This window comes from Lentzea flaviverrucosa (genome assembly GCF_003350445.1).
Lineage (GTDB): Bacteria > Actinomycetota > Actinomycetes > Mycobacteriales > Pseudonocardiaceae > Lentzea > Lentzea californiensis.
The window spans coordinates 54811-165931 of record NZ_QQAU01000015.1 but is presented as its reverse complement, the minus strand read 5'-3'; the positions used below and the strand labels follow the sequence as shown (position 1 = coordinate 165931).

At 68.8% G+C, this 111121-nt stretch carries 115 protein-coding genes and 3 tRNA genes (2 of these 118 running past the window's edge); 62 read left to right on the top strand and 56 right to left on the bottom strand.

Annotated features, from left to right (window positions below; genetic code table 11):
* Both DFR72_RS36105 and DFR72_RS45150 read left to right on the top strand, forming a co-directional pair.
* Positions 1-203, top strand: the 3' portion of a protein-coding gene (locus DFR72_RS36105; RefSeq protein WP_090070837.1) for a hypothetical protein. Its footprint begins 118 nt before the window's first position; only the last 203 of its 321 coding nucleotides appear in the window; the start codon falls outside the window, past its left edge; it ends in the stop codon at positions 201-203.
* A 100-nt stretch (positions 204-303) separates the two neighbouring features.
* A complete protein-coding gene (locus tag DFR72_RS45150; protein ID WP_143086919.1) occupies positions 304-747 on the top strand; it encodes a hypothetical protein in 444 nt (147 codons plus the stop codon).
* 90 nt (positions 748-837) lie between these two features.
* Here DFR72_RS45150 and DFR72_RS36100 read toward each other — a convergent pair whose 3' ends face one another.
* Together DFR72_RS36100 and DFR72_RS36095 are read right to left on the bottom strand one after the other, a co-directional pair.
* The gene (locus tag DFR72_RS36100) at positions 838-1767 is read right to left on the bottom strand and encodes an NAD(P)-dependent oxidoreductase (RefSeq protein ID WP_245983781.1); all 930 of its coding nucleotides are present in this window, start codon (positions 1765-1767) and stop codon (positions 838-840) included.
* 28 nt (positions 1768-1795) lie between these two features.
* Positions 1796-2644: a GntR family transcriptional regulator gene (locus DFR72_RS36095; RefSeq protein ID WP_090070835.1), complete on the bottom strand. Its 849-nt coding sequence runs from the start codon at positions 2642-2644 to the stop codon at positions 1796-1798.
* A gap of 574 nt (positions 2645-3218) precedes the next feature.
* Between DFR72_RS36095 and DFR72_RS36090 the strand changes: the two genes are divergently transcribed.
* The 18 genes from DFR72_RS36090 to DFR72_RS36020 all read left to right on the top strand — a co-directional run bounded on the left by DFR72_RS36090 (position 3219) and on the right by DFR72_RS36020 (position 16987).
* Positions 3219-3536 (top strand): hypothetical protein, encoded by a 318-nt coding sequence (locus DFR72_RS36090; RefSeq protein WP_090070833.1) that lies wholly within the window; start codon positions 3219-3221, stop codon positions 3534-3536.
* A gap of 290 nt (positions 3537-3826) precedes the next feature.
* Positions 3827-4249 carry a hypothetical protein gene (locus DFR72_RS36085; protein ID WP_143086918.1) on the top strand — a complete coding sequence of 141 codons (423 nt, stop codon included), beginning with the start codon at positions 3827-3829 and terminating at the stop codon, positions 4247-4249.
* On the top strand, positions 4246-4437 hold the full coding sequence (locus tag DFR72_RS36080; protein ID WP_143086917.1) for a hypothetical protein: 192 nt from the start codon (positions 4246-4248) through the stop codon (positions 4435-4437). Before DFR72_RS36085 ends, DFR72_RS36080 begins: the two co-directional genes overlap by 4 nt.
* Positions 4438-4473: 36 nt before the next feature.
* Positions 4474-4611 carry a hypothetical protein gene (locus tag DFR72_RS45950; protein WP_170176563.1) on the top strand — a complete coding sequence of 46 codons (138 nt, stop codon included), beginning with the start codon at positions 4474-4476 and terminating at the stop codon, positions 4609-4611.
* Positions 4612-4668: 57 nt separating this feature from the next.
* Positions 4669-4824, top strand: coding sequence for a hypothetical protein (locus DFR72_RS45945; RefSeq protein WP_170176562.1), 156 nt, complete (start codon positions 4669-4671; stop codon positions 4822-4824).
* A gap of 182 nt (positions 4825-5006) precedes the next feature.
* Entirely contained in the window at positions 5007-5762 is a 756-nt protein-coding gene (locus DFR72_RS36075; RefSeq protein WP_090070827.1) for an NUDIX domain-containing protein, read from the top strand.
* A 116-nt stretch (positions 5763-5878) separates the two neighbouring features.
* Positions 5879-6139 carry a hypothetical protein gene (locus tag DFR72_RS36070; RefSeq protein ID WP_090070825.1) on the top strand — a complete coding sequence of 87 codons (261 nt, stop codon included), beginning with the start codon at positions 5879-5881 and terminating at the stop codon, positions 6137-6139.
* Positions 6136-6444 carry a hypothetical protein gene (locus DFR72_RS36065; RefSeq protein ID WP_090070823.1) on the top strand — a complete coding sequence of 103 codons (309 nt, stop codon included), beginning with the start codon at positions 6136-6138 and terminating at the stop codon, positions 6442-6444. The genes DFR72_RS36070 and DFR72_RS36065 overlap by 4 nt, the downstream gene beginning before the upstream one ends.
* On the top strand, positions 6441-7544 hold the full coding sequence (locus DFR72_RS36060) for a hypothetical protein (RefSeq protein WP_143086916.1): 1104 nt from the start codon (positions 6441-6443) through the stop codon (positions 7542-7544). Before DFR72_RS36065 ends, DFR72_RS36060 begins: the two co-directional genes overlap by 4 nt.
* On the top strand, positions 7541-9820 hold the full coding sequence (locus DFR72_RS36055; protein ID WP_090070819.1) for a P-loop NTPase family protein: 2280 nt from the start codon (positions 7541-7543) through the stop codon (positions 9818-9820). The genes DFR72_RS36060 and DFR72_RS36055 overlap by 4 nt, the downstream gene beginning before the upstream one ends.
* Before the next feature lie 220 nt (positions 9821-10040).
* Positions 10041-10205, top strand: coding sequence for a hypothetical protein (locus tag DFR72_RS45940; protein WP_170176561.1), 165 nt, complete (start codon positions 10041-10043; stop codon positions 10203-10205).
* Positions 10206-10549: 344 nt separating this feature from the next.
* Positions 10550-11275, top strand: a complete 726-nt coding sequence (locus DFR72_RS36050; RefSeq protein WP_090070817.1) for a PP2C family protein-serine/threonine phosphatase — start codon at positions 10550-10552, stop codon at positions 11273-11275.
* 8 nt (positions 11276-11283) lie between these two features.
* Positions 11284-11523: a hypothetical protein gene (locus DFR72_RS36045; protein ID WP_114773884.1), complete on the top strand. Its 240-nt coding sequence runs from the start codon at positions 11284-11286 to the stop codon at positions 11521-11523.
* A 98-nt stretch (positions 11524-11621) separates the two neighbouring features.
* Positions 11622-12680: a bifunctional DNA primase/polymerase gene (locus DFR72_RS36040; protein ID WP_090070815.1), complete on the top strand. Its 1059-nt coding sequence runs from the start codon at positions 11622-11624 to the stop codon at positions 12678-12680.
* On the top strand, positions 12677-13579 hold the full coding sequence (locus DFR72_RS36035; protein WP_177224632.1) for a DNA cytosine methyltransferase: 903 nt from the start codon (positions 12677-12679) through the stop codon (positions 13577-13579). Before DFR72_RS36040 ends, DFR72_RS36035 begins: the two co-directional genes overlap by 4 nt.
* Before the next feature lie 50 nt (positions 13580-13629).
* A complete protein-coding gene (locus DFR72_RS47240; RefSeq protein ID WP_245983780.1) occupies positions 13630-15345 on the top strand; it encodes a hypothetical protein in 1716 nt (571 codons plus the stop codon).
* 122 nt (positions 15346-15467) lie between these two features.
* Entirely contained in the window at positions 15468-15827 is a 360-nt protein-coding gene (locus DFR72_RS47235; protein ID WP_245983779.1) for a helix-turn-helix domain-containing protein, read from the top strand.
* Between the two features lie 23 nt (positions 15828-15850).
* On the top strand, positions 15851-16987 hold the full coding sequence (locus DFR72_RS36020; RefSeq protein ID WP_170176560.1) for a tyrosine-type recombinase/integrase: 1137 nt from the start codon (positions 15851-15853) through the stop codon (positions 16985-16987).
* A gap of 55 nt (positions 16988-17042) precedes the next feature.
* Here DFR72_RS36020 and DFR72_RS36015 read toward each other — a convergent pair.
* From DFR72_RS36015 to DFR72_RS36005, 3 genes are all read right to left on the bottom strand, one after another.
* Positions 17043-17117: transfer RNA gene (locus DFR72_RS36015), tRNA-Val, on the bottom strand.
* 37 nt (positions 17118-17154) lie between these two features.
* Complete coding sequence (locus DFR72_RS36010; RefSeq protein ID WP_090071061.1) at positions 17155-17619, bottom strand: peroxiredoxin; 465 nt, start codon at positions 17617-17619, stop codon at positions 17155-17157.
* Between the two features lie 75 nt (positions 17620-17694).
* Positions 17695-18126 (bottom strand): DUF3052 domain-containing protein, encoded by a 432-nt coding sequence (locus tag DFR72_RS36005; RefSeq protein ID WP_090071059.1) that lies wholly within the window; start codon positions 18124-18126, stop codon positions 17695-17697.
* 319 nt (positions 18127-18445) lie between these two features.
* Between DFR72_RS36005 and aceE the strand changes: the two genes are divergently transcribed.
* Positions 18446-21205: a pyruvate dehydrogenase (acetyl-transferring), homodimeric type gene (aceE, locus tag DFR72_RS36000; protein WP_090070806.1), complete on the top strand. Its 2760-nt coding sequence runs from the start codon at positions 18446-18448 to the stop codon at positions 21203-21205.
* Positions 21206-21254: 49 nt separating this feature from the next.
* On the opposite strand, the gene DFR72_RS35995 is transcribed toward aceE, so the two are convergent.
* The 3 genes from DFR72_RS35995 to pnuC are packed head-to-tail and all read right to left on the bottom strand — an operon-like array spanning position 21255 to position 23802.
* On the bottom strand, positions 21255-22013 hold the full coding sequence (locus DFR72_RS35995; protein WP_090070804.1) for a GNAT family N-acetyltransferase: 759 nt from the start codon (positions 22011-22013) through the stop codon (positions 21255-21257).
* Between the two features lie 8 nt (positions 22014-22021).
* Positions 22022-23194, bottom strand: a complete 1173-nt coding sequence (locus DFR72_RS35990; RefSeq protein ID WP_090070802.1) for a M14 family zinc carboxypeptidase — start codon at positions 23192-23194, stop codon at positions 22022-22024.
* A complete protein-coding gene (gene pnuC, locus DFR72_RS35985) occupies positions 23191-23802 on the bottom strand; it encodes a nicotinamide riboside transporter PnuC (RefSeq protein WP_090071057.1) in 612 nt (203 codons plus the stop codon). The genes DFR72_RS35990 and pnuC overlap by 4 nt, the downstream gene beginning before the upstream one ends.
* Before the next feature lie 67 nt (positions 23803-23869).
* On the opposite strand from pnuC, the gene DFR72_RS35980 reads away from it, so the two are divergent.
* Entirely contained in the window at positions 23870-24958 is a 1089-nt protein-coding gene (locus tag DFR72_RS35980; protein ID WP_090070800.1) for a phytase, read from the top strand.
* A gap of 9 nt (positions 24959-24967) precedes the next feature.
* Positions 24968-26011, top strand: coding sequence for a winged helix DNA-binding domain-containing protein (locus DFR72_RS35975; RefSeq protein WP_090070798.1), 1044 nt, complete (start codon positions 24968-24970; stop codon positions 26009-26011).
* A gap of 159 nt (positions 26012-26170) precedes the next feature.
* On the opposite strand, the gene DFR72_RS35970 is transcribed toward DFR72_RS35975, so the two are convergent.
* From DFR72_RS35970 to DFR72_RS35960, 3 genes are all read right to left on the bottom strand, one after another.
* Entirely contained in the window at positions 26171-27214 is a 1044-nt protein-coding gene (locus DFR72_RS35970) for a glucose-1-phosphate thymidylyltransferase (protein ID WP_090070796.1), read from the bottom strand.
* A gap of 155 nt (positions 27215-27369) precedes the next feature.
* Complete coding sequence (locus DFR72_RS35965; RefSeq protein ID WP_090070794.1) at positions 27370-28140, bottom strand: mechanosensitive ion channel family protein; 771 nt, start codon at positions 28138-28140, stop codon at positions 27370-27372.
* A gap of 218 nt (positions 28141-28358) precedes the next feature.
* Positions 28359-29915 (bottom strand): alpha/beta hydrolase, encoded by a 1557-nt coding sequence (locus DFR72_RS35960; protein WP_245983778.1) that lies wholly within the window; start codon positions 29913-29915, stop codon positions 28359-28361.
* Between the two features lie 121 nt (positions 29916-30036).
* Between DFR72_RS35960 and DFR72_RS35955 the strand changes: the two genes are divergently transcribed.
* From DFR72_RS35955 to fabF, 5 genes are all read left to right on the top strand, one after another.
* Complete coding sequence (locus DFR72_RS35955; protein ID WP_090070790.1) at positions 30037-31236, top strand: PucR family transcriptional regulator; 1200 nt, start codon at positions 30037-30039, stop codon at positions 31234-31236.
* Positions 31237-31430: 194 nt separating this feature from the next.
* Positions 31431-32360 carry an ACP S-malonyltransferase gene (locus DFR72_RS35950; protein ID WP_090070788.1) on the top strand — a complete coding sequence of 310 codons (930 nt, stop codon included), beginning with the start codon at positions 31431-31433 and terminating at the stop codon, positions 32358-32360.
* Positions 32357-33334 (top strand): beta-ketoacyl-ACP synthase III, encoded by a 978-nt coding sequence (locus tag DFR72_RS35945; protein WP_090070786.1) that lies wholly within the window; start codon positions 32357-32359, stop codon positions 33332-33334. Before DFR72_RS35950 ends, DFR72_RS35945 begins: the two co-directional genes overlap by 4 nt.
* A gap of 46 nt (positions 33335-33380) precedes the next feature.
* Complete coding sequence (locus DFR72_RS35940) at positions 33381-33617, top strand: acyl carrier protein (RefSeq protein WP_030474507.1); 237 nt, start codon at positions 33381-33383, stop codon at positions 33615-33617.
* Positions 33614-34849, top strand: coding sequence for a beta-ketoacyl-ACP synthase II (fabF, locus tag DFR72_RS35935; protein WP_090070784.1), 1236 nt, complete (start codon positions 33614-33616; stop codon positions 34847-34849). The genes DFR72_RS35940 and fabF overlap by 4 nt, the downstream gene beginning before the upstream one ends.
* A 1245-nt stretch (positions 34850-36094) precedes the next feature.
* Here fabF and DFR72_RS35930 read toward each other — a convergent pair.
* The gene (locus DFR72_RS35930; RefSeq protein ID WP_143086915.1) at positions 36095-36442 is read right to left on the bottom strand and encodes a hypothetical protein; all 348 of its coding nucleotides are present in this window, start codon (positions 36440-36442) and stop codon (positions 36095-36097) included.
* Positions 36443-37270: 828 nt separating this feature from the next.
* On the opposite strand from DFR72_RS35930, the gene lanKC reads away from it, so the two are divergent.
* The 4 genes from lanKC to DFR72_RS35910 all read left to right on the top strand — a co-directional run bounded on the left by lanKC (position 37271) and on the right by DFR72_RS35910 (position 43505).
* Positions 37271-39835, top strand: coding sequence for a class III lanthionine synthetase LanKC (gene lanKC / locus DFR72_RS35925; RefSeq protein ID WP_090070780.1), 2565 nt, complete (start codon positions 37271-37273; stop codon positions 39833-39835).
* A 28-nt stretch (positions 39836-39863) separates the two neighbouring features.
* Positions 39864-40028: a SapB/AmfS family lanthipeptide gene (locus tag DFR72_RS35920; RefSeq protein ID WP_090058697.1), complete on the top strand. Its 165-nt coding sequence runs from the start codon at positions 39864-39866 to the stop codon at positions 40026-40028.
* 142 nt (positions 40029-40170) lie between these two features.
* Complete coding sequence (locus DFR72_RS35915) at positions 40171-41787, top strand: ABC transporter ATP-binding protein (protein ID WP_090070778.1); 1617 nt, start codon at positions 40171-40173, stop codon at positions 41785-41787.
* Complete coding sequence (locus tag DFR72_RS35910; RefSeq protein WP_090070776.1) at positions 41787-43505, top strand: ABC transporter ATP-binding protein; 1719 nt, start codon at positions 41787-41789, stop codon at positions 43503-43505. Before DFR72_RS35915 ends, DFR72_RS35910 begins: the two co-directional genes overlap by 1 nt.
* Before the next feature lie 18 nt (positions 43506-43523).
* On the opposite strand, the gene DFR72_RS35905 is transcribed toward DFR72_RS35910, so the two are convergent.
* On the bottom strand, positions 43524-44027 hold the full coding sequence (locus DFR72_RS35905) for a DUF3145 domain-containing protein (RefSeq protein ID WP_030474501.1): 504 nt from the start codon (positions 44025-44027) through the stop codon (positions 43524-43526).
* 202 nt (positions 44028-44229) lie between these two features.
* Positions 44230-45570, bottom strand: a complete 1341-nt coding sequence (locus tag DFR72_RS35900; protein ID WP_090070773.1) for a S8 family serine peptidase — start codon at positions 45568-45570, stop codon at positions 44230-44232.
* A 143-nt stretch (positions 45571-45713) separates the two neighbouring features.
* On the opposite strand from DFR72_RS35900, the gene DFR72_RS35895 reads away from it, so the two are divergent.
* From DFR72_RS35895 to DFR72_RS35885, 3 genes are read left to right on the top strand one after another with little or no spacing between them, the layout of a single operon-like run.
* Positions 45714-46949 (top strand): hypothetical protein, encoded by a 1236-nt coding sequence (locus DFR72_RS35895; protein ID WP_090070770.1) that lies wholly within the window; start codon positions 45714-45716, stop codon positions 46947-46949.
* A gap of 13 nt (positions 46950-46962) precedes the next feature.
* Positions 46963-47322 carry a VOC family protein gene (locus DFR72_RS35890; protein WP_090070768.1) on the top strand — a complete coding sequence of 120 codons (360 nt, stop codon included), beginning with the start codon at positions 46963-46965 and terminating at the stop codon, positions 47320-47322.
* A 21-nt stretch (positions 47323-47343) separates the two neighbouring features.
* On the top strand, positions 47344-48684 hold the full coding sequence (locus tag DFR72_RS35885; RefSeq protein WP_090070767.1) for a dihydrolipoyl dehydrogenase family protein: 1341 nt from the start codon (positions 47344-47346) through the stop codon (positions 48682-48684).
* Here DFR72_RS35885 and DFR72_RS35880 read toward each other — a convergent pair.
* The 3 genes from DFR72_RS35880 to DFR72_RS35870 are packed head-to-tail and all read right to left on the bottom strand — an operon-like array spanning position 48672 to position 50216.
* Positions 48672-49337 (bottom strand): TetR/AcrR family transcriptional regulator, encoded by a 666-nt coding sequence (locus DFR72_RS35880; protein ID WP_245983777.1) that lies wholly within the window; start codon positions 49335-49337, stop codon positions 48672-48674. The two genes, DFR72_RS35885 and DFR72_RS35880, sit on opposite strands and share 13 nt — an antisense overlap.
* Before the next feature lie 56 nt (positions 49338-49393).
* Positions 49394-49612 (bottom strand): DUF6343 family protein, encoded by a 219-nt coding sequence (locus DFR72_RS35875; RefSeq protein WP_177224631.1) that lies wholly within the window; start codon positions 49610-49612, stop codon positions 49394-49396.
* Between the two features lies 1 nt (position 49613).
* The gene (locus tag DFR72_RS35870) at positions 49614-50216 is read right to left on the bottom strand and encodes a hypothetical protein (protein WP_090070763.1); all 603 of its coding nucleotides are present in this window, start codon (positions 50214-50216) and stop codon (positions 49614-49616) included.
* Between the two features lie 136 nt (positions 50217-50352).
* Here DFR72_RS35870 and DFR72_RS35865 point away from each other — a divergent pair, with 136 nt between their 5' ends.
* Both DFR72_RS35865 and DFR72_RS35860 read left to right on the top strand, forming a co-directional pair.
* Positions 50353-50781 (top strand): MarR family winged helix-turn-helix transcriptional regulator, encoded by a 429-nt coding sequence (locus DFR72_RS35865; RefSeq protein WP_090070761.1) that lies wholly within the window; start codon positions 50353-50355, stop codon positions 50779-50781.
* Between the two features lie 123 nt (positions 50782-50904).
* The gene (locus DFR72_RS35860; protein ID WP_170176571.1) at positions 50905-53136 is read left to right on the top strand and encodes a HelD family protein; all 2232 of its coding nucleotides are present in this window, start codon (positions 50905-50907) and stop codon (positions 53134-53136) included.
* A 57-nt stretch (positions 53137-53193) separates the two neighbouring features.
* Here DFR72_RS35860 and crcB read toward each other — a convergent pair whose 3' ends face one another.
* The 3 genes from crcB to DFR72_RS35845 are packed head-to-tail and all read right to left on the bottom strand — an operon-like array spanning position 53194 to position 54282.
* The gene (crcB, locus tag DFR72_RS35855; protein ID WP_090070757.1) at positions 53194-53532 is read right to left on the bottom strand and encodes a fluoride efflux transporter CrcB; all 339 of its coding nucleotides are present in this window, start codon (positions 53530-53532) and stop codon (positions 53194-53196) included.
* Positions 53529-53810, bottom strand: coding sequence for a fluoride efflux transporter FluC (locus DFR72_RS35850; RefSeq protein WP_245983776.1), 282 nt, complete (start codon positions 53808-53810; stop codon positions 53529-53531). The genes crcB and DFR72_RS35850 overlap by 4 nt, the downstream gene beginning before the upstream one ends.
* A gap of 28 nt (positions 53811-53838) precedes the next feature.
* On the bottom strand, positions 53839-54282 hold the full coding sequence (locus DFR72_RS35845; RefSeq protein ID WP_090070755.1) for a MarR family winged helix-turn-helix transcriptional regulator: 444 nt from the start codon (positions 54280-54282) through the stop codon (positions 53839-53841).
* A 57-nt stretch (positions 54283-54339) separates the two neighbouring features.
* On the opposite strand from DFR72_RS35845, the gene DFR72_RS35840 reads away from it, so the two are divergent.
* The 3 genes from DFR72_RS35840 to DFR72_RS35830 all read left to right on the top strand — a co-directional run bounded on the left by DFR72_RS35840 (position 54340) and on the right by DFR72_RS35830 (position 58277).
* Positions 54340-55374: an MFS transporter gene (locus DFR72_RS35840; RefSeq protein WP_090070753.1), complete on the top strand. Its 1035-nt coding sequence runs from the start codon at positions 54340-54342 to the stop codon at positions 55372-55374.
* A gap of 74 nt (positions 55375-55448) precedes the next feature.
* Entirely contained in the window at positions 55449-56252 is an 804-nt protein-coding gene (locus DFR72_RS35835; RefSeq protein ID WP_090070751.1) for an SAM-dependent methyltransferase, read from the top strand.
* Positions 56253-56306: 54 nt separating this feature from the next.
* The gene (locus DFR72_RS35830; RefSeq protein WP_090070749.1) at positions 56307-58277 is read left to right on the top strand and encodes a putative bifunctional diguanylate cyclase/phosphodiesterase; all 1971 of its coding nucleotides are present in this window, start codon (positions 56307-56309) and stop codon (positions 58275-58277) included.
* Here the strand turns inward: DFR72_RS35830 and DFR72_RS35825 are convergent.
* The 6 genes from DFR72_RS35825 to DFR72_RS35800 form a co-directional block, all read right to left on the bottom strand.
* Entirely contained in the window at positions 58243-59601 is a 1359-nt protein-coding gene (locus tag DFR72_RS35825; protein WP_090070747.1) for an NAD(P)(+) transhydrogenase (Re/Si-specific) subunit beta, read from the bottom strand. The two genes, DFR72_RS35830 and DFR72_RS35825, sit on opposite strands and share 35 nt — an antisense overlap.
* Entirely contained in the window at positions 59598-59864 is a 267-nt protein-coding gene (locus DFR72_RS35820; protein ID WP_211335646.1) for an NAD(P) transhydrogenase subunit alpha part 2, read from the bottom strand. Before DFR72_RS35820 ends, DFR72_RS35825 begins: the two co-directional genes overlap by 4 nt.
* The gene (locus DFR72_RS35815; protein WP_090070745.1) at positions 59861-60958 is read right to left on the bottom strand and encodes an NAD(P) transhydrogenase subunit alpha; all 1098 of its coding nucleotides are present in this window, start codon (positions 60956-60958) and stop codon (positions 59861-59863) included. The genes DFR72_RS35820 and DFR72_RS35815 overlap by 4 nt, the downstream gene beginning before the upstream one ends.
* A 39-nt stretch (positions 60959-60997) precedes the next feature.
* The gene (locus tag DFR72_RS35810; RefSeq protein WP_090070743.1) at positions 60998-62107 is read right to left on the bottom strand and encodes an APC family permease; all 1110 of its coding nucleotides are present in this window, start codon (positions 62105-62107) and stop codon (positions 60998-61000) included.
* Entirely contained in the window at positions 62089-63264 is a 1176-nt protein-coding gene (locus DFR72_RS35805) for a nitric oxide synthase oxygenase (protein ID WP_425459933.1), read from the bottom strand. The genes DFR72_RS35810 and DFR72_RS35805 overlap by 19 nt, the downstream gene beginning before the upstream one ends.
* Positions 63265-63446: 182 nt before the next feature.
* Entirely contained in the window at positions 63447-64520 is a 1074-nt protein-coding gene (locus tag DFR72_RS35800) for an FAD-dependent monooxygenase (protein WP_090070742.1), read from the bottom strand.
* A 72-nt stretch (positions 64521-64592) separates the two neighbouring features.
* Here DFR72_RS35800 and DFR72_RS35795 point away from each other — a divergent pair, with 72 nt between their 5' ends.
* The 5 genes from DFR72_RS35795 (at position 64593) to DFR72_RS35775 (ending at position 69113) form a co-directional block, all read left to right on the top strand.
* A complete protein-coding gene (locus tag DFR72_RS35795; protein WP_245983775.1) occupies positions 64593-65129 on the top strand; it encodes a TetR/AcrR family transcriptional regulator in 537 nt (178 codons plus the stop codon).
* A 125-nt stretch (positions 65130-65254) separates the two neighbouring features.
* Positions 65255-66796 carry an ABC-F family ATP-binding cassette domain-containing protein gene (locus DFR72_RS35790; protein ID WP_245983774.1) on the top strand — a complete coding sequence of 514 codons (1542 nt, stop codon included), beginning with the start codon at positions 65255-65257 and terminating at the stop codon, positions 66794-66796.
* 31 nt (positions 66797-66827) lie between these two features.
* On the top strand, positions 66828-68051 hold the full coding sequence (locus tag DFR72_RS35785; protein WP_090071049.1) for a cytochrome P450: 1224 nt from the start codon (positions 66828-66830) through the stop codon (positions 68049-68051).
* Positions 68048-68239 carry a ferredoxin gene (locus tag DFR72_RS35780; protein ID WP_090071047.1) on the top strand — a complete coding sequence of 64 codons (192 nt, stop codon included), beginning with the start codon at positions 68048-68050 and terminating at the stop codon, positions 68237-68239. Before DFR72_RS35785 ends, DFR72_RS35780 begins: the two co-directional genes overlap by 4 nt.
* 73 nt (positions 68240-68312) lie before the next feature.
* Positions 68313-69113, top strand: a complete 801-nt coding sequence (locus DFR72_RS35775) for an LURP-one-related family protein (protein WP_090070738.1) — start codon at positions 68313-68315, stop codon at positions 69111-69113.
* Here the strand turns inward: DFR72_RS35775 and DFR72_RS35770 are convergent.
* Positions 69094-72030 carry an AfsR/SARP family transcriptional regulator gene (locus DFR72_RS35770; protein ID WP_090070736.1) on the bottom strand — a complete coding sequence of 979 codons (2937 nt, stop codon included), beginning with the start codon at positions 72028-72030 and terminating at the stop codon, positions 69094-69096. The genes DFR72_RS35775 and DFR72_RS35770 overlap by 20 nt on opposite strands.
* A gap of 72 nt (positions 72031-72102) precedes the next feature.
* Here DFR72_RS35770 and DFR72_RS35765 point away from each other — a divergent pair, with 72 nt between their 5' ends.
* Entirely contained in the window at positions 72103-72540 is a 438-nt protein-coding gene (locus tag DFR72_RS35765; RefSeq protein ID WP_090070734.1) for a hypothetical protein, read from the top strand.
* 115 nt (positions 72541-72655) lie between these two features.
* Here the strand turns inward: DFR72_RS35765 and DFR72_RS35760 are convergent, their stop codons facing one another.
* The 6 genes from DFR72_RS35760 to DFR72_RS35735 form a co-directional block, all read right to left on the bottom strand.
* On the bottom strand, positions 72656-73615 hold the full coding sequence (locus DFR72_RS35760) for an NsdA family TPR-like regulatory protein (RefSeq protein WP_143086914.1): 960 nt from the start codon (positions 73613-73615) through the stop codon (positions 72656-72658).
* A gap of 280 nt (positions 73616-73895) precedes the next feature.
* On the bottom strand, positions 73896-74090 hold the full coding sequence (locus DFR72_RS35755) for a ferredoxin (RefSeq protein WP_090070730.1): 195 nt from the start codon (positions 74088-74090) through the stop codon (positions 73896-73898).
* 1 nt (position 74091) lies between these two features.
* The gene (locus tag DFR72_RS35750) at positions 74092-75285 is read right to left on the bottom strand and encodes a cytochrome P450 (protein WP_090070728.1); all 1194 of its coding nucleotides are present in this window, start codon (positions 75283-75285) and stop codon (positions 74092-74094) included.
* 79 nt (positions 75286-75364) lie between these two features.
* The gene (locus DFR72_RS35745; protein ID WP_090070726.1) at positions 75365-75931 is read right to left on the bottom strand and encodes a TetR/AcrR family transcriptional regulator; all 567 of its coding nucleotides are present in this window, start codon (positions 75929-75931) and stop codon (positions 75365-75367) included.
* A 12-nt stretch (positions 75932-75943) separates the two neighbouring features.
* Positions 75944-77830 (bottom strand): glycosyltransferase, encoded by a 1887-nt coding sequence (locus DFR72_RS35740; protein WP_245983773.1) that lies wholly within the window; start codon positions 77828-77830, stop codon positions 75944-75946.
* 82 nt (positions 77831-77912) lie between these two features.
* Positions 77913-78332 carry a DUF6542 domain-containing protein gene (locus tag DFR72_RS35735; protein ID WP_090070724.1) on the bottom strand — a complete coding sequence of 140 codons (420 nt, stop codon included), beginning with the start codon at positions 78330-78332 and terminating at the stop codon, positions 77913-77915.
* Between the two features lie 34 nt (positions 78333-78366).
* Between DFR72_RS35735 and DFR72_RS35730 the strand changes: the two genes are divergently transcribed.
* Positions 78367-79434, top strand: coding sequence for an LCP family protein (locus DFR72_RS35730; protein WP_090070722.1), 1068 nt, complete (start codon positions 78367-78369; stop codon positions 79432-79434).
* Here DFR72_RS35730 and DFR72_RS35725 read toward each other — a convergent pair.
* On the bottom strand, positions 79431-81662 hold the full coding sequence (locus tag DFR72_RS35725) for an ATP-binding protein (protein WP_170176559.1): 2232 nt from the start codon (positions 81660-81662) through the stop codon (positions 79431-79433). The two genes, DFR72_RS35730 and DFR72_RS35725, sit on opposite strands and share 4 nt — an antisense overlap.
* A 187-nt stretch (positions 81663-81849) precedes the next feature.
* Between DFR72_RS35725 and DFR72_RS35720 the strand changes: the two genes are divergently transcribed.
* Positions 81850-82626, top strand: coding sequence for an STAS domain-containing protein (locus DFR72_RS35720; RefSeq protein ID WP_090070718.1), 777 nt, complete (start codon positions 81850-81852; stop codon positions 82624-82626).
* Between the two features lie 40 nt (positions 82627-82666).
* Here DFR72_RS35720 and DFR72_RS35715 read toward each other — a convergent pair whose 3' ends face one another.
* On the bottom strand, positions 82667-82906 hold the full coding sequence (locus tag DFR72_RS35715) for a hypothetical protein (protein ID WP_090070716.1): 240 nt from the start codon (positions 82904-82906) through the stop codon (positions 82667-82669).
* Between the two features lie 156 nt (positions 82907-83062).
* Between DFR72_RS35715 and DFR72_RS35710 the strand changes: the two genes are divergently transcribed.
* The 5 genes from DFR72_RS35710 to DFR72_RS35695 all read left to right on the top strand — a co-directional run bounded on the left by DFR72_RS35710 (position 83063) and on the right by DFR72_RS35695 (position 86464).
* Complete coding sequence (locus DFR72_RS35710; protein ID WP_090070714.1) at positions 83063-83935, top strand: NsdA family TPR-like regulatory protein; 873 nt, start codon at positions 83063-83065, stop codon at positions 83933-83935.
* Positions 83936-83999: 64 nt separating this feature from the next.
* Positions 84000-84362, top strand: coding sequence for a hypothetical protein (locus DFR72_RS35705; protein ID WP_143086913.1), 363 nt, complete (start codon positions 84000-84002; stop codon positions 84360-84362).
* Positions 84359-84490, top strand: coding sequence for a hypothetical protein (locus DFR72_RS47590; protein ID WP_256239599.1), 132 nt, complete (start codon positions 84359-84361; stop codon positions 84488-84490). The genes DFR72_RS35705 and DFR72_RS47590 overlap by 4 nt, the downstream gene beginning before the upstream one ends.
* A gap of 4 nt (positions 84491-84494) precedes the next feature.
* Positions 84495-85166: a response regulator transcription factor gene (locus DFR72_RS35700; RefSeq protein ID WP_256239597.1), complete on the top strand. Its 672-nt coding sequence runs from the start codon at positions 84495-84497 to the stop codon at positions 85164-85166.
* Positions 85163-86464: a HAMP domain-containing sensor histidine kinase gene (locus DFR72_RS35695; protein ID WP_090070710.1), complete on the top strand. Its 1302-nt coding sequence runs from the start codon at positions 85163-85165 to the stop codon at positions 86462-86464. Before DFR72_RS35700 ends, DFR72_RS35695 begins: the two co-directional genes overlap by 4 nt.
* Before the next feature lie 3 nt (positions 86465-86467).
* Here DFR72_RS35695 and DFR72_RS35690 read toward each other — a convergent pair whose 3' ends face one another.
* Together DFR72_RS35690 and DFR72_RS35685 are read right to left on the bottom strand one after the other, a co-directional pair.
* The gene (locus DFR72_RS35690) at positions 86468-87337 is read right to left on the bottom strand and encodes an exodeoxyribonuclease III (protein ID WP_245983772.1); all 870 of its coding nucleotides are present in this window, start codon (positions 87335-87337) and stop codon (positions 86468-86470) included.
* 31 nt (positions 87338-87368) lie between these two features.
* Positions 87369-88502 (bottom strand): MFS transporter, encoded by a 1134-nt coding sequence (locus DFR72_RS35685; RefSeq protein ID WP_245983771.1) that lies wholly within the window; start codon positions 88500-88502, stop codon positions 87369-87371.
* A gap of 54 nt (positions 88503-88556) precedes the next feature.
* Between DFR72_RS35685 and DFR72_RS35680 the strand changes: the two genes are divergently transcribed.
* Entirely contained in the window at positions 88557-89288 is a 732-nt protein-coding gene (locus tag DFR72_RS35680; protein ID WP_090070704.1) for an AraC family transcriptional regulator, read from the top strand.
* Here DFR72_RS35680 and DFR72_RS35675 read toward each other — a convergent pair.
* Complete coding sequence (locus DFR72_RS35675) at positions 89285-89986, bottom strand: SDR family NAD(P)-dependent oxidoreductase (RefSeq protein WP_090070702.1); 702 nt, start codon at positions 89984-89986, stop codon at positions 89285-89287. The two genes, DFR72_RS35680 and DFR72_RS35675, sit on opposite strands and share 4 nt — an antisense overlap.
* Positions 89987-90096: 110 nt before the next feature.
* Between DFR72_RS35675 and DFR72_RS35670 the strand changes: the two genes are divergently transcribed.
* Entirely contained in the window at positions 90097-90651 is a 555-nt protein-coding gene (locus DFR72_RS35670; RefSeq protein ID WP_090070700.1) for a TetR/AcrR family transcriptional regulator, read from the top strand.
* A gap of 422 nt (positions 90652-91073) precedes the next feature.
* On the opposite strand, the gene DFR72_RS35665 is transcribed toward DFR72_RS35670, so the two are convergent.
* The 5 genes from DFR72_RS35665 to DFR72_RS35635 form a co-directional block, all read right to left on the bottom strand.
* On the bottom strand, positions 91074-91805 hold the full coding sequence (locus DFR72_RS35665) for a DUF7873 family protein (protein ID WP_030474457.1): 732 nt from the start codon (positions 91803-91805) through the stop codon (positions 91074-91076).
* Between the two features lie 77 nt (positions 91806-91882).
* On the bottom strand, positions 91883-92308 hold the full coding sequence (locus tag DFR72_RS35660) for a hypothetical protein (protein ID WP_090070697.1): 426 nt from the start codon (positions 92306-92308) through the stop codon (positions 91883-91885).
* A 573-nt stretch (positions 92309-92881) separates the two neighbouring features.
* Complete coding sequence (locus DFR72_RS46505) at positions 92882-93178, bottom strand: VOC family protein (RefSeq protein ID WP_211335645.1); 297 nt, start codon at positions 93176-93178, stop codon at positions 92882-92884.
* A gap of 741 nt (positions 93179-93919) precedes the next feature.
* On the bottom strand, positions 93920-94231 hold the full coding sequence (locus DFR72_RS35645; protein ID WP_090070693.1) for a hypothetical protein: 312 nt from the start codon (positions 94229-94231) through the stop codon (positions 93920-93922).
* Between the two features lie 807 nt (positions 94232-95038).
* A tRNA-Ile gene (locus DFR72_RS35635) sits at positions 95039-95116 on the bottom strand.
* A gap of 107 nt (positions 95117-95223) precedes the next feature.
* On the opposite strand from DFR72_RS35635, the gene DFR72_RS35630 reads away from it, so the two are divergent.
* Positions 95224-95685, top strand: coding sequence for a GNAT family N-acetyltransferase (locus tag DFR72_RS35630; RefSeq protein WP_090070690.1), 462 nt, complete (start codon positions 95224-95226; stop codon positions 95683-95685).
* Here DFR72_RS35630 and DFR72_RS35625 read toward each other — a convergent pair.
* Both DFR72_RS35625 and DFR72_RS35620 read right to left on the bottom strand, forming a co-directional pair.
* On the bottom strand, positions 95640-96500 hold the full coding sequence (locus DFR72_RS35625) for an oxygenase MpaB family protein (protein WP_090070688.1): 861 nt from the start codon (positions 96498-96500) through the stop codon (positions 95640-95642). The two genes, DFR72_RS35630 and DFR72_RS35625, sit on opposite strands and share 46 nt — an antisense overlap.
* A gap of 70 nt (positions 96501-96570) precedes the next feature.
* Positions 96571-96643 (bottom strand) — tRNA-Asn (locus DFR72_RS35620).
* Between the two features lie 143 nt (positions 96644-96786).
* Between DFR72_RS35620 and DFR72_RS35615 the strand changes: the two genes are divergently transcribed.
* Positions 96787-97068, top strand: a complete 282-nt coding sequence (locus tag DFR72_RS35615; protein WP_090070686.1) for a YtxH domain-containing protein — start codon at positions 96787-96789, stop codon at positions 97066-97068.
* A gap of 6 nt (positions 97069-97074) precedes the next feature.
* Here the strand turns inward: DFR72_RS35615 and DFR72_RS35610 are convergent, their stop codons facing one another.
* From DFR72_RS35610 to dnaG, 3 genes are read right to left on the bottom strand one after another with little or no spacing between them, the layout of a single operon-like run.
* Positions 97075-97815, bottom strand: a complete 741-nt coding sequence (locus DFR72_RS35610) for a trans-aconitate 2-methyltransferase (RefSeq protein ID WP_090070684.1) — start codon at positions 97813-97815, stop codon at positions 97075-97077.
* A gap of 24 nt (positions 97816-97839) precedes the next feature.
* Complete coding sequence (locus tag DFR72_RS35605; RefSeq protein WP_090070682.1) at positions 97840-98340, bottom strand: hypothetical protein; 501 nt, start codon at positions 98338-98340, stop codon at positions 97840-97842.
* Positions 98340-100226 (bottom strand): DNA primase, encoded by a 1887-nt coding sequence (dnaG, locus tag DFR72_RS35600; RefSeq protein WP_090070681.1) that lies wholly within the window; start codon positions 100224-100226, stop codon positions 98340-98342. Before dnaG ends, DFR72_RS35605 begins: the two co-directional genes overlap by 1 nt.
* A gap of 26 nt (positions 100227-100252) precedes the next feature.
* On the opposite strand from dnaG, the gene DFR72_RS35595 reads away from it, so the two are divergent.
* Positions 100253-101122: a sigma-70 family RNA polymerase sigma factor gene (locus DFR72_RS35595; RefSeq protein ID WP_090070679.1), complete on the top strand. Its 870-nt coding sequence runs from the start codon at positions 100253-100255 to the stop codon at positions 101120-101122.
* A 113-nt stretch (positions 101123-101235) separates the two neighbouring features.
* Positions 101236-101862: a dioxygenase family protein gene (locus DFR72_RS35590; protein WP_090070677.1), complete on the top strand. Its 627-nt coding sequence runs from the start codon at positions 101236-101238 to the stop codon at positions 101860-101862.
* Position 101863: 1 nt separating this feature from the next.
* On the opposite strand, the gene DFR72_RS35585 is transcribed toward DFR72_RS35590, so the two are convergent.
* Positions 101864-102676 carry a class I SAM-dependent methyltransferase gene (locus tag DFR72_RS35585; RefSeq protein WP_245983769.1) on the bottom strand — a complete coding sequence of 271 codons (813 nt, stop codon included), beginning with the start codon at positions 102674-102676 and terminating at the stop codon, positions 101864-101866.
* Between the two features lie 4 nt (positions 102677-102680).
* Positions 102681-103238, bottom strand: a complete 558-nt coding sequence (locus DFR72_RS35580) for a carboxymuconolactone decarboxylase family protein (RefSeq protein WP_090070675.1) — start codon at positions 103236-103238, stop codon at positions 102681-102683.
* Between the two features lie 82 nt (positions 103239-103320).
* Between DFR72_RS35580 and DFR72_RS45935 the strand changes: the two genes are divergently transcribed.
* Positions 103321-103497 (top strand): hypothetical protein, encoded by a 177-nt coding sequence (locus DFR72_RS45935; RefSeq protein WP_157512840.1) that lies wholly within the window; start codon positions 103321-103323, stop codon positions 103495-103497.
* Positions 103498-103655: 158 nt separating this feature from the next.
* On the opposite strand, the gene DFR72_RS35575 is transcribed toward DFR72_RS45935, so the two are convergent.
* The 4 genes from DFR72_RS35575 to DFR72_RS35560 all read right to left on the bottom strand — a co-directional run bounded on the left by DFR72_RS35575 (position 103656) and on the right by DFR72_RS35560 (position 107244).
* Entirely contained in the window at positions 103656-104174 is a 519-nt protein-coding gene (locus tag DFR72_RS35575) for a Scr1 family TA system antitoxin-like transcriptional regulator (RefSeq protein ID WP_090070673.1), read from the bottom strand.
* 78 nt (positions 104175-104252) lie between these two features.
* A complete protein-coding gene (locus DFR72_RS35570; RefSeq protein WP_090070671.1) occupies positions 104253-105260 on the bottom strand; it encodes a serpin family protein in 1008 nt (335 codons plus the stop codon).
* Between the two features lie 71 nt (positions 105261-105331).
* Positions 105332-106570 carry a deoxyguanosinetriphosphate triphosphohydrolase gene (locus DFR72_RS35565; RefSeq protein WP_090070669.1) on the bottom strand — a complete coding sequence of 413 codons (1239 nt, stop codon included), beginning with the start codon at positions 106568-106570 and terminating at the stop codon, positions 105332-105334.
* Positions 106570-107244 carry a YdcF family protein gene (locus DFR72_RS35560; protein WP_090070668.1) on the bottom strand — a complete coding sequence of 225 codons (675 nt, stop codon included), beginning with the start codon at positions 107242-107244 and terminating at the stop codon, positions 106570-106572. The genes DFR72_RS35565 and DFR72_RS35560 overlap by 1 nt, the downstream gene beginning before the upstream one ends.
* A gap of 51 nt (positions 107245-107295) precedes the next feature.
* On the opposite strand from DFR72_RS35560, the gene DFR72_RS35555 reads away from it, so the two are divergent.
* Together DFR72_RS35555 and DFR72_RS35550 are read left to right on the top strand one after the other, a co-directional pair.
* Entirely contained in the window at positions 107296-108027 is a 732-nt protein-coding gene (locus tag DFR72_RS35555; RefSeq protein WP_090070667.1) for a Type 1 glutamine amidotransferase-like domain-containing protein, read from the top strand.
* A 16-nt stretch (positions 108028-108043) separates the two neighbouring features.
* The gene (locus tag DFR72_RS35550; protein WP_170176558.1) at positions 108044-108916 is read left to right on the top strand and encodes a serine hydrolase; all 873 of its coding nucleotides are present in this window, start codon (positions 108044-108046) and stop codon (positions 108914-108916) included.
* Here the strand turns inward: DFR72_RS35550 and DFR72_RS35545 are convergent.
* Together DFR72_RS35545 and DFR72_RS35540 are read right to left on the bottom strand one after the other, a co-directional pair.
* Positions 108906-109751, bottom strand: coding sequence for a hypothetical protein (locus tag DFR72_RS35545; protein ID WP_114773879.1), 846 nt, complete (start codon positions 109749-109751; stop codon positions 108906-108908). The two genes, DFR72_RS35550 and DFR72_RS35545, sit on opposite strands and share 11 nt — an antisense overlap.
* A gap of 268 nt (positions 109752-110019) precedes the next feature.
* A protein-coding gene (locus DFR72_RS35540) for a glycine--tRNA ligase (protein WP_090071040.1) crosses the window boundary here: on the bottom strand, positions 110020-111121 show its 3' portion. It continues 284 nt past the right edge of the window; only the last 1102 of its 1386 coding nucleotides appear in the window; the start codon falls outside the window, past its right edge; it ends in the stop codon at positions 110020-110022.

Genomic DNA, 111121 nt, shown 5'->3' with positions numbered 1-111121 from the left:
CCGGCCCGGACGGCGAGCCGCTAGTCGACGGCGTTCTCGACGACCTCGACCTCGTGCCGGACATGGCCGCCTGGCTGCGCCGACATCCCTCGTGGATCGAGTACCACCCCGCTGGCGGTGAGCTGGTCGACGAGGTCGGCGACACCGTCGAGCGCGTGCGCGATCCGGCACTCTTTCCCCTCAGGGGTAACGATCTGCGTTGATTTCCGACTCCCTCTGCAGGGAGGTGGTGGAGTGCAATCAATCGGATATTGGGAAGCATGGAGCCTCTGGTGGTCCGGCCAAAAATTGGATAATGCCAGCATGGCCGGAATTTCCATGCTCTGGTGGGCCAGAACAGGAAAGCTACTCCAATTCATAGGCGGCCTCGTTGTCGTCCTTGACTTGATCGGACCGCAAAGGATCGGGCATATCACTCGCCAAACTTCCCGAAAGTCACGAATGATCGCAGCAGCCCTGAAGCCGTCTAAGATGAATCTCGCATTCACACTGCTAGGAATAGCCCTCACGGTCACCCTTTACGTCTACGCAACCATCACCCCTTTGCCTAGATCAAAGACCGATCTCTACCTATTTCTAGCTCTCTCGGGGGCAATTTTCATAGCAGGCTTCCTACTTCGATTTGCCGATAAACTTTCGAGACCCATAATCAAGCTGCTTGAAGCAAACAGTGCGACCCATCAATTAAGATGGACCGCCTTCGCTGTAATCTGTGCTGGCTTTCACTTGGACTTGTTAACTTCCTGAACAGAGCAGCACGAGGGTCGCTTCCCAACGGGGGTGCCGATGCCTTGGATGCCGCCCCTGAACGCTGACTCTGCCGGATATCTTGCGGAGCTACAGGTAAGCCGCATTCGTTGGGGTACCGCCTTCGAGGAAGGTGGCGATCTGTCCGGCCGCAACCTCGTAGCAGAGCCGATTGGTGCCAGGAACTGTACGAGCAGCGTGAGGACTGATGACCGCACCCGTGCAGCGCCATAGCGGGTGATCGGACGGCAGTGGTTCAGGGTCGGTCACATCGAGGGCGGCCCGAAGACGTCCCGTTTGAAGCTCGCCGACCAGTGCGCTGGTATCCACAATCTGGCCGCGGCCAGCATTGACCAAAAGAGCGCCGTCATCCATCGCAGCAAGGAATTGAGCGCTCACAATACCCAATGTGCTGTCGGTCAATGGTGCTGTCACGACAACGATTGCATGACCGGGTACGAGTTCGAGCAGGTCCGCCGGACCATAGACGCCGTCCCGCGCCTGACTTGCAACCAGAGTCGAAACAGTGCCGAATGCCTCCAGCTTTCGGGCGACCGCAGAACCAATGCTTCCTGCCCCCAGAATGAGCACTCGTTTGCCGGAGAGGGTGTCAGCGTGGAAACGACGATGTGCCCACGTTTGCTCATCTTGGAAGCGCACGAGGGCAGGCCACTGGCGGTACTGAGTAAGAATCGCTGACAAAACCCATTCGGAAACCGGCCCTGCATGTGCCCCGCGTGCGCTCGCAACCACTACGTGTTCTGGGACATGCGGGCGCCACTCGTCTACGCCCGCCGAGAGAAGCTGGACCATCCGCAAGCTCGGCAGTTCCCCGATGAGCGCGAGTGGTCGATGACTTCCGCGATAGGGCGGCATAAGCAGTTCTGCCTCGCGCTGCGAATCTTCGATCCGAAGATTATTTGGATCGTACTCTGAAAGCATCAAGCCGGGAACGGCCTTCAGATACTCGTATCCGTCCCTGTCGTCAGGTTCGTTGCTGACCAGGATCGTTGCAGGCATCCTAGATTCCGTTCTTTCGAGAGTTGGTTCAGGTCGGCTGAGTAATGCGATAGATCAAGTCGCGTGCTTGGGCTTGCAACGGCGCGCCGGATGCGCTGTTATTGATGACTTCATGCTGCACCGGTGGACGAAAATCAACGTCGATGACGTTCAGGTAAGCCGACCAGTCTTCAAGCTTCGACATGTCACGCGCTGCGCCTCGATGGCGGATGTAGGTATTCATTGTATCTGCATCACAGTGGACCCACACTACCGTCACTGTTGCGTTCAGGTCGGCGCAACTGGCTGCGATCCTGTTTAGCCAAGCCGTGTCTTTGAACTCTTTTATGAACGGAGCGGTCACGATCGCGCTGTTGCCGCACTGCACATTCTCGGTCATTGCGTTGACCAATGCTTCGTACTCACGCGGACGCACCTTGGCGAGATAGGATTCCGATTCACGATCGTTCGGAGAAGACCCCAAGAGCTCAAGCGCAGCCTCAACCACAGGGCGAGTGAGCGTGTCTTTGTCGAGCATCGGCCAACCAGTTTCCCGCGCCAAGATGCGCCCAAGTTCGGTCTTCCCGCTTCCGGCGTATCCGCCGATCAGGAGGACATGGGGCGTGGCCGTCCGCATCTCGTGATGTTCCGCCTGGTCGGGGGCATGAACGATCCGACCCGACCGTGACTTGGCGACCACAACTCCGTCCTTGACGAGGTCCTGCATTGCCTCGTTGATCGTGAACACGCTTACGCCCCACTCCTCAGCCAGCTCACGCGTTGAGCGCAGCGCTTGACCGTGACGCAGCACGCCGGCGTCGATCTGGTTGCGGATGTTGCGCACCACCTGCTGCCGCAACGACTCCTTGCGCACGGCTCGTGGGTTCTCGCCCGCCATCGGACCTCCGTCCATCGACAACAACGGGCAGCCTATCAGGGACCTAACAGATGCCTGTTCAGTGTTTTCGCAGGTAGATGCCCAGTTTCCGGCAAGTTTTACCTATCTGTTGACCAGGTCACATATCAACTGTTAGCTTCTGTCTTGTCGCCACAGCGACCTGAATCACAGGTCACCGGCGACGCAGCTACACGGACTCGGCACCAGGACCGGACTTCACGTCGGACACCGCCGTCGCAGGTCTTGCTCTTTGAGAACTGAACAGGGTCAGCAAAACCCGCACCCCTGGCAGCACGTCGGGCCTCACGGCTTGGCGCAAGCCCGCAATGACCCGCGCAGCTTCTGCGCGGTGAGCGACGTGAGGCATTGGACGCCAATGCCAGGAGATCCACGGCCGAGGCTGACCCCTTGAGACAGAGCACTCAAGCCCGTTCTTGTGTGCCGGTTCCTCATCGTTCGCGACTTGTCCGGCCGGTGAGGCTCCGGGACCCAACGGTCTTCAGCCCCTGCGGAGACGTTTGTTTCCGCAGGTCGGCGCTTCCCTTTGTCGTTTGCAAAAGTAAAGGATTCTTCGATGTCTGAAGTCAAGAGCACCGTGTCCCCGCTCGCCGCGTACCGCCTGGCTGAAGAACAGGCGTGCGGTGGCTACCTGAAGGCCCGTAAGGCGATGGTCCGTCTTGCGGCACAGGTCGCCTCGATCGCTCAGTTGGTCAGGGAGCACCCGAGCCGCGCCGACTACCGCGCCGTGCTGGGTCAGTTGGTGGGCAGGCAGCTCGACGCCGAGCAGCGCACTCGCCTGGCCTACCAGCGATGGCAGCGGGCGCAGGTCCGGGCTGATGCGTTCTGGGCCGCGTCGAACAAGGCCGGGGCGCCCGTGCTGGTCGCTGCGTGATGGCGTTCATCAGCAAGCTCATCGAGGTTCGAGACCAGGTCAAGCGGGCCGTGGACACCTTCCTGGCGTGCGGCTGGTGCCACGCGGTCGAACGTGACTGCGTCTGCGGGAAGGCCGATGGCCAACCACCGGCGATGACGTCGTGACCGCGGCGGCGATGACGTTCGCGGCGCTGTGGCCGTGGGCGGAGCCACACACCGTCCCCGAGTCACGAGCGGTCGCGCGATGACAACAGCCGCGGCTGCCGCTCATGGCTCACCTGTTCGTCTGACCTTTCAGGAGTGCTGATCATGACGACTTTCGTTCAACTGCACGGTCACCGCGTCAACCAGGTGCCGGGCGGTGTCCGCGTCGGCAACATGCTGGTCACCGTTGTGCTGGGCAACGGTTCCTCGGTGCAGTTTCCGCTGCCGTTCCTGCCCATCGGCGGAGACCTGATCATCGTTCCGGCAGTGCACGCCGTAGGTGAGACCGGCGTCCACATCGACGTCAGCCGGTGGACGCCTGCCTACCTCGATGGCGAGCGGTGGGCGGCGCTGGCGATCTCAACCACGGATCAAGCGCTGGCAGTGCGGTTGTGCCAGGCCTTCCACTCCGCACCTGAGGTGTCCTGGACCAGCCCCAAGGACGAAGTCGCCGCGTGGCTCAACGCCTGGTGCCAGGCCAACACCGACACCGACACCGGCACGCCGGAAGGGGCGGTGACGTCATGAGCGTGTCGTTCGTGCGAGCCCTGCCCGACACCGTGCGCGACTGCCCGTCCGGCTGCGACCTGCCGACCGTGCAGGTCGATCCGGGGTTCGGTGATCCGGTCTGGGTACACGCCGGCACCTACCAGTACCAGTGCCCCGCGCCTCCTAGCGGCGCCCGTCCCATCCCCGACTCCCACGACAAGCACTGACCAGCGAAGTTCGCTACATCAACGAAGGGACCTGACATGGGTAAGCGAGTCGAGATCGTCGGCGCGTCCTGCGAGTGCTGCGGCAAGACCGGTGTCGTGCTCAACAAGCAGAAGGACCAGAGCCTGCTGTGCTCCGGCTGCGAGAACTGGGCTCGTGAGAACGGGGAGCTCTGACCTTGCAGCCAAGAAGTGCTGAAACACCAACCGATCCAGCCTGAGGAGAGATCAGCTATGGCGCTCACGGAGAAGAAGTGCTCGGTCTGCGGGAAGTTCAGCTGGGACAGCGACTTCGGCGCCTACCGCGAGGAACACGAGAACCCGAGGACCGGCAAGACGGAGAAGTGCGACACCAACGGCGGCACGTACGTCGATGGTGTTCGGCAGTAGCCCAGGTAGCTCCACTCACGCCCTGGCCCGGCGGCTCGAACCGCCAAGCACGCACCGCCGGACCAGGTTCACCACCTCACACGGTCCGCTAGGACCGAGCGCAGGCCCGCACAGTGTTCCGCACACACGTGCACGCGGGCAAAGGCGCACCCCCTTCACTCGACCCGAAAGGGCTCTTTGCCATGCCCAAGAACAAGCACACGCCCGCAGGTATCCCGGTCCCCGAGGACCTGCGGCCGTGGTCCGCGCCGTGGCCCTACTACACGCCCGTGGACATCACCCCGCCCGAGCTGACCCGCAAGGGCCTGCCCGCCAGCGTCGCCGAGGGCTGGGCGGAGCCGCACGTCACCCCCGAGGACGTGCCGAACTGGCCGGCGCGTGCGGCGATGGCGTTGGTGCCGTTCACGTTCGACGCCTACCACTGGCCGCTCAACCCGACCGGGCGCACCGGCAAGACCGGCCGCAACCTCGGCAAGTGGGGCGAGAACTGTGCCGCCGACCCGATCGTCGTGGCCGGTGACCTCGACCGCGACGGTGAGCGGTGGGTGCTGCTGATCCAGCGCAGCGACACCGGCCAGTGGGCCATCCCCGGCGGCATGGTCGATCCCGGCGAGACCGCCCCGGCCGCGTTGGTGCGGGAGCTGCTCGAGGAGACCGGCGTGGACCTGGCCGGCCACACCCCGACGATCGTCTACGCGGGCTACGTCGATGACCCGCGCAACTCCGATCACGCCTGGGTCTGCACCACCGCCGCCCTGTACCAGCTGGACCACACCGTGCTCGCGGTCGGCGCGGATGACGCCCTGGCCGCCGCCTGGTTCCCCTTCGCCGACCTGGGCGCGCTCGCCGATGGCCTGGACAAGGTCGGCGGGCGTCTCTACGGCGCGCACCTGCCGCTGCTCACCGCGGCCGTGCGGCGCCTCAACGACTGCTGCTGACCTCGGCACCCCGGCGTTCTTCCCGTCAGGCGGGTGGCTCGAACCGCCCTGGCCATAGCGCCCCGCCCGCCTGGCGGTGCCCACCACCTCACCTCGCGAGACAGGACCCATGTGCCATGCCCTCGACCACCTCCGCTACCACGGCGGCACCCGAACCGGCGATCTGTGACCTGCTGGCCACCTGGCAGGACAGCGCCCCACCGATGAACGCCACCAACGCCGTTGTCGCCGACTGGTTCGCCCTGTCGGTGCGGCTGCTCACCCCGATCACCAGCAACCCCGCTCACCCGCAGCACGCCGAGGCGTGCGCGCTGGCCCAGGAGAACTCCCACGACGCCCTGGCCCTGCGCGAGGCCGGAACGGCAGGTGAGCGATGAACACCCTGATGTTGTTGGCACTGCTGGGCTCCGGCCTCGCGCTGATGGTCGTGGTGCTGCTGTGGAAGCTGCTCATGCTCACCGGGGGCATCGCCTCGATGCAGTGGGCGATGGTGACCGGTTTCGCAGACAACCCGGCGGTGCAGGCCGTCGCCTACGCGCTGCCCGCGTTGCTCGCGGCATGCGCGCTGATGTACCTGCCGGGCAAGGCCGGCCTTTCCTCGCGGACGCACCTGCGCCGCGCATCCACCTCGTTCAACCCGCGCCGCCGTGCGCGCCACATCCGTTGGGAGGCAATGGCATGAGCGACTGGGCCGAGACTCGCCGCGCTGATCGCGTGGCCGCCGCCGAGCAGGCACGCGAGAACCAGCGCATGGTGTTCGAGCAGCGCCGCGCCGACAAGGCCGCCGACGCGCAGCTGCGCCGTGAGGCCGCCGACAAGGCCCGTGCCGACCGTGCCGCCACGCTCGACAAGGTGACCGGCTGGACGCGCGCTCACGTGCTGGACCTGATGTTCCTGCCGGTGATCCTGGTCCCGGCGGTGCTGGCGTGGAAGGCGATGGCCGACTACGGCCACACCATCTTCGGCGGCCCCGGCGTGCTGCTGCCCCTGTTCAGCGAGGGCGCGATGTGGGTGTTCGCGTTCGCCGTCGCGATCGCCGCCCGCGCCAACCGGCCCACCGGGTGGCTCAAGGCCGGTACGTGGGTGTTCGCCGCTGTCGCCGCCGCGCTCAACTTCACCCACGGCCTCGATGTCGAGAACGGCGGTGTCGGGCACGGCGTGGTCATGGCGCTGGTGTCGGTCGGCGGTGTCGTGGTCCACCAGCTGGTGCACGCCAACCCCCTGCGCACCCGCCGCACCCCGGCGGAGCGTGCCGCGCTGAAGGTCGAGCGCGACGCACACCGCCGGTTGCAGCGCGTACGCCGCGCCGCTGTCCGCCAGGCCGCCGCGCAGGTCGCCGCCGATGGCACCGCGACCCTGCTCTACCGGCCCGGCACATTCACCCTGCGCGGCCGGTTCGGCCGCCTGCGGCTGGCCCCGGCGACCGTTCCCGGTCTTCCCGTCGACGCCCCCGGCGACGAGCTGCGCGAGGGCCTGGCCGACGAGGTCACCGCCTACCTCGCCGCCCTGCCCGCCCCGGCCGCGCCGATCAGCGCGACGACCGCGCACCCCACCGGTAATGCGGAAACGCCGCTCGCCGAAGTGCCCGCGGAGCTGGCGGACAAGGTCGGCAAGTACGTCGCGCGGGTGCGCCGCGCGATCGACGAGAACAAGCTTCCCGACCGCCCGAGTCAGACCGAGGTGCGCAAGTTCCTGCGCATCCGCAGCAACGACGCCGCGGTGGTCTACCGCGTGCTCAACCACGGCCCCGACGACGACGGCCGCCAGGAGGTGAAGGCATGACCACGCCCGACAACACACAGACCGACCCCGACGAGAACGGCGCGCGGGTGTACGACCTGTCCGCGCACCGTGGCGTGCCCGCGCTGCCCGCCGGGCCGAACCGGTTCACCGTGCGCGGCGACCTCACCGTGGACGACGCGCTTGAGGGTGAGGTACTCACCCCCGAGCAGTCCGCCGAGGTCGATCAGCGGCTGGCCGAACAGGCACGGGCCAAAGCCGGTGCTGCCTATGGCGCGGTCGCCCGCGTGGTGCGCACCGGAGTCACCCACGAGCGCACCCGCAGCGCCGGACGCGTGGTCGTGCGCAACGCCGGATACACCCTCGTGGGATCGCGGGCACGCCGCGCGGAACGCCGTGCCCGCCGCAAGCACCTCGACCTGGAACAGGCCATCAAGACGTTGCGGCTCAACGCCAAGGGCGCCGAGGACTTCACTGTCCTAGCTGGACTGGAAGCGGCGTTGGAGACTCGCCGCAACGGTGCCGCGGAGCGTGGCCGTGAACGGCGCATCGAGATCCTGCGCTGGTCCGGTGGCGTCATCGTCGTACTCGCGTCCGGTCACGTGGTCCTGCTCGGTATCGCCGCTGTGCAGGCGGTGATCGGCGCGGGGTCGCTGACGGATCGGTGGCACGGCATCGTCGACTTCTGGTCCACGGTGGTCGAGGCCTCTCCGGTCGGCGGCTACTGGTGGGCCTGGGCTGTTGCCGGCGTCGGCACCTGGGCCGTGCGTTCGAACCTGGCCGGGCGTGCGCTGGGCACCCTGCCCGTGTGGGCCGCGCCTGCCGAGACCGTGCCCGCCGATGGCCGCAACGTCGTGCCCGATGAGGGCGCGGTACTGGCCGCGCTGCGCAACCTGGGAGGCCTGCCGCTGTTGCGTGAGGCGTTCAAGAAGGGTTGGGGCACAACGGTTACACCGACATGGATCGATGTCCCGCACCGTGACGGCAAGGGCTGGCGGATGCGCCTGGTGCTTCCCGCAGGTGTGCCGGTGGAGGAGATCGTTCGGCGCAAGACCGTGTTCGCGCACAACCTCGTGCGCCTGCCGGTCGAGGTCTGGCCGTCCGAACCCAAGGACAAGCCCGGTGTGCTCGACCTGTGGGTGGCCGATCAGGGCGCGCTGTCCGGGCCGGTCGAGCCGTGGCCGCTGCGCCACGAGGGCACCACGGACTTCTTCAAGGGCGTGCCGGGCGGCTTCAACATCCGCGGTGAGCTGGTCACCGCCCGGTTGTTCGAGGTCAACTACGCCGTGGCCGGGATGATGGGCTCCGGCAAGTCCACGTTCGTCATCTCGCTGGTAGCCGGGGCGATCCTGGACCCGCTGGTCGATGTCGACGTGTTCGTGCTGGCGGAGAACGCCGACTACGACCCGTTCGAGCCCCGGTTGCGCACCCTGAAGACCGGTGCCAGTCCGGAGACGGTCAAGGCCTGCCTGGAGAACCTCAAAGCCCTGTACATGAGCCTGGAAGAGCGCGGGAAGCTGCTCAAGGCCAACGGTGAGCGGGCGCTGACCCGCAAGCTCGCGGAGAAGTACCCGCAGATGAGGCCCCGCGTGGTGGTCGTGGACGAGTGCCAGGCGCTGTTCATGGACGCCGAGTACGGCGAAGAGGCCGCCAACGTTGCGGTGCTGCTGCAGAACGCGGCCCGCAAGTACGGAATCGTGCTGGTCTGGGCCACGCCCGAGGGTTCCACCGCGGCGTTGCCGCGCAAGCTCATGGCCGTGACCGCGATCAAGCTGTGCTTCGCGATCGGTGACCAGCAGTCCAACGACGCCGTACTGGGCACCGGCTCGTACAAGGCCGGCATCTCCGCTGTGTCGCTCGAACCCAAGACCGCCGAAGGTCCCGGCGACATCGGCACGGCCATGACCCGCGGGCTGATGGCCCGGCCCGGCCTCGTGCGCAGCTGCTACCTGCGCAAATCCGAAGACGTGGACGAGGTCACCCCGGTCGTCGAACGCGCCCTGGCCCTGCGGGAAGCCGCGGGCCTCACCGAGACGCTGGCCGATGCGGCGCCGGTCGTGGTGGACACGCTGGCCGACATCGCCCGCGTGCTCGCCCCGGCCAAGCGGATGCGCACCACCGAGGTGTTGCAACGGCTGGCCACGCTCAACCCGAGCTACTACACCGGCTGGTCGCTCGAGGACCTCAGCGGCTACCTCACCCCGCTGGGCGCCGCCCCGTACAAGACCGGCGGCTACATGCAGGTCGGCGCCGACCGCATCACCGAGGCCATCACCGAGCGCGACAACACGGGCGATGGCGACGAGGACGGCGAGTGAGGGAGGCGGCGGGGAGGCAGGGAGAACTCCCTCACTGCCTCCCCGCCCCTGACTCCCTCACCTGACCAGCACCGACCCTGGCCAGGGAGTCGAGGGAGGCCACGTCTCCCACCAGCGAGAACAGCCCGGAAACCAGGGGATCGAGCCACTGCAGCGGCTCCCTCCCTTGCTCTCATCTACCCACAGACGGTCACTCACAGTGACAGAATGAGGTCTTCTAATGGCACATGAGGTCATGCACATCGAAGCGTCCCGGTCCATCTGGAACGGCTCCGCCAAGACCCTGTGCGGGATCACGATCCCCAAGCCGCACACCATCTGGTTCGCGTGGCTGTCGAGCAACCCCACGTGCTCGACCTGCGAGGCCCGGAACAAGGCGCGGTGACCAGCTTTGACCAGGTCATGTGCACCGCGTGCGCGCTGTCGAACGCGGTGCACGCCTAACCACAACAACAACCCTTCTCAAGAGTCGAAAACAAACCCGTAAACCCGGAAACGCACCCCGGCGCAGCCTCTGATCTGCGCAAACAGGGTCCGGGTTTACGGCGGCACCAAACCCGGACCCGGAACACCAAACCCGCAAACCCGGTCAGGCCCGCCCACTCGCAGCACCTTCCGGCCGCCCGGCTCACCGGCAGGCCCTACTACCCCGCGCGGATTAGTAGGGCCTGCCCTTGGGCTGCGGCAATCACCCGCAGCACCCATCCACGACCACGACCAGGAGAACCTGTGATCCAGTTTCACCACCCGAACATGACCGTCACGGTGGGCACCGCCACCGCGATCGGCGGCCGGTCGCACAACTGCGACGCCGCCGCCGTGCACTCCACCGCCTCCACGACGGCCGCCGCGCTCATCGACGGCATCGGCAGCACCGCCGAGGTCGAGCACACGGCCGCACTGCTGGCCGAAGTCGCCGCCCGCGTGGCCGCCCGCCGTGGCCCGGTCGCCGGTCTGCTGACCGCGCACGAACTCATCTCCGCTCCCGGCCCGGAGTCACCCAAGCCCAACGCGGTCGGCGCGGTCGCCGTGGTCTACCCCTCCGACAGGGCGACCGTCATCGCGCACGTCGGAGACTGCCGCGTCTACTCCATGACCGGCGGGGTGCTCACCTGCCACACCACCGACCACACCGTGGGCGAGCTGCTGCGCATGGTCGGAGTCGCCGAGCACCACGCGGCCCTGCACGACAACTGGGTACGCACCAGCATCGGCAACGCCACCGTGGCCAGCATCCCGGTGGTCGACGTCGTGGCGCAGCGCGTGCTGCTCACCAGCGACGGCATCCACAAGGTCCTCACCGACGACCAGATCGCCGCCGTGATGACCGCCTTCCCCGAGGACGTCGACCAGCTGGCACACGAGCTGGTGGCCGCCGTCCTCGACACGGCGCGCGACGGCGAACCGCTCGACAACATGACCGCCGTCGTGCTGCACGTGGACACCCCGCAGTAGGCGCAGCGATGAGGATCCGGCTGGAAGGCACCCCCGACGAGGTCGAGACGGCGGCGCAGGCTCTCGCGCTGGGCTTCGACGTGCAGGAGGTCAGCGGCTTCTACCCCAACCGGGGCGCGTCGGTGCTGGGCCGTGTCTACGTCACCGCAACCGTTCTGCCCGCGCGCCTCATCCGCGCAAGGGCTACCCGACTGGACACCAGCACGCCACGCCTCGACAGCGACCCGCCGCCGTCGCTGACGAGCTGACCCCACCACCCCACCGACGCGGGGGCACGGCCACACCAGGCCGTGCCCCCGCTCCCGTTGCACCCCAACCACAGCACGGCTGAAAGGGACCCGCGATCATGACCACGAACCGGACTGTCCAGACCGCCGCCGATGTCGCGCTGTGGCTGGCGGTGCACCGCGGCTGGCACGTCCTGCCGCTCAACTACGGCACCAAAAGGCCGCTGGGCGGATGTGTGGACTGCCGCGCCGAGCACACCGACCACACCCCGCAGACCTGCCCGTGCCTGGCACGCGCCGAGGGGGCGCTGTGCCACGGGGTGTGGGCCGCCACCACCGACCCCGGCGTGATCGCACGGTGGGCGCAGCGCTGGCACACCTCCGTCTGGGCCGTCCACTTGGGAGTGTCCGGACTGCTGGCCGTCGACCTCGACACCCGGCCCGGCCCGCCGCCACGCCAACCGCTCAACGGCCTGGCCTGGCCCGCCGATGAACCGCCGCCGGCCGATGGGCTCGACACCTACGCCACCCTCGCCGCCCTGTCCGGTGGCACGGTCGGCACCGACACCTTCACCACCGACACCCCCTCCGGTGGCCTGCACCTCGTCTACGGGACGGAACCGTTGCGGTGGAAGGGAAGCCACGGCAAACCCCGCCCCGGCGACGACACCGTGCGCACCGGCCTGGGCTGGCAAATCGACATCAAGGCCTACGGCGGGTACGTCGTGCTGCCCGGCTCCACCAGCGATGCCGGCCAGTACCGGCGCAGCTCGACCACCACCACGCCCCGGCGCCTCGACCCCTGGTTGGTTGAGGCCCTCGCCCGCACCGGCCACGACCGCACCGCCACCCCCGCACCGCCCGCCACGGCCGCACCCGTGCCCGCGTTCGTTCACGGAGACAGCCGTCAGGCCCGGTTCGCCGCCGGGGCGTTGCGGTCCGCGTGCGCCGAGCTGGCGGCGATGGAGCCCGACACCGGCCGCAACCGCAAGCTGTTCCGCTCCACCACCCGCCTCGCCGGTATGGCGCAGGCCGGATGGATTGACCGCGACGTGGTCCAGGCCGCCCTGGCCGATGCCGCCCGCCACGCCGGACTCCCAGCCGCAGAGATCCGCTACGTCCTGGCGTCCGGGTTCGGCCGCCCGCTTCCCGTTCCCGACATCCGGAGCGCTGCATGAGCCGTCCACGGCTGCTCGATCTGTTCTGCCGTGCAGGCGGTGCGTCCGCTGGCTACCACGCGGCAGGGTTCGACGTCATCGGTGTCGACATCAACCCGCAACCCCACTACCCCTTCGACTTCGTCCAGGCCGACGCGCTCACCATCGATCTGTCCGGCTTCCACGTCGTCGCCGCATCGCCGCCGTGTCAGAAGTTCTCCCGTGCCACTCCGCATGCCCGCAGGCATGAACACCCCGACTTGCTCGACCCGGTCCGTCTACGGCTGCGTGAGGCGGTCGAACGCGGCGAGATTTGGGGCTACGTCATCGAGAACGTGCCCGGCGCACCCATGCGCGACCCCATCACCATCTGCGGCGAGACGCTGCGGCTGGGCGTGCGACGGCACCGGCTGTTCGAGTCGAACCTCTCTCTGTTCGGTACGACCTGCCACCACGACCGCGGCACGCCCGCCGTGCCCGTGTACGGCAGGCCCCGGTGGCAGGACTCGCCTGTGCCCACCGATGTGGCGCGGGAAGCGATGGGCATCGACTGGATGCCATGGACCGACCTCACCCAAGCCATCCCGCCCGCCTACACCGCGTGGATCGGCGTTCAGCTCATCGGCCACGCACGCCAGCACGTGACGCAAGCGGCTCGAGTCCTGGTGACGCAAGCGGCTCGACCGTGCGTGACGCAAGCGTCCAGGACGGAAACGTCACGCGCAGTCGAGCCGCAAACGTCACCCGGTGACGCAACCGGTGAGCTCGACGGCCCTGAGCTCACCTCTTGCGTCACCGCCCGCACCTGCCACTGCGGAGCCCCGCTGCATCGGCCGGCCACCGGCCGGTGGCCCCGACACTGCTCACACGCCTGCCGACAGGCCGCCTATCGCTCACGCACCAAGGGAACCGCCGCATGAGCCGAAACCGCACCAGCAGCCCAACACCAGCACGGAAGGAGGACCCGCCGATGACCAGCAACCTCACCGACCCCGACGAGATCACCGCCCTCATGACCGGCACCACCAGCACCACCGACGTGTCGGCGGGAGAGCCCGACGAAAAGCCGGCCATCCAGATCGGCGGGGAAGCCGAGACCATCCGGGCGTTGACCACCGCGATGGGGCAGGGCGCGCTGCCCGACGTCTACGTCTCCGGCGGGCAGCTGGTGCACCTGTCGCGGGTGTCGGGCAAGGCCGCCAGCGCAGCCGAGCACGCCCACCAGGTCGACGCCGGAGCGCTACCGGTGCAGGCCGATCCGATCACCTCGCCGTCGCTGGCATGGCTGCTCGCGCACCACGCGTTCGTGTTCCGCCGCAAGAAGAACAAGGACACCGAGCAGTGGGAGGAGGTAGAGGCCAGCCCCACCAAAGCCGCCCTGTCCGCGGTGCTGTCCTCGCGGTACTGGCCCGACGTCCGCCCGCTGGTCGGCGTCGTCACCTCACCCGTGCTGCGCCCCGACGGCACCCTGTTGCAGACCGCCGGATACGACACCGGAACCGGCCTGTACTACGCGCCCACCGTGGCCATGCCGGCCATTCCCGCGCAACCATCCCAAGAGCAGGTCAGCGAAGCGCTCGAGTTCGTGACAAGCACGCTGCTGCGGAACTTCCCGTTCGTCGCCGACGCAGACAAGGCCAACCACATCGGCCTGATGATCGCCCCGATCCTGCGGCCCTACCTCGGGTGCCTGACCCCGTTCGGCCTGATCTCCGCCACCACGCAATCGAGCGGTAAGACGCTGCTGGCCGAGATTCCCGGCTACATCTACGGACTCAAACACCTGGTGTGGCGCAACAACGACGAGAACGAGCTGCAGAAGTCCATCACCAGCGCCCTGCACAGCACCGCCGCCGTGATGCTGTGGGACAACCTCGCCGAGGGAACCGAGGTCTCCTCTGCGGTGCTGGCCAAGCTGCTCACCGGCCCGAAGTGGGACGACCGCAACCTCGGTTCCAACAGTGCCGGGTTCGAGGCAGTCAACGACCGGCTGTGGTTGGCCACGGGCAACAACATCCGGCTGGGCGGGGACATGGCCACCCGCACCGCCCTGGTGCGCCTGGACCCCAACGACCCGCACCCCGACCAGCGCGACCAGACCGGGTTCGGCATCCCGCACCTGGACCAGTGGCTCAAAAAGCCGGCCAACCGCGTCACCGTGCTGCGGCACCTGCTCATCCTGGTCATGGACTGGATCAACGCCGGAGCACCCCGCTCCGGGCACACCATGCGCCAGTTCAGCACCTGGGCCGGTGCGGCCGGCGGATTCCTCGCCCATCACGGCGTCGACGGCTTCCTCGACAACGTGGCCGAGATGCGCGAGGCCGACGACGAGAACACCGAATGGACCGCGTTCCTCGCCCGCTGGCACGAACTGCACGGCAAGGCCGAGATGCGCGCGCGAGTGCTCTGCCACAGCGCCGAACCCGAGATCAACGGGACCAAGGTCACCGACCGCTGGGACGGCACGTTCCTCACCGACGAACGCGACCGCATCCCCTCATCCAAAAGCCTGGGCAAACTCCTCACCGGCCACATCGGACGCTGGCACGGCCCGCACGTCCTGCGCAGCCGCCACGACAAGAGCGCCAACTCCCTCGTGTTCTGGGTCGAGACCAACACCGAACCCGACCACGCCGAGCACGACCAGACGCCGGCCGACAAGCAACAGACCGCCCTGATCTAGCCGCGGCTAGCAGGGCCACCCCACCGGGTTTAGACCCGCCGCCGGGTTTCCACCGGGTTTGCACCGGGTTTAGCCCAGAGCTAAACCCGGCCCCCATCACCGCAGGTCACAGCCCTGCCAAGGTGCAGTTCCGGGTTTCCGGGTTTCTACCGCCGATCCCCGCACACACCCGTGCTCGCCAACCTCTCACCCGTCCGGACGGCTCGAACCGCCAATCACGCACCGCCCGGACGACCACACCGCACCACCTCACAGATCGGAACACAGCCGTGGCCGAAAGCCCGAACGCCGTCATTCCCCCTCCCCTGCTATTGAAGGTTGAGGAGGCTGCACGTTTGCTCAACATCGGACGGACCCGCGTCTTTGACCTCATCCGAACGGGCCAACTGAAGTCCGTGAAGATCTTTGGCGCCCGCCGAGTTCCTCTCACGTCAATCCACGCGTACATCGAGACGCTTCTCCAGGAACCAGAGGCCGCCTAATGTCTGGTCGCGCAGCAAATGGAATGGGCACGATCGTCAAGCGCAAAGACGGCCGCTACCAGGCGGCCGTCTACGTGCTCACCTCCACCGGAGAGAGCAAACGCAAGTACGTCTACGGGTCGAGCTGGGAAGACGCGAACAACAAGCGCGTCGAGATGCTCGACAACAACCGAAAAGGCGTGCCGTCGATCTCATCGAGCATGAAGCTGGACGACTACCTCACCTGGTGGCTGGAAGAGGTCATCAAGGTGGAGCGCGGGGAGTCGACCTACTCGGGCTACGAGATCGTCGTACGTCGCTACATCAAGCCCAACCTGGGCTCGAAGAAGCTGAACGCGTTGACGCCCACCCACGTGCGCCAGTTCATCGCCAAGCTCCGCAAGGCGAAGACCGTTCTCGGAGAGCCGCTGTCAGACAGGTACGTACAGAACGTCTTCGAAACTTTGCGGAGCGCCCTCACCACGGCAGTGCGCGAAGAACTGATCGGCCGCAATGTTGCGAAGCTGGTTGAGACTCCAAAACGGGGAACCTTTGAGGTGGATCCGATGTCTGAGTCCGCGGCTCGCAAGTTCGTGAGGGCTGCTGCTGAACATTGGCTGTACGCGCTATGGCTGATCCTCATTACGACCGGCCTTCGTAAGGGTGAGGTCCTTGGGCTCGCCTGGTCGGACGTAGACCTTGATACGGGCGCGTTCAAAGTCCGCAGGACGGTACAGCGCGTCCGAGGAAAATTGCTCTTCGGAAAAACGAAGACGAAGAAGTCCACTCGGACGCTCTACCTAGGCCGCGTCTGCCTGGCCGCTCTGGCAAAACATCGAGAGGAGACCACAAAGCGGAAAGGAACAAAGCTCAACCCGGCACCAGGTCAGCCGACTGACCTGATCTTCGTCACCGCAACGGGCAGAGTGATCGAGCCTCGCAACGTGAACACGATGCTGCGGCGGCTGCTCAAGGGAGCCGAGCTGGATACGGCACGCGTGCACGACCTCCGGCACACGGCGGCAACGCTGCTGCTGGTGGACGGAGCGACGATCAGGGAGGTGATGGAGCAGCTCGGCCACGCGTCGATCTCGACCACGGCCAACATCTACGGCCACGTGTTGGACGAGGCAAAGCGACGGCTGGCCACGCGGATGGACCGGCTTTCAGAGCCCGACTGATGTCAATCGGTGATGTCAACGGCGCCTTCGGACCTATCGGAGGCGCCGTTTTGGCTGGTGGGCGCGACAGGGTTCGAACCTGCGACCGCTCGGGTGTAAACCGAGTGCTCTTCCGCTGAGCTACACGCCCCAACCCCGGCACCGCAATGCGCAGGGGTACAGCTACATCATGCCCTGAGAGAGGCTACGGCCTTCTTCCAGGCGTCCTGATCGCGGGCCTGACCGGGCGCGTTCACCTCGGCGAAGCGCACGACGCCGGAGACGTCGACCAGGAACGTGCCGCGCAGCGCCATGCCCACGGCCTCGTTGAACACGCCGTAGGACTGCGCGACGGCTCCGTGCGGCCAGAAGTCGGACAGCAGCGGGAACTGGTAGCCCTCCTGGTTCGCCCACGCCTTCAGCGCGAACGGCGAGTCCACGGAGACGCCCAGCACCTGGACGTTCTCGTCCTCGTAGGTGGCCAGTTCGTCGCGCAGCTGGCAGAGCTCGCCCTGGCAGGTGCCGCTGAAGGCGAACGGGTAGAACACCAGCAGCACGGATTTGGAGCCTCGGAACGACGACAACGTCACGGGTTGCTTGTTGTAGTCGTTGAGCGTGAAGTCCGGGGCTTCCGAACCGATCTCGACCGCCATGAACACACCCCTCCAGCAAGGCGCAGGACCACGGGCGGGTGAGCGCCCGTGGTTCAACCCTATGTCAACGAGAGGTCAGCGCTTGGCCTTGGCCGACTTCGGCCACACCAGGCGGATTCCGGCCCAGTCATCGCCCACGCTGATGTTGGAGGTCTGCGACAGGCCGGCGGTCGGGACCGCTTCGGCGACGTCGCTCGGCTCCACGTGGCCGGGGCGGCCGGTCTTCGGGGTGAGAACCCAGATCACGCCATCCTCGGCGAGCACGCCGGTGGCTTCGAGAAGGGCGTCGACCAGGTCTCCGTCGTCCTCCCGCCACCAGAGCAGGACGACGCTCACCGTCTCGTCGGCATCCTCGTCGAGGAGGTCGCCCCCGATTCGCTCCTCGACAGCGGCACGCAAGGCGTCGTCGACGTCCTCGTCCCAGCCGAGTTCCTGGACGACCATGCCTGATTCGATCCCGAGCTTGTCGGCGACGCCGAGCTTGCCGGCGTCTTCCGCGGCGACCACGGTTTTCACTCCTCCAACTACGCAAGAGCGACAGCCCTGAGACTGTCGCTGAAGTCTGTTACTCCGGCTAGCGAACACTGTCAGCTACCTCCGGCGCAACTGTTGACCACGTGACACGCCGTAACAGGTACCCCTGTGAAGATCTCCGCACTGGCATGAGGCACGCTCTACATACCTCTTATCGCGCGCGCGTGAGCGACACGATCCAGAACTACCGACCGGTAGCCATGACGAAGTCGTCGCGCAAGGACAACGATAGGGGTGCGTGGCACGGTTTCCGGGCCAGCGCGAGTACCGCCAACGAAGCCGAGGAGACACCTTGAGCCCGCAGAACACCGGCCCCGAGCGGGTGCGTGTCATTCGCGACGGTCTGGCAGCGCACCTGCCGGACATCGACCCCGAAGAGACCTCGGAATGGCTGGAGTCGTTCGACGAGGTGCTCAAGGGCGGCGGCCAGCAGCGGGCTCGCTATCTGATGCTGCGCCTGCTCGAACGCGCTGGTGAGAACCACGTCGGCATGCCGTCGCTGATCAGCACCGACTACGTCAACACCATCCCCACCGAGCGGGAGCCGTGGTTCCCCGGTGACGAGGAGGTGGAGCGCCGTTACCGTGCGTGGATCCGCTGGAACGCCGCGATGACGGTGCACCGCGCGCAGCGGCCCGGCGTGGGTGTCGGTGGACACATTTCGACGTACGCGTCCAGCGCGTCGCTCTACGAGGTCGGCTTCAACCACTTCTTCCGCGGCAAGAACCACCCCGGCGGTGGCGACCAGATCTTCATCCAGGGCCACGCCTCCCCCGGTGTCTACGCCCGCGCGTTCCTCGAGGGCCGGCTGAGCGAGCACCAGCTCGACGGCTTCCGCCAGGAGTACTCGCACGCCGGTCCGGGCGGCGGCCTGCCGTCGTACCCGCACCCGCGCCTCATGCCGGACTTCTGGGAGTTCCCCACGGTCTCCATGGGCATCGGCCCGATGAACGCGATCTACCAGGCGCGGTTCAACCGCTACCTGCGCGACCGCGGCATCAAGGACACGTCCGACCAGCACGTGTGGGCGTTCCTCGGCGACGGCGAGATGGACGAGCCCGAGTCGCGCGGCCTGCTGCAGCTCGCCGCGAACGAGCAGCTCGACAACCTGACGTTCGTGGTCAACTGCAACCTGCAGCGCCTCGACGGCCCGGTCCGCGGCAACGGTAAGATCATCCAGGAGCTGGAGTCGTTCTTCCGCGGCGCGGGCTGGAACGTCATCAAGGTCGTCTGGGGCCGCGAGTGGGACGCGCTGCTGCACGCCGACCGTGACGGCGCGCTCGTCAACCTGATGAACAGCACGCCCGACGGCGACTACCAGACGTACAAGGCGAACGACGGCGCGTACATCAAGGAGCACTTCTTCGGCCGCGACCCGCGGACGAAGGCGCTCGTCGACCCGATGACCGACGACGAGGTGTGGAACCTCAAGCGCGGCGGCCACGACTACCGCAAGGTCTACGCGGCCTACAAGGCGGCGACCGAGACCGTCGGCCAGCCGACCGTGATCCTCGCGAAGACCATCAAGGGCTACTCGCTCGGCAAGCACTTCGCGGCGCGCAACGCGACGCACCAGATGAAGAAGATGACCCTGGACGACCTCAAGGGCTTCCGGGACAGCCTGCGCATCCCGATCTCCGACGAGGTGCTCGAGAAGGACCCGTACCTGCCGCCGTACTACCACCCCGGGCAGGACAACCAGGAGATCCAGTACATGCTGGAGCGCCGCCGCCAGCTGGGTGGCTTCCTGCCGGAGCGCCGCACGAAGTCCAAGGCGCTCGTGCTGCCGGGCGACAAGGTCTACGACGGCATCAAGCGCGGCTCCGGCAAGCAGGAGGTCGCCACGACGATGGCGTTCGTCCGGCTCGTCCGCGACCTCGCGAAGGACCCGGAGATCGGCCCGCGCATCGTCCCGATCATCCCGGACGAGGCACGGACGTTCGGCATGGACTCCATGTTCCCGACGCAGAAGATCTACAACCCGAACGGCCAGGCGTACACCTCGGTGGACGCCAACCTGATGCTCGCCTACAAGGAGTCCGAGCAGGGTCAGATCCTGCACGAGGGCATCAACGAGGCGGGTTCCACGGCGTCGTTCACGGCGGTCGGCACGTCCTACGCCACGCAGGGCGAGCCGATGATCCCGATCTACATCTTCTACTCGATGTTCGGTTTCCAGCGCACGGGCGACGGCCTGTGGGCGGCGGCGGACCAGATGGCGCGCGGCTTCGTGCTGGGTGCCACCGCGGGCCGCACCACGCTGACCGGTGAGGGCCTGCAGCACGCCGACGGCCACTCGCTGCTGCTGGCGCACACGAACCCGGCCGTCGTCTCGTACGACCCGGCCTGGTCCTTCGAGGTGGCGCACATCGTCAAGGACGGTCTGCGCAGGATGTACGGCGAGAACGCCGAGAACATCTTCTACTACATGACGGTCTACAACGAGCCGTACGTGCAGCCGGCCGAGCCGGAGGGCCTGGACGTGGAGGGCCTCCTGCGGGGCCTCTACAAGTACCAGGACGGCCCGCAGACCGACGGTCCGCGTGCCCAGATCCTCGGCTCCGGCGTGGGTCTCCCGTGGGCTCTCAAGGCGCAGAAGATGCTGGCCGAGGAGTGGGGCGTGTCCGCGGACGTGTGGTCCGCGACGTCGTACTCGGAGCTGCGCCGCGACGCCGTCGACACCGACCGCCACAACCTGCTGCACGTGGACGCCGAGCCGCGCGTGCCGTACGTGACGCAGGTGCTGAAGGACGTGCAGGGCCCGGTGATCGCCGTGTCCGACTGGGCGTCGGCGATCCCGGACCTGATCCGCCCGTACGTCCCGACCGACATGACGACCCTGGGCACGGACGGCTTCGGCTTCTCCGACACCCGCCCGGCCGCCCGCCGCCACTTCCTGGTGGACGCGGAGTCCGTCGTCGTCGCCACGCTGGCCGCACTGGCCCGCCGCGGCGAGGTCGAGCAGGCCAAGGTCGTCGAGGCGGCGCGCAAGTACCGTATCGACGACGTGCAGGCGGCCGGCCCGTCCACGGGCGACGCGGGCCTCGCGTAGTCACTCGCTGAACCGAAGGGCCGCTCCGCACGCGCGGGGCGGCCCTTCTTCACGCCCTGAGGGCGTACTCGGTGAACTGACCGGCGATCCCGAACCCCAGACGCCGGTAGACGGTCTCGCCGTCCTCAGAGGCCTGCAGGACGGCAATGCGGTACCCCTCGGCGCGTGCGGTGCGCAACGCGGCCACGGTGATGGCACCGCCGTAGCCGCGCCGGCGATCTCCGGCGAGGGTCGCGATGTTGTAGATCCCGGCGACGCCCGCGTGCAGGAACACCTCCGCCGTGCACACCGCACGCCCGTCCACGTACCCGACGAGGTAGCGCGCCTGGCTGGTCAACGCGTGCGGTGCTGCTTCGGCGTAGAAGCGGCGGACCGTCTCGGCGGGCGGGTCCCAGTTGGCCGCCAGGACCACGGCGTAGCCGGCGAGTTCCGCCTCCGTGGTCACCCGGCGGATCTCCAACCCCTCAACGCGTAGCTCGGGCAACGTGGCGTCTGCGAGGTCCATCCACATCGCGGCCTCGGTGTCCGCCGCCTCCAGACCCGCCTGGACCAGCACAGCGCCGAGGCCGGCCGGTGTCGAGGCGGGACCTACCCACCAGGAGAACGGCCGCCCCGTTGCCTTCAGCGCGCTCACCGTCTCGGCGACGCGAGCGGTGGCCTCCGGGGAGAACCGGGCCGCGGCCACGATGTTGAACGTGTCGTCGTGCAGACCGCTGTCCGCGATCAGCAGGTCGCCGGTCTCCACCACGGCCGCGCCCGCGAGACTCCGGTGCAGGTGGCACGCGTGCTCGGCGAGGTTCTGCTCCATGCCCTCCGCTAGCACTGGGCGACCGGCTGGGCCTTCAGCAACGGCTCGTCGGCTCGGGCGTCCATCAGCAACGGGACCAGGGCGCGGGCCTCCTGCTCGAGCGGCACGATGCGATCACCGCCGCGCAGGTACTGCGACTTGACGCCGTGCAGAGCCAGTTCGTCCTGCACGTCCCGGTACTGGGCCCCGGTCAGCACATACCCGCACGGAGGCGTCGCCACGACGTCCGAGGGGTCAGGCGCCTGGTTGTCCGCCCCGCCGAAGTAGACCGGCCCGGACCGCACCGCACGCGACTGAGCGTTGGCGGCCTCGATGGCGGAACGGTTCGAGCCGACGAACGACTGCGTGCCGTCCAGCGCCTTCAGGTGCGAGTCGACGCGGAAGAGCGGCGTGTTGTCGACGTTGGTCTCGACCAGCAACCCCATGCCGTGCTTCAACCCGCCCGTGTTGCGCAGGATGCGTTCCTGGCCGTCGCCCGCGACCTGGCGGACGGGCTCGCCGGTCACCGGGTCGACGTAGATGCCGTACACGCCGGACGTCCGGCCCGCCGCTTCCACAGAAGGCCTGACGTACGAGCGGGAGAGCGTCTCGGACAGGTCGTGCACGCCATCAGCGACGTTGAGGTTGCGCGGCCACAGCCAGAGGACGTCCTTCACGTAGTAGGGCTCGGAAGGGCCGAACTCGTGCAGGTCGTGGATGACGTCGGGCTGCCAGTCGCGGATCACGGAGGCCATCGCGCGGGCCTCGGCGGTGCGCAGCAGCAGGTGGTCGCGGTTGATGTCGACGCCGGCCGAGTTGCCGCGGGTGTCGGCCGCGCGGCCGTCCGGGTTGGCGTTCGGCACGAACAGGTAGGTCGTGCCGGACGAGCGTGGCAGGGAGCGCATGCGGATCAGGCACGCCTCGCGGCCGGCGGGTTCGTCGCCGTGCTGGGAGCAGATGAGAAGAACCACCGTGCGCGCGGAGCGGGAGCCCACGCGCACGAGCTGGATCGGACGGCCTTGGGCGGTCGTCCCGATCTGGGAGACAGGCAGGCCGGTGGCGCGCAGGTAGGCCTGTTCCTCGGACTCGGTGGTCCACTTGCCGGTGAGCTCGAATCCGGTTCGCGGCGCGGGCGCGGCGACGGCCGGAACGGCTGCCAGCGACGAGACGGCGGTCAGCAGAGCGATCAACAGTCCCCTCATAGAGGAGACTTTGCCGCCTGTGTCAACCGGCGGGCGGTGCGGTTCCAGTCGACGAAACCGTGGACCACCAGGCCCGCGAAGATCACGTAGACGAACGCGCTGAAGTACAGGCCCGACTGGATCTGCAGCGGCACGCCGACGGCGTCGACCGCCAGCCACACCAGCCAGAACTCCACCAGCCCGAGGCCCTGCAGGGCGAAGGCCAGGATCGTGCCGATGAAGATCGCGGCGTCCGGCCACGGCGCCCACGAGGCGTCCAGCGCGTCCAGGACCAGCGCGAACGCGACGGTGCCGACGACGAAGGCGCCGACGATCGCGAGCCGTTCGCGCGGGGAACCCTTGCGCACCACCACGCCGAAGACCGGGTCACGGCGCCGCACCCACGCGTACCAGCCGTAGACGGCGATCGCACCGACCGCGACCTGCCTGGTGGCCAGGCCGCCCAGGTGCGCCGACAGGTAGACGGTGAAGAGGAGCGCGACCGAGACCAGCTGAACGGGCCAGGTCAAGAGTGAACGGCGCTGCGCCAGGAACACGACCGCGAGCGCCAGCACCTGCCCGACCAGCTCCGTGTACGCGATCTTCTGGCCGAAGATCGTCAGTCCCATCTCGTACCACACGGCTTGTTCCCCCGCGGTTCAGTCGCAGTACACCGGTGTTTCCTACGGTCCCACCATGTCATCTTCCTTAGCACTGGCGCTCGTGCCTTTGTTCCTCACCGCCCCCGCGACGCCCGTCATCACACCGACGGTCATCACGCAGACGTTCGAGGAACCCGCCGACGCGGACGACCCTGCCATCTGGGTGAACCCGCGCAACACCGAACGCAGTGTGGTCCTGGGCACGCTGAAGGAAGGCGGTCTGGCGGCGTTCGACCTGAACGGCCGCACGATCGGCGTCCATCCGGCGCCGCTGCCGCCGACTCCGGACGCGAAGCCCGGCCGCTTCAACAACGTCGACGTCCTCGGCGACCTGGCGTTCGTCAGCGACCGCGGCCGTGACCGCATCCGGGTGTTCCAAGTGGACGAACGCGGCGTGCGGGACGTCACGAACCCGGCCACCAAGCCGGTGTTCTCCAAGACCGAGGCCGAGGTCGACGACCAGCACACCGTCTACGGCCTGGCCGCCGGGCGCGTCGGCGGCAAGGACGTCGTCGTCACCAGCCGCCGCAACGAGACCAGCATCGCGCTCCTGCAGGTGGTGAAGGGTGACCGGTACGACACCAGGAAGGTGTCCACTCTGGACCTCCCGAGCACCTTCACCCTGCCCGACGGCAGGGCGTGGACGGTGTGCGGCGAGCCCGGCGAGGGCCCGCAGGTCGAGGGCATGGTGATCGACGAACGCACGAACACCCTGTACGCCGCCCAGGAGGACGTCGGCATCTGGCGCATCCCGTTGCGGAACAACGGCTTCGGCAAGCCGCAGCTCGTCGACAAGGTCCGCACGTGGGGCGCGCCGCAGAAGTACAACCCCGAGACGGAGGAATGCGAGGCGGACGGCCCGAACCCCGGCTTCGGCGGCAAGTGGCTCGAAGCGGACGCCGAGGGCCTCACGATCGCGGACGACGTGCTGCTCGCGTCCAGCCAGGGTGACTCGCGGTTCGTCGCATACCGCAAGGCGGACATGAAACCGCTGCAGGACTTCAAGATCGCCGATGTCGAGCACTCCGACGGCGCCGACATCGTGCTGGGCAAGCTCAACCTGCTCGTCGTCCACGACGGAGAACGTCCGAACGGCACCGGGTTCGCGTTCATCAGGTTCTAGTCTGTCCCGATGGGGACGCTCAGCCAGGACCAGCTCAACAGAGCACTGATCGAACGCCAGATGCTGCGCGAGCGCGCCGATCTCAGCGCGCTCGCCACCATCGAACACCTCTTCGGCATCCAGGCGCAGGAACCGAAGTCGCCCTACATCGGTCTCTGGACCCGCCTGCGGGACTTCCAGCCGAAAGAGCTCGAAGACCTCCTGACCGACCGCGAAGCCGTCCGCATGCTGCTGATGCGCGGCACGATCCACCTGGTCAGCGCACGGGACGCGCTCGGCCTGCGGCCCCACACCCAGCTCAAGCTCGACCGCGAACTGCAGAGCGGCCCGTTCGCGGCCCGCTTGAAGGGCCTCGACTTCGACGAGATCGCCGAGGCCGGCCGCAAGATCCTCGACGAGACCCCGCAGGGCACCGCGGACGCCGGCAGGCAGCTCGAGGAACGCTGGCCCGACCGCGAGCACACCGTCCTCGGCAACGCCCTGCGCAACAAGCTCGCCCTCGTCCAGCTCCCGCCGCGCGGCCTGTGGCACAGCAGCGGCAGGGCCGTCTGCACCACCGTCGAGAACTGGCTGGGCCGGCCGCAGCAGGCGATGGACAGGCAAGAGCTGGTTCTGCGCTACCTGAGGGCTTTCGGCCCGGCGACGGTGATGGACGCACAGCAGTGGTCGGGTCTCACCAGGCTCGGTGAGGTCTTCCAGCAGCTCGAGCCCGACCTCGTGACGTTCCGCAACGAGGCGGGCAAGGAGCTCTTCGACCTCCCCGACGCCCCGCGCCCCGACCCGGAAACCCCTGTCCCGGTGCGGCTCCTGCCCGAGTTCGACAACATCCTGCTCGCCCACGCCGACCGCAGGAGGGTCATCGCGGACGACCGGCTCGGCGTCGTCATCGGCGGCAAGCCCACGGTCCTCGTCGACGGCTACGTCGTCGCCACCTGGGCCGTCTCCAAGGAGCGCACCATCTCCGTCGACTACATCGACGAACAACCGAGGAGCAGGCAGAAGGCGGTCGCCGAGGAGTGCGACCGCCTTCAGGACTGGATCAGGAAGAACTAGTGGTGTGGCTCGGATGGTTGCCGGGCGAATTCGCGGTCGGACGGGTGCGTCGTGGTGTCGCCCCCACGTCGTCGTACTGGTTGTACGGGGGTGTGGGGGCGGCGCCGCGAGGCGCCCTGCTGAGCGTGGATCACCTCGCCAACGTTCCGGGTCGCGCCGCTAGGCGGCGAGGTCGACGTGCGCGCCGTCACCGACGACCAGCCGGTGCTGGCGCGCGGAGCCGACGCGGGCCCGGCGCCCGATCAACGAGGTCTCGATGCCCGAGACGTTGTGCACGGTGGCCTCGTTGAGCACGATCGAGTCGGCCAGCCCGGAGTCGACGATCCGGCAGTCCGCGCCGATCGACGTGTACGGGCCGATGATCGACTCCTCGACCAGCGTCCCGGCGCCGATGATCGCGGGCCCGACGATGCACGACCGCACCACGCGCGCACCCTCCTCGACCACGACGTCACCGATCAGCCGCGACTCGTCGTCGACGATGCCCTGGATGTCCGTCCGCAGCCCCATCAGCAGCTCGCGGTTGCACTCCAGCACGTCCTCGACCTTCCCGGTGTCCTTCCAGAACCCCGAGTACATCCGCGCCCGCACGTCGCGTTCGTGCGTCACCAGCCACTGCAGCGCGTCGGTGATCTCGAACTCGCCGCGCCACGACGGTTCGATCGCGTCGACGGCGGCGTGGATCGCGGGCGTGAAGAAGTAGACGCCGATCATCGCGAGATCGCTGCGCGGCTCCTGCGGGTGTTCGATCAACCGCGTCACGCGCGAGTTCTCGTCCACCTCCGCGACGCCGTACAGCCGCGGGTCCTCGACCTTGTCCACGAGCACCTGCGCGGACGGCCGCAGCCGCGCGAACTCGTCGGCGATCTGGCCGATGCCCTCGACCAGCACGTTGTCGCCCATGTACATCACGAAGTCGTCGTCGCCGAGGAACGGCCGGGCGATCCGCACGCAGTGCGCCAGGCCCAGAGCCACGTCCTGCTGGATGTAGGTGATCGAGACCCCCAGGTACGAGCCGTCGCCGAACAGCTCGGAGATCTCCTGGGCACCGTCGCCGACGACGATGCCGATGTCGGTGATGCCGACGTCCCGCAGGTTCTCCACGACGTACTCGAGCACCGGCTTGTTCGCGATGGGGACGATCTGTCGAGGCAGCGAGTATCCGGCCGGGCGTACGCCCGCGGACAGCACAAGGGCTTTCATAGGTCCTCCACCGCGACGGAACAGTTCGGGTGGACATGAGGCTGGGTGCGGGCGCTGGACCGGAACTGGAGAACTGTCAGAACACCAGAAAGGGGCCGTGCGCAAGATGTTTGCGCACGGCCCCTTCCTACGAGGTAGGACTACTTTCCCGAAATCTACTTGTCGGACATCGGGGTGCCCGACGGAGGGGTGGCCATGTCACCCAACCGGCCGCCCACGGTCTGCGGCATCTCCTGCGACGCGCGCGGCATCGGCGACTGGACCTGCGCCTCCTCCTGCGCACGGGTCAGCCAGCCCTCCCAGCGCGCCTGCATCGGGCGGACCAGGCCGCCGCCCACACCGATGACGATCACGCCGGCGATGGTGGCGAGCACGGCGATCAGGACCGGCATGGTCACCGAGATGGCGATGCCCAGCTGGTTGAGCGCCGCGATGACGCCGAGCGCCATCACGAAGCCGTAGGTGATGTTGCCCATGAGCTTCGTGTACGAGCGCTGGCCCAGCGCACCGGTGACGAGACCCTTGAGCGCGGTGCCGATGGCCGACGCGACGATCACGAGCACGATCGCGACGACGATGCGCGGCAGGTACGCGATGACCTCGTTGAGCAGCGTGCTGACCGGGTTCGAGGCGCCGAAGACGCCGAACGCCAGCTGCAGCGCGATGAGCAGCACGAAGTAGTACACGATCTTGGCGATCAGACCGGACGCGTCCATCGACGACTGCCGCATCGCGCCGTTGAGGCCCGACTTGTCGACGAGCTTCTCGAAGCCGACGCGCTTGAGGAGGAACTGAACACCCTTGGCGAGTGCCTTGGCGATGAACCAGCCGATGACCAGAACGAGCAGGAAGCCGAGCAGCTTCGGCACGAACGTGGCGACCATCGCCCACGCCTGGCCCAGGCCCTCGGTGATTTGCGAGCCCACGGGCCCTCCTTGAACAAAGTTGCGGTGAGTGAAGATCAGACGCGGTGATCGTTTCGTGGATCACACCGCTCCACAACTTCGACACTGCTACACGAAAGGGTGGCTGACGTGGATTTTTGTCGCAATACAGTCCAGAGTGGAACTACCGGTGGGGACCGGGGAGAGGGAAGCGCCCGCCACGCTCCGTGGCGGGCGCTTCCACATTTCCTGGCCCTGACCTAAGGCCTCGCGGAGAAGCCGCGGCCGTCCAGATAGGCCTGCATCCCCTCCGGGGACAACGCCGGGGCGGCGCCTCCCTGACCGTCCTTCGGCACCTCGGGCCGGGGGTCGCCGGTGCACTCGGAACTGCTGCCCGGCAGCCCTCCGTCGATGAGGTAGCGGTTGACCTTGTCGTCGACGCACTTGTTGCCACCGTTGTAGAGGCCGTGCTTGCCCTCGTCGGTGACGGTGATCAGGTTGTGCCCTAGGCGCTGCGCCATCGCCGGTCCGCTCGCGTACTGGGTCTGCGTGTCGCCCTCGGACTGCACGACGACGCCGACCGGGTAGCCGTTGCGCCCGATCCTGACCGGCGGCTCCGGCGGCGTGAACGAGCGGAACGTGCACGTCATGGGAGCGGCCCGCACGATGCCGAAGCCGTACGGGTAGCGGTCGCGGAACATCCGCATGTCCTCGAAGTAGTTGTGCAGGTCGGTCGGCCAGTCCGACTCGCAGGTGACGGTGTCGAAGACGCCCGACCGCAGTTCGTCCAGTCCGGTCTTCGCGAGCACCTGGCCGGCCTTGGCGCCCTCGGCGTTCGCCGGCTGCTCCCCCGACCGCAGCTTGGTCACGATCGACGCCAGGTCCGACCACAGTGGACGGTAGCGGGCACCGACGCCCATCGCGCCGTCGAAGGAGGACCGGTTGTGCTCGCCGACCGGCGTCGCGTGCAGCTTCGCGGCGACCTTCTCGACCTCGGCCAGCACCTCGTCACGCGACTTGCCCAGCCCGAACTTCTCGTTGCGCTCCCCCACCCACGACGCCCACGTCTCGACGTCCTTGCGGTAGGCGATGGCCTGCTGGCGGAACTGCTCGTGCCAGATCCACTCCGGGTGCACGGCCGAGTCGAGCACGCTGCGGTCGAGCCGGTTCGGGAACAGCGTCCCGTACACCGCGCCCAGGTACGTGCCGTAGGAGTAGCCCAGGTAGTTGATCTTCTGCTCGCCCAGCACGGCGCGCACCACGTCCATGTCGCGCGCGGTGTTCGCGGTGCTGATGAACTGCCGGATCCCGCCGCCGGACTTCTGGCAGGCCTCCTCGGCCTCGCGCGCCTCGGCGGCCCACTTGCCGAACTCGCCGTCCGCGGGCCGTGACTCCGGTGCGGCGATCGCGGGCGCGGCGCGGCAGTTCAGCGCCGTCGAACCGCCGACACCGCGCGGGTCGATGCCGATCACGTCGTAGACCTGGACGAGCTCGGACTTCCTGAAGAACAGGGGCAGGCCGAGCCCCGACCCGCCGGGTCCACCCGGATTGGTGAACAGCACGCCACGACGGCGATCGGCCGCCACGGCCTTCTTGCGGCTGATCGTCAGGTTGATCCTGTCGCCGGCCGGTTTGGTGTAGTCGAGGGGCGCGACGAGCACCGCGCATTCCAGCTCGGCGAGCTTTCCCTCGCACGGGGCCCACTTGACCGGCTGCGAGTGGAACTCGACGAGTGGATCGGGTGGATCGGCGGAGGCGGTCGTGCTCGTGGTCAGGAGAGCGACGACCCCTAGGGCGAGTGCCGGGAACCTACGCAAGACGAAACCTCCGCACCGGACGACCATGACCTCTGCTGCCCGAAGGTAGGACTGTTCATTCAGGTACATGGGTTCTGTCACCCATCCCGGTGATGTCCGCTCGAACGCCTAAGCTGCGGGTATGACCAGCAGCAAGGTGAAGGAGGAGCACCCGCCGACGCTCTCCGCCCGCACCATGCGCAAGATCGAACGCGCATCGGGCTCACTCGCGACCGCCAGCGTGGCCGAGATGGAGCGGCGCCTGCCGTGGTTCGCGCGGATGCCCCCCGACCAGCGTGCGAGCGTTCTGCTGCTGATCCAGAACGGCGTGGCCGGGTTCGTCGAGTGGCTGCACGACCGGCAGCAGGCGATCCGGCTGACCGCGGACGCGTTCCGCAGCGCCCCCAAGGACATCTCCCGCTGGGTCAGCCTGCGCCAGACCGTCGAGCTGGTCCGGATAGCGCTGGAGCTGTTCGAGGAGCAGATGCCGCTGATGGCCGCGAACGAGGCTGAGCGCGCGCTGCTGATGGAGGGCGTGCTGCGGTACGGGCGGGAGATCGCCTTCTCGGCCGCCACCTCCTACGCGGCCGCCGCCGAGGCGCGCGGTGCCTGGGACGCGAGGCTGGAAGCGCTGGTCGTGGACGGTGTCGTGCGTGGCGACCCGGAGGAGTCGCTGCTGTCCCGTGCCGCCGCGCTCGGCTGGGACCCGGCGCTGGAGGCCACGGTGCTCGTCGGCAACCCCGGCGGCGAGGACCCGCCCGCGATCATCTACTCGGTGCGCAGCAAGGCCGCCCGCGCGGGTCGTCCGGTGCTGCTGTCCGTGCAGGGCTCACGGCTGGTCGTCGTGCTCGGCGGCCCGACGGAGACCGGCGAGGACGTGCTGGGCCGCATCTCGGAGGGCTTCGGTGAGGGTCCGGTCGTGGCAGGGCCGACGGTGGCCAGCCTCGCCGAGGCCCATCGCAGTGCGAGTGACGCGCTGAGCGGGTTGCGCGCCGTGGTGGGCTGGCCCGCCGCCCCTCGTCCGGTCCGCTCGCTCGACCTGCTGCCGGAACGGGCGCTCGCCGGCGACCCGGAGGCCGAGTGGCAGCTCGTCGACAGGGTCGCCCGGCCGCTGGAGGACGCGGGCGGCGCGCTGCTGGAGACCGTCGACGCCTTCCTGGAGGTCGGCGGCGTGCTGGAGACGTGCGCGAAAAGACTCTTCGTCCACCCGAACACGGTCAGATATCGTCTTCGGCGCGTTCAGGAAATGACGGGAAGAAATGCACATGACGCTCGAGACGCACTTGTGCTTCGCGTCGCATTGTCTGTAGGACGCCTAGCGCGCTCCCGTGGCCTGTGGTAGCGAGCGAGCTGTGACGGACTTCGCACACATCCGTTGGGGTGAGGGCCAAACGACCCTCCACAGCGCTGAGCTGGCCTTACGTCGCGGAGCGTTCACCTGACAGACACTTTTGTAGGGTCTCTACAAATACGATCGCAGTACTTCGTTCTTCACAGCATGGGGTGCGGGTGGGTTCACCAGCTTTAGTAATCGACGTGATCGCACTCCTCGCGCCCGGACAAGGGTCCCAGACGCCCGGCATGCTCGCCCCCTGGCTCGAACTGGAGGGTGCCGAGAAGCAGGTGCGGACGTGGTCGGAGATCACGGGCCTGGACCTGGTGCGTCTCGGCACCACCGCGGAGGCCGACGAGATCGTCGACACCGCGATCACCCAGCCACTGGTCGTGGCTCTCGCCGTGCTCGCGTTCGGTGAGCTGCGCCGCCGCGTCGAACTGCCCTCCGCCGTGATCGTCGGCGGCCACTCGGTCGGCGAGCTCGCCGCCGCCGCGGTCGCGGGCGTCATCAGCGCCGACGACGCCGTCGCCCTGGCCGCCGTGCGCGGTGCCGCGATGGCGCAGGCGTGCGCCCTGGAACCGACCGGCATGGCCGCGGTGCTCGGCGGCGACGAGCCGGAGGTGCTCGCCCGCCTGGAGGAGCTCGGCCTCGTGCCCGCCAACCGCAACGGCGCGGGCCAGATCGTCGCGGCCGGTCCGCACGCCGCGCTCGACGAGCTCGCGGCGAACCCACCGGGCCCGGCGAAGATCCGCAAGCTCGCGGTCGCGGGCGCGTTCCACACCAAGTACATGGCGCCCGCGGAGGACGCGGTGCGCGCGCGTGCCGCCGAAGTCACCACGCACGACCCGTCGTTGCCGCTGGTGTCCAACAAGGACGGTCAGGTCGTCACCGAGGGCGCCGAGGTGCTGCGGCGCCTGGTCTCCCAGGTCACGAGCCCCGTGCGCTGGGACCTCTGCCAGGCCACCTTCGTCGAGAAGGGCATCGCCGGCTCGGTCGAGCTGCCGCCCGCCGGCGTGCTGACGGGTCTCGCCAAGCGTGCGATGAAGGGCACCGCGACCCTCGCCCTGAAGACGCCCGACCAGCTGGAGAAGGTCGCGGAGCTCTTCGACACCGCTGGAGCCGATAAGTGACAGCCTTCCAGGCCCCGCAGGCAGTCGCGGGCAGCCGCATCCTCGGTCTCGGCAGCTACCAGCCCGAGACCGTGGTGAGCAACCACGACCTCGCCCAGCGCATGGACACCTCGGACGAGTGGATCCGCGAGCGGGTCGGCATCGTCAACCGGCGGGTGGCGGCGAAGGACGAGGGCGTCGTCGACATGTCCGTCATCGCGGGCACCAAGGCGATCGAGGACGCGGGCCTCACGCCCGCCGACATCGGCGGCATCATCGTGGCGACGTGCACCATGCCGTCGACCATCCCGAACGCCGCCGCCCAGATCGCCACCAAGATCGGCATCCAGGCCGCGGCCGCGTTCGACCTGAACGCCGCGTGCGCGGGCTTCTGCTACGCCGTCGCGACGGCGGCGGACATCGTCCGCGGCGGCTCGGTGCGCAACATCCTCGTCATCGGCGCGGAGAAGCTCACCGACTGGACCCACCAGGACGACCGCTCGACCGCGATCATCTTCGCGGACGGCGCGGGTGCCGTCGTGGTCGGCGCCAGTGACACGAACGAGATCGGCCCCGTCGCCTGGGGCTCGGACGGCTCGATGTCCGAGGTCATCAGGATCGACGACCGCGACTCGTTCATCCACCAGGAGGGCCAGACGGTCTTCCGGTGGGCGACCACGCAGATCGCACCGGTCGCGATCCGCGCAGCCGAACTCGCCGGGGTCGAACTGTCCGACGTGGACGTCTTCGCCCCGCACCAGGCGAACCTCAGGATCATCGAGGCGATCGCCAAGCGTCTGCGCAAGAATGGTGCGCGAGAGGACCTGAAGGTCGCTCGAGACATCGTCGAATCCGGCAACACCTCCTCGGCCTCGATCCCCATGGCGCTGGACCACATGCGGTCGGCGGGCGAGATCTCCTCCGGAGACGTGGTGCTGATGGTCGGTTTCGGCGCGGGCCTGTCCTACGCGGGGCAGGTGGTCCGGTGCCCGTGAGTACCACCCAGAGTTTTTCCATCGTTTCAATCGAAAGGGAACTTCAGTGAGCGAGAACGTCCTGTCCGGCCTTGCCGAGATCGTCGAAGAGGTCGCCGGCGTTGCCGCCGACGACGTCACCGCTGACAAGTCCTTCGTGGACGACCTCGACATCGACTCGCTGTCGATGGTCGAGATCGCCGTCCAGGCTGAGGACAAGTTCGGCGTGAAGATCCCGGACGACGAGCTGGCCAACCTCAAGACCGTTGGTGACGCGGTGAACTACATCACCAGCAACAAGTGACTTCGGGCATCGAGGTCGTCATCACCGGGCTGGGTGCCACCACCCCGCTCGGTGGTGATGTCACGTCCACCTGGGACGCCCTTCTGGCCGGCAAGAGCGGGGTTCGCCCCATGACCCACGACTGGGTCGAGAAGTACGACCTGCCGGTCAAGATCGCGTCCCAGCTCGTGGTGGACCCGACCGAGGTGCTCCCCCGAGTAGAGGCACGCCGCCTGGACCGCTCTGAGCAGGTCGCCATCGTCGCGTCCCGCCAGGCGTGGTCCGACGCGGGCCACGACGACGACACCGTCGACCGCCAGCGCCTCGCCGTCATCATCGGCACGGGCATCGGCGGCGCGATCACCCTGCTGACCCAGGACGACATCCTGGAACAGCACGGTCTGCGCAAGGTGTCGCCGCTGACCGTCCCGATGCTGATGCCGAACGGCCCGGCCGCGCACGTGGGCCTGGAACTGAAGGCACAGGCGGGCGTGCACGCCCCGGTCTCCGCCTGCGCGTCAGGCGCGGAAGCCATCGCGTGGGCCTACCGCATGATCATGTCCGGCGAAGCCGACGTGGTCGTCGCAGGCGGCGCGGAAGCGTGCATCACGGCGATCCCGGTGGCGGGCTTCTCGCAGGCCCGCACCATGAGCACCCGCAACGACGAGCCGGAGAAGGCCTCGCGCCCGTTCGACACGGGCCGCGACGGTTTCGTCCTCGGCGAGGGCGCGGGCGTCATGGTCCTGGAACGCCGCGAGTTCGCGGAAGCCCGCGGCGCGAAGATCTACGGCCGCCTCGCGGGCATCGGCACCTCGGCCGACGGCTACCACATCACGGCCCCGGACCCCGAGGGCGTGGGCCAGTCACGAGCGATCGCCGCAGCCCTGCGCTCCGGCGGCATCGACCCGTCCGACGTGGGCCACGTGAACTGCCACGCAACGTCCACCCCGGTGGGCGACGTCGCGGAAACCGTGGCGATCCGCAAGGCGATCGGCGACCACCCGGTCCTGACCGCCCCGAAGGGCGCACTGGGCCACCTGCTGGGCGCAGCGGGAGCGGTCGAGGCGATCGTGACCGTCCTGTCCATCCGCGACGGCATCGTTCCCCAGACGCTCAACCTGGAGAACCTAGACCCGGCCGTCACGCTGGACGTGGTGGCAGGCGAACCACGCAAGATCAAGCTGGAAGCGGCGGTGAACGACTCGTTCGGGTTCGGCGGCCACAACGTGGCCCTGGCCTTCACCCCGGCCTAAGCACCACACAGCACCACCACAAGGCCCCGGCCCGCATCGCGGACCGGGGCCTTGTGCATGCCCGCCAACGATTCCGGCACGCTCGCGCAGGGGTCCCCTCGGGTTGAGGCTCCCCCGCGACCCAATCTAGCGAGCAGGTCTGACAGTCCAGCGACGAGGACGAGGCCGACGAGGACGAGGCACGGCGCGGGCAAAGGCTGGAAGGCCGGGCCGCGCACGAGGCGCGGGACTGGGCTGGAAGGCAAGGTCGAGGACGAAGCGCGGGCAGGGGCAGGGAGGCAGGGCCGCGAGTGCGGGTACGGCCGCGGGTGGGGTACGGCCGCGGAGAGGGCGGGGGGTGGGGGGCGACCGCAGAGGGTGCGGGGGGTGCGGTCGGGTGCGGTCGGGTGCGGTCGGCCGCAGAGCGTGCGGTCGGCCGCAGAGCGTGCGGGGGGCGGTCGGGTGCGGTCGGGTGCGGGGGGGGCGGCGAGGGTGAGGGAGGAACGAGGACGCGGGCTGGGCGAGGGTGGGCGTGACCGCTGGGGCACGACAGGCATGGCGCCAGGGCAGGACGAGGCACGGCTGCGCGAGGCCAGAGCTCGGCTGGCAGGACTCGGCCAGAGTTCGGTCTGGGACTGGGCGGGGGACTTCGGCGGACGAGGCGAGGCACCGCGAGCTAGGCCCGGGATCTGAGCCTGGGCCAGGGACTTGAGTCTGCGACTGGAACTTGGGCTGGCTGGCAACACCCGCGCTCTGATCACACAGACCGCACGCGACGCCGAAGGCGAGCCGCCTGATCGCACGCGACGCCGAAGGCGAGCCGCCTGATCGCACGCGACGCCGAAGGCGAGCCCACCTGATCGCACGCGACGCCGAAGGCGAGCCGTCTTTACCGCACGGTCTGGGTGGGGTGGTCCCGTCACGAGTCGCACCTCAGTCCTTGCTGCATCTGAAGAGGAGGGTCAAGTCGACACGCTTTTCGTCGACTTGACCCTCCTCTTCAGATGTGGCTCGCTCAGGTGCGGCTCGTGACGGGACCACCCCACCACCGCACCCCTCAAAGCAACGCAACTCCGCCCAAAGCAACAGGCGTGCCATCTACCCACGCGTGGCGCGGGCCGGTCTTCGATCAGATCGTGGGGGGTCTGGGGGGCGGAGTCCCCCAGGAAGCAGCGCAACCACACGCCAGCAACGCAACCACCGACACAAACCGCCAACGCCGAAGCCGAAGGCGAGGCGAGGCGAGGCGAGGCGAGGCGAGGCGAATCAGCACTTCTCCATCTGAGGGTTCCGGTTCTCCGGCGCCTCATCCACCTTCAACACCCCACCCTCCCAAACCAACACATAAACCACCCGCCACCGAATACACCCCTCAGGCAAGGCAGGCGGAGCCTTGGCAACGTCCTGAGTGGACACAAAGGAGATCAGAACCCGCAACCGCCGCCCCACGACATCGGACTCGACCCGCTGCACCACCACCCCGCCATCCCGGGTGGTCTCGTAGGCAGCAACCCACCCGACCTCAGGCGTGGAAGAAACCCGCCGAGCCGAAACCACCTCACGCCACCCGTCGAAGTCCAGCGAGTTGATCGAGTCGAAGTACCTCTGCAGCACACGCTGCACGGCAGTCCGATCGGGATGGGTGAACGAGTCCGGGCTCAACCGAACCTCAGAAGACCCGGGCAAGGGTCCAACGACAGACGAAGACGCAACGGCAGGCGCCCCACGAGCCTCGGCCGGGCGGGAGTACACGGTCCGTCCCACCATCCCGGCCGCCACCGCGGCACCGGTGATCACGACCACGGCCGGCACCAGCCAGCGGCTTGCCACGCTCCCCACGCGCGCAAGCCTAGCCGCACGACACGCGAGCAGTGGAGGGCCGCTCACAGAACGTGTCCCGTTACATCGAAACACAAAATTTCACTCGAACGATTACATCACACAAGAATTTGGCGACTTGGATGTAGCAAGACAATGTTTGCTACACAAAGGCGAGCGCCAATCTAATCCTATGAATGAGTGCCAATGGCGTATCCCATACCGCCATTCGGCCGTATCAAACACGCAATAGCAGCCAATTAAGGCTTCACTCGTAAAGAGCAACCGACACAGCGCGTACACGACGTTTGTGCCCTCCTAACTATACGTCGAGCTCCGCCTGGAATACCGCAGCTCAGAGGCGTACAAGATCAGGAACGTCTCAGTGCCGTTTAGCGGAACCGCTGCACATCCTCTCCCAGGCACATCCGAGCAAACATCTCAACCGGGTGAGATGGACCCAAACCTCATCACGGCAAGTCACATACGCACCGGTAACCAATGGTCTTTCGGACACGAACGGGCGACCCATATGACTCGAACGGCGGATTCCCCATAGCCGTGAGATTGTGCGGAAATATGCGGCGTCAAAGAAAACAAAAACGAGTCAGGGAGGGGAATTCGGTGGACCTCAGATACGAGGCGTACTGCTTCGCCGATCGGCAGTTCTACGATCTGCAGAGCAGCACCGAAAGCACTCCCAACGACGACTTTTCGGTCGAGCTCCCCGCGTTGCCGCCCGACTGGACGACGGTCGAGCGCAACGTGTGGCGGCACCACCACCCGGCCGGGGCGCAACTGCCCAACCAGGGGTGGAAGATCCACGTTTCCGCTGGGCTCGACAACGCCGGCGCGGTTCTCAAAGCCACTTTCGACTACTGCGTCGAGCGGCGAATTCCCTTCAAGTACCTGCAGACGATCTCGATCGTGCTGGCCAGGAACTCGAAGTACGCGCCCCGTGACGGCAGCGGCAAGCTGATCACGATCTACCCGAAGGACACCGAGCAGCTCGAGACCATCTGCACCGAACTGGCGCAGGTGCTCGACGGCGAGCACGGGGCCTACATCCTGAGCGACCTGCGCTTCGGCAAGGGGCCGCTGTACGTGCGCTACGGCGGGTTCGCCGAGCAGTGGCTCGAGGTCGACGGGCAGCAGGTGCTGGCGATCGCGGGTCCGGACGGCGAGCTCGTCGCGGACAAGCGCAAGCCGGTGTTCAGCCTGCCCGAGTGGATCGAGCTGCCGGCCTTCCTGAAGCCGCACCTGGCCGAGCGCAACGCCGGCGACGCGGACAAGTTCCCGTACCAGATCAAGAGTTCGCTGCACTTCTCCAACGGTGGCGGCGTCTACCTCGCGACTCGCAAGAGCGACGGCAAGGAGGTCGTGCTCAAGGAGGCACGGCCTCACGCCGGGCTCGACCGCGAGGGCCGTGACGCCGTGGCGCGGCTGGAGCTCGAGCACCAGATCCTCACGAAGCTGCACGGTGTCGACGGTGTTCCCGAGGTGTACGACCGCTTCACGGAGTGGGAGCACCTGTTCGTGGCCATGGAGTTCATGCCGGGGCGTTCGCTCGGGCAGTGGCTCGGCCACAACTACCCGCTGACGCACAGGGACACCACCGGCGAGCTCCTCGAGAACTACCGCGTCCGGGCCGAAGCGCTCATCGCCAAGGTCGAGGACCTGGTGGCGCGGGTGCACGAACGCGGTGTCGTGTTCGGCGACCTGCACACGATGAACATCCTGGTCGGCGAGGACGACGAGGTCTCGCTCATCGACTTCGAGCTGTCGTCGACGATCGAGGACGTGCACCGGCCGACGCTCGGCGCGCCGGGGTTCCAGGCGCCGAAGGACCGCGAGGGCTTCGACATCGACGCCTACCCCCTGGCCGCGCTCAAGCTGTGGATCTTCCTGCCGCTCAACGCGGTGCTGGAGCTCGCACCGGCCAAGCTGCGCCAGCACGTGCACGTCGTCGCGGAACGGTTCGGGCTGGGCGAGGACTACCAGCGGCAGATCCTCGACGTGCTCACGCCGCGCGTCGACCCGCCGGCCGATCCCGCGTTCACCGCGTTCGACGACGAGAACCCGGACTGGACGGTCGTGCGCAAGGAGATCGCCACGGCGATCCTGCACAGCGCGACCCCGCACCGGAAGGACCGCCTGTTCCCCGGCGACATCGAGCAGTTCGAGACCGGGGGCGCGGGCTTCGGCCACGGCGCCGCGGGCGTGCTGCACGCACTCGCGGAGAGCGGCGAGGGCCGTTACCCCGAACACGAGGACTGGCTGATCAGGTCGGTTCGCAACGACCCGCCGAAGCAACCCGGCTTCTACGTCGGCGCGCACGGCATCGCCCACGTGCTCGAGAACTTCGGTCACCACGACGTCGCCACCGAGCTCGTCGAGAGCTACGTCCCGCTCGTGCGCACCACGCAGGACCACGGGCTCAGCGCCGGCCTGTCCGGCATCGGCCTCAACCTGCTGCACTTCGCGGACTCGCGTGACGACCAGAACTTCGTCGCACAGGCCGAGGAACTGGCTGAACGGCTCGCGAAGCAGCTGGAGCAGGCGCCGCCGCCCGGTGACAAGGCGAAGGCCGGGCTGCTGCACGGCTGGTCGGGTCCCGCGTTGTTCTTCCTGCGCATGTTCGAGCAGACCGCGCAGCCGCGCTGGCTCGACCTGTCCGAACAGGCGCTCGAACGCGACCTGGCCGAGACGATGGTCGCGCTGGACGGATCGCTGCAGGTGCGCGACGGCACGTTCCGAAGCTTGCCGTACGTCGGCATCGGCGGCGCGGGAATCGCCTTGGTGCTCACGGAGTTCGCGAAGGTCGCGCCGGAACGTCCCTGCGTGGCGAAGCTTCCCGAGCTGCTCGGCGGCTGCACCGGCGAGTTCGTCATCCAGCCGGCGTTCACGCTGGGCAGGGCCGGACTGATGGCGACGCTGGCGCACGCGGCCAGGCACCGGCCGGACGAGCGTCTCGAACGCTCCGTGCGGCAGCACCTCAAGGCACTCGGCTGGCACGCGGTGCGCTACGGCGGAGGGCTCGCCTTCCCCGGTGTGCAGCTGCGCCGGCTCTCCATGGACCTCAACACCGGCGGCGCGGGCGTTCTGCTCGCCATCGCCTCCACTGTGGACGAACGTCCACCACTCCCCTTCCTCGGAAGGGCCCAGGCCCCGGTCCTCTCGGACCGGTAGCAAGATCCCTCGAAATTAGGAGACAGTCATGGGCTTCATCCTCGACATGCAGGACCTCGAGACCCCCGAGGCGCCGAGCAACGCGATGGCGTCGGGCCACGGCGGCGGCGGTGGCGGCGGCTCCACGACCGCGTCCAACGCGTCGCTGCTGCTGCCGTGCTCGCACAGCACCGTCAGCCTGCTCGCCTGCTGATTGCGCCTCAACTGAAACACCGCGGTGAGTGAGCGGCATAGGCGAAGTATGCCGCTCACCCTCCGACTGCAGGGCCCGGCAGCCGGCCAGCTGTCGGGCCCTGCCTCATGATGCGCCCTCGTGACCCCCGGAGGAACAGGCGATGGCCAAACCCGGTGACGCCCTGCTGTTCTCCGTCGTCCGCCGCGACCACCGCCCGTGGTTGCTGATGCTCAACGCCGCGGTCGCCACGACCGGTGGCCTGCTGCTCCCGGCCGCACTCGCCGATGCCGTCGACATGGCGCTGAGCGGCACGTTCGTGCTGTTCACCGTGGTGTGGCTGCTCGTGCTGGCGGCGACCGAGATCATCGGGGACGCGATCGGCATCGTGCTCGCCGCGAGCACCACGAGCCGTGCCACGGCGTGGTTGCGGCGCAAGCTCTCCAGAAAGCTGCTCGAACTCGGTCACCCCTCCCCCTTCGCCGCCGGGGACGCGGTGAGCCGCGTGACGGGTGACTGCGGCAACGCGGGCGGGATCGCGGTCACGCTGATCACGCTGGTCGTCACCGCCGTGTCCTCGGCGGGCGCCGTCGTCGCGCTCGCGTTGCTGGACTGGCGGCTCGCGGCGGTGTTCGTGCTGAGCGTCCCGCTGGCGGGCCTGCTGATCCGCACCCACATGCGCATGACCGCCGACGACGTGCTGACCTACCAGGAAGTGTCCGGTGAGGTGTCCGCGCGGCTGCTCGACTCGGTGTCCGGTCTGCGCACGATCGCGTCCGCCGGCATCGCCGACCGCGAGACGGACCGCGTGCTGGAGCCGCTGCCCCGGCTCGCCGCGGCCGGCGCCGGCATGTGGCGCACCCAGGCGAGGATGATGTGGCGAGCCGGGCTGTTGCTGCCCGCCGTCGAGGTCGCGGTGCTCACCGCCGCCGGTTTCGGTGTGATGGAAGGCAGGCTGAGCACCGGTGACGTGCTCGCCGCCCTCGGCTACTCGGCGCTCGGCATGGGCATCGTCGGCCAGATGACCCAGCTGACCGTCCTCGAACGGACCCGCGCGTCCGCTTCCAGGATCGTCGAGGTCCTCGACACCGAAGCACCGGAACGCCCTGCTCCCAAGCGGTCCAACGGCGTCATCGAACTGCGGGGCGTCAGCGTCGGCGAAGCGTTGCGCGACGTGGACCTGATGATCCCGGCCGGCACGTTCGCCGCGATCGTCGGCAGCTCCGGCGCGGGCAAGTCGACGCTGGCGGCGGTGCTCGGCGGACTGTCCGCTGTGGACGCGGGCGAGGTGACCGGCCACGACTCGGTCGGGTACGCGTTCGAACGCCCGGCGTTGCTGGGCACCACGATCGGCCGTTCGATCGGCTATGGAACGGACGCGGACGAGGTCCAGGTCAGGGACGCGGCGGTTGCCGCCCAGGTCCACGACGTGCTGATCCGTCTCCCGCGGGGTTATGAGACACCGGTGGCCGACGCCCCGCTGTCCGGCGGTGAGGCGCAACGGATCGGCCTCGCCCGCGCGATCATCCGGGATCCCGACGTGCTCGTGCTCGACGACGCCATGGCGAGTCTGGACACCGTGACCGAGGCCGAAGTGGACAAGGCGCTCACCACGGCACTGCCCGGCCGGACCCGCGTCGTCGTGACGCACCGCGCGGCGACGGCCGCGAGAGCGGACCTCGTGGTGTGGCTGGAAGACGGCCGCGTCAGGGGCACCGCCACCCACCAGGAGCTGTGGACCAACGCGGACTACCGAGCCGTGTTCACCGGAGGCGAGTGATGCGTTTCTACCTCTCGACGCTGGCGGGACATCGCAGAGGCGTCCTGGTCCTGCTCGGCTGGTCCCTGCTCGAGGGCATTCCCGCGTTCTTCGGCGGCAGGTTCGTCGGCACCGCCGTCGACAAGGGCTTCGCGGCGGGCGATCCGCTGGCCGGCGTGCTGTGGCTGCTCGCGTTCGCCGCTCTCGCGGTGGTGGGCGCTCTGGGCCAGCGGCAGGTGTTCGCCCGGCTCGGCTCCGTCGTCGAACCGATGCGCGACGCCCTGGTCGCCCGGGTCGTGAACGGCGTGCTGAACGACCCGTCGCACCGCCGCACACCGGACGCCAGCGCGGTGGCCATGATCACCCGGCACGTCGAGGTGGTCCGCGACGCCACCGCGGGCGTGCTGGTGCAGGCCCGTGCCCTCCTGGTCACGACGCTCGCCGCGCTCATCGGTGTCGCGACCACGGCCTCCGCGCTGATCTGGCTGGTAGTGCTCCCGATCGTGGCCGCGTTGGTGCTCTTCGGACTGATGCTCCCGTCGCTCGCCAAACGGCAACGCGACGCCGTGATGGCGGACGAACACACCGCGGAGGCGTCCGGGTCGGTGCTGACCGGCCTGCGTGACGTCGCCGCCTGCGACGCGGCCGCCGAGGCGTACGGGGACGTCGCGAAGCAGATCGACCTGCAGGCCAAGGCCACGATCACCGTCGCGTGGGCGAACTCGTTGCGCGCCACGGTGATCGCTCTGGGAGGCTTCGCGCCGATCGCCCTGCTGGTCGCGTTCGCTCCCCCGCTCGTCGCGTCCGGGCAGCTCACGACGGGTGCGGTCCTGGCGGCCGTCGTCTACCTGACCAACAGCGTGAACCCCGCGCTGCACGGCCTGGCGCGCACCACCAGCACTGTCGTGATGCGGCTGATGGTCGCGCTCAAACGACTTCAGGAAGCGGCGCCGCCCGCCGACCGGGACGTGGGCACCGAGACCCCGTCCAACGGGGAGTTCGTGCTGCGGGACGTCACGTTCAGCTGGAGCCCGGACGCGGAACCGGTGGTGCGCGGCCTGTCGCTCGACCTGCGTCCCGGCGACCACCTGGCCGTGGTCGGCCCGTCCGGCATCGGCAAGTCCACAATGGCCAGTCTGCTCACCGGCCTGATGGCACCGGACAACGGCACCGTCCTCTTCGGCGGGGCGCCCGTCGACCGGGTGACGCCGGCGGTCCGGCACCACGCGATCGCACTGATCCCGCAGGAGACTTACCTGTTCACCGGCACCGTGCGGGAAAATCTCACGCTTCTCGCGCCGTGGGCGACCGACGAGGACCTCGTCGAAGCCGCGAAAAGGGTTGGTGCCAAACCACTTCTGGACCGCCTCGGCGGGCTGGACGCGGCGCTCGGTCACGGCGGCGAAGGACTTTCCGCTGGTGAGGCGCAGCTCCTGGCGCTCGCGCGGGTCTACGTCACGTCCGCGAGCGTCGTCATCCTCGACGAGGCGACCTCACATCTCGATCCCGCCGCCGAGGCCCGGGTCGAACGGGCTTTCGCGCGCCGGAACGGAATTCTCGTGGTGATCGCGCACCGGCTGAGCTCGGCTCTGCGAGCGAACCGGGTGCTGGTCATGGACGGCGGCAGGCCGTTGCTCGGCACGCACGAGCACCTGCTCAAGACCTCCGCGCTCTACGGGCAGCTCATGCTGGCCTGGGACCCAACGCACCGAGAAGAAACCCCGCTGCCCAAACGGTGAGCGGGGTCCACTCAGGACTCATCCGACGCGGTGCAGCCACGTCACCGGGGCGCCGTCGCCCGCGCGGCGGAACGGTTCCAGCGCGTCGTCCCACGCGGCACCGAGCAGTTCGTCGACGCCGTGCGCGAAGGACTCACCGCCACGAGCACGCACCGCGAGTGAACGCAGCTGGTCCTCGTTGACGACGATGTCGCCGTTGGCCGAGGTTCTGGCGTGCCAGAGCCCCAGAACGGGCGCGAAGCAGAAACGCTCGCCGTCCTGACCTGAGGACGGTTCTTCGGTCACCTCGAACCGGAGCATGGGCCACGCGCGCAGCGCAGCCACGAGTTTGGCGCCGGTGCCGGCGTCTCCGGTCCATGCGCATTCGGCGCGCAACTGGCCTGGTGCCGCTGGTTGCGCTGCCCACCTGAGGTCTACCCGGACACCGAGGGTGCCCGAGATCGCCCACTCGACGTGCGGACAGACCGCAGACGGCGACGAGTGGACGTAAACCACGCCACTGGTGCTGCCACGGGTGCTCACTGCTGACCTCCGCTACTCGACGAGGGACGTCTTCCCCTACGCCTGCGCCGAGTGTGAGGTGATCACCGCGAAAACCCGTTCGCTGCATTCTGCCTCGACTTGAGGCCTGTCCGCCATAAGAACCAGCTCGATCATCACCCGACCGGGGCAGATACAGGTCTTAAGTCCCGATCTCCCCGGCCGAGCGATGCCTGATCGTGATCTACAGAGCGTTTACCGCGGCAACCACGTCGACCAGACCTGTGCCCTTGTCGAACGACGAGGTGTAAGGGCCCGCGGGCCCGTAGCCGGTGCCGTACTTGTGGGCGGTCGACTTCAGCGCCCGCTCGATGTCGGCGGGGGTCGCGGAAGGCTTGGCCTGGAACAGCTGTGCGACGATCCCGGCGATGTGCGGTGCCGCCATCGACGTGCCGCTGATCGTGTTGAACGTGCCGAGGTCGAGCAGTCCCGGCCCGTTCTGCGGCTTCAGGCCGGTCGCGCAGATCGGCAGGTGGAGCCGGCAGGACGAGGCGATGTTCTCCCCCGGAGCCGAGATGTCCGGCCAGGTCGCGGCGTCCGTGGCGAGCCCGCGCGACGAGAAGTCGGACACGGCGCCGTCGCGGGTACCGGTCTCCTGGTCGTTGTAGGACGCGACCGAGATCACGCCGGGGGTCGGGTCGACGCCGGGCGGGTTGGACAGGTTCGCTGAACCATCGCCGCCGTCGTTGCCGTTCGCCCACACCACGACGACGCCTTCGGCCACCAGCTGCCGCTGCAGCTTGACGGTCACCGACTCGGGGTCGAACGCCCCGCCGCCGGACGGACCATAGGAGTTGTTGATCACCTTGATCGGCGGGCAGGCCGAGGCGGGCACGCCGGCGCCGCAGGGGGCCCGGTGGTTCTCCAGCACCCAGTTCAGCGCCGCGTCGGCACCGAGGATGAGGATCGCCGCGCCGGTCGAGATCACGACGCCCTTCGCGCCCGGCGCCGCGCCGCGGATCACCGGTCCGCCGGTGGTCTGCACGTCGCCGCCGATCGCGATGCCGGTGACGTGCGTGCCGTGGCCGCCCAGCGACGTCGTGTCGGTGTCGAGGAAGTTCGGCACCGGCACGATGCAGTTCGTCTGCGTCGAGCCGTCCAGGCACAGGCTCTTCAGGTTGCGGACGATCCGGCCGCCGAACGACGGGTGCGTCGGGTCCACACCCGAGTCGATCACCGCGACCGACACGCCCGCGCCGGTGAGCCCGAGGCTGTTGCGGGCGTCCAGGCCGCGGGTGGCGGTGTGCGAGGTCGAACCGAGGAACCTGATCGGTTTCTGGACCTCGACGCGCGTCACACCCGCCCTGGTCCTCGCGGAGGAGATCTGCGCGGAGTCGCCCCGCGCGGCTACGACGCCGATCTTGCGGAAGCTCGTGAGCTTCCGCAGACCGGCTGCCTCGACAGCCTGTTCCGCGGCGGCGATGTCGGCTCCGTGGACGTAGACCGTGGAGGCCGGAGCGGCCGTCGCGACAGGGGATGCGACGGCCACCAGCAGTACGGCGAGCGATGCAGCGCGTTTGTACATGGACCCTCCGTGAACATTGGCAGGCAATCCATCTAACGAGTGATCCACTTATCGGTGACGGCCATCACCGAATGTCTCGACCGAGTGCGTTTGGCCGACCCCGGACGGCTACGGTGTCCCCCCGTGCGGAAAGGTAGGGACTCGTGCGGCTGATCCGTCTGGGCGCTGAACCCTCGGCCATTGGGGCGGACGTCCGTGCCGCCCTCACGGCGTGGGGCGTCGGCACCGAGGTTCTGGGTGGTATCGCGCTGATCGGCGTGCAACCGCCTGACTGCCCCATACCGCTGGACGCGATCGTCGTGCTGCCCAAGGGCGTTCTCGTGATCGTCGGCGTCGACCTGCCCGATCCGGGGATGAAGCTCGAGGCGCCGCTCGGCGGCCAGTGGAAGATCGACGGCTGGCCGCTCGTCGCCAAGGACGGCACGGCGAACCCGGCGACCGAGGCCGTGGCGGCGGCGACCGCGGTGGCGCAGCGGATCCAGGCGATGCGCGCGGAACCGCTCCCGGTCAGCACGGTCGTGGCGGTCGGCCCGTTCGTGAGCCAGGTCGTGCAGCCGACGGTCGACCTCAACCGCGGCGTGCGGGTGCTGCACCCCAAACCGTCCACTGTGCTCAGTGCGGCCCGTGAGCTCGCGACGTCCACGGTCCCCTGCACGGCGGACCACGCGGCGAAGCTCTTCGCGATCCTGCAGAACACCGGCTCGCCGCCGGACGCGAAGGCGTTCATCGCGGAGGGTTTCAGCGACGCCGTCTCCCCCGACCTCGCGGCCGCCAGCACGATGCTGATCCCCAAGGCCCAGCTGCTGCAGGTGATCGGCCGCAAGCGCTTGCCCAGCAAGCTGACCTGGCCTTACCTCGCGGGAGCCGCACTGCTCGCGCTGATCCTCGTGGTGTGGCTCGTGGTGGCGTTGCCCGGCGACGACAAGCCGGCCGACGCGACGCCCGCGCCGACCTCCACCCAGCCGACGTCGGTGGTCGTGGACGGCACGACGTTCGTGCCGAAGGAGATGAAGAAGGACCAGGAGTGCCAGGCGCAGGCGTTCGGCGACGTGAAGGCGTGGCTGATCGCGAACGACTGCGGAGTGCTGCTGCGCGCCACCTACGAGACGACGCTGAAGGGCAAGCCGGTCACGGTGCTGGTGGCGGACATGGACCTGTACGACGCCCCGAGCGCGAAGGCGTTGCACGCGGTCGTCGCGCTGCCGGGGTCCGGCGGTGTGCACGGCCTGGACGGCAAACCGCTGGAGAGCGCGGCGTTCGCGAACGGCACCAAGGGCAGCCACGTGACGCTGGCGTTCGCGGTGTGGTCCGGCGGTGCGGGCGACCCGTCGCTCGACCCGATCGCCAAGCAGGCGTTGCGGCTGCCCGCCACCCGGTAGCAAGGTGGAGGGCATGGTCGGACAACTTCGTTCTGTCGTACTCGACTGCCCGAACCCCTCCGAGCTCGCGTCGTTCTACGAGGAGTTGCTCGGCGCCGAGCGCCTGGCCGGCGGTGACGACACCTGGGTCGTGATCGTCGCGAACGGCACGCGGGTCGCGTTCCAGCTCGCCCCCGAGTACCAGCCACCCGTGTTCCCCGATCCGCACGGCTCGCAGCAGTTCCACCTCGACGTGCTGGTCGAGGACATCGAGGAGGCCGAGCCGAAGGTGCTGGCCCTCGGTGCCCGGCTGGTGCAGAAGGACAACGACGACACGTTCCGGGTCTACGCGGACCCGGTGGGGCACCCCTTCTGCCTCGTGTGGCTTTCTTGATCCAGGCCTACTGTGGGCCGCATGGATTTCGACGTCATCGTCATCGGTGGTGGCCCCGTAGGTGAGAACGTGGCCTGGCGGACGGCCGCGGGTGGCCTGTCCACCGCCATGATCGAGAAGGAGCTGGTCGGCGGCGAGTGCTCGTACTGGGCGTGCATGCCTTCCAAGGCGTTGCTGCGACCCGGTCACGCGCTCGCGGCCGCCCGGCGCGTGCAGGGCGTGAACGCGGGTTCGCTGGACGCGAAGGAGGTGCTCGCGCGGCGCACCGGCTTCACCTCCAACTGGGACGACGCCGGCCAGGTCAAGTGGGCCGAGTCGGAGAACATCCACGTCATCCGCGGCGACGGTGAGGTCACCGGCGAGCGCGAGGTCACCGTGGGCGGCGAGGTGCACCGCGCCCGCCAGGCCGTCGTGGTGTGCACCGGCAGCGTGCCGAAGATGCCGCCGCTGGAAGGCCTCGCCGACACTCCCGTGTGGACCTCGCGCGAAGCCACGTCGGCACGGGAGGTGCCGGAGTCGCTCGTCGTGCTCGGCGGTGGCGTCGTCGGTGTCGAGATGGCGCAGGCGTGGGCCCGGCTGGGCGCGCAGGTGAAGCTGGTGGTGTCGGGTGACCGGCCGCTGCCGAAGTTCGAGGAGTTCGTCGGCCCGCTGGTCGTGGAGGGCCTGCGGGAGGACGGCGTCGAGGTGCTGCTCAACGGGCGCGCCTCGTCGATCAAGCCGGGTGAGCTGACGTTGCAGGACGGCCGGGTCGTGCGCGGCTCGGAGATCCTCGTCGCCACCGGGCGGGTGCCCGCGACCAAGGACGGCAAGCCGCTGACCATCGACGACTCCGGCCTGGTGTCCGGTGTGGACGGACGCTGGCTGTACGCGGCCGGTGACGTCACGGGCCGGGCGTTGCTGACGCACCAGGGCAAGTACCAGGCCAGGGCGGCCGGCACGGCGATCCTGGAGCGGTCCCGCGGGTTCGAGCCGAAGCAGTGGTCGGCCGGGCAGGCGTGGGCGGACCACGTGGCGGTGCCGCAGGTCGTGTTCACCGACCCCGAGGTGGCGTTCGTCGGGCACACCGCGGCGGAGGCACGGGCTGCGGGGCGTGACGTCAAGGTCGTCGACCTGGACATCGCGGTCGCCGGGTCGTCGCTGCACGCGGACGGGTACAAGGGCAAGGCGCGGATGGTCGTGGACGAGCGCACGCGGACGCTGGTAGGCGTCACGTTCGTCGGTCAGGACGTCGCCGAGCTGCTGCACTCGGCCACCGTCGCGATCGTCGGAGAGGTCACCGTGGACCGGTTGTGGCACGCGGTGCCCTCGTACCCGACGATCAGCGAGGTCTGGCTGCGGCTGCTCGAGTCCTACGGGCTCTGAACCGGGTCCTGAGGTCGTTCCAGCACGGATCCGAGCATGCTGGTGAGCAGCTCGTTCGCCGTGCCGACCACGTACGCGCGGTCGTCCTCGCCGACTCGTTCGGCGAGCTTGAACAGCGCGTCCGCGGTCTGCACGGCGATCCGGAACGTCAGCATCACCGGGGCGTCGCCGTGGGCGCCGAACCGGTCGACGAACATCTCCGCCAGCCGTTCGGCCATCAGCTCGTACTGGTCGACGCTGGAGTCGAGGCGGTGGCTGTCCAGCATGTCGCTGAACCGCACCCGCCCGAAGCCGGGCACCTCGTGCAGCATCCGCATGTACACCGCGACGACCTGCGTCATGGCCTCGCGCCACGTGTCCGCGATCAGATCCGCGGTGAACAACTCCTCCACCTCGCGGAGATAGGTCTCCATACCGCGAAGCGCGAGGGTGTGCACAACGGATCTTTTGTCGGGGAAGTACTGATAGAAGGAACCAATGGGCACTCCGGCCACATCGACGATGCGAGCCGTGGTGATGTCGTCGTAGTCGTATTCGTTCAGCAGGTCCGCGCAAGCGTCCAGGATCGCGGAAACGGTTGCCGCGCCGCGCTGTTGCACAGGCTGCCGACGCATCACCCTGGCTAACCTGACTTTTGCCGGATCTTCATGCACGCCGACATCTTTATCCATAACAGCGCTCAAGCCCAAGCACAGGTTCCCGACAGGTTTCAGCCCGGGTCTCCGCGACGTTTGCGATGAACCACCCAGCCGAAGTCGACGAGACATACGACGGCGAGTAGCAAAAGCACGACACCTAGCCAAACGAAGTCGGCTCGCAGCGCCAGCCACCCGGCCACCGAGTTGAAGACCAGGCCGAATCCGGCCAGCCACAACCGCAGGGTCAGCGCACTGCGCGGAGGCGCAGGGGGTGGCAGGTAGTCGCTCACCTCATCCGGTTTCCCGCAGCAACTGGGTCTCAACCGGCCGGAGCCGCCGCGGCGGTTTCGTCACGTAGGGACGAACCAGGCGCGTCAGGGCCAGGCCAGGGGCGATCAGCGGGACCACGGCGGTCAGCACGGCGGCGGTGATGCCCGCCCGCACGACGTCCTCGGGCATGACGGCGACGCGGTCGACGACGAACGCGCGCCGCCCGGTGATCGACACGGCCGCGAGGACGACCAGGAACACGACCAGGCTGAGGATCGCCCGTTGCACCGCGGCCTCGTACCCTGCCGCTTCTCCCGCGACCAGCACCGCGAACCACCCGGCGAGAGCGGGCAGCTGACCCCGCTCCGTGGTGGCCGCCCAGCTCAGGCCGCCCAGTGTGGCGAGCCAGACGAGGACGCCGACACGTTCCTGAGCCCATAGGGATGCCGAATCGAGGGGAATGCCGGTCCAGGCCAGCAGACCGAGCGGTCTGGGGGGATCGGCGGCGAGCTGACCGAGCACCCAGGCCAGCGTCCACGCGGACAGCGGCACGGCCAGGACGAGTTGCCACCGGGGCCGGCGCACCACGCACTGGGCGAGCCGGACGATCTCCGCACGCGTCATACCCCCACCTTGCCGCTCCCTGGTGGTTTGCGGAGAAACGTCACCCCATCGCTCACCCTGTCGGCCCTCGTCCGGGCGCGTTCATCACGCAGCGCAATCCACGATCGGGGGACAGATCTTTTCTAGACTGAGGGACATGAGCATTGATCAGCTTCTGCGTCTTCCCAGCTACCTGATGCTCGGGCTGGTGCGCGAAGCTCGCCGGATCGGGCGCGCTGGTCTGCGCGGGCCCCACCTGACGGTGCTCGCGTACCTGTCCGAGCAGGAGGCCGTGGCGCAGAAGCGGATCAGCGACCGCGTGCGGATGGACCCGAGCGACCTCGTGTCGGTGCTCGACGAGCTGGAAGAGCTCGGGTTCGCGCAGCGCAGACGCGACGAGAGGGACCGGCGCCGGTTCAGCGTGTCGATCACCGACGGGGGCAGACGGGCGCTGCGCGAGCGGCTGGAGACGGCTCGGGCTCAGGAGGAAGAGCTGCTGGCGCCGTTGACTGCGCACGAGCGCGATACGTTGGCCACACTGCTGCGTAAGGCGTACCTGCACCACGCCGATATGCGTGTAGATTAGACAGTCTGCGCTCAGGGACCCAGCGCGGGCAGGACAGTGCGAATCGGAATAAATCCGACGACGCATGATATCGAGAAATGAGGCAAGTTGTCAAGCCCCTCCGATGACCTCCGGCTCGCCGAAATGGAGCCGGAGCAGGAATACGTGGCCATGTTGTACGGCCGGCTCGACGACCTCCGTGAACAGACGTCGAAACGACTCGCACAATCGTTGCGACAAACCGGCGGCACGCACCAGATGCGGTCCGAGCGCGACACGTCCGTCGCGATGTACACAGATCAATTGGCTCAGTACAGCGCGGTCGAGAACGGCCTCGCGTTCGGCCGGCTCGATTTCCACAACGAAGACCGCTTCTACATCGGCCGAATCGGTCTGTTCGACGAGGACAAGGAATACGAGCCGCTGCTGATGGACTGGCGGGCTCCCGCCGCCAGGCCGTTCTACCTCGCCACCGCCGCCAACCCCGACGGCGTGCGTCGGCGCAGGCACCTGCGGACCCGCTCGCGCAAGGTGATCGGCCTCGACGACGAGGTGCTCGACATCAACTCGGTCGACCGCTCGTCCAAGGACAGCCTGACCGGCGAGGCGACCCTGCTGGCGGCGCTGAACGAGTCGCGCACCGGCCAGATGAGCGACATCGTCGCGACGATCCAGGCCGAGCAGGACAAGATCATCCGGTCCGAGCTCAACGGCGTCGTCGTCGTGCAGGGCGGACCGGGCACCGGCAAGACCGCGGTGGCCCTGCACCGGGCCGCGTACCTGCTGTACACGCACCGCCGGCAGCTGGCGAAGCGCGGCGTGCTCGTGGTCGGCCCGAACACGACGTTCCTGCGCTACATCAGCCAGGTGCTCCCCTCGCTGGGCGAGACGGGCGTGCTGCTGTCCACGGTCGGCGAGCTGTACCCGAACCTGACCGCCACCGGCCGCGAGTCGGCTGCGGCGGCAGCGGTCAAGGGCCGTCTCCAGATGGCGGACGTGATCGCCGCGGCGGTGCGGGACCGCCAGGAGGCGCCGCCGTCCGTCGAGATCCGCTTCGACAACGACGTGCTGCGCCTGGACCGGCGCGTGATCGCGGAGGCGCGGGGCAGGGCGCGCCGCACCCGCCGCGCGCACAACGAGGCGCGCCGCACGTTCGCCCGCGAGATCATCTCCTCGCTGTCGGGCATGGTCGCCAACCGCCTCGGCGGGCACCTGCTCGACAAGGCGGACATGGACGACATCCGCCGCGAGCTGCGCGAGTCCGACGAGGTCCAGGCGGCGATCTCGTCGCTGTGGCCGGTGCTGACACCGTTCTCGCTGCTCTCGGAGCTCTACCGGAACCCGAAGCGCCGCGCCCGCGCGATGGCGAAGTTCACCCGCGAAGAGCGCGACCTGCTGCAGCGTTCGAACGACGACTGGACTCCGGCGGACGTGCCGTTGCTGGACGAGGCCGCCGAACTGCTCGGCGAGGACGACACGGAGGCCAAGGCCCGCGCCGAACGCCAGCGCCGCCAGGCCGCCGAGTACGCCCAGGGAGTCCTCGACATCCTCGACCTGGAGGACGACGCGGACCCCGACATCCTGATGGCCTCGGACCTGATGGACGCGTACCGCCTGGCAGAGCGCCACGGCGTCGACCGCTACGAGACCGCGGCGGAACGCGCCGCGGCCGACCGCACCTGGACGTTCGGCCACATCATCGTGGACGAGGCCCAGGAACTGTCGGCGATGGCGTGGCGCACGCTGATGCGCCGCTGCCCCAGCAAGTCCATGACGGTCGTGGGCGACATCGCGCAGACCGGCGACATCGGCGGCGCGACCTCATGGGGTTCCGTGCTGTCGCCGTACGTGCAGAACCGTTGGCGCCTCACGGAACTGTCGGTCAACTACCGCACGCCGGCCGAGATCATGGAGGTGGCCGCGGACGTGCTCGCCTCCGTGGACGTCTCCCTGGTGCCGCCGACGTCGGTGCGGGAAACCGGTGTGGCACCTTGGGTCTCCACCGTGTCGTCGTACTCGTCCGAGGTGCCCGAGCTGATCGCCCGCGAGATCGCCGCGGTGGGCGACGGCAAGATCGCGGTGATCGTGCCGGCCGCGCTGCTGCCGTCGGTGGGTTCCTCGATCGCCGCCGCGGTGGCGGGTTCGTCCGTGGGCAACGAACTGGAGGAGGCCCAGGTCGTGGTGCTCGGCGTGACCGACGCCAAGGGCCTGGAGTTCGACTCGGTGGTCGTGGTCGACCCGGACGGCATCCTCGCGGAGTCGCCGCGTGGCGCGTCGGACCTTTATGTCGCGCTGACCCGTGCGACGCAACGGCTCGGTGTCGTGCACACCGGCACGCTGCCGGACGTGCTGTCCCGGTTGAAGGACGTTTCGTAGCGATCGAGCGGAAGCCTGGGTGGCGACCGGAACGCCCCCAGGCTCACCGCGGCGAAGTCAGTGCGCCAGAGCAAGACCGACGGACGCCGCGCCGACCCCGAGCACGACACTGACGACGACGTTCAGCAAGGCAGCCCGGTACTTCTCCGCCTCCAGCAGCTTCACCGTCTCGTAGCTGAACGTCGAGTACGTCGTGAGCCCACCGCAGAACCCGACACCCAGCAACGGCATCCAGGACGTGCCGACGACGAACCCGATGAGCAGGCACCCGACGGCGTTGACCGTCAAAGTGCCCCACGGGAAGTCCGAGGAGTGCCGCGACTGCACGAACCGGTCGAGCAGATAACGGGTCGGCGCACCGAGAGCGGCTCCGAGGAACACCACCAGCGCCGTCACCGAGTCACCCGCAACCCGAGAAACGCCGCCCCCACAGCACAAACGGGCGTGACCAACAACGCCCAAGACCAGGACACCGCGTACGACGAGAACGTCGTGAACCCGCCCAACACCCCGACCCCGAAGAAGGCACGCACCAACGGCCGAGGCACCAACCCCATCAACACCCCGATGAGGAACGACCCCAGCACGTTGATGACGAAGAGCCCCCAGGCACCCGGCACGAACACGGACAGGCCGTAGCGCGCCACGCCCCCGAGCCCGCCGCCCAGCGACACCAGCGAGACGAAAGCGAGCGGCCGAGACTCAGGTCGTGGGCTCGGCAAGGTGCTCCACCAGGTGGTCCAGGGCCTTCAACGCGCGCACGACGTCCTCCCGTTCGGAGGACTCCAGCTTGCCCAGTGCGGCACCGATCCGCTTCTCGTGTTCGCGCTGCCAGACGAGCAGCTGTTCGTGTCCGCGAGGTGAGACGGATAGCCGTGCTACCCGTCTGTCCCTGGGGTCTCCGCCGCGGACGACGAGGCCCGAGTCGATCAGCTGGGACACCAGTCCGGACACCGTGTTGGGGGCGAGGCGCAACGCCGCGGCGAGGTCGCCGACCTTCATCGGCGGGCGCTCCGCGAGGGTCTGCAGCAGCTCTACCTGCGCCATCGGCAGGGATTCCCACGGCCAGTCGGCCCGGATGCTCGTCCGCAACGCCCGGCGCAGACGAGTGACGACGTCGGTGAGCGTGCGGGCTTCGTCTGACATGCAGAAATACTACTGAACCTCAGGCAATAGCTCTGTGTCAGATATAATCTGACCACGATGAACTGGTTCGTCACGGAGTCGCCCAGACCGGCGTGGATCGCGCGCCGGTCGTACGCGCCTTGGCTGGTCATCGCGACGGTCTGCTTCGGTGCCTTCATGGGGCAGCTCGACGCCTCGATCGTCACGCTGGCGTTCCCCGCGATGAGCGCTCACTTCCAGGCTGATCCGGAGTGGATCTCGCTCAGCTACCTGATCACGCTCGTGGCGCTGCTCGTCCCAATGGGCAGGATCGCGGACCGGGTCGGGCGCAAGATCGTCTACATCTACGGCTTCGCGTTGTTCACCGGGGCGTCCGTCGCGTGCGTGTACGCGCCGGGGTTCGACGCGCTCATCGCGGCGCGGGTCGCTCAGGCCGCAGGGGCGGCGATGTTGCAGGCGAACAGCGTCGCGCTGGTCACCACCGCGGTCGCGCCGGAGCAGCGGCGCAAGGCCCTCGGGGTTCAGGCCGCGGCGCAGGCGGCCGGGCTGGCGGCGGGGCCGTTGCTCGGCGGGTACCTCACCGAGAACTTCGGGTGGCAGGCCGTGTTCGCGATCAACGTGCCGATCGGCGTCGTGGCCGTGATCGCCGGCCACTACCTGCTCCCCCGCACGAAGACCTCGCGGGACAAGGGAAAGCCGACGTGGAAGGTGGTGCCCGGGCTGCTCGGCGTGCTGTTCACCTACGCCGCGTTGTTCGCGCCGATGACGTTGTTGCCGTTCACCATGGCACAACCCTTGGCACAGATAGGACTCACGGTCGCCGCGTTGCCGCTCGGGTTCGCGATCGCGGCGACGCTGCTGAGCAGGCCCGGCGTCGGGACCGGGGCGCTGATCGCGGGCATCGCGCTGATGATGCCCGTGCCGCAGGTGGTTCAGCTCGTCGTCATGGGCATCGGGCTGGGGATCATCGCGCCGGCCTGCACGAAACGGGTCATGGGTGCGTTGCCGGAAGGTTCGGCCGGGGTCGGGAGCGGGCTCGTGAACGTCGCGCGTGGGCTCGGAACGGCGCTGGGCGTCGCCGTTGCAACGCTGCTCATTCACACATTCCAGTGACAGCAGCGGTTCTGCTGTACCAATCGTCCTCGGACCCCTGCCGCACGCGTGTGGCGGCTCAGTAGCCTGGTCGCATGTCTGAACGGGTGAGCTGGGTTCCGGATGGCGTCGACACGGGCAAGCCGAGCGCCGCGCGTCTCTACGACTACCTGCTCGGGGGAGGGCACAACTTCGCGGCCGATCGGGCGCTCGCGGAGAAGTTCCTGCAGGCACAGCCGAACGCCCGCACGATCGCGCGGCTGAACCGTTCGTTCCTGCGCCGGGCCGTGCTGTTCATGGTCGACCGCGGCATCCGCCAGTTCCTCGACCTCGGTTCCGGCATCCCGACGGTCGGCAACGTGCACGAGATCGCGCAGAAGGCCGACCCGGAGTCCCGTGTCGTCTACGTGGACTTCGAGGAGGTCGCGGTCGCGCACAGCCAGCTCATCCTGGAGCACGACCCGAACGCGACGGTCATCCAGGAGGACATGACGAAGCCCGACGCGGTGCTGCAGGCGGCACGGCACAGCGGTCTTCTCGACTTCGCCCGGCCCATCGGCGTGCTCACGGCCGGTGTCTTCCACTTCGTGCCGCCGCAGGCCGACCCGAACGCGATCGTGGCGACGTACCGCGACGCCGTGCCCGCGGGCAGCTACCTCGCGGTCTCGCAGTTCACCCAGGACCTGCAGCCCGAGGAGATGGCGGGCGTGGTCGAGGTCATGAAGAAGAGCCAGAACCCGATGTACCCGCGGACGAAGAGCGAGATCGAGGCGCTCTTCGACGGTTTCGAACTGGTGGAGCCCGGCATCGTGCCGACGCCGTTGTGGCGGCCCGAGGGCGCGAACACCGACGATCCGGACAAGGCGGGCATCTACGCCGCCGTCGGCCGCAAGGTGTGACGGGCCTGTCGTTCTTGGCCGCGAGGCGGCGGATCCGTACGCTCTGTGCACAGGATGGAACTTCCTGAACTCGCCGCCCGCTGGATGCACGCGCTGACGTCGACCGCGTACATCCCGCTGTCCCACGCCGAAATCAAGCAGGCGCTGCTCGATTCGCTGCGTGAGCTGCCGGCGTCACCTGAATCGGTTGCCAATCGATTGGTGTCACTGCACGCGACCGGGCCGGACTCGCTGCGGGCCACGATCGAGGTCCTCTCGCCCACGTTCGACCTACCCGTGCTGGCCCGGTTGAGCTCCGCGTACGCGCAGGCCATGCGACTGGACGCGTTCGACCAGCAGGAGCAGATCAAGGTCGCGATCGTGCGGGCCAAACAGCGGGTCGAACGCACGCTGCAGGTCAGCCAGGCACGGTTCCAGGAGGTGTTCGACTCCGCCGCGCTGGGCATCGCGATCACCGACCTCACCGGCAGGTGCGTCGAGGCGAACGACACGCTCGCCGAGATCGTCGGCCTCGACTCGGGCGCCGACCTCACCGACCGCGACCTGCGCGACTTCTACCACCCCGACGACCTGGCCGCTCTGGGCGCCTCGTACCGGAAGGTGAGCGAGGGCCACGTCGACAGGTTCCGCGACCAGCGCAAGCTGATCCGCGCGGACGGTGAGCCGGTGTGGGTGCACCTCGTGGTCTCGGTGCTGCGCGACGCGGACGGCCGGCCGACGCACCACGTGACGATGGTCGAGGACATCAGCGAGCTGCACCTGTTGCAGCGCAGCCTCGACCACCAGCTGCTGCACGACTCGCTGACCGGCCTGTCGAACCGCCAGCACTTCATCTCCCAGGTCGAACGGCAGCTCGACGGCGACCCGATCACGCTCTACCACCTGGGTCTCGACGCGTTCTCGGTCGTCAACAACGGCCTGGGCCACGAGACCGGCGACAAGCTGCTCAAGATCGTCGCGAACCGCCTGGGCGAGCTCGCCGCGGAGAAGAAGGCCGTGCTGGCGCGCATCGGCGGCGACGAGTTCGCGTTGATGACGTTCTCGGACAACGTCACCTCGACCATCGAGGAGATCCAGGCCGCGCTCGGCGAACCGACCTTTGTGGACGATCACGGCATCGCGCTGTCGGTGAGCATCGGGGTGGTGGACCGTCCGCCCGCGTTCGCGACCGCGGGTGAGCTGATGCGGTGCGCCAACGCCGCGCTGCGCCAGGCGAAAGCGCGCGGCAAGCGGCAATGGGCCCTGCACGACCCGCACGACGACGCTCGCCGCCGGGGCAAGTACGCGCTGGCCGCGTCGATGCCGGGGGCGTGGGAGCACGGCGAGATCGAGATCGTCTACGCGCCCGTGCACGACCTGGAATCCCAGGAGGTGCTCGGCGCCGTCGCCCGCCTGCACTGGGACGACCTGAGCCACAACGACACGATGGCGCTGGCCGACTCCACGGGGCTGTCGCTGCCGATCGGCCGCTGGCTGCTGCGGGAGGCGTGCGAGCAGGCCGCGAGATGGGCCGCGGAGTTCGGTGACGGGGCGCCCACGCTGCACATCGCACTGGGCGCCTTGCAGTCCCGCGACGAGGACCTGGTGGCCGACGTCAAGCGGGCGCTCGACGAGACGGGACTTCCGCCGCAACGGCTGCGGATCGCGCTGGACATCTCGTCGGTGCTGGCCGGCGACGACAACGCCCTGGTGCTGCACGACAGCGGCATCGTCACGGCGCTGGACGGGTTCCACGGCGGCCACGACGAACTGGCCGTGCTGACCGAGGTACCGGTCCGCTCGGTGATCACCCGCGCACCCGCGCCCAGTCCGGACTCCCCGCTGCACCAGGCGATGCGCGCCCTCATCGAGACCGTGCACAGTTTCGGCGTGCGGTTCGGCGTCGACGAGGTGCACACCCTCGAAGACGCCGATCACTGGCGGCAGGCCGGCGCGGACGGCGTGATCGGGCTGGTGCCCGCCCTGAGCGCCGCCGAGGTCACCGAACTGCTCAGAGCTGCTTCACGGCCGCCAGGAGCTTCGTGAGCGAGTCCTTCGCGTCACCGAACAACAGCGTCGTCTTCGGGTTGTACAGCAGCTCGTTGTCCACGCCCGCGAACCCCGGCCGCATCGACCGCTTCATGAACACCACGGACTTCGCGCGGTCCACGTCGAAGATCGGCATGCCGTAGATCGGGCTGGACGGCTCGTCCCGCGCACCCGGATTCACCACGTCGTTGGCCCCGACGACCACGGCCACGTCGACCGACGTGATGCCGGGGTTGACGTCGTCGAGCTCCTTGAGCTGCTCGTAAGGCACGTCCGCCTCGGCCAGCAACACGTTCATGTGCCCCGGCATCCGTCCCGCCACGGGATGGATCCCGTACGCCACGGACACACCACGCCGTTCGAGCTGCGCCACGAGCTCACGCACCGCGTGCTGCGCCTGCGCGACGGCGAGCCCGTAACCGGGCACGACCACCACGTTGTTCGCGTACCCCAGCAGGATCGCGACGTCCTCGACCGTGCCCGACTTGACCGTGCGCTGCTCTTCCCCTTGCGCGACAACGGTCGTCGCCTTGAACGCGCCGAACAGGATGTTCGCGAGCGACCGTCCCATCGCCTGCGCCATCAACCGCGTCAGGATGGTGCCGGACGCGCCGACGAGCGTGCCGGCGACGATCAGCAGCGTGTTCGCCAGCACGTAACCGGACGCGGCGACCGCGAGACCGGTGAACGCGTTGAGCAACGAGATCGCGATCGGCACGTCCGCACCACCGACCGGCAGCACGAACAGCACGCCGAGCGCGAGCCCGACGACCGCCAGCAACCACAGCAGGAACCCGTTCGGCACCGCCATCGTCAACGCGCACAGGGCGATCGACGACGCGGCGGCCGCGATCGCGAGCTGCTGCCCGGCGGGCAACAACACCGGGCGGGTCGTCATCAGCTCCTGCAGCTTCAGGAACGTGACCACCGAACCGGAGAAGCTCACCGAGCCGATCAGCACCGTCAGCACGGTCGCGAGCCGGAACAGCACGGTCGAGTCCGGCACCGCGAAGAACTCGGCCAGCGCCACCAGAGCCGCCGCCGCGCCACCGACCCCGTTGAACAGCGCCACCATCTGCGGGATCGCCGTCATCTTCACCGACCGCGCGGCCGGGATGCCGACCACGACACCGAGCGCGACGGCGATCAGGATCCACAGTCCGTTGTGGACGACGCCGTGCACGTACGCGGTGACGACCGCGACCAGCATGCCGAACGCGCCGATGAAGTTGCCGTAGCGCGCGTACTTGGGCGAGCTCAGGCCTTTCAGCGCCAGGACGAAGCAGACCGACGCGACGAGGTACATCAGCTGGACCGTCATCTTTTGAACATCTCCAGCATCCGGTCGGTCACCACGAACCCGCCGACGACGTTGACCGTGGCCAGGAAGACCGCGACCAGCCCCAGAACCAGCTCCAGGGTGCTCTCGGCGGACCCGGTGATCAGGATCGCGCCGACGAGGATCACCCCGTGGATGGCGTTCGCACCGGACATCAGCGGCGTGTGCAGGATCGTGGACACCTTCGAGACCACCTCGAAGCCCACGAACACGGCCAGCACGAAGATCGTCAGCAGGTCGATCACGGCAACTCCTTGCGGATCTGACCGTCGTGGGTGAGGCAGCAGCCGTCGAGCACCTCGTCCGAGAGGTCCGGCGACACCGACCCGTCCGCGATCATCAGCTTGAGCAGGTTCAGCACGTTGCGGGAGTAGAGCTTGCTGGAGTGCACCGGCATGGACGACGGCAGGTTCAGCGCGCCGTGCACGAGCACGTCACCGACCCAGGTCTCCTGGCCCGCAACGGAACCGGCGTAGTTACCGCCGGACTCCGCGGCCAGGTCGACCACGACGGAGCCGGGCGCCATGGCCTTGAGCATGTCCGTCGTGACGAGCACCGGCGCCTTGCGGCCGGGGATGGCGGCCGTGGTGATCACGACGTCGGACGCCGCCACGTGCTCACCGATGAGTTCCCGCTGGCGTTCCAGGAACTCCTCGGACTGCACGGACGCGTAGACGCCGGACTGCGTCTCGAGCTCGAGTTCGAGGAACTTCGCCCCGAGACTGCGGACCTCCTCCCCCGCGGCCTTGCGCACGTCGTACGCCTCGACGACGGCGCCGAGCCTGCGTGCGGTCGCGATGGCCTGCAGGCCCGCCACACCGGCGCCCAGCACCAGCACCTTCGCCGGCGGCACGGTACCGGCGGCGGTGGTGAACATGGGCAGGAAGCGCGGAAGTCGTTCGGCGGCGACGAGCACCGCCCGGTAGCCCGCCACCAACGCCTGCGACGACAGGGCGTCCGCGCTCTGGGCACGCGTGACCCGGGGCAGCAGGTCGAAGCTGAACGACGTGACGTTCCGCCGCGCATAGACCTCTAGAAGTTCCCGTTCGCCTTGGGGCTGCAGGAAGCTGATGGTGATGGCGCCCGGTTTCAACGCGGAGGCCTGGGCGGTGGTCAGCGGCTGCACGGACACGACGACGTCGGATTCCGGCGTCGGGTCCTCGGGCGTCACCGTCGCCCCGGCCGCGCGGTACGCGGCGTCGAGGGCGTGGGCGTGACGCCCGGCGCCTTCCTGTACTTGCACGGTCAGTCCAGCGTCGACCAGCGACGACACCGTTTCCGGTACGCAGGCGACTCGGCGCTCGGCGGGCCGCGACTCTGCGGGGGTTCCCACTCTCACCGTACGCACGTTACGCGATCAAAGGTGACCTGGGCCACATCACAGTTGCCAGAGCACTGAACCGGCCAGGACCAGGCACCCTGCCAGCCCAACTGCGGGCACGAAGCGCTTACCGAGCGTCCACGCGCTGGCGTTGGCGATCGCGTAGTAGAGCAGCACGCAGAACGAGCTGAACACGATCGCGCGCGTGACGTCGACGGTGACCACCAGCCCGATCGCGGCCAGGGCGGTGACGACCTCGGCGGCACGCAGGTCGGCCATGAACCCCGGCAGCCTGCGGTCGCGCGCCATCGCCAGCGCGGTCCGGCTCACGCCCAGTTGCAGTGAGAGCAACGAGCCGAGCGCGGCGAGACAGGCGCCGATCCGGATGACGGGTGCCAGCGAGGGCGACACGTCGGCCAAGGTCGACACGGCCAGGTCGCTGCCCAGGGCGTTCAACGCCACGAGGGCCACGATCGCGTAGACGACCAGCGTGATCGACAAGGCGACCACGACGGCACGGGGGATCGTCCGTGCGGGTTCGCGTACCTCCTCTCCCAGCGTGGCTATGCGCGCGTAGCCGGCGAACGCGAAGAAGAGCAGCGCGGCGGCGGGAAGGATTCCTGTCGGCAGGACCTCCGCCGGCTGCACGGCGTCGCGGGCCGTCACCGCGGTCAACGCCAGCACGAGCAGCACCACGACCACGATGACCCTGGTCAGCAGTGCGGACTTCTGGACTCCGGTCAGGTTCAGCACGGTCAGCGCCACGATCGCCGCCACCGCAACGGGTTTCGGCGCGCCGGCGTAGGCGCCGACCGTCAGTGCCATGGCGGCGCACGACGCCGTCTTGCCCAGCACGAACGCCCAGCCGGCCAGGTCGCCCCACACGCGCCCGAGTCGTTCGCGGCCGTAGACGTACGTGCCGCCGGACTGCGGGTAGCGGGCCGCCAGCCAGGCGCTCGACAACGCGTTGCAGCAGGCGATCACGCCCGCGATCACCAGGCTGACGAGCAACGCGGACCCGGCCGCCGCCGCGGCCGGGGCGAACACCGCGAACACTCCGGCGCCGATCATCGAGCCGAGCCCGACGAAGACGGCGTCGGTCAGGGTGAGGCTCCGGGTCAGTTGCACCGGGTCATTGTGCAGCCAAATCAATGAGACACAGGGCATCCGGTGGGCTTGGCGGCGGGGAAGAAGTTCGGCAGCAGTTCACCTGTGTCGTAGTAGCGGTGGTACACCGGCGTGATCCCGCCCGACACGGGTGGCACGATCCACGACCAGTCCGCGGGGCAGGTGCGTCCGGCGGCCTCCTCCTTCTCCAGGTGCGTCAGGAACCTCTGCGACTCCGTGTGGTGGTCCGTGATCGTGACCCCGGCCTCCGCGAACGAGTGCAGGACGGCGCGGTTGAGCTCCACCAGAGCTCGGTCGCGCCACAACGTCGCCTCCGACGACATGTCCAGGCCCATTCGCTTGGCGAGGTACGGCAGCAGGTCGTAGCGGTCGTGGTCGGCCAGGTTGCGGGCGCCGATCTCGGTGCCCATGTACCAGCCGTTGAACGGCGCGGACGGGTAGTCGATCCCGCCGATGCGCAGGCGCATGTTGCTGATGGCGGGAACGGCGTGCCACTTCACGCCGAGTGCCTCCAGCCACGGGAAGTCCGGGTGGGACAACGGGACTTCCAGCACGTCGTCGGCGGGGATCTCGACGAGCGCGGGGTCTTGGCCCTTGCAGGACACCATGAGCGGCAGCACGTCGAACGGGCCTCGTGTGGACGGCGGCTGCCAGCCTCGCTTCAGCGCGAGCTCGGTGAGGGCGAGGTTGCGGGCGTCGCCGAGCACTCCGCCGTCGGTGCCTCGGTAGGCGGCGTAGCGGATGATCTGCTCGTTGACGATCCGCGGTGCGTCCATGCCGGGCTCGGCGGGGGCGAAGACCGTGATGACGGGCCGGATCTTGCCCTTGTTGGTGGCCACGCGGAGGTGCTCGACGCACTCCTCGGCCACGTCGGCGGGAGCGGACACGTCCCGCTGGTCGCGCACTTTCAAGCTCCGCCAGTAAAGGCGGCCGATGCAGCGGGAGCTGTTGCGCCAGGCCACCCTGGCGCCGAAGGTCAGTTCGGCGGTGGTGTGGCGGTAGGTGCCGGTCGCGGCGATCTCCGCGTGGACCTCGGCCAGCCTGGCCTCGACGGGACCGAGGTCCGGGTTCTCGGTGTGGTGCTGCCGGACGAAGTCCTCAGCCTCGGCGATGTCGATCTCGCCGGTGTTCTCGACCTGCGCCGGGGGAAGCGCCGTGAGGGAACGGGGCATCACGTCAGTCGGGACGGGGGTCATGGCGAGGCACCGTAGTTGCGCTTTCGTGGAGGAGGAACCGCCTGTCGCGCTACGCCATCTGGATCACTGGACCGCGTCCGACACGCTCAGCAAGTACTTGATCCTACAACCGGGTGACAAAGGGCGCGACAAAGGGTGGTTCTAAGCCGTTATCGCGCCGACATCAAACATTGACCAGTGATTCAGCTCACCGCCGGACTCGACCCGTTCGAGTGAATTTCGGTGGGCACCTCCCACGCCGTGAAGCGAGTCATCCCCCTTGTCGCCAAGGAAGGCGGCATCACGCGGAAGGCGAAGTTCCGCAGCGCCAGCGCCGTGGGTGACCGAAGCTCGATCCCGAACTTCCCCGCCATCCGCGAGCCTTTCCACACGGATTGGGTGCGTGGCCGCCGCAACGCGTCGTAGCGCGCGAGATCACCGCCGACCGAGGCGAGCGTCACCGCGTCCTCCAGCGCCATGCACGCACCCTGTCCCAGGTATGGCGTCATCGCGTGTGCGGCGTCGCCCAGCAGCGCCACTCGCCCGCGCACGAACGTGGGCAGCAAGGGCAGTTCGTAGATGTCGTGCCGGATCACGTCCGGGGTCGACGCCAGCAGTTCCGGCAGCGGGTCGTGCCAGCCGGCGAACAGCTCCACCGGGTCCAGGTCGGCCGACGGCGGCGCGACGGCGGCGACGTACCAGCAGACCCGGCCGTCGCCCAGCGGCAGGACGCCCGCCTCGGCGCCGGGACCGAGTGTCTGAGAGATGGGCAGCTCGTAAGGCCCTGGCGCCACCCCTCGCCACGCCGTGGCCCCCGCGTACACCGGTCCCGGCGCGTCGGGCAGCAGTGCCGCGCGGAGGCGGCTGTTGATGCCGTCCGCCGCCACCACGAGGTCCGCGTCCAGCTCGTCGACGCCGGTCACCTCGGCGTTGTTGAAGAGGATCTCGGGCGGCAACGCGCGCAGGAGCACGCCGTGCAGGTCGGCGCGGTGCATCGCGATGACCTTCTCCTGGCCGATGTCGGGCATGTGCACGAGCCAGCGCCCGTCGGAGGCCCTGACACCACCGGACACCCGCGGCGTGCCCAGGCTGCGGGCCTCGTCGGCGAGACCCATCCACTCCAGCGCCCGCAGCGCGTTCGGCATCACTCCCACGCCAGCGCCTATCTCGCTGAACGCGGCCGCGCGTTCGTGCACGACGACCTCCCAGCCGACGCGACGCAACGACACCGCCGCCGCCAGCCCGCCGATGCCGCCACCCACCACGATCGCCTTCATCGCTTCCTCCTCTACAGATGTAGAGGACTCTACATCTGTAGACTACATCTGTAGAGAGAGAGTGGGACCACAGTGCGCAGAGACCTCATCACCGACGCCGCGATCCAACTCGTCGCAGAGCAGGGCATGCGCGGGCTCACCCACCGCGCGGTCGACCGCCGCGCCGGCCTGCCGGAAGGCTCCACCAGCGCGTACTTCCGCACGCGCAAGGCGTTGATCGAAGGGTTCGTCGAACGGCTCGCGGACCAGGAACGGCTGGACGTCGTGCCCGATCCGGACGACGTCGCGGGCAGCATCGCGAGGACGCTCGACAGCTGGCTCGTCGAGCGGAACAGGACGCTCGCGAGGTACGCGGCGATGCTGGAGGCCACGCACCACACCGAGCTGAAGTCGATCCTCGCCCACTCGCCGCGCGAGCAGGCCACCGCGATCGCGAAGGCGCTGGGCCACGAGGATCCCGAACGGGCGGGCGCGCACCTCACGGCGTTCCTGGAGGGCCTGCTCTTCTACCGGCTCGTCGGCGGCGGCAGCACGGTAGGGCCGGCACCCGGCACCGAGGAGAGCGTGCGGGACCTGACGACGGCCGTCGAAAAAGCGTTGCGCCCGTAGGTACCGTGGGTTTCATGGGATTCGGGTACGGGGTCTTCTACCTCTGATCACGGACGTGTGCCACCGCGCAACACGTCCTGATTTCGCGTACCCAGAAGAGGATCCCCGTGCGTTCGCATGTTCATTTGACGACCCAAGATCTCACCAAGGGCTATGAGGCCGGGCCCGTCGTCGACGGCATCTCACTGACGGTCTCCGCCGGCCAGCGCCTCGGCATCATCGGCGAGAACGGCCGCGGCAAGACCACCCTGCTCCGCCTGCTCGCCGAAGACCTGCCGCCGGACCAGGGAACCGTCACCCGCCACGGTTCGTTGAGCCTCGTGCAACAGGAAATGCCTTTTCACGAGGGCGAAACGGTGGGGGACCTGCTGTCAGAGGCGCTGCGCGAAAGCCGCGAGGCACTGTCCGAAATGGACTGTGCGGCGGAGCCGTTCGACGAGCAGCGTTACACCGACGCCCTGGCCCACGCCGAGAACATCGAGGCCTGGGACGCGGAGCGCCGCGCGGACATCGCGCTGAAGGCCCTCGACGCCGACCACGACCGGGCGACACCACTCGCACGCCTCAGCGTGGGACAACGCTATCGGGTCAGGCTCGCGTGCCTGCTCGCCGAACGCGCCGACGTCCTGCTGCTGGACGAGCCGACCAACCACCTCGACGCGGGCGCGCTGGCCTTCCTGACCGAACGCCTGCAACAACACCACGGTGTCGTGGTGCTCGTGAGCCACGACCGCACGTTGCTGGACGAGGTCTGCACCCAGTTGCTCGACCTCGACCCGGCCCCGGACGGCCAGGTGCACCTGCACGGCGGCGGCTACCGGGCGTTCAAGGAGGCCAAACGCGCTGAGCGGCAACGGTGGGAGCAGCGGTTCGCCCAGGAGGAGGCCGAGCACGACGAGCTGGCCGAGAAGGTCGAACGCGCTCAGTCCCGCCTGAAGGACGGCTGGCGCCCTCCGAAGGGCACGGGCAGGCACCAGCGCACGACGCGTGCGGCGAACAAGATGCGCAACGTCGCCCGCAGGCTCGAAGAACTGGGCGACCAGCGCGTCGGCGCTCCCCCGCCCCCGTTGCGCTTCACGCCGCCGGAGCTGGAGGCGAGCGGCGACCTGCTGCACGCCACCCCGCTCGAAGTACCGGGAAGGCTGCGCCTCACCGAGCCGATCTCGCTCAGCGCGGGCGAGAAGCTGCTGGTCACCGGACCGAACGGGGCGGGCAAGTCGACGTTGCTGGGCGTGCTCGCCGGCCGCGTCACACCTGCCCGCGGCACGGTGCACCACGCCGGCCGGGTCGCCCTGCTGGCCCAGGAGTCGGCGTTCGAGAACGAGGACGCCACCGCGGTCCAGCTCTGTTCGCGCGTGGAGGACATCGGTCTGCTCAGGGGGAAAGACCTGGTGCGTCCGGTCGGCCGCCTGTCCACTGGTCAACGCAGGCGCCTGGAACTGGCGATCCTGCTGAGCGGCTCGCCCCACGTGCTGCTGCTAGACGAACCGACCAACCACCTGTCGATCGCCCTGGTCGACGAACTGACCGAGGCGCTCGACCAGACCAGGGCCGCCGTGGCCGTCGCGACCCACGACCGGCAGATGCGGACAGATTTCGGGTCGTGGCGGTCCGTGACCCTCGATTCACCTTCACGAAGTCATGAAAATTCTGTAGCTTCGAAATAGGTCTTCTGCCGAGCACTGGGAGGTGTGCGAGATGACCGACCTGATCTCCGACGAACTGGTTTCCGACGAACTGCCCACCACGCGCCAGAACCCGTTCGACCCGCCCGCCGAGGTGACCGCGATTCGCGAGCAGGCCCGCATCAGCAGGCTGAAGTTCGCCGACGGTCACCTCGGCTGGCTCGTCACCGGTCACCACCAGGTCCGCGAGATCCTGGGGAGTCCGAAGTTCACGACCAACCCGGCCAAGCACCACCTGCTGGACCTCAGGTTCCAGGGCGAGGTGCCCGAGGAGCGCCGCAAGGTCGAACCGGGCATGTTCCTGAGCCAGGACCCGCCGGACCACACCCGGCTGCGCAAGATGCTGCAGGGCCAGTTCACGGTCCGGCGGATGAACCAGCTGTCCGAGTGGATCGGCACGATCGTCGACGACCAGCTCGAGCACCTGCGGTCGCTGGGCGGCAAGGCGGACCTCGTGAAGGAGTTCGCGCTTCCGGTGCCGTCACTGGTGATCTGCGCGCTCCTGGGCGTCGACTACGACGAGAGGCACAGGTTCCAGGACGACACGACGAAGCTGCTGAGCCTGGACTCGACGTTCGAAGAGGCCATGGCGGCCATGGGACGCATCCAGGAGTTCATGCGCGAGCTGATCGTCCGCAAGAAGGCGAACCCGGGCGACGACATGATCAGCGACCTGCTCGCCACCGGGGAACCGACCGACGAGGAAGCGTCGAACATGGCGCTGCTGCTCCTGCTGGCGGGCCACGAGACCACGGCGAACATGCTGGGCCTCGGCACGTTCACGCTGCTGCAGCACCCGGACCAGCTCAAGATCCTGCGCGACGAGCCGGAGGTCGTCGACAACGCCGTCGAGGAGCTGATGCGGTACCTGTCGATCATCCACTTCGGACCGGTGCGCACCGCCACCGAGGACGTGGAGGTCGAGGGCCACCTCATCAAGGCCGGCGACACCGTGCTGATGCACGTGCCGACGGCGAACCGCGACCCGGAGAAGTTCCCCGGCAACCCGGACGAACTGGACCTGCGCCGCCCGGCCGGCGGCCACGTGGCGTTCGGGCACGGCATCCACCAGTGCCTGGGCCAGCAGCTGGCCCGCATCGAGATGCGGATCGGTTTCTCCAAGCTGTTCCAGGAGTTCCCGGACCTCCGCCTCGACGTCGACCCCGAGGAGGTGCCGCTGCGCACCGACATGGGGATCTACGGGGTCCACTCGCTGCCAGTAGCGTGGTCGGCATGAAGATTTCCGTCGACCAGACGAAGTGCTGCGGTTCGGGGATGTGCGCGCTGACCGACCCGGACCTGTTCGACCAGAGCGACGAGGACGGCACGGTCGTGCTGCTCGAGGAGCACCCGGACGCCGCGCACGAGGCCACCGCGAAGGAAGCGGCGAACCTCTGCCCGGCGGGCGCGATTACGATCAGCTGATCCGCCACGCGCGGGCGCCGGGCGACACCTGTCGCCTGGCGCCGGCGCGTGCAGGAAGTCGTACGCTCACGGCATGAGCACCGCGCCGGGCTGGTATCCGGACAACGCCGACCCGCGTTTCGTCCGGTGGTGGGACGGCGCGCAGTGGACGCCGCACGTGCAGCCGCGCCAGGAGCGGTCCGACGCCCATCACACCGAGGTGGAGATGGGCGGCACGGGCCAGGAGCGGGTCGCGCGGCAGGTGCAGCGCGCGGGCGTCCAGGGAGCCGTGCCCGGAGGCGGCGGCACCCTGCTCACCGAGCCGGTCCTGGTTGTGAACCAGAAGGCGAAGCTGATCGAGATGTCGAACTCCTACGTCGTCTACGACCAGCACGCCCGCCCCATCGGCACGGTGGAGCAGGTCGGCCAGTCCGGCGCCGCCAAAGCGTTGCGCGCCTTCACCAAGATGGACTCGATGCTCGACGTCCGCCTGGAGATCCGCGACGCGCAGGGCCTCCCCCTGCTGCGCCTCACCCGCCCCGCGACCATGTGGAAGTCGAAGGTGCTGGTCGAGCGCGGCGACGGCACGCCGATCGGCGAGATCGTCCAGGAGAACGTCTTCGGCAAGGTCCGCTTCGCCTACGTGTGCAACGGCGTGAAGGTCGGCGGCATCCACGCGGAGAACTGGCGCGCGTGGAACTTCTCGCTGCAGGACCACGCCGGCACCGAGGTCGCGCGCATCACCAAGACGTGGCAGGGCATGGCGAAGGCGATGTTCTCGACCGCCGACAACTACGTCGTGCAGTTCCACCACCAGGTGCCGGACCCGTTGCGCAGCATGATCGTCGCGTCCGGGGTCACGGTCGACACGGTCCTCAGCCAGAACCAGGGCTAGTGGCGTGGCGGAGCTCGTCGACCTCCGCCTGGAACCCGGCCGCGGTCAGCGTCTCCTCGGCCAGCTGCCAGTACTCCCGGGCCTCCTCGCCCCGGCCGGACCGCTCCAGGGCGTTGCCCAGCACCCTCAACGACCGCCCGAGCTCCGGCGGTGACCCCATCTTCCTGGCCTGTTCCATGGCCAGCGAGGCCAGGCTCAGGGCCTCCTCTGCGGACGAGGCCATCCCGGACCTCAGGCGCCACACCCAGATGCGGCCCTGCCGGTCGTCGTGCTCCTCGAAGAACTCCCAGGCCTGCCGCAGCTGCTCCTCGGCCAGGGAGCCCTGCCCGGAGCGCACCAGCGTGTCGGCCAGGAACAACCGGACGTTGGCCGCCAGGTCCGGGTCGCCGAGCTTCTGCGCGGCGGCCAGCGAGGCCCGCAGGAACGCGGCGGACTCGACCAGCTCGCCGGTGAACTGGTGCAGCCGCCCCAGTTCGAGGGTCGCCATCAGCTCGCTCTGCTCGTCCCCCAGCTGCCCGGCGACGTGCCGGGCGCGTTCCAGGTACTCCTGGGCGGCGGCCAGCCCGCCGGCCCGGCGCTCGATGGCGCCCAGCGAACACAGCACCTCGATCTCGCCGTGCGGGTTGCTGGAGGCCACGAACCGGGTCATGGCCTCGCGATGGGCCTCACGGGCCTCCGCGGAACGCCCGCTCCACTCGTGCATCCACCCCATGCCGTACCAGGCGTAGGCCTCGCCCCACACGTCACCGGCGGCGGCGAACCCTTCCTGCGCCGCCTGGAAGTCCGCGGACGCGGCGCCGTAGTCGTGCAGCCGGGCCCGCAGGATCCCGCGCTGCTGGAACAACATCGGCCGGCGTGCGGCAGGCGCGCAGGAAAGCCCCAGCGCGTTGATCTGCTCCCAGTCGTCGAACCGGGCCCGCAGGTCGCAGAACGCCGCCGACCGGATCGCCAGCTCGGCGGCCAGCGATCCGAGGCCCAGCGCCGCGGCCTGGGTGATCACGGCGTGGACGTTCAGCCACTCCGCGTCGAACCAGTCGGCCGCGTCGCCGAGGTCGAACCGTTCCAGCGCAAGGGGTTCCAGCCTGACGCCCTGGTGCGGCAGCTCCACGTCGGCCCGCATCGCCAGGTCGAGCCACTGCTCGAACAACGCCTTCAGGGCGACGGCCGGGTCCTCGGAAGCGGCTTCACGACCGAAGGCGCGCAGGAGGTCGTGCAGCCGGTAACGCACCTGCCCCAACGCATCGCGGCCCGCGTAGTCGACCAGCCGGGCGTCGACCAGCGCCTCGACGTGGTCCTCCGCGTCGTCGAGGTCCAGCCCCAGCAACGGAGACGCCACCCAGGCGGGGAAGTCCGGTGTGTCGACGAGCGACAGCAGGCGGAACGCGGTCCGGTGCGACTCGCCCAGGCCGTCGTAGGACAGCGCGAGCGACGCCCGCACGTCGAGGTCGCCCAGCGACAGCTCGTCGAACCGGCGGCGTTCGTCGGACAGCCGGCCGGCGAGCTTCGCGAGCTGCCAGTGCGGGCGCGCGACCAGCCGGGCCGCCGCCACCCGCAACGCCAGCGGCAGCTTGCCGCAGTAGTTCACGATCTCCTGCGCCGCAACGGGTTCGGCGGCGCACCGGGCCTCGCCGACAGCGGCCCGCAGCAACGCCAGCGCATCGGTGGAGGGCAGCACGTCCAGCGGCACGACGTGCGCGGCCTCCAGACCGGCCAACGCCGCCCGAGAGGTCACCAGTGCGGCACCGGAGGTGGTTCCCGGCAGCAACGGCCGCACCTGGGCCTCGTTCACGGCGTTGTCCAGCACGACCAGGATCCGCCGGTCCGACAACAGGTCCCGGTACAGGTCGACCCGGTCCTCCACGGAGGACGGGATCGCGCCACCGGAGACACCGAGTCCGCGCAACAACCGGTCCAGCGCCGCGGCGGGGTCGACGGGCCTCTGCTCACCGCCGCGCAGGTTCAGGTACAGCTGCCCGTCCGGGAACGTGTCCCGGACGGCGTGGGCGCAGTGCACGGCCAGCGAGGTCTTGCCGACGCCACCGGGTCCGGTGATCGTCCACGTCCCGCCGGCGCGCAGCCCGGCCGTCAGGCGGGTCACCTCGTCGGAGCGCCCGGAGAAGTCGCCGACCGCGGGCGGCAGCCACGACGGTCCGGCCTGGACGGCGACCGGCGCCGAGGAGCCCGCCAGCACCTCCATGTGCAGCGCGCGCAGTTCGGCGTTCGGGTCGATGCCGAGCTCGTCGGCGAGCACGTCGCTGGCCCGCCGGTAGACGTCCAGCGCCTGCGCCTGCTGGCCGGTGCGGTGCAGGGCGAGCATCAGCTGGTACCAGAAGCGTTCGCGCAGCGGGTGTTCCGCGACGAGCGAGCGCAGTTCGTCGACGACCTGGTCGTGCCGGCCCAGTTGCAGCTCGGCGTCGTTGCGGCGTTCCAGCACCTCCCAGCGCTGCTCGTTGAGCCGCTGCACGTCGGTCTGTTCCATCCGCAGCGACGACACCTGGTCCAGGGCGGGGCCGCGCCACAACGCCGCGGCCTCACCGAGCAGGCGCGCCTCGGTCTCCAGGTCGGGCGCGCGGCGGGCCTCGGCGCGCAGCCGCTGGAACGTCAGCAGGTCGAGCTGGTCGTCCTCGACGTGGATCGAGTAGCCGGTGGGCCACGTGCGGATGATCTTGCGGTCCGCCAGGTCGTCCAGCGACTGCCGCAACCGCATGACGTACGTCTGCAGGGTCGCGCGCGCGGCACCGGACGGTTCTTCGCCCCAGAGGTGTTCCATCAGCTCATAGGACGACACCGGCGCGTTCGCCTTCATCAGCAACGCGGCGAGCAGGACGCGCTGCTTGGCCGAACGCAGCTCCACGACCCGGCCCGAGTCGATGACCTGCAACGATCCAAGAACCCCGAACCCCCACCGCCGTTGCATGAGCCGATCCTAACCAGCCGGTAACCCGAGGTGTCAGCGAAATGTCAGCGGCCGTCGTGATGCTCACAGCTCATGAAGAGGTCAGCACTGATCGCCGCAGGTGCCGTGCTTCTCGGCCTGGTCACCGCCACCAACGCGGTCGCCGAGAGCGCCCCCGGCTGCGGACCTGTCCCCCAGATCGGCAGTACCGCCTACATCGGTGACCACGGGCAGCGGTGGGCGTCGGTGAAGCAGTTCAAGGGCTGCGGCAAGAACTGGGCCTACGTCTACACCTGGTCGAGCGTCCACAACGGCGGTGCTCCGTACACCCCGGAGCTCGTTCTGATCGAGCAGTGGAACTCGAAGGACGCCCGCGAACCGTACGGGCGCGTGGGCCTGCGGGAGGGCCGCTACCGCCAGCAGGAGCTCTGGTCCGCCGGCACCAACACGCTCAACGACTGCACCTCGGCCTACGTGGAGTGGAACTCCGGCGCGACGACCTACCGGGTCCGCACCGACATCCGCTGCTGAGGCACAGGGCTGGAGCGGCGTCTTGGCCCCCCAGCGGGGCGCCGCTCCTCTTCAGACGGTGTCACCGGGGCCCGAAGCCCAAACCTCTCCTCGGGCCCCGGTGGCATCTTCCAGATCAGGCCGCGCCTCGCGACGTCGTCATGAACTTCCCCAGGCTCGATGCCAGGTCGTCCGCGGCCTCGTTGCCCCGCAACCGTTCCGCCTCCTGCTTCAACGGCCGCATGCGGTCGCGCGTGCGGGCCGAGCGGATCGGGCCGGACAGGGCGATCGCCTGTTCACCGATCTCCCGCGCCTGTTCGGCCTCGTTCTGCACCAGGTAGTTCATCGCGAGCGCGGCCAGCCGGAACGACTGGCTGCGCGACGCCTCCGCTCCCCCGGAGGAGATCGCCCTGGTGAGCAGCGGGATCGCCGACCGCGCGTACTTCACGTCGCAGGTGCGTGCGAGCTCGGTGTGCACCATGCCGCCGATCGACACCAGGTCGGCCAGGTCGAAGAACCGCGCCCACGGCGGTGCGTCCTCGGCCTCGGACCGGTGGAACTCGTCCTCGGCGCGCGCGAACTGGCGCAGCGCCTGCCTTTCCGCGCCCATCTTCGCGAACGCCCACGCCTCGTTGGCGTGCAGGATCGACACGGCCAGTGTGGACCCGCTGGCCTGTGCGATGGGCAGACCCCGCTGGAACGACGACAAGGCGTCCTCGGCCAGCTCGTAGTGCAGGTGCACGCGCCCCATGCGGTAGTGGATGTTCGCTTCCAACGCGCTGTTGCCCGACGCACGCGCAAGGCCCATCGCACGGCCGAAGTGCAGGTGCGCCGATTCGAGCAGGCCCATGTCGAACGACGCCCAGCCGGCCAGGTTGTGCAGGTCCGCGATGGCCACCTGGAGCCGGTGCAGCACCTGCCCGGACGAGCTGGTGTCGATCAGCGGGTTCGCCCAGTTCAGCAACGCGACGCAGGCGTCACGGCAGGAACCGCCGCCGTATTCGTGGTCGAGCGCCCGCAACGCACTCGTCAAGGTTTCGACATGCCGCACGTCGGTCTTGTCCACACGATCTGGAAACGCCTCGTCGTTCAACATAAGTCGGCCCTCCTGACGTGCGCAGCGCACCCCTTTCGGGAATACCCGTTGCACACCGCCGGTACTCACCCGCGCCGACGACACCATCTCGCTGTCAGGCCTGGTCGGGAAGGGTCTTTCGACTCTCCCCGGGCACGCCGGCGCGACCGCCACAACGCCGTGGTGGTCGCGCCTACGATTACGGACGGCCGTGGTGAACGGAAAGGGGCCAACGAGGTGTCAGCGCACGGGAACTGAATCCATTTCCCGTGACGACTCCTCACCGGAACGGCCGATCAGGTCACTCTTGCAGGGTCACCACCTGGGCGGGGCACCTGTCCACCGCGTCACGAACGCCGGGCAGGAGGTCGTCGGAGGGGTCGGCGACCAGCACGATGCCGCGCCCGTCGTCGTCCGACTGGTCGAACACGTCCGGTGCGGCGAGCACGCACTGGCCCGATCCGATGCACCCCGTCTGGTCTATCCGGACCGTCACGTCACCACACCACCGGGATCTCGGCGGCGCCGTAGGTGATCATGTCGTTGCGGTAGTTCATCTCCGTGACGGGCACGGCGGGACGCAGGTTCGGGAACCGCTCGAACAGCGTCCGCAGGCCGATCTGCAGCTCCGCACGGGCCAGGTTCGCGCCGAGGCACTGGTGCGGCCCGAACCCGAAGCCCAGGTGCGACACGGCGTCGCGTTCCAGGTCCAGCTCCTCGGCCCGCGGGCAGAGCGCCTCGTCGAGGTTCGCCATGAGCGACACGCTCACCCAGTCCCCCGCCTTGATCAGCACACCGTCGACCTCGACGTCCTCGGTCGCCCTGCGGGTGAGTCCCGGGCCGCCGAGCGAGCCGACCGTGTACCGCATCAGCTCCTCGACCACGACGTCCGCACGGCTCGGGTCGCGCCGCAGGACCTCCAGCTGGTCGGGCTTCTCGAACAGGTGCAACGTGAAGAGGCCCAGGAAGTTCGACGTGGTCTCGTGCCCGGCGGCGAGCAGCCCGATGCAGAGGAAGATCAGCTCTTCCATGCTGAAGTCGGTGTCGTTGGCCATCAGGCCGATCATGTCGTCGTTCGCGCCCGCGGCCCGCTTCTCCTCGACGATCGGCGTGAGCACCTCCGCGAGCTTGGTCGCGTGCGCGAGGTACTCGTCCTTCGAGCCGTTCTTGCCGAAGAGGTCGCCGGCCGTGACCTGGAACAACTCCTGGTGCTCCGGCGGCACGCCCAGCAGTTCGGCGATCACCAGCGACGGCAGCGGCAGGCACAGCGACGCGACCAGGTCGGCGGGAGCGCCCTCGGCCTCCATCACGTCGAGGTGCTCGTCGACGATCTGCTGGATGCGCGGCCGCAGTTCGTTCATGCGCTTGACCATGAAGCCGCGTGAGAGAGGACGCCGCAACCGCATGTGCTCGGCGCCGTCGATGCCGTTGATGTTGCCGGGCTGGTCGGGGTCGAGCACCTCGTCGCCGTCGTCGGTGCGCATCTCCGGCTGTCCGCCCTTGCGGGTGCTGAACCGCGAGTCGGAGAGCACCTGCCGGACACCGGCGTAACTGGACACCATCCAGGCCTCGACACCGTTGGGCCAGACCATCTTGACCGGCCCGCCGGCGACGGCCTCGGCGAAACCGACCGGTGGGTGGAGCGGGTGTTCGCGTTCGTGGTGGACCGGGCAGACAGCAGCTTCAGTCACGGGAGTTCCCCTCAACAGAACAAAACTGTTCTTTTGACTTCCATGACCGAACGTAGCGAAGAAACTACGCTTTGACGAGTTATTTGGCCCTAAAGGTCCCGATCAGCGGTCTCAACAGGCCGTCGACGATGCCCTCGATCACGCCCTGCTCCTCGGACCTGAGCACGAAGGTCGAGATCAGCGCGGTGATGAGGACGTCGGCGTCGAGCCGCTCCGGCAGTTCGCCACGCGCCTTCGCCCGGTCCACGGCGACCCGCAGGTGCTCCGTGTAGGCGCGGTCGACGTGCTCCTCCCGCAGGCACGCGAGGTCGGCGTCCTGACGGCTGCCTTCGAGCAACCCGAGGAAGATCCCGGCGGTGTCGAACGGCATCGGCTCGCCCCACGCCAGCAGGATCTGGCGGACGTCCTCGGCGAACGTGCCCTCGTCCGGCTGGGCCAGCTCGGGCAGGTTCGCCTTCAGGGCGTCCGTGATCAGCCGCGCCTTGGAGGGCCAGCGCTGGTAGAGGCTCGCCTTGCTGGCACGCGCCCGGCCGGCGACGAGGTCCATGTTGAACCGCGCGTAGCCGACCTCGGCCAGCACACCGAGCACGGCGGCGAAGACCTCCTGCTGACGCTCCGGCGCGTCCAACGGCGTGCGGCCCACCATGTCTCCCGAGGCTCAGGTGACGTGCACCGTACCGCCGGGCGCGTCCATGAGCCGACCCGTGCGCCTCACCGACATCCAGCGCAGCTGCGTGCCGTGCAACGCCGTGATCAACGACTGGATCACCACGACGTACATCAGCTGCCGATAAACCAGCTGTTGCAACGGATAAGCCCACAACGGCCTGAGCGACTCGCCGTCGAGCCGCAGCGCGTAGCCCGCACTGGCCGTCTGGATCAACAGGAACACCGTCCACACGATCAGCCCGAGTGGTGCGTCCGCGACGAGGAACCCGTACAGCACGAAGAGGTCCATCACCGGTGCGAGCAGCGGCAACAACAGGTGGAACGCCAACAGGTAGAGGAGCCCGAACCGGCCCATCGGCCCGTTCTCCACCAACGCGCCGCGGTGCTTCCACATCGCCTGAAAAGTGCCGTACGACCAGCGATAGCGCTGCCGGAACAGGCCGTGGACGCTGGCCGGTGCCTCCGTCCACGCCTTGGCCTCCGGACGGTAGGCGACCCGCCAGCCCGCGCGCGTGACGGCCATCGTGAGGTCGGTGTCCTCGGCCATCGTGTCGTCGCTGACGCCGCCGACGTCGGTGAGCGCGGCCCTGCGGAACGCCCCGACCGCGCCCGGCACCGTCGGGATGCAGCGCAGCGCGTGCAGGATCTGCCGGTCCAGGTTGGAGCCCGCGCAGTACTCCAGGTGCTGCCAGCGCCCGAGCAGGCCCTGCCTGTTGCCGACCTTGGCGTTGCCGGAGACCGCTCCGACCCCGGTGTCCGCGAACGGCTGCACGAGCTGGCCGATCGTGTCCGGCTCGAAGATCGTGTCGCCGTCCACCAGCACCAGCACGTCGTGCGCCGCCTCGCGGACGCCCGCGTTCAACGCCGCCGGCTTGCCCTGGTTGGTCTGCCGGATCACGGTGACGCCGGGCAGGTCCAGCTCCTCGGCGACGTCCGCGGTGCCGTCGGTCGAGCCGTCGTCCACGACGATCACCTCGACGTCGGCGACGTGGTTGTTCGCGGCGATGGACCTGACCGTGGCGGCGATGTTGAGCGCCTCGTTGTACGCGGGGACGACCACCGAGACCGGCGGCGCGAACCACGGCGGCGGCTCGTTCTCGCGCCGCAACCGGCGGTCGGTGTGCGCGAGGCCCAGCTGCATCAGGGTGCGCAGCAGGCCGAGCAGCGCGGCGATCGCGATGGCCGTGCCGAACAGCACGAGCACGACGCCGCCGTTGCGCTGGGACCACGTGGTGACCGCGCCGGTGAACCGTTCGCGTGCGGAGGCCTCTTCCGGCGGTTCGTCGCTGACGAACACGAACCGGTAGCCCGGCTGCTTCGCGAGCTCCCTCGCGATGTCGCCGCCGATGCTGCCGTCGTCGTGCAGCCGGACGACGCCTCCCCGCTGCCCCAGCGACATCCGCACCAGCGTGCCGATGTCCTGGTACTCGCGGTCACCGCTGTCGACCTCGGCCGGAGCGCCCACCAGTCGCGTGTGGACACCCAGCGCGTCGGCGAGGGCGGCCTGCGCGAAGGCCAGGTTCAGCGGGTTGACGTGGTCGCCCTCGGCTCGGAAGCCGTCGATGCCGATCCGGTGCCCCTCGGCGACGATCCGGCGCGCGACGTCCGGATGCCGGGTGACCTGGGCGCCGGTGACGAAGAAGGTCGCCTTGACGCCCGCGGCGTCCAGCCTCTCCAGGGTCCGCGGCGTCCACTTCGGGTCCGGGCCGCCGTGGAACGCCAGCGCGAGCGCGCCGTCCGGCAGTTCCCGGTGCCCGCCCGCGACCGGGACGGGCTCGGGCCTGGTCGCGGCGTAGGCGTGGAACGACACCACGCACATCAGCGCCAGCAGCCCGAGCAGGATGGAGATCCAGTGCAACCGCGGTGTGCGCCTCACCACGCTCCCAGCAGCGTGCCGCCCACCACGGCGGCGAACACGATCAGTCCACTCGCGACGGTCCAGCTGACCAGCCTCGCCGCTACCCGTCTACCGCCGGTTCTGTCGACGAAGACCTGCATTTCCTCTTCCCCCCAGTGATGACGCGGACGACCGCGACCGCCAAGGCCACGCCGACCGCCGCCGCCATCCACGGAAACCCGTTCACGAGCAACGGGACCGCGTCAGCGGCGAACTCCTTGCTGCTCCCCCATGGCGCGTACCTCTTCGTCTGCCGTTCCCAGGCCGCGTCGCCCACCGCGACGACGACGAACACGAGAGGTGGCGCCGGTGCCACCGTCCACAACCCCACCCGGCGAACCAGTGCGGAGACCACGAGCGTGCCGCCCACCAGCCACACGCCGAACGGCCACCCGAAGTTGCCCCCGTCCACCCAGACCCCCGTCTGCGTGAACACCGCCAGCATCGCGAGCGCGGCGAGAGTGGGCAGTTGAACCCCCATGACCACCTAGAATAGTTCAGGGGGTGTCCTGTTCATGCAACCACGTGGCGGCTATCACCGCACGGTCTTCCTCGTCCTCACGCGCACCGCGTGGGCGGCCCTGAGCGCGGTCGTCCTCGCCGCCTCCGCGTTCGCCTGGACCACCGTGTCCACCATCTCGGCGGGGGTCGAGCGGTCCTACGCGATCCCGGACGACGCACCGCGCTCGGAGTCCGGCCGCAACATCCTGATCATGGGCCTGACGACCAGACTGGACCTGCACGGCGAACCGCTGCCGGACGACGTGCTGCGGCGCATGCAGGCGGGCGAGAGCGACCGCGGCGGCTACAACGCGAACACGCTGATCCTGTTGCACATCCCCGTTTCCGGACCGGCCGTGGCGATGTCCGTGCCCAGGGACAACCTCGTCCCGCTGTCGTCGGGCGGCGAGGGCAAGATCAAGGAGGCCTACGGACGGGCCAAGATCGTCGAGGAGGACCGGCTGCGCGCGGCCGGCACGCACGACAAGCGCGAGCTGGAACGCGCCGGGCGGGAAGCCGGGCGCAGGGCCCAGGTGCGGACGGTGTCGTCGTTCCTGAACCAGCCGATCGACCACCTCGTGGAGATCTCACTGATCGGGTTCTTCCACATCGCCGAAGGGCTCGGCGGCGTGGACGTGTGCCTGCGCAACGCGACGAAGGACCCGTTGTCCGGCGCGGACTTCCCGGCCGGGCCGCAGCACCTCGACGCGGGCCAGGCGCTGTCGTTCGTGCGGCAGCGGCACGGCCTGCCCGACGGCGACATCGGCCGCACCAGGCGGCAGCAGGCGTTCCTGTCCGCCGTGACCAAGCGGCTCAAGGGCGCGGACGTGGGCGCGGTGCAGGCGATGATCGACATGGCCAAGCAGGACGTCGTGCTGGACGCGCGGTTCGACCTGGCCGAGTTCGCCCGCGACATCCCCACCGAGGTGCGGTTCGACACGCTGCCGATCGAGGGCGGCGCGCACCTGGGCGGGCTCGACGTGAACAAGGTGGACCAGGCCAAGGTGCGTGCCAAGGTGACCGAACTGGCCAAGGCACCGCCCCCGCCGCCACCCGGCGACGGCGTTCCGTGCATCGACTAGACGCGGCGTTCGGTGACCCAGGTGGCGATCTGCGCGCGTGAGCTGAAGCCGAGCTTCTGCAGGATCCGCTCCACGTGCCCCTCCGCGGTCCGCCGCGCGATCACCAGCCTGGCCGCGATCTCCTTGTTCGACATGCCACCGGCGATGAGGTCGGCGACCTGCTGCTCGCGCCGGGTCAGCGGCGTGAGGGGCAGGACCGGCACCGGGTCCTGCGCCTGTTCCTCGCCGATCGCGAACGCGATGGCGTCGTCCAGCTCGAGGTCCATGCCCTTGCGGAACACCGCCCGGAACTCCTGCTCGCCGAGCGTGGAGACCGTCGCGGACTCGCAGTCGCCGTGCGGCGCGCCGAAGTGGCGCGACCCGAACATGGGGTAGCCCACCGACTGCCAGATCTCGTTGGTGGCGCCCAGCAGCGTGGCCGCGCGCTCCGCGTCGCCCTTCGAGGCGGAGATCCAGGCCAGCAACTCGATCGCGAGCACGATGCCCAGCAGGTCGTGGAACGAGCGCTTGATCCGCAGGCACTCGCGGCCGAGCAGGTCGGCTCGGGCCAGGTCGCCGCTGACCCACGCGCACAACGCCAGCACCCAGATCGCGTAGGCGTGCGCCCACAGTTCGCCGTGCTCCTCACCGACGGCCTTGGCCTCGACGCAGAGCCGTTCGGCGGAGGCGAAGTCGCGCCGGAACGTCGCCGAGATCGCGAGCTCGATGCCGGCGAGCATGGTGTGGCTGTTGACCGTGCCCTGGCTCCGGTACAGGCGCATGGCCTCCTGGAACCCGCTGTCCGCGAGGTCCAGGTCGTCGCCGACCAGGTGCGTGCAGGCGATGCGGTGGGTCGCGTAGGCGAGCGCGGAGCCGTCGCCGGACTCGACGGCGTACTCGCGGCACTCGTCCAGCATCCGCACCGACGCGGCCAGGTCGCCCTGCAACGTCGAGACGTAGCCGTTGACCCACAGCGCCTTGGCCCGCAGGGGGCCCGGTTTCGCGCTCGCGACGGCGCGGTCGAGCCAGTGGCGGCCCTCGCCGAGCATGCCGCAGCCCGCCCAGTAGAACCACAGCGTGCTGGCCAGGTGCACGCAGTGCTCGCCGCCGTGGTCGAAGCAGAAGTCCAGGGCGGACCGCAGATTCCCCTGTTCCAGGCGGGTGCGCGTGAAGATCTGCGGCTGGGCCGGCCCGAACCACTCCTCTTCGCGGCGCTCGGCCCACTCGATGAAGTGGTCGCGGTGCCGTTCGCGCATCACCTGTTCACGACCGGCGTCGCGCAGCTTCCCCAGGCCGTACTGGCGCAACGGCTCCAGCAGCCGGAAGCGGGTGCCGGACGGGTGCTGCTCGGCCACCACGACGGACTTGTCGACCAGACCCATCAGGGAGTGCATCACCTCGTCGGGCGGGACGCTGTCGCCGGAGCAGACGCGTTCCGCGGCCTCGAGGTCGAACGTGCCGGAGAACACCGACGCCCGCGCCCAGAGGATCTGCTCGGACCGCGTGCACAGGTGGAAGCTCCAGTCCACCGCGGCGTGCAACGTCTGGTGGCGCGGGTCGCCGCCGCGCTTGCCGTCCGCGAGCACCCGGAAGGTGTTGTCCAATCTGGACGACAAGTGGTCAAGACCGAGCACGCGCAGGCGCACCGCGGCCAGTTCGATGGCCAGCGGGATTCCACCGAGCAGCGCGCAGATCTGGCTGACCTGCCCGTGGTTGCGCGCGTCGAGGACGAATCCGGGGTCGACGGCGGCGGCCCGTTCGGCGAACAACGCCAGCGCCGGGTCCTGCGCCAGGGGCGTGACCTGCCAGAGGTGCTCGCCGTCGATTCCCAGGCGTTCGCGGCTGGTGACGAGCACACGCAGGCCGGGAACCCCGCGCAGCAGCGCGTCCACGAGGTCCGCGGTCGCCCCGATGACGTGCTCGCAGTTGTCCAGGACCATCAGCATCTGCCGGTCGCGCAGGTGTTCCACCAGGACGGTGCGGTGCATGCGGACCGTGTCGTCGTGGATGACCAGCTGTTCCAGAACCGCGTGCACGACCAGTTCCGGGTCGGTGACGACGCCCAGGTCGACGAACCAGACCCCGTCGCGGAACGCCCTGCTCGTCTCGGCGGCAGCACGCAACGCCAACCGCGTCTTGCCGACGCCACCGACGCCCGTCAAAGTGACGAGGCGCGACTCGGACAGCAGCCTCCTCACCTCGGCGACGTCGTGCTTGCGGCCGACGAAAGTAGTTGTGTCAGCAGGCAAATTGCCTTTGCGACCTGGGTACAGCGAACCGCCCACAGCCGCACCCTAGGTCTGCTGGATCTCCCGCTGCAATGCGGTCCCCCGGAGGCACCAACGCTGAAACACGGGTAGTTACCCCCTAGGGCGCATCCGGTCACCTCGCCACTCTTGAAGGCTTGGGGACGTGGCCGCGGGAGGGGACGGGATCATGGCCGGTAGCAACCTCGAGGTCGACGTCCGCGAGCAGAACGGCGTGCTCGTCGTCCGGTTCAGCGGACGGCTCGACTGGGCGACGTACATGCGCGCGCAGGACGTGTTGCTCGACCACGCCACCAAGGAGCTCGTCGGAGTCGTGGTGGAGCTGGACGAGCTCGTCGCCGAGTCTCCCGCGCTGCTCGTGCTGTTCGACGTCGTGTGGCTGTCCTCGGTGCGCTGGCCGGGCATCTCGCTGAGCATCGTCGTCAGTGACCACCGGCTGCGTTCCACGCTGGAGTCGCGCGGACTCCCCCGGCACATCCCGATGTACTCGACGACCGCGGCCGCGGTGGGCGCGGTCGTGCGCCTCAAGCACGAGGACCGGGTGGACGCGCCGCTGCCGACGTGCCGCTGCCTGCCCCACGTGGCCGAGCGGATCACCGAACGCGCCTGCGAGCGGTGGGGCGTCCAGGCGATGCTCGACGTCGCACCGCAGGTAGCCGTCGAGCTCGTGTCGCACATCGAGGACGACAGCCCACTCGCGCTGCTGCTGCGCATGCGTGGGGACAAGTTGTCCGTCGCCGTGCGCACGACCGCACGTCTCGACCTCAAGCAGTGGCACATCATGCGGCACAACGTCGCGTCCATCGCCGTCTGCAACTTCACGATGGGCGAGACACCGGCCGGAGGCGGGCGGCACGTCATCTGGGCCCTGCTCGACGTGCCGGAGGACAGCCGGCGGCCGCCGATCCACCTTCCGGAGACCGCCGTCTTCACCCGTCAGGCTTAACGCTTCCGGGTCGTTCTGGGGGTCCGTTCTACTGACCGTCCTACCGGGCGAGTGTCGCCGCGACGCTCGTGCGGTAGGCCCTGAGGACCTGGCGGTCCGCGGCCGCTTCCGACGGGCCGACGCACTGGTGCAGCCAGCAACGGTGCAGGGCGCATGTCACCCGCGAGCAAGGGTCGAGGCCCAGTTCCTCAGCCAGGTCCTCCGCCTTGAGGACTGCTGTCAGCGTCGTGTCCTCCACCTCGGAGGAGGTCACCAGCCGCAGGTGCGCGCGTCGCCTCATGACCAAAGCCTGCTCTCCCGGGCTTCGTCCTGCCTACCCGCATTACTACCTGCTTAATCGCCGTTTTCAGGCAATTCCACCTGGCGCAGAACCTCTTCTCAGCCGGGCCTGGGCGCCTTACCCTCGGAAACCAACGGCGGCGCAGAGGTGTATTCCATGGCGGATCCTGCGTACTTCCCTCCCCCGCACTCCAGCCGCATCGGCGCGAGCGATGTGGAGCAGCTGGAGTCGCAGACCCGTTCGCTGCGGTCGGTGGACTACCAGTACGGCGGAGGGGCGTGCCGCGACGCCGTGGTGGTGCGGATCTACTGGGCCCAGCAGCTGCTGGCCGCCGAAGCCTCCGAGGGGGTGCGGGCGCGGCTGTTGTCCGCGGTCGCGGATCTGCACAACCTGGCCGGGTGGACGTCGTTCGACAGCGGTCAGGTCGGGGCGGCGTACCACCATTTCGACCGTGCGCTGGACTTCGCGCGTCACGACGAAGACCTGATCACCAACATCGTTTATCGGCGTGGGCGCGTGCATCTGCATCACGGCGCACCAGGCGATGCGCTGGCTTACTTCCAGAGAGGTGCTTTCGCGCCGTTGGCGGCGAGCATCATGTACGCGAACGAGGCGTGGGCGTACGCGTACCAGACCCGTTCCGACGAGGCGTTGCGCGCGCTGGGGAAGGCTCAGGACTCGTTCGCGTCCGCGGACCTGTCGCGCGTGCCCGACTGGGCGCGGTTCCACGACGAGACCGACCTGACGGCGATGGCCGGCACGATCCACACCGAGCTCGGCGACACCCGTGCCGCGGTCCCCGCTCTGCTGGCGGCGATCGAGAACTTCGGGCCGGCGATGGCGCGCAGCCGGACGTTCTGCCTGATCTCCCTGGCCACGTGCCACTTCCTCGACGGCGACCTCGACGAGGGCCAGAGCGTGGGGACGCGGGCGATGAGCGCGGCGGAGGAGCTGAAGTCGGAACGGGTGTGGGACCGGATGCGCCCGATGACGCGGGCGGCGGCCGTGCGCGGGATAGCCTTGCGTTGATCTTTGCAGAACCCGAACATTCGGCGGACCTCGTCCTGACCATGGCCGGTCATCGTTCTGTGCCATGAACATTTCGCGAATCGGTGGGCTCGTGGCCGGAATGCTGCTGCTGGGCGCGGGAACCGCGTCGGCGCAGGAACCGATCACGATCAGCCCGGAGAAGGTGCAGCAGATCTGCTCGAACCGCGTCCCGCGCGTCGAGGCCAAGGTCAAGGCGCTGACCGACAGGATCAACGGCGGTGCGGAGACGCTCGGCTCGAAGAAGTGGATCGAGCAGAAGGCCGCGGACGCCCGCAAGGCCGGCAACACGGCGCGTGCGGACGTGCTCGACGCGCGGCTGAAGCTGCGGGACGCGCAGCTCGTGAAGCTGGCGAAGTCCGGCGAGCGCGTCGCCAAGTTCAAGTCCGAGCACTGCGGGTCGAAGTGAGGTGGGCCGCCGCGGTCGTTCTGCTGTTCGCCCTGACGGCGTGCCGGGGCGAGGAGCCGGCGCCGGACCTCGATGATGTGGAATCAACGCTGAACAGCATCGAGTCGGACATCAACCAGCCGGGGTGAACGCGTGGAACGTGGCCTGGTGCTCGTCGTGGAGGACGAACCGGCGATCGCCGAGTTGATGGCGCTGTACCTGCGGCGCGACGGCTTCGGCGTGCACCTGGAGTCCTCGGGGGACGCGGCACTGGCCGCGGTCCGCTCGCTCTCGCCTGTGGCGGTGGTGCTGGACGTCGGCCTGCCGGTGCTGAACGGCATCGAGGTCTGCCGGGCCCTGCGCGCGGCCGGCGACTGGACGCCGGTCCTGTTCGTGACGGCCCGTGACGACGAGGTGGACCGCTTGCTCGGGTTGGAACTGGGCGCCGACGACTACATCACCAAGCCCTTCAGCCCGCGCGAACTGGCCCTGCGCGTGCGAACGGTGCTGCGTCGTTCGTCCGGCACCGTGCCGGACGTTCTGCAGGTGGGTTCCGTACGACTCGATGTCGGCGAACGGCGCGCGTTCGCCGGTGCCACGGAGGTCTCCTTGACCTCGACGGAGTTCGGACTGCTTTCGCACCTGATGAGAAACCCGCGCCAGGTGTTCTCGCGCGAGCAACTTCTCTCTGCCGTGTGGGGGTATTCGTCCGTGGCCGGTACACGAACGGTCGACGTCCACGTGGCCCAGCTACGCGCCAAGTTCGGTCCGCTCAGTCCAATTCGGACGGTGCGTGGCGTCGGCTACTCGGCGGACGCGTCGTGAACCTCGCTGGCAGGATCGCGTTGCTGTGCCTCGGAGTCGCGTTCGTGGCCGTGACCGTGGCGGGCTTCGTGTCGATCCGCCTGGTGCTCTCGACCTCGCAGCAGGTGAGCCGCGAGTTCCTGCGCTCCCAGGCAGACGTGGTGGCGGGCCAGATCTCGAACAACCGCGTCGAGCAGATCCTGGAGGGCCAGGACATCGCGATCGTCCGGATCACCGCGTCCGGCGACGTCACCGGCACCGACCGCGCCGCCGTCCGTGCGGTCCGTGCGGTCGACTACCGCGGGGTGCTGTCGGGTTCTGCCGTGTCCGGCGTGAGCGGCCGTCTGAACGTGGAAGCCCGTCCGTCGGGGGCGGGCGGTTTCGCACTGGTGCAGGAGACCGAGACCAGCGGCACCTACCGCAAACTGGTGCGCAACGTCCTCGGCGCCCTGGGCATAGGCCTGGCCGTCGCCTGTCTGGCAGGGCTGGCCCTAGGCACCTTCCTGGCGCGCCCGCTGCGCCGGGTCGCCTCGGTCGCCCACTCGATGAGCGCGGGCCGCCGAGACCTCCGCGTTCCCGTCTCCGGCCCTCACGAACTGGCCGAGGTGAGCCAGGCGGTGAACTCCCTGGCGGACGCGTTGCAACGCAGTGAATCCCGCCAGCGCGACTTCCTGCTTTCCGTCTCCCACGAACTGCGCACACCCCTGACCGCCGTCACGGGCTTCGCCGAATCCCTGGCGGACGGCGTGGTCTCCGGCGCACAGGTGGCCCCGGTGGGCACCGTGATCCTGGAGGAGTCCCGCCGCCTGGACCGCCTGGTCACCGACCTCCTGGACCTGGCCCGCCTGGGCGCGGACGACTTCCGCCTGGACATGGCGGCGATCTCCCTGGAACCGGTGGTCCGCTCGGCAGCCGAGGTGTGGCACGCCCGCTGCCACGCCCGCGGAGTGCGGTTCGTGCTGGGGGTCTCGTCCTCACCGGTGGTGTGGGCGGACGCGCGCCGCCTGCGCCAGGTCATCGACGGCCTGCTGGAGAACGCCCTGCGCGTCACCCCGGCCGACCGGCCGGTCGTGCTCGCCCTGTCCTCCGTGCTGGAGGTGCGCGACGGCGGCCCCGGCCTGGCCTCCGAGGACTACCCCGTGGCGTTCGACCGCGGCGTGCTGCACGCGCGGTACCAGGAGTCGCGCCCGGTCGGGACCGGCGTGGGGCTCGCACTGGTGCACGGCCTGGTGACGCGGATGGGCGGGACGATCGTGGCCGGACCGGCGGCGGAGGGCGGGGCGGCGTTCACCGTGACGCTGCGGCCAGGCAACCTGTGACGGTCACTTCGCCTGCGGGAGCTTGACCTTCTTCTTCGCACCCGGCGACGAAGGCGGCGGCACCACGGGCCCGATGTCCCCGTCAGGGGCCTCGTCCAGGTCCACGATCACCGGCGCGTGATCGCTGGGCCCGGTCCCCTTGCGCGCCTGCCGGTCGATCCACGCGGCCTTGGCCCGCGGTGCGACGGAGCTGGACGCGAGGATCAGGTCGATCCGCATGCCGAGGTCGCGGTGGAACATGCCGGCCCGGTAGTCCCAGTAGCTGAAGATGCGCTCGGTGGGCCACCGGTCGCGCACGACGTCGTGGAACCCCAACGCTTTGATGGCCTGCAACGCGGCGCGTTCGGGCTCGGTGACGTGGGTGTGGCCGATGTAGGCCTCGGGGTCGAACAGGTCGGCGTCGGTCGGCGCGATGTTGATGTCGCCGCACACCAGCGCGTCCGAAGGGCCCGCCTCCAGCACGTCGCGCAGTGCTGCCAGCCACTCCAGCTTGTACTTGTAGTGGTCCGACTCCGGCTCACGGCCGTTCGGCACGTACAGCGAGTGGACGCGCACACCGCCGCACGTCGCGGCTACGGCACGGGCCTCCACGTGGGGGAAACCCGGTGCGCCGGCCACGCCCACCGCGACGTCGTCCAGGCCCACGCGGGAGAGGATGGCCACGCCGTTCCACTGCGTTTCGCCGAACAGGGCGAACTCGTAGCCGCGTTCCTTCAGGGAGTCGCCCAGCAGCGTGGTGAAGGCGTCGTCGGCCAGCTTGGTCTCCTGCAGGCACACGACGTCCGGCTGCCGTTGGTCCAGCCACGGCAGCAGGCGGGGCACGCGTTGCTTGACGGAGTTCACGTTCCAGGTCGCCACTCGCACGCGCTCCACGGTAGTCAAACGAGCTAGAGCCCGCATGGAGCTAGACGCGCACGGGTGAGCGCAGACCGCGTGCTGCCACCCACGCGACGATGGGCAGCACCACGAGAGACAGCAGGCCCCACTGGAGGTTCCACACGCCGGCGATGGCACCGACGACCGGAGATCCCAGGCCACCGATGCTGACCGCGAGGCCGAGCGTGACGCCACCGGCGGTGCCAAGGCGGTTGGGCAGGTAGTCCTGGCCGAGGGTGACGTGCAGCGAGAACGGCACGTACAGCGCCACGGCCGTGAGCGCCACCATCAGGTACACGGCCGGACCGGGCACCAACGCGACTCCGGCGACCGCGGGTACCGCGGCCGCATAAGACACCTGAAGAACACGCACGCGCCCGAACCGTCCGGCCAGCACGCCGCCGAGCAACGTGCTCGCGGCACCAACTCCGAACAGCACGACCAGCGCCGCCGCTCCGGCCGCCGGGCCGCCGCCGACGCGGCCGGTCACCCAGATCGCGAGGAACGTGCCGAGCCCGAACGTCACCATCGACCGCGCGACGATCACCACCGTCAGCCTGCTGAACTGACCCCAGTCGTCACGGCCCGCCGATGCCTGGTTCGCTGCGTCGGCGCCGTGCACCCCGCGCAGCGCCACCGTCGTCAACAGGCCTCCCACCAGCGCGGGCACCGCGAGCAACGGACTCCACGCGAGCCCGCCGAACGCCAGCACCGGTGTGACGAGCACGGGGCCCAGGGCGAACCCGACGTTGCCGCCCACCGCGAACCAGCTCATGCCGACGTGGCTGTCCTGCGCGACGCGACGCGCGAGTCGGGCGGCTTCGGGGTGGTACGCGGCGACGCCGAGACCCGACAACGCGATCGCGAGCCACGTCACCAGGTACGAGTCGCTCAGCCCGGACAGACCGATGCCCGCACCGGCGAGAATCATGCCGAGAGGCACCAGCCACGGCATGGGACGCCGGTCTGTCAGCACCCCGAACAACGGCTGCACGACCGACGACAGCAGCGTCGCGGCGACCGTGATGCCGGCCGCCGCGACGTAGCTGTAGTCGCGTTCGAGCACCAGGAACGGCACGACGGCCGGCACGGCACCCTGGTAGAGGTCGTTCACCGCGTGCCCGGCGACCAGGACCGACATGCGACGGCGGGAGTTGTCCACGCACTGATCGTCGTGCCCGCCAGCGCGTTCGCGATTCCGATATTCTGCCGATGTATGTCGATTTCTCGCCATCTGCCGGCGGCGCCGACCACGAGCCGCGACCTGGCGGCCGCCAGTGGTGTCACCGCGCATTGGCACGACGAACACCAGATCGTCTACGCCAGCCGTGGTGTCGTGGCCGTGCACACGGAGACATCGCGCTGGATCGCGCCCGCGCACCGTGCGTTGTGGATCCCGTCCGGCGCCGTGCACTCACATCGCGCGTACGGCGTCACACGGCTGCATTTCCTCGGACTCACACAGAACCCGTTGAAGCTCCACGAGCCGACGGCACTCACCGTTTCCCCTCTGCTGCGTGAACTGCTCATCACCTACACAGAGCTCGCCGACCGAGAAACCCCTGCGAGCAAACGAATGCGCTCGGTGCTGCTCGACCAGTTGGCCACCGCGTCCGAACGACCGGTGCGCGTCCCCGCCGCCCACGACCCCAGGCTCGCGGCGGTCTGCGCGACGCTCGAGACCGACCCCTCGGACACCCGCGGTCTCGAAGCGCTCGGCCGTGAGGCAGGCGCCAGCGGCAGGACGCTGACCAGGCTGTTCCGCGACGAGATGGGCATGACCTTCCCCCAGTGGCGCACGCAACTGCGGCTCTACCACGCCCTGCGCCTGCTCGCCGAGGGCCAGCCCGTCACCGCCGTCGCCCTGCAGTGCGGGTTCGCCACCGCGAGCGCGTTCATCGACGTCTTCCGCCGCTCGCTCGGCCACACCCCCGGTTCGTACCTCTAGAGCGCCGAGAACACCTCCTCCGCGCGGTCCCGCTTCACGAACATCTGCCACGCGGTCTCCGCGATGTCGTCCGGGTCCAGGGTGTGCCCGGCCAGGGAGCCGAACCGTTCCGGCATCGACTTCACCGTCTGGTGGATGTCGCCGCGCTCGACCACGCCACCGATGGTGAGCGTGCCCGCGTACACGCCCTTCTCGGCCAACGCCGCGTTCAGCGTCACCGCGTAGTTGCGCAACGCGGCACTCGACAGCGCCAGCGCACCGAGCACCGGCATCGGCCGCACCGCGCTCAGCCCACCGGCGAACAGCAGGCCACCCCCGCGCTCGACCACCCCGGGCAGCACGTGCTGGACCACGTCGACGGCCGGGTAGAGCCAGTTCATGGCGGCACGCGCGTCGTCGGACGTGGTCGTCGTGATCTCACCGGGCACGTCGCTCAGATCGGTGGCACCGGGTCCGTAGTACACGACGTCCACCGGCCCGATCTCGTCCAAAATGGACAGCAACCGCTCGTGGTCACGGACGTCGACGGCGAACGCCCGCGCCTGCACGCCCGCGTCAGCGAGGGACTTCAGGTACTCACCGTGCCGGTCACCGCGCCGCGAGAGCAGCACGACGTCGTAGCCCTCACGCCCGAACCGGTGCGCGATGGACATGCCGAGCCCGGGACCGACCCCGAGCACAACAGCGGTGGGAGACATGGGTTTCGTCCTTCCGAACGTTAATTCGAGGCAACCCTCGACTTACGCTCGCCGACGCTACCACAGAATTCGAGGGCACCCTCGACTTAACGCCCGAGTAGGATCCGCCCATGGTCACCGCATCGAGGCCCCTGCGTGCGGACGCGGCACGCAACCGGGACAAGCTGCTGGTAGCGGCCACGGAACTGTTCGCGGAACGCGGCCTCGACGTGCCCCTGGAACACATCGCCCGCAGGGCCGAGGTCAGCATCGGCACGCTGTACAAGCACTTCCCGACCCGCGAGGACTTCGTGGCGAAGATCTTCCCGCAGCGCCTGGCCGCCCTGGACGTCATCGGCGACAAGGCCCTGGCCGAACAGGACCCGTGGCAGGCCTTCGCCGGCTACCTCGACGACCTCTACGCGTTGCAGGCGGAGGACCGGGGCCTCAACGACGTGCTGGCCCGTGACCTGCCGAACGCCCCCGAGGTCGTCTCGGCGTGCCACCGCGGAGCCGGCCACGCGGGAATCCTGATCGACCGAGCCCTGGCGGCGGGCGTGCTGCGCGCCGACTACTCGATCACCGACCTCGCCACGCTGACCAGGGCGATGGCCCAGGTGATCCGCGACTCGCCCGGCGAGTGGCGGCGCTTCCTGTCGATCTACGTGGAAGGCCTGCGCGCGTAGGGGGAACTCCCCAGAAACGCGGGTGGGGCCCCGGACATGTCCAGTCCAGGGCCCCGTTTTGCCGCCCATTTGCGCACACCAGCGACGTTTAAGAGTCGGATCAGTCCTTAGGTCGCCGCGCTCTTCCGTTGAGCTACGGCCGCATGAAGTGGAGCGGCCAGCAGGATTCGAACCTGCACCTCGGCGAGTCTTGTCCGGTCTCGGGTGATCTGGCGTTCGGCGGAAATGCTGAGCCTGGAGCGAGAGTCTGAGTGTGATCCCGGCTTGCCTCTACCGATTGGGCTACCCCGGCGCGGTGGTGCCGGGAGGAGGATTCGAACCTCCACTGGTGACCGAGTGGTTCAGGCTGACGTTTCAGTTTCAGCTTTCACGCTCCCTGGAGGGAGCGCACCCCCGCGCTCCAGCGGGGGAGTCTGTGGACGCTAGCGGAACAGGTAGTCGAAGACCACCTCACCGACGCGCTGGTCGGTGATCTCCAGGCCGTTGGCCTCCTCGCGCGCGAACTTCACCGCGTGCTGGAGCTTCTCGACCCGGTCGACGAGCTCGTTCACCCGCCGCGCGGGCAGCGCACCGGAGAACTTCACCGTGGTCCAGTACCCCACCGGGATGTCCTCGTAGTACACCTCGACCTGCGCCGGGTGCTTCTCCGTCGCCTCGGCCTTGACGTGGTTGCGCGGCACCTTCTTGGTGCGGATGGTCCGGACCTGCTCGGTGCGCCAGTAGTCGGCGGACTCGTCGAAGTTCCAGTCCTCGGCCGCGTCCAGCAACGGCAGCTTCTTCACGAACGTGTGCAGGTCGGTCAGCTGCTTCTCGAGGAACAGCAGGTACGACACCGGCACGTCGCGGAGCAACGTCTGCCCGTCGACCACCACATCGGCCTTCGCGACGCAGTTCGCCCAGTCCTTGGTAGCCGTGACGTCGAAGAGCCGGGTCATCACGGCCGCGGTCTTGCGCAGCACGTCCTCGGCCTTGATCTGCACGCGCGTGGACTCCGGCGGCAGCACCTCGCCGTCCTCGTCCTTCGGCTGGTACGTCCGGGAGATGCCGGCCAGCAGCGCGGGCTTCTGCAGCCCGTGGTGTGCGTCGGTGAGGTCCCGAAGCGTGCCCCCCTTGACACTCTTCTCCACCGCGATGATCTGGTTCAGCTTCGTCATGCCGCACCCCCTTTGTCCCGCGCACTGTAACCACCGAAAAGCCACGCCCGCACGCGATTTCGACTGGTCGAGGTGTCCTAACAGTCCAGCTCGAAGTCACGGTGGTCGTCGGGGTCGACCGACGCGACGAGCTTGTTCCCCGGCCTCAGGCTCGCGTCGTACCTGGTGTCGTGCTCGATCACGAACTCGGGCACGTCCGGGCCCTTGACCAGAAGCCGGACGCGGACCGTGGCGTCCTCGCTGATCGGCTCCATGGACAGGACCACGGCGGTCGCGGGCAGACCCACCTCGTCCAGGCGCAGCAGCCGCCGCTTGGCGCGCGCGATACCGCGCCACACGGCGACGCCCAGCGGCAGCAGCACCACGGTGAGCACGATGCCGACGGCGCCACCATCGTTGGACGCGTAGACGATCGGTCCGGTGGCCATCACCACCACGGCGAAGAGGTGCAGGAACACGTTGTGGCCCCGGTTGACCCCGCTTATGAACCCGTCGTCCGCCATTCCGGCACCTTAGGCGGGTCGCGGGGTGGCGTGGGCCGGGTTGGCGCGAGTACGGCCGGACCCGCTGGTGAGAGTGGTGGACCGTCGGGCCATCCATGCCAAACAGCCTTGCCCGCGGTCCTCGCACAGCGCCCGCACCTCGCCCGCACCGATGGGCCTCGCCGGCCTGCCCCAGATCCCTCGCAAGGCCAGCGCCAGACCGGGCCGTCCAGCGTCGGCGAGCAGATCCGCGAGGCCGATTCTTTGCCCGGCTTAGCCGCCATCGCGAACACCTACAACAGCCCGAACTTCGTCGGCGAACTCTTCGCCCTGACCCCGACCGACACCCCATTCCTCAGCGCCTGGAAGGCACCTAGGGCCTGATACCCGCCCCGTCCCTAAGCCCTGACGCCCGCGCGCAACTGCTGCGCGAGGGTGTCAGGGTCCCCCTGGACGGTTGATTCCGTGAAGTTGGTGTTGGGGACCCCGCAGATTGGTCCACGCGTTGTGAGAGTCGGTTGTACATGTTCTGAGCGGCGTACACGGCCCGCCTGATGCCTGGGAGGAGATCGGGCAGAGAGCGACTTCCGCCAATCAGCTTTCCGGCGCTGACGGTGTGGCGCCCCGCGGATCGGTCAATGTGCGCATCGCCTCGACCAGTGTTGTGTACACCGGGTTGGATTCCGCGTTTTCCCAGTCCCCGTCGCCCTCATCCCAGTTCTCAGCGGGCCGGCCGGGCTTGGCTGGCGCGAACAGCCACCACAAGTTGTGCCACGGGTCTCGGAACCGCGCGATGTCGTAGCCACCGTAGAAGGGGGACACGTCCGTGATGACGGTCGCTCCCCGCTCGCTTGCTCGGGTGAGCACGGCGACGGGGTCGGAAACGTACACCTGTGTGAATGCAGGGGTGAACGACCAGTCCGCCTTCCTGTCCGCGAACCATCAGGAGGGAGTTCCCGATCTTGACCTCTGTGTGGATCAGGGAACCGTCGCCAGCGGCATAGTCGGGGGTTCGTGCCTCCGGGTCTTCGACGGCGTCGAATACGTGCTGGAGGAACTCGATGAGATCGGCCGCGTGGTCCGTGATCACGAAGCCGTTGACGGTGTTCCGCCCTTCAGGTTCTGGTGCCTGCTTGTCATTCATGTAGGCACAGTAGGACGCATCGCGGTCAGTCGGTGTCCGCAATCACGAACCCGATACCACCTGGGCCACGGTTGCCCGGCTCGGGGTACGCGAAGCGATCGGCGTTCTCTCCGACGTGCTGGAGCAGCTCGACCGCAGCTTTACGCGTGCCGGGACAACGCTGCGGGTTGACCTTGCTCAGGCGTTCATCTCGAGTGGCGAGAAAGACGCATCATCCGCGCACATGGAACGTGCACAGCTGCTGGCGGCTCAGGTGGGTTCGGTGCGTCAGCGCAAACGTCCTGCAGCGCTTGTGCTGTGTCCATGAACTTTTGGCCGGGTTGGCGACGCAGCGGCTGACGTTTTCGGCTGTTCGATCGTTCGGACAGCAGTCTGGGCGAATGGCAGAACCAGTACGAGTGCGTCGGCCGACCGATCAGGAAGGTCAGCGGCGGCAGCGGGTGCAACAAGGGGGTGCAGTGAGATGCGCGGCAAGACGGCCCGCCGTTTCAGCCCTCGAACGGCCTACCTTCGGCGTCGAGATCGGCGACCAGCTGGACCACAGTGATCCGCAGGTGGAACTTGCTGCTCATGCCCTCCAGCAGAACGAACAGGGTGTCTTCGCCATGCCGGAACACCGACCGGCGCCGCAGCCGTCGCGGGTGAGTCGGCCGATAGGTCTTGGCGAGCTCGGCCGCGACAGCCCTGGCATGTTCCCGGCTGTCCGCAAGCTGGATCGGGCCCACCGCCCAGACGTACGCGTCCTGGCCGGACTGACTCTGCTCCACCATCGCGGCCCAGCGGCCCTGGTTCTCGTCCACATCGGAATGCTACTGAGTGGTGAAGTGACCGACCGGTGTCGCCAACCCGGCCAACGTCATGGACACAACACCAGTCGGCTGACTTCTTCGGCTTCCGCTCCGGCTGCGGGAGCCGAGCAGTTCGGCCGCCTTCCGGTCGAATGCGGCAACCCAGGCCGCGTGGACGCGCAATGTCGTTGCTCCACCGCCGCCGTGGCCCAGTCGTCCGGCCACGGTCCTCAGATCCAGCGGTGAGCAGGTCGGATGCCGAGTGGTGCAGCAGCGCGTGAATGTGGGTCTTGATCCTCAACCGCTCCGCCATGTCCTTGTAGTGGCTCGACACGGCGTGCGGCGAATAGGGCAAGGTCGGATCGATCTTCCGCACGCCGGTGAAGACGTACATGTCGTCCGTCCGCTCGATCCCGGGTTCAGCGAACCGTTTTTCACATCGCTGCCGGTGCTCCATGAGCAACACGACCGTCTCGGTGTCGAGCGCGATCCGGCGCATTTGGTGGGTTTTACAGTGGGTGCTGGCGGCCCTCTGTGCGTCGACCTCAGCGAGTAGCCGCGTCTGCACTTCGTCTGCTGCCTTGTAGGCAGCTTTGTCCGTGCCCTTCACCGACTCGGTGAGACAGACGTCCGTGGCCGTAACCGGGTCCTTGCCTGCGAAGACGCGGACCTGAAGCGAGCTGCCGCGAACACGGACGCTGCCTCGCGTCCGACGGTCTCCGGAGCCGTCTGCCCTGGTCATGACCACTGCCAATGGACAGCAACATGGACAAGCGATCACTTGTAGATCGTGAAAAACACTGTCCATGCCGGTGAGAGTGGTGGGGCAGGTGGGGCTCGAACCCACGACCTGACGGATTATGAGTCCGCTGCTCTGACCAACTGAGCTACTGCCCCCTCGCAGCCGCGGCGCCCCCTACCGCTAACACCGCGTGATGGAGGATACCGATCAGCCCGATCGGGCCTTGCACACCCCCGTGGCGAGCGACACATAGGGTGGACGCGTGCGTTTGACCCTCCGCGACTTCACCCCGGCGGACGAGCCGGAAGTGCTGGCGCTGTTCGCCGACTGCGACGACTGGTTCCAGGCCGCCACGGGGCACCCGTCCGGGCCCGGTGACGTGCAGAGCCTCTTCTACGCGTTGCCGGAGGGGGCCGCGTTCGAGCAGAAGCACCTGCTGGTCGCGCAGGCGCAGGGCATGATCGGGTTCGTGGACCTGGTGGTCGGCCACCCCGCACGAGGTGAGGCGAGCATCGGGTTCTTCCTGGTGCCGAAGGACCTGCGGCGGTGGGGCATCGGCACGGAGATGACGAAGGCACTGGCCGAGCGCTTCCCGGACGTCACGCGCGTGCACGTCGGGCTCGACGACTTCAAGCCCGGCAACGAGTTCCTGAAGGCGATGGGCTTCGTGTTCGACGGTCAGCGGGCCGTGCTGGAGGTCGCGCCCAGGTCCGACGGCCGGTAGCCGCGCGGGTAGCCCGGGTAGGTGCGGTTGGGGGTGCTGGTGAGCTTCAGCGCCTTGCGCACCGGCATCCGGCGCACCACGAAAGCCCTGAGGCGCAACGCACGCCGTCCTGCGGCGCCGACCCACGAGGGCGGCGCGGTGAAACCGAACGCTCGCACCATCGCCGGGTCCAGCATCGCGATCACGGCCCGTGCGACCACCGGGCGCGCCACGGACGGGTACCACGAGCAGAACAGGTCCAGCGTGTACTGGCCGATGCGGCGGTTCGACGGCGCGAACACGAAGTGCTCCCGCTCGTAGGCCGTCTTGAAGGCCAGGAACTCGTCGTAGCCGGCCGGGATGTCGCGGATGCCCATGCGGGCGCCGACCGCGCGGTAGAAGTGGAACCCGGCCAGTTCCTCGTTGCGGGTCAGCGGACGCCAGCCGTAGCGGCGCACCCAGTCGATCGGGTCGTAGATGAACGTCGACAGCACGTAGAGCATGTCGTCGTTCGAGATGTCGTAGCGGCCGTGCTGGCGGTTCACGACGCGGAGCGCCTCACGGCCGCGCGGGGAGTCGTAGCCGTGCTCGACCAGTTCGGCCATCAGGACGGCTGTGTCGTCGTAGCGCTTCTGCGGGCGCCGTTCGAACTCCCCGGTGCGTTCGAGCAGACCTGAGATCGTCGGGACGCAGTACGTGCGGAAGAGCGCCATTTCGAGGGACTTCTGGTAGTCCCACGGGAACTCCAGGCCGGCGGAGATCCGCATGATCTCCTCGTGGTCGGCCACGGGGTCGAGCGCGGAGATGCGGCGGAGGTTCGCGAAGCGGGCGGCCATCCGTCCAAGCTGGCTCAAGGCCGGACAAAGCACTAGGCCCCAGTCGGATGACTGGGGCCTAGTGGCTAAGCTCCCCCAACTGGACTCGAACCAGTAACCCTGCGATTAACAGTCGCATGCTCTGCCAATTGAGCTATGGGGGAATGTTCGGTTGTTCTCGCCTGTCAGGCTTGGTTCCTCCTGACAGTGGGTAACTCTACATGAGCCGCGGAAGGGGTTTTTCAAGGACCCCCCACTTGGCGGCAACACAGGCTCTGACCAGGCACGATGCGAGAGGAGACGCCACATGAAGGGCATCTTGGTGGGTGCGGCGATCGGCTACGTGCTCGGCGCGAAGGCCGGACGGGAGCGTTACGACCAGATCGTGCGCCTCTGGCACCGCTTCACCGCCAACCCGACGGTGCGCAAGACTGCGGCGCAGGCCAAGGACAAGGCGTTCGAAGCCGCAGTTCAGGCCAAGGATCTGGCCACGGACGCTGCGGAAAAGGCGGCCGAGAAGGCTCCTTGGCGCCACCAGGAGGAGACCAACGGCAAGATCGCCACTCCCCCGGTGACGCCCCGGAAGTGACGCGCTTCACACCTGGGCGACCGCGAAGATCCGCCTGAAGGGGAACCAAGTGGTGCCGTCGGCTCGCTGCGGGTACGCCTCACGCAGCCGCGGCGCCAGTTCCGCCACATAGGCGTCCCAGTCCGTTGAGGACAGTGCCGCGCGCACAGGCCGCAAAGCCGTGCCGCTCACCCATTCGAGTACAGGATCCGGGCCGGACAGCCGTTGCACGTAGGTGGTCTCCCAGGCGTCCGCGACGGCGCAGTCGCCGAGCAGGTCCGCGTACTCGACAGGGCTCAGAACCGGCTTGTCCGCACGGAAGACGTGCGCCAACCCTTCTCCCGCCACCTCGCGGATCAGGCGGTGCGAGGCGTCCGCGTAGTTGCCGGGGACCTGGAACGCGAGCCACGCCCCGGATGGCAGCACGCCGACCCACTTCGACACGATCGAGGGATGTGACGCGACCCACTGGAGGACCGCGTTCGACACCACGACATCGGTGTCCGGCAACGGTTCCCACGTGGTCACGTCGTCCACGCGAGCGTCGACCCCGGCCGCACGCGCCGCCTCGACCATCTCCGGGGACGAGTCGAACGCCTCGACCACCGCGGAAGGCCACCGCTCGGACAGCGACGAGGTCAGGTTGCCGGGCCCGCAGCCCACGTCGACGACACGACGAGGCTCCGAAGCCCGCACGCGCCCGACGAGTTCATAGAACGGCCTCGCCCGGTGATCGGCGAAGGCCAGGTACTGCGCCGGATCCCACATACGGCTAACAGTACACGCGTACTGCTAGCCCGCAAGCTTCGAAGCGAGCCCCGAGACGGCCTCGCGCACGGCTTCCAGCCCCACGCCGGCATCCCCGCGCGCCTGCCACACCACGCCGTCACGGCCCGGGATCTTGCGCTGCAGGACCCACACACCGGGCGACTCGAGGCGTTCCCGCGCCCGGATCGACCCCTCGACGCGCTGGCTGATCGCCCGCAGCACGCGCCGCGGGTCGTCCAGCGCGAACCGTTGCGCGGGAAGGTCTTCCAGCAGCACGACGGGCCCTTCGACGGAGGCCTCGACCGCCTCCACGACCCGCAGCGCGCCCTCCCACTTCACCTTGCTGATCAGGTGCCAGCCGATCCGCCGCGGCTCGTCACCCGGCACCCACAGCCCGAGCGACGTCACCACGAGGTGCCCGCCCGTCTGCACGGGCACGTGCGCGATCACTGTCTCGTCGTTCTCCAGCGAACCGGTGAAGCCGTCCGGCGCACCGTTGCCGAACAACCGTCGGAACAAGCCCACTACAGCACTCCAGCGCTCTGCTGCAGGAGCGCCTTGCGGTACTCCTCCAGCGCCACCAGGTCGCCCCACAGCGCCCGGTACTCGTCGGCGTCCTTGATCGGGGACAGCCGCCGCAACCGCGACTTCACGTCCTCGACCTGCTTGCCGACCTGGACCTCCTGCAACCGCGCGATGACCATCGACACGTAGCGGAACTCGTCGTTCTGCTTGACGGCCAGCGGTTCCACGGCGAGCTCGGTCATCACCGACCGCACCGACGCGTGCGAACACGCCTGCGAGATCGCCTCCAGGTACGCCGAGCCCTCGAGCCCGCAGGACGCGCCACCGGCCTCGCGGATCGCCCGGTGCAACGCCACGTACGCCGGGTCCGTGAAGGACTCGTCCGGCAGCGAGTCGTACATCGGACCGGCGTACTCGGGCAGCCGGAGCGCGATCTTGAGCACCTCGCGTTCGGGCACCAGCCGGGGATCGCGCGGGTTCGGCCGGGGCGGGCCGTCGACCTCGACGCCCAGCGCCATCTGGTTCGGGTCGGCGCGCTGGGTGGCGACCGGCGCCTTGCCCCCGGAGACCTGGCGGACCCGGCGCACGACCATCGCCTCGTCGTCCCAGCCCACCCACCACGCCAGTCGCGTCGCGTAGCCGTCGCGCTTGGCCCTGTCCTTGATCTGCGCGACGAACGGCACCATCTTCTTCAGCGCCTCGACGCGGCCGTCCACGGAGTCGAGGTCGTAGGACTTGAGCTGGGCCTTGATCGCGAACTCGATCAACGGGATGCGCCGCGCCACCAGGTCGCGCACCGCCACGTCGCCCTTGGCCTGCCGCAGCTCGCACGGGTCCATGCCGTCCGGCGCGACCGCGATGTAGGTCTGCGCGGAGAAGTGCTGCTCCCCGTCGAACGCCTTCAGCGCGGCCTTCTGGCCCGCCTCGTCGCCGTCGAAGGTGAAGATGACCTCGCCGTTCACGTCGTCGTCGATCAGCAGCCTGCGCAGCACGTTCATGTGGTCCGTGCCGAACGCCGTGCCGCACGACGCGACCGCCGTCGGCACGCCGGCCAGGTGCATCGCCATCACGTCGGTGTAGCCCTCGACGATGACCGCCTGCTTGCGCTTGGCGATCTCGCGCTTGGCCTGGTCGAGCCCGAACAGCACCTGCGACTTCTTGTAGATCATCGACTCGCTGGTGTTGAGGTACTTCGCCTGGATCGGGTCGTCGTCGAAGATCCGGCGCGCGCCGAACCCGACGACGTCGCCGCTGATCTCCTTGATGGGCCACAGCAACCGCCGGTGGAACCGGTCGATCGGCCCCTGGCGGCCCTCCTTGGTGAGCTGCGACTTGATCAGCTCCTGCAGCTCGAACCCGCGGCCGAGCAGGTGCTTCGTCAGCTTGTCCCAGCCGCCGGGCGCGAACCCGCAGCCGAACTGGCGTGCGGCGGCCTCGTCGAAGCCGCGCTCGGCCAGGAACTCCCGCGCCGCCTGCGCGTCCGGCGTCGCGAGCTGTTCCGCGTAGTACTCGGCGGCCGCCTTGTGCGCCTCGATGAGCCTGCCGCGCGTGCCGCGGTCGCGCTGGATCGTGGCGCCGCCGCCCTCGTAGGTCAGCTGGATGCCCACCCGGTCCGCGAGCCGCTCGACGGCCTCCACGAACGACAGGTGCTCGACCTTCATCACGAAGGCGATCACGTCGCCGCCCTCGCCGCAGCCGAAGCAGTGGAACGTGCCGTGCGACGGGCGCACGTTGAACGACGGCGACTTCTCGTCGTGGAACGGGCACAACCCCTTGAGTGCGCCGCCGCCGGCCCGCTTCAGCGAGACCTGGTCACCGACGACCTCGTCGATACGGCTGCGCTCACGCACCAATGCGATGTCGCTCTCCCTGATGCGTCCTGCCACGCCTCCGAGTCTAATCCCCTGGCAAACTGCCAACCGTGACCACCGCCGACGTCTTCGGACTCCACCGGACGCACCTGATCGGCGTCGCCTACCGGCTGACCGGCAGTTTCGCCGACGCCGAGGACGCCGTGCAGGAGGCGTGGCCGCGGTTCGCGAAGGCCGAGGGAGTGCAGGACCCGCGCGGCTGGCTCACGACCGTGGTCAGCCGCATCTGCCTCGACCGGCTCCGCTCCGCCGCGGTGCGCCGCGAGACGTACGTGGGCTCGTGGCTGCCCGAGCCGCTGCTCACGACCGGTGAGGACGACCCGCTGGCGAGCGTGGTGCAGTCCGACGGTGTGCGGATGGCCGCGCTGGTGGTGCTCGACAGGCTCACACCGGACCAGCGCGTGGCGTTCGTGCTGCACGACGCGTTCTCCTTGCCGTTCAACGAGATCGCCGACGTGCTGCAGGTCTCGGAGGCCGCCGCGCGCAAGCACGCCTCCCGCGCCCGCAAGGCCGTCGCGGACGCCGATCCGCCGCCCCGCGCCGCGCTGGCCGAGCAGCAGGAGGTGCTGGAGAAGTTCCTGCGGGCCATGGCGAGCGGGGACATCGACGGCGTGCTCGAACTGCTGCACCCCGACGCGGTGATGATCGGCGACGGTGGCGGCAAGGTGCGCACGGCGGTCAACACGGTCTCCGGAGCGGACAAGGTCGCTCGCTTCTTCCTCGGCCTGATGCGCAAGTACGGCTACCCGGAGGAGCACCGGCCGATGTTCGTCAACGGCGAACTGGGTGTGCTCATGCCCGCGTACGGCGAGGTGACGGCGCGTGTGACGGCGTTCACCGTGCACGAGGGCAAGGTCAAAGCCGTCTACGACATCGCGAACCCGGACAAGCTGACCCACGTGGCGTTCTGACCGGGGTTTTGGTCTGGACCGCAACTGGAACCGGGATCGTTCCGTGGCTAACGTTCGGCCCGCTGGTCCAGCCCAAGCCCCCTGCCGCGGGTTGCAACCACCGGAGTCCGAACATGCCCGAACACGACATCCCCTCACGCCGGGCCTTCCTGGCGACCGGTGCGGCCGCTGTGGTCGCACTGACCGCCGCCGGCGCCACCACGGCGCGCAGCGCGCCCCTTCCCCTGACCCCGACCTGCGTCGATGACGACGACACCCCGTCGAACATCGAGGGTCCCTACTTCAAGCGGAACTCCCCGCAGCGCACGAACCTGCGCACGCCCGGCGTCACCGGGATCGTGCTCAGCATCACCGGGTTCGTCTACACCATGAAGTGCCAGCCGATCGCCAACGCACTGCTGGACTTCTGGCAGTCGGACGACCGGGGCGTGTACGACAACACCACGTTCAAGATGCGCGGCCACCAGTTCACCAACGCCTCCGGCGCGTACGTGCTGGAGACGATCGTGCCCAAGGACTACCCCGGCCGCACACCGCACATCCACGTCAAGGCCCAGCCACGCGGTGGCCGGATCCTCACCACGCAGCTGTTCTTCCCGGACAACCTCAGGGCGTACGGGATGAACATGCCCTACCTGAACCGGCGCGACGCCTACCTCGACCGCGAGTGCGAGGTCGAGCTCGGCCCGCTCGTCGGCAACCGCTACACCGCCAAGTTCGACTTCGTCCTGGACACCTGAACTACCACCGCATTCGCAGCAGCTTCCCGACGTCGCGGAGCTTCGGGATCGCGCTGACGACCTTCATCTGGATCCTGCCGGACCTGGGCAACGCGTCCAGGTGCGGCAGGTCCACGCTGCGCCAGGAGTCCACAGTGGTCAGTCCGGGGCGCAGCGCCTCGATCTCGCGCGGATCGTCGACCCCCCAGTGCAGGGTCGCGCCGGCGTTGCGCACGGCCGGCACGAGCTTCTGCAGCTTGATCCCCCACGGGCCGTAGACGTCGAACAGCAGCTCACCGCCGGCGAACCGGTTGGTGATCCTGCTGATCAACGCATGTCCCTCCGCTTGCGTGAGGTACATCGACAGCCCTTCGAACACGGCGACGACCGGCCTGTCCGCGGGTACTTCGGCGAGCCACCAGTCCTCGGTGACCGAGGACGCCACGAGCCGGTAGTCACCTCGCGGCACGGGCAAGAGCTTGTGCCGCAACGCGACGACGTCCGGCATGTCGACGTCGACCCACCGCACGGTGTCCGGGCGTTCGATCCGGTGCACGCGGGTGTCCAGCCCACAGGCCAGGTGCAGCACCGTGCAGGCCGGGTTGTGCCGCAGGAACTCGCGCGTCCAGTCGTCGAGCACCCTGCCCCGGATGGCGACGCCGACCGCGCTGGTCGTGTTCATCCCGGTCTTGGTGAAGTCGTAGTCGATGCGGTCCACGGCGCGCTTGGCCTCGTCGTCGTGCAGCACGGACGCGGGGCGCTCGCTGTCGAGCGCCCGGCCGTACAGCGTGGCGAGCATGGTCTCCTGCGCACCTGTCAGTGCGATCTTCTCCACGCCTCTAGTTTGTCGGCACGCGGCAGGCGTCACCACTGGTGAAACCCTGGTCCCTGATGTCGAACGCGCTGTTGAACCGGGCCCGCTGGTTCTCCAGCGCGATCTGGTAGGTCAACGCGACGAGTTCCTTGCGCCCCAGCAGCTCCTCCAGCTCGGCGACCTGCTCGTCGGTGACGGCGACCGGCGTCTCGGTCATCGCGTCGGCATAGGCGAGCGCCTTGCGTTCGAGGTCCGTGAACAGCGGCGACGTGTCGTAGGAGTCGATGTGCTCGAGGCGCTCGACGTCGAGGCCACCATGCTTCATCAGCATGGCGCCGAAGTCGACGCACCACGAACAGCCGAGCTTCACCGCCGTGCGGTAGACGCACAGCTCGAACAACGGCCCGTGGATCGCCTTCTTGACCGCCAGCTCGTGCCGGCCGCTCGCCATCAGCAGCTTCGGGTGGTGCGCCATCACCGTGACGGGCTCCGGCACCGCCCCGAACTCGCGCCGCGCGAACCAGTACACGGCCTTGAGCAGCAGGCCCGTGTTCTTCTTGGTGACTCCCTTGATCCTCGTCATGCCCCATGGACGAGGCGGCCCGCCAGAACGTGACACCTTTGGGTGACTGGGGCGCGAGCCGGTCTACTCATAGGGTCCCTGCATGAGCAACGACTTCGTGCTGGACATCGATCACGAGTCGGCCGGCCTGCTGGCGGGAACGCTGCTGGCAGGCGACTCGTGTGCGGTTCCGGTGCGGCACCAGAACGTCAAACTGCTGCTGTGCGCGCTGCCCGGGGAGGACGGCATGCGGCTGTTCCTGCGCCGCAACACGCCTTAGGCGCTGTCCTGCAAGTCTGTTCGATGAGAGTCACGGTCGAGAGTCCCGGAGGCGGTGCCGCCGCAATGCCCTCATACCGGGCGTATTCGGGCTTTGCGGCGGTGCCGCCTCCGGGGCCCTCGGCCGCGACTATCGCGGACGGACTTGCAGGACAGGGCCTAGCAGTCATAAACGGCCACGTACTCCATGAGCACATCGCGCGACTTCTCGTTGTCGAGCGCGACGGCGTGCATGCGCTGGAAGATGGCCACGGCCCGTTCGACGGTCGCCGCGTCGCTGGCGAGCGTCCAGTTCGCGAGGTAGACCAGCGGCGGCTCGTGCTCGTACTGCACGAGCGCGTAGTCGAGCCCGACCGCCGCCGCCCCGCCCGCGCTGGCCGGCACGATCCGGATCGACCGCGCGTGGAACAGCAGGTGCAGGACCTGGTCCTCCATCAGCCGGTTGCCGCCGACGACGGTGCGCAGCGCGTACTCGTGGATGAAGAACACGCACTGCGGTAACACGCCGTCGCGTTGCAGCTCCGGCGTCGGCGCGAACCCCAGGGCCCTGGCCAGCGCCTTCGCGTAGCACTCGGTTCTGAGCAGGACGGGAATGGTGACGCCGCTGAAGCAGGTGATCTGGGTGGCGCCCGCTGCGGCGAGCACGACGAGTTGCTCACCTGCACCGTGCTGGGTCATGCGTGGAACGGTAAGCCCATGATCATGATCTTGCCGTGCGAAACGCCCGCTCTACAGGGCGAATGCTGCCGGAAATGATTACGGAGTGGCTACCTGCGCGAGGAAGTAGATCGCACCGGACCGCGCGTGCCGGACGGCCACGAGGAACGGCCGGTCGACCGTCACGACGATCGGGTCCACCGGGATCTCCATCGACACCGTGCGGAACGTGACGGCGGTGGCCGCCGCGCCTTCGAGGCCTTCCTCGTCCAGGCGCAGCACTGCCTCGTGCACGACGTCGTCCACGAACATCCGCTCGTCCGGCGAGAGGCCGGAGAAGTCGGCGTCGCGCGCGAACATCCGCTCGACTCCCTGCTGCCGCAACGTGTCCTTGAGGGTGAACTTCGCCCGTACGTCCACTTTGGGCATGGAAAGTTCCAGCCGGGTGAAGTCCTGCGCGGTCAGCACGGACGGGCTCAGCGGCTGCTCCAGCGACTCGTCCGGCAGCAGGACCACGGCCTCGACGCCGGAGTCGGCGGGCAGCACGATCGTCTGCCAGCCGTCGTGGCGGGCGTAGCGGAACTTCTCGGTGACCTTCATCGTCGGCACGTCCACGTCGCCGCCGGGCGCGTGGAACGGTTTCGCGGCGGTCTCGAAGGCGGAGAACGCGTTGAGCCAGCCGACCTTGAGGTACAGGGCGTTCACGATGATCGCGGCGGCGTCCGGCGGCGGCGGGTCCGTCAGCAGGTCGGTGATGAGGCCGCGGGTGGTCTCGGCGACGTCGGTGTTGACGAGCTTGCGGACCGTCGCGGGGTCGGAGAACGCGGTGCGCCGCACCGAGCCGGCGAGGGAGAAGCCGGGGTCGATCGTCAGGTCGTCGTCGGCCCACAACGTGTTCGCGACGGCCAGTTCGGGGACGTCGAGCGCGTCGGAGGCGTCGAAGTCCCCGAGCAGGCCGTCCAGTTCCGTGCGGGTCTCGCCGCGCGCTGCCTCGCGGGCCAGCGCGAGCGCACTGGCCACGGAGAAGGGCGACCAGCACGCGTTCGCGGACGGATCAGGTACGGCGACGCGGTGCAGGGTCAGGGCGAAGTCGGCCTGGTCGGTCACGGAAGCACTCCCCTAACGGCGTGGACCTGGCGGTGACCGGCGGTCCCGGTTCGTCCGCCGCGTCCTCGAACCTACGCCGATGCGCGCTGCCAGGCCACGGCCTGCGCGTCGGTGAGCAGCGCGACCTGGTCAACGACGACGCGAAGCCTTGCCGCATAAGAGGAAGCGGCCGCGAACACCGGCCGGAACGCGGGGTCGAGCAACGTCGGGCGCTCCATCAGGCGGCCGGCGAGATCGGTGATCAGGTCGCGTTGCTCCGCCTGCATGGCCAGGCGCGCCGGGTCGCTCATCACGTACCGGACGGCCATCGCCTTGAGCAGCGCCACCTCCGCCGCGACCTGCGTCGGGACCTCCAGCGAGGCGTTGTACCTCGTCAGCGCCCCGTCGCCGTGCGCAGCACGGGTCGCGGTGACGGCGGCGGAGGCGAAGCGGCCGACCAGTTCGCTGGTGAGGTTCTTCAACGCCACCTGCGCGCCGAGCGAGCCGTCGTACTCGCGGTCGGTCCAGTACGCGATCACCGGCAGCTTCAGCAGTTCCTCGGCGGTGGCCTCGAGCGTCGCGACGGACTCGTCGGAGAACGTCTTCGCGGCGAGCGACGCGATGGCGGCGCGTTCGTCGGGACGGGCCAGCGCGCCGAGGCTGATGCGGTGGGCCAGCACGCCGTCCTCGACGTCGTGGACGGAGTACGCCACGTCGTCGGACCAGTCCATGACCTGCGCCTCGATGCACCGCTCACGGTCCGGTGCACCCGCACGCATCCACTCGAACACTTCGAGGTCGTCGTCGTACACGCCGAACTTCACGGTGCCTGGCGTGCGCTTCCACGGGTACTTCGTTGACGCGTCGAGCACGGCGCGCGTGAGGTTCAGGCCGTGCGCGGTCTTCGGTTCGAGGCGCGCGAGGATGCGGAACGTCTGCGCGTTGCCCTCAAAGCCACCGCACGGGCCCGCGAGCTCGTTCAGCGCCCTCTCGCCGTTGTGCCCGAACGGCGGATGCCCGATGTCGTGCGCGAGACCGGCCGTGTCGACGATGTCGGGGTCGCAGCCCAGCTCCTCACCGATGCCGCGGCCGATCTGCGCGACCTCCAGCGAGTGCGTGAGGCGCGTGCGCGGCACACCGGTGACCTCGGAGCCCTCGCCGGGGCCGACGACCTGGGTCTTGCCGGCGAGCCTGCGCAACGCGGCGGAGTGCAGCACACGGGCCCGGTCACGGGAGAACGGCGTGCGCGTGTCGGTGCGGGCACCCGGCAGCGCTGCGCTCTTGGGCTCTTCGGGGAGCAGGCGCTCCGTGTCGTGGCCGGTGTATCCCATCAGCCGATTTTAGGGAGCTTGAGCTCGTCGAACACGCCGGCGTGCGCCTTCATCAGGCGGTAGTAGAGCAAGGCTCCGGTCTCGCGCTTGATGTAGAACCACTGCGTCTCGCGCGTCTGCACGTTCGGGCCGCTTCGGGTCGGGGACGTCCACGCGTGCAGACCGGCGTCCTCCGCCATCGTGCGGGCGCGCAGCGAGTGCCACGGGTCACTGACGATCACGGCCGTCTTCAGGTCGCGTTCCCTCGCGACCGACGCGACGGCCCGCAACGACCCGAGCGTGTCCGCGCCCTCGCCGACCTGCAGCACCCTGTCCTCCGGCACACCGCGCTTGACCAGCCACAACTTGCCGACCTGGCCCTCGGTGAAGTTGTCGCCGGGCTGGCGGCCGCCGGTCGTGGCGATGTAGCCGACCACGCCCTCCTCGTAGAGGCCGAGCGCGTGCTCCAGGCGTGCCGCGAGCACGTCGGACGGGACGCCGTTGTACTGCGCGGCGCCGAGGACGATCGCCATGTCGGCCTTCGTCCAGTCGTCCACGCGCGCGACCTGCCAGACGCGGAACGCCGTGCCGCCGCCCACGAGCATGCCGATGACCAGCGCCCCGAAAACGAGGCGCAACACGATTCGGCGAATCCTGGCGAGTGGTCTCAACGGCGTGGTTCGCACACCACGCATGCTCCCAGACCGCACGGGTGTCGCGTTGACGCCCCTGCGAGGATCATCGTCATGCCTGCTGAGCAGCCCACCATCCTCGCGACGTCCGGAGGTCTGCGCTCCGGCAGCCGGACCTTCGTCGAGTTCAACAAGTTGATCCACTTCGCTCTCGACCTGTCCGGCGTGGACGGCCGCACACCGCGCCTGTGCCACGTCGGCACCGCCGGGGGCGACCAGCGGGCGATGAACGCGAACATGGCGGAGGCGGGCCGCGTCGCGGGCGTCGACGTGTCGGTGCTGAACCTCTTCACGATGCCGCCGACCGACGACCTCGAGGACTACGTCCTGTCCCACGACGTCATCTGGGTGGGCGGTGGCTCGGTGGCGAACCTGCTCGCGGTGTGGGAGGTGCACGGGCTGGGCGCGGTCTTCCGCACGGCGTGGGAGGCCGGCGTGGTGCTCAGCGGCGTCTCGGCGGGTTCGATCTGCTGGCACACAGGGGGCGCCACGGACTCGTTCGGCCCGGACCTCCGGATCGTCACGAACGGCCTGGGCTTCCTTCCCCACGGCAACGGCGTGCACTACGACTCGGAGGAGCAGCGCCGCCCGAAGATCCACGCGGCGGTGGCCGCCGGAGTGCTGCCGAAGACGTACTGCACCGACGACGGCGCCGGCCTGCTCTACCGCGGCACCGAGCTCGTCGAGGCGGTGACGGAACGGCGGGGTTCCGGCGCATACGTGGTGGTCAGGGATGATTCTTCAGGAACCGCACAGGAGGAAGAGCTCGACACCCGGCTCCTGTGAGGCGGACCTTGGAAGTGTGCGCTGGGCCCTGATCCTCTTCCTCGTGGCGGCCGTGTTCGCCGTCCCGGAGGCGTCGCCGTGCCTGGCGCACGGGAAGCCTTCCGCTGACATTGCGCGCGGTCCTGACGTGCTGGACACCGGCGACGGATCACTGGATCCGGGGGATGCCGACCTGTCCGGTACCGGCCCGTCCTCGGCGATGTCCGACATGTCCGCCGCTGACCTGTCGGATGTCGCCGCTGCGGGCGGTGCGTCCGACGTCGGCGTCGCGGTGCTGGACCTCCAGACGGACCAGGCGGTCTCGGAGCAGGGCGACAAGCCGTTCTACTCGGCGTCGCTGTCGAAGCTGATCCTCGCCGTGGACGCGTTGCAGCAGCAGCTCTCCGACGAGGACCAGGACCTGATCCGCCGCGCGTTGAGCGCGAGTGACGACAACGCCATGGACGTGCTGTGGACGAGGTTCGACGGCATGGACGCCATCGGCCGCGTCGCCGCCGCAGCGGGCCTCACCGGCACGCACGCGCCGGACGACCCGTCGCAGTGGGGAGAGGTCGTCATCACCGCGAACGACATGGTGCGGCTCTACCACTGCATCCTCGGCTCACCGGCGCGTGACGCGGTCGTCGCGGCCCTGTCGTCCGCCCCCGCCACCGCCGCCGACGGCTTCGACCAGGCGTTCGGCCTGCTCGGCGTCACCGGCGTCTACGCCAAGCAGGGCTGGATGTACTACCTGCCGAGCGACGTCTACCTGCACAGCGCGGGCGTGCTCGACGGCCGCTACGCCGTCGCCGTGCTGACCACGAACCCGACCGGTTCCTGGACGACGGCCAGGGAGTCGATCAACGCCGTCACGTCGGCCGTGCTCGCGAAGCTGGGCGTCAACGGCTGACCCTTCTGGCCGGGCGCTCCCGCCACGGCCGGTCCCACTCGCCGGTGAACTCGCGCATCACGAGGATCGCGATCACGAGCAGCACCACCGCACCGAAGACCAGCGCCCCGAACAACACCCCCGCGACGCCCGCGCCGGAGGAGAACTCGGAGACGGCGAACCCGGAAGCGGCGAGGACGATGACGTAGTTGCCGACGTTGCGGCGCCGTGCGGAGTAGACGTCCGTCACCCGAGCCAGGCTCACCCCGAGCACGACGGGCGTGAGCGTCACCAGCAGACCGACGACCAGCAGCGCCGGCCGGTACAGCGGCGTCACGAGCGCCACCGTCATCGCGGACACCGCCAGGGCCAGCCCCACCGTGACGAGCACGGTCCCGAGCACCCTGATCCGCTGCAACGGCACCCCGGCACCGGTTTCCGGCACGAGCGGCCCGAAGGCCTCGACGACGACCTTGTGCACGGCGTAGCTCCGCCACATGACCAACGCGAGCGCACCGAGCGCCGGCACCGAGAGCCCCAGCAGGACCACGACCGCGAAGTCCCCCGGCCTGCCCACCGGCTCGGTGCTGAACGCGAACCCGTAGAACAGGTAGAAGATCGCCATCGCGGTGCCCTCCAGCACCACGAACACGTGCCGCAACCGAGCCGCCGACTCCCCGTCCGCGACCCGCGTCGCCACCACACCGCCCGCCACCGCGCACAGGCACACCAGCCCGCCGCTCACGGCCGTGGCCAGGAGCACCCTCGGGTTCCCCACCTCGGTCAGCGCCGCGAACCCCACCACCCAGGCGAGCAGCACCACCCCCGCCGCAGCCTGCCCGCGTTCCCCCGTCATGTCTTGGACACGCGGGAACGTCTCACGATGTTGCTCGCGGCGCGAAACCCGCGATCACGGGATGAACGTCTCCGGGGTGCGACCACCTCGCCGACCATGCTTGGCGGTCCCCACGACCGCACAACCGAGGGTCACGAAGAGGCCCCACCCCGATCCGCGTCAACCTCTGCGCACCCATGCCTTCAGCACGCACAACCGCGCCGTTCTGTTGCCTTTCAAACAGCAAAAGGGCCCGGCGGAGAACCACCGGGCCCGAAAACAGGCTGAACTAGCAGCCGACGAGGCGTGCCGCGAGGTACGACTCCAGCTGGTCCATCGCCACGCGCTCCTGCGACATCGTGTCGCGCTCCCGCACCGTCACGGCGAGGTCGGTGAGCGTGTCGAAGTCGACCGTCACGCAGAACGGCGTGCCGATCTCGTCCTGGCGGCGGTAGCGGCGGCCGATGGCGCCGGCGTCGTCGAAGTCGACGTTCCAGTTGCGGCGCAGGGCCGTGGCGAGGTCGCGGGCCTTGGGCGACAGGTCGGCGTTGCGCGACAACGGCAGCACCGCGACCTTGACCGGCGCGAGGCGGCGGTCGAGCTTCAGCACGACGCGCTTGTCCACGCCGCCCTTGGCGTTCGGGGCCTCGTCCTCGGAGTAGGCCTCCAGCAGGAACGCCATCATCGGGCGGCCGACGCCGGCCGCCGGTTCGATGACGAACGGCTTGAAGCGCGAGTTCGTGGCCTGGTCGAAGTACGACAGGTCGACACCCGAGTGGTTCGAGTGCGTCGTGAGGTCGAAGTCGGTGCGGTTCGCGATGCCCTCGAGCTCACCCCACTCCTGGCCGCCGAACTGGAAGCGGTACTCGACGTCGACCGTCCGCTTCGAGTAGTGCGACAGCTTTTCCTTCGGGTGCTCGTAGTGACGCAGGTTCTCCTTGGAGATGCCCAGGTCCGTGTACCAGCGGGTGCGCTCGTCGATCCAGTACTGGTGCCATTCCTCGTCCGTGCCCGGCTCGACGAAGAACTCCATCTCCATCTGCTCGAACTCGCGGGTGCGGAAGATGAAGTTGCCCGGCGTGATCTCGTTGCGGAACGACTTGCCGATCTGACCGATGCCGAACGGCGGCTTCTTGCGCGACGTCGTCTGCACGTTCAGGAAGTTCGTGAAGATGCCCTGCGCGGTCTCGGGGCGCAGGTAGTGCAGGCCCTCCTCGGTCTCGATCGGACCGAGGTGCGTCTTGAGCAGGCCGTTGAACATCTTCGGCTCGGTGTAGGTGCCGCGCACGCCGCAGTTGGGGCACGGCACGTCGGAGACGTCGCCCTCGGCGACCTCCTTGCCGGTGCGCTCCGCGTACTCCTCCGACAGGGTGTCCGCGCGGAACCGCTTG

What these genes read in the sequence shown, in the direction of transcription:
- DFR72_RS45150 (WP_143086919.1), top strand. Translation starts at nt 304, where the DNA reads ATGGCCGGAATTTCCATGCTCTGGTGGGCCAGAACAGGAAAGCTACTC.
- DFR72_RS36100 (WP_245983781.1), bottom strand. Translation starts at nt 1,767, where the DNA reads ATGCCTGCAACGATCCTGGTCAGCAACGAACCTGACGACAGGGACGGA.
- DFR72_RS36095 (WP_090070835.1), bottom strand. Translation starts at nt 2,644, where the DNA reads ATGGCGGGCGAGAACCCACGAGCCGTGCGCAAGGAGTCGTTGCGGCAG.
- DFR72_RS36090 (WP_090070833.1), top strand. Translation starts at nt 3,219, where the DNA reads ATGTCTGAAGTCAAGAGCACCGTGTCCCCGCTCGCCGCGTACCGCCTG.
- DFR72_RS36085 (WP_143086918.1), top strand. Translation starts at nt 3,827, where the DNA reads ATGACGACTTTCGTTCAACTGCACGGTCACCGCGTCAACCAGGTGCCG.
- DFR72_RS36080 (WP_143086917.1), top strand. Translation starts at nt 4,246, where the DNA reads ATGAGCGTGTCGTTCGTGCGAGCCCTGCCCGACACCGTGCGCGACTGC.
- DFR72_RS45950 (WP_170176563.1), top strand. Translation starts at nt 4,474, where the DNA reads ATGGGTAAGCGAGTCGAGATCGTCGGCGCGTCCTGCGAGTGCTGCGGC.
- DFR72_RS45945 (WP_170176562.1), top strand. Translation starts at nt 4,669, where the DNA reads ATGGCGCTCACGGAGAAGAAGTGCTCGGTCTGCGGGAAGTTCAGCTGG.
- DFR72_RS36075 (WP_090070827.1), top strand. Translation starts at nt 5,007, where the DNA reads ATGCCCAAGAACAAGCACACGCCCGCAGGTATCCCGGTCCCCGAGGAC.
- DFR72_RS36070 (WP_090070825.1), top strand. Translation starts at nt 5,879, where the DNA reads ATGCCCTCGACCACCTCCGCTACCACGGCGGCACCCGAACCGGCGATC.
- DFR72_RS36065 (WP_090070823.1), top strand. Translation starts at nt 6,136, where the DNA reads ATGAACACCCTGATGTTGTTGGCACTGCTGGGCTCCGGCCTCGCGCTG.
- DFR72_RS36060 (WP_143086916.1), top strand. Translation starts at nt 6,441, where the DNA reads ATGAGCGACTGGGCCGAGACTCGCCGCGCTGATCGCGTGGCCGCCGCC.
- DFR72_RS36055 (WP_090070819.1), top strand. Translation starts at nt 7,541, where the DNA reads ATGACCACGCCCGACAACACACAGACCGACCCCGACGAGAACGGCGCG.
- DFR72_RS45940 (WP_170176561.1), top strand. Translation starts at nt 10,041, where the DNA reads ATGGCACATGAGGTCATGCACATCGAAGCGTCCCGGTCCATCTGGAAC.
- DFR72_RS36045 (WP_114773884.1), top strand. Translation starts at nt 11,284, where the DNA reads ATGAGGATCCGGCTGGAAGGCACCCCCGACGAGGTCGAGACGGCGGCG.
- DFR72_RS36040 (WP_090070815.1), top strand. Translation starts at nt 11,622, where the DNA reads ATGACCACGAACCGGACTGTCCAGACCGCCGCCGATGTCGCGCTGTGG.
- DFR72_RS36035 (WP_177224632.1), top strand. Translation starts at nt 12,677, where the DNA reads ATGAGCCGTCCACGGCTGCTCGATCTGTTCTGCCGTGCAGGCGGTGCG.
- DFR72_RS47240 (WP_245983780.1), top strand. Translation starts at nt 13,630, where the DNA reads ATGACCAGCAACCTCACCGACCCCGACGAGATCACCGCCCTCATGACC.
- DFR72_RS36020 (WP_170176560.1), top strand. Translation starts at nt 15,851, where the DNA reads ATGGGCACGATCGTCAAGCGCAAAGACGGCCGCTACCAGGCGGCCGTC.
- DFR72_RS36010 (WP_090071061.1), bottom strand. Translation starts at nt 17,619, where the DNA reads ATGGCGGTCGAGATCGGTTCGGAAGCCCCGGACTTCACGCTCAACGAC.
- DFR72_RS35995 (WP_090070804.1), bottom strand. Translation starts at nt 22,013, where the DNA reads ATGGAGCAGAACCTCGCCGAGCACGCGTGCCACCTGCACCGGAGTCTC.
- DFR72_RS35990 (WP_090070802.1), bottom strand. Translation starts at nt 23,194, where the DNA reads ATGAGGGGACTGTTGATCGCTCTGCTGACCGCCGTCTCGTCGCTGGCA.
- pnuC (WP_090071057.1), bottom strand. Translation starts at nt 23,802, where the DNA reads ATGGGACTGACGATCTTCGGCCAGAAGATCGCGTACACGGAGCTGGTC.
- DFR72_RS35980 (WP_090070800.1), top strand. Translation starts at nt 23,870, where the DNA reads ATGTCATCTTCCTTAGCACTGGCGCTCGTGCCTTTGTTCCTCACCGCC.
- DFR72_RS35975 (WP_090070798.1), top strand. Translation starts at nt 24,968, where the DNA reads ATGGGGACGCTCAGCCAGGACCAGCTCAACAGAGCACTGATCGAACGC.
- DFR72_RS35970 (WP_090070796.1), bottom strand. Translation starts at nt 27,214, where the DNA reads ATGAAAGCCCTTGTGCTGTCCGCGGGCGTACGCCCGGCCGGATACTCG.
- DFR72_RS35955 (WP_090070790.1), top strand. Translation starts at nt 30,037, where the DNA reads ATGACCAGCAGCAAGGTGAAGGAGGAGCACCCGCCGACGCTCTCCGCC.
- DFR72_RS35920 (WP_090058697.1), top strand. Translation starts at nt 39,864, where the DNA reads ATGGGCTTCATCCTCGACATGCAGGACCTCGAGACCCCCGAGGCGCCG.
- DFR72_RS35915 (WP_090070778.1), top strand. Translation starts at nt 40,171, where the DNA reads ATGGCCAAACCCGGTGACGCCCTGCTGTTCTCCGTCGTCCGCCGCGAC.
- DFR72_RS35910 (WP_090070776.1), top strand. Translation starts at nt 41,787, where the DNA reads ATGCGTTTCTACCTCTCGACGCTGGCGGGACATCGCAGAGGCGTCCTG.
- DFR72_RS35900 (WP_090070773.1), bottom strand. Translation starts at nt 45,570, where the DNA reads ATGTACAAACGCGCTGCATCGCTCGCCGTACTGCTGGTGGCCGTCGCA.
- DFR72_RS35890 (WP_090070768.1), top strand. Translation starts at nt 46,963, where the DNA reads ATGGTCGGACAACTTCGTTCTGTCGTACTCGACTGCCCGAACCCCTCC.
- DFR72_RS35885 (WP_090070767.1), top strand. Translation starts at nt 47,344, where the DNA reads ATGGATTTCGACGTCATCGTCATCGGTGGTGGCCCCGTAGGTGAGAAC.
- DFR72_RS35870 (WP_090070763.1), bottom strand. Translation starts at nt 50,216, where the DNA reads ATGACGCGTGCGGAGATCGTCCGGCTCGCCCAGTGCGTGGTGCGCCGG.
- DFR72_RS35865 (WP_090070761.1), top strand. Translation starts at nt 50,353, where the DNA reads ATGAGCATTGATCAGCTTCTGCGTCTTCCCAGCTACCTGATGCTCGGG.
- DFR72_RS35860 (WP_170176571.1), top strand. Translation starts at nt 50,905, where the DNA reads ATGGAGCCGGAGCAGGAATACGTGGCCATGTTGTACGGCCGGCTCGAC.
- DFR72_RS35845 (WP_090070755.1), bottom strand. Translation starts at nt 54,282, where the DNA reads ATGTCAGACGAAGCCCGCACGCTCACCGACGTCGTCACTCGTCTGCGC.
- DFR72_RS35840 (WP_090070753.1), top strand. Translation starts at nt 54,340, where the DNA reads ATGAACTGGTTCGTCACGGAGTCGCCCAGACCGGCGTGGATCGCGCGC.
- DFR72_RS35835 (WP_090070751.1), top strand. Translation starts at nt 55,449, where the DNA reads ATGTCTGAACGGGTGAGCTGGGTTCCGGATGGCGTCGACACGGGCAAG.
- DFR72_RS35830 (WP_090070749.1), top strand. Translation starts at nt 56,307, where the DNA reads ATGGAACTTCCTGAACTCGCCGCCCGCTGGATGCACGCGCTGACGTCG.
- DFR72_RS35825 (WP_090070747.1), bottom strand. Translation starts at nt 59,601, where the DNA reads ATGACGGTCCAGCTGATGTACCTCGTCGCGTCGGTCTGCTTCGTCCTG.
- DFR72_RS35810 (WP_090070743.1), bottom strand. Translation starts at nt 62,107, where the DNA reads ATGCCCTGTGTCTCATTGATTTGGCTGCACAATGACCCGGTGCAACTG.
- DFR72_RS35805 (WP_425459933.1), bottom strand. Translation starts at nt 63,264, where the DNA reads ATGACCCCCGTCCCGACTGACGTGATGCCCCGTTCCCTCACGGCGCTT.
- DFR72_RS35800 (WP_090070742.1), bottom strand. Translation starts at nt 64,520, where the DNA reads ATGAAGGCGATCGTGGTGGGTGGCGGCATCGGCGGGCTGGCGGCGGCG.
- DFR72_RS35785 (WP_090071049.1), top strand. Translation starts at nt 66,828, where the DNA reads ATGACCGACCTGATCTCCGACGAACTGGTTTCCGACGAACTGCCCACC.
- DFR72_RS35780 (WP_090071047.1), top strand. Translation starts at nt 68,048, where the DNA reads ATGAAGATTTCCGTCGACCAGACGAAGTGCTGCGGTTCGGGGATGTGC.
- DFR72_RS35775 (WP_090070738.1), top strand. Translation starts at nt 68,313, where the DNA reads ATGAGCACCGCGCCGGGCTGGTATCCGGACAACGCCGACCCGCGTTTC.
- DFR72_RS35770 (WP_090070736.1), bottom strand. Translation starts at nt 72,030, where the DNA reads ATGCAACGGCGGTGGGGGTTCGGGGTTCTTGGATCGTTGCAGGTCATC.
- DFR72_RS35765 (WP_090070734.1), top strand. Translation starts at nt 72,103, where the DNA reads ATGAAGAGGTCAGCACTGATCGCCGCAGGTGCCGTGCTTCTCGGCCTG.
- DFR72_RS35760 (WP_143086914.1), bottom strand. Translation starts at nt 73,615, where the DNA reads ATGTTGAACGACGAGGCGTTTCCAGATCGTGTGGACAAGACCGACGTG.
- DFR72_RS35745 (WP_090070726.1), bottom strand. Translation starts at nt 75,931, where the DNA reads ATGGTGGGCCGCACGCCGTTGGACGCGCCGGAGCGTCAGCAGGAGGTC.
- DFR72_RS35735 (WP_090070724.1), bottom strand. Translation starts at nt 78,332, where the DNA reads ATGGGGGTTCAACTGCCCACTCTCGCCGCGCTCGCGATGCTGGCGGTG.
- DFR72_RS35730 (WP_090070722.1), top strand. Translation starts at nt 78,367, where the DNA reads ATGCAACCACGTGGCGGCTATCACCGCACGGTCTTCCTCGTCCTCACG.
- DFR72_RS35720 (WP_090070718.1), top strand. Translation starts at nt 81,850, where the DNA reads ATGGCCGGTAGCAACCTCGAGGTCGACGTCCGCGAGCAGAACGGCGTG.
- DFR72_RS35715 (WP_090070716.1), bottom strand. Translation starts at nt 82,906, where the DNA reads ATGAGGCGACGCGCGCACCTGCGGCTGGTGACCTCCTCCGAGGTGGAG.
- DFR72_RS35710 (WP_090070714.1), top strand. Translation starts at nt 83,063, where the DNA reads ATGGCGGATCCTGCGTACTTCCCTCCCCCGCACTCCAGCCGCATCGGC.
- DFR72_RS35705 (WP_143086913.1), top strand. Translation starts at nt 84,000, where the DNA reads ATGAACATTTCGCGAATCGGTGGGCTCGTGGCCGGAATGCTGCTGCTG.
- DFR72_RS35680 (WP_090070704.1), top strand. Translation starts at nt 88,557, where the DNA reads ATGTCGATTTCTCGCCATCTGCCGGCGGCGCCGACCACGAGCCGCGAC.
- DFR72_RS35675 (WP_090070702.1), bottom strand. Translation starts at nt 89,986, where the DNA reads ATGTCTCCCACCGCTGTTGTGCTCGGGGTCGGTCCCGGGCTCGGCATG.
- DFR72_RS35670 (WP_090070700.1), top strand. Translation starts at nt 90,097, where the DNA reads ATGGTCACCGCATCGAGGCCCCTGCGTGCGGACGCGGCACGCAACCGG.
- DFR72_RS35665 (WP_030474457.1), bottom strand. Translation starts at nt 91,805, where the DNA reads ATGACGAAGCTGAACCAGATCATCGCGGTGGAGAAGAGTGTCAAGGGG.
- DFR72_RS35660 (WP_090070697.1), bottom strand. Translation starts at nt 92,308, where the DNA reads ATGGCGGACGACGGGTTCATAAGCGGGGTCAACCGGGGCCACAACGTG.
- DFR72_RS35625 (WP_090070688.1), bottom strand. Translation starts at nt 96,500, where the DNA reads ATGGCCGCCCGCTTCGCGAACCTCCGCCGCATCTCCGCGCTCGACCCC.
- DFR72_RS35615 (WP_090070686.1), top strand. Translation starts at nt 96,787, where the DNA reads ATGAAGGGCATCTTGGTGGGTGCGGCGATCGGCTACGTGCTCGGCGCG.
- DFR72_RS35610 (WP_090070684.1), bottom strand. Translation starts at nt 97,815, where the DNA reads ATGTGGGATCCGGCGCAGTACCTGGCCTTCGCCGATCACCGGGCGAGG.
- DFR72_RS35590 (WP_090070677.1), top strand. Translation starts at nt 101,236, where the DNA reads ATGCCCGAACACGACATCCCCTCACGCCGGGCCTTCCTGGCGACCGGT.
- DFR72_RS35580 (WP_090070675.1), bottom strand. Translation starts at nt 103,238, where the DNA reads ATGACGAGGATCAAGGGAGTCACCAAGAAGAACACGGGCCTGCTGCTC.
- DFR72_RS45935 (WP_157512840.1), top strand. Translation starts at nt 103,321, where the DNA reads ATGAGCAACGACTTCGTGCTGGACATCGATCACGAGTCGGCCGGCCTG.
- DFR72_RS35575 (WP_090070673.1), bottom strand. Translation starts at nt 104,174, where the DNA reads ATGACCCAGCACGGTGCAGGTGAGCAACTCGTCGTGCTCGCCGCAGCG.
- DFR72_RS35565 (WP_090070669.1), bottom strand. Translation starts at nt 106,570, where the DNA reads ATGGGATACACCGGCCACGACACGGAGCGCCTGCTCCCCGAAGAGCCC.
- DFR72_RS35560 (WP_090070668.1), bottom strand. Translation starts at nt 107,244, where the DNA reads ATGCGTGGTGTGCGAACCACGCCGTTGAGACCACTCGCCAGGATTCGC.
- DFR72_RS35555 (WP_090070667.1), top strand. Translation starts at nt 107,296, where the DNA reads ATGCCTGCTGAGCAGCCCACCATCCTCGCGACGTCCGGAGGTCTGCGC.
- DFR72_RS35545 (WP_114773879.1), bottom strand. Translation starts at nt 109,751, where the DNA reads ATGACGGGGGAACGCGGGCAGGCTGCGGCGGGGGTGGTGCTGCTCGCC.